Below are 109769 nucleotides of genomic sequence, written 5' to 3' on the forward strand. Positions count from 1 at the left end.
CCAGTTGGTGAACGGGCTGAAGACCACCGAGTTCCAGGCGTCTCCGGCGTCGTGCGTCGTCCCGTAGACGAGGTACTGGCCGTTGTGTCGGACGGCGGTGAAGTCCTTGAGCGAGACCTGCCCGTTCCGCGGTTGCGCGAGCGGGCCGGTCGATGTCCAGTGGTACGTCGACGGAAGAGCACAGTCGCCGCTGTCGTCGCCGCCGCCGACGAGGGCGAGCTGCCATTGCTGGTTGGCGCCGCCCCAGTCGCTGTACTGCACGACGTTGGCGCCGTCGTCGGTCGCCGCGTTCTGGACCTCGACCGCCTTGCTGCTGTTGCGGTTGATCAGGCGCACGTGGCCGCTGTCGGAGTCGGCCAGCCGGAACTGCTGGTTGGCGCCGCCGTGGTCGGTCCACTGGTGGATGTTGGCACCGTCGGCGGTCGACCAGCCGGAAACGTCGAGCACCTTGCCCGAGTGCCGCGCCCTGATCCGGTAGTAGCCGCCGCCGGAGTCCACGAACTGGAACTGCTGGTTGTAGGCGTTCGTGCGGGTCCACTGGTGGATGTTGGCACCGTCGGCGGTTGACACACCGCTGACGTCCAGGACCTTGCCGCTGTTGCGGTTCACCAGCACATACCAGGCGGAGGTGTCGACCGTGGCGGCTGCGGCCGGGCCGGCGAACGGGTTGAGTACGGTCGCGGCGGCGGCCCCGGCGAGCACGCCGGCTCCGCCGATGAGCATCCGCCTGCGGCTCTTGGGAGTTTCCATCCAGGCCATGGTGGCCTCCTTAGTTGAGGTTGGTCGGGTCATGGAGATGCGAGTTCATTGCTACGGGTGGGACCGGGTGGTCGCGGACTGGCGCGTGCCGCCGCGGGCATGGTTCGCTAGGTCGGATCGCAACGCGTTGAGAGGCCGTATCGACGATCACGGGGACCTCTGCAACGTCGCCGTCCGTGTCGTGGGTAAGGCCGTAGTCACCGTCTGGTCCATTGCTGGTTGGCCTGTCCGCCGCCGCAGGTCCAGAGCTTGACCTTCGTGCCGTTACTGGTGCCCCAGCCCGAGGCGTCCAGGCAGAGGCCGGACTGCACCCCGGTGATGGTGCCGTTGGCGTTGAGGTTCCACTGTTGGTTGGCTTGCCCGTTGCAGTCCCAGATCACCACCGCAGTGCCGTTGCTGGTGCCCTGACCGTAGGCGTCCAGGCACTTGCCGCCGTACACCATCAACTGCTTGCCGGCGGTGTAGGTCCACTGCTGGTTGGCGCCGCCCCAGCAGTCCCACAGCTGCACGTCGGTACCGTTGGCGGTGCCGAGCCCGGTGACCTCGAGGCAGCGACCGGACTGGGCACCTACGATCTCGGTGTTGTCCGCTGTGCCGATGCTGCCGGGCACCGACCGCAATGCGGAGTACCAGACGGCGGCCATCATGTCGTATCCGGCGGCGGTCGGGTGGACACCGTCGTCCAGGTCGGCGGAGCTCAGGGCGCTGTGCATGTCAACCAGGTGCACGTTCTTGCCGGCGCTTACCTTGCTCTGCACGATGCCGGGGATCGCCGCGTTGAAGCTGTTCACCGCCGCGTCCCCCTCGCTCCACCCGAGCGGAGTGATCTGCGCGACGAAGACCTCGGCGTTCGGCGCCGTCGTGGTGATGCGGTCGATCAGTGCGGACAACCGGTTCGGGGCGCCGGCGACGTCGTAGTTCTGCAGGATGTCGTTGGTGCCGATGTGCAGCAGCACGGTCTTTGGCTGGTAGGTGTTCAGCCAGCCGACGACGTTCGCGTGGATCTGGTCGATACGCCAGCCGGGGTGGCCTTCGTGATCGTGGTCGCCGAGGTTTCCCGGCCCGTTGAACTGCGACCCGACGAAGTCCGCGGTGTACCCGCCGCTGGCGAGGCGCTGCCACAGGCCGATCCGGTATCCGCCCGGCGTGGCTGTGCCCTCCGTGATGGAGTCGCCCAGCGGCATGACCCGAACCCCGCCGTTCGACTCCGCGCTGGCGGTACCGATCGGCGTCGTCACCATGCCCACCATGAGACCGAGCGCCACGATCCACCCGAGCCACCTTGCTCTCGTTCGCATCTCTCGTTCCTTGAATTCGTAGGATTTTTTCTGTTTCAAGTGGTCACAAATGTGGAAGTTATCGCTCACATATCGGAATCTGGCTTCGACACATCCGATGATTTATCCGGAAACTCAACTATAGAGATACATCTATGTATAGTCAACGGCTCAACCGAGGTTTGTTGGTACACCTAGTGTTATGACGACCCGACGATCGTCGCCATCGCCCTCCTGGCTTCGTCGGACAGGCGGCGGTTCAACACCCGGGCGGTGAGGGTGTCGAGGGGGCTGGTGCGGGGTCGGGATTCGCGACGGGGCGGGTGGGCAGGTCCGGGAGTCGGATTGCGTCGGTGTTGAGCTGGGGTGATGGGTTCAAGCAGGCTATCGCGAACTCTACCAAAGCAGACATTGAGTACATTATGGATCTCCATGTTGGAGGTCCCTGTTTTACTATCCTGTGGGGTCTCTCATGTGCGGCAGGACGCGTCCGGCCCTGAACGCGACGCCAGGATCTTCGCGGCGCACCGGTGCGCCGCGGTCCGAGCCACCACTTCCTGTTCGAGGCAGGACAGCTGCTCGTAGTCCAGGCCAGTGCATTGCGAATGCCTGCCGGTCACTGCAATCAGACGGGCCGAGCCATGTCGTAAGAGCGGTTCGGAGCATGTCCGGGTCCGGCGCCGCTCCGGTGCTGGCGAGCCAGGCGACGTGCCCGTCGGGGCGGATGAGCACGGCGTCTGCGCCGAGGCCGCTGTGCGCGGTGGATCGGGCGCGGATGAGGTCGGCCCGGCCGTGCCAGCCGGTGGCGACGGCGTCGAGCGCTCGCAGGCCGATGAGATCCAGGAGTGCGGCGCGGCCCTGGTGGAGCAGTTCGTAGACGCGGCCGTCGTCGAGGTCGAGGTCGGGCATGCGCCTGCCGAGGAGGTCGTCGGCCCCGTCCATGGGGTATCTGATGTCGGTCGCGGTGATCTCTCCCGCCAGACCGCCGCACCGCGTCCATCCCGATGAGATCGGCCATCGTCTCGCGCAGGGCGGAGGTGTGCTCATCGACGCGCCAGAGCGCGGTCTGGGCGCGGGTGTTCTGGAGGACGCGGGCGGCTACCGGGTGGCGTTCGGCGTGGTAGGTGTCGAGCAGCGCCTCGGGGGCCCGGCCGTTGACGACTGCGGCGAGTTTCCAGCCCAGGTTGACCACGTCCTGCACGCCGGTGCTCAGGCCCTGGCCGCCTGCCGGGAAGTGGAGGTGTGCGGCGTCGCCGGCGAGGAGGACTCGGCCGTCCCGGTAGCGGTCGGCCTGGCGGGCTGCGTCACCGTGGCGCGAGAGCCGGCGCGGGGAGTGCATGCCGAAGTCCGTTCCGACGATCTTGCGGAGGGTGGCGCTGAGGGCTTCGAGGGTCACCGGTTCGTCCCGGTCGGCGACGTGGTCGAACTCGTTGGTGATGACGCGGTGCCAGTCGGGGCCGAACGGGAGTACGGAGAAGTTGCCGTGCTCGCGGCGTTCTTGGAAGATGTCGTGATCGGGCGGGTCGGTGAGGTGGACGTCGCCGAGCATGGCGGTCATGGTTGCCGGGGTGCCGGGGAAGGCGATGCCGGTGAGGCGGCGCACAGTGCTGCGGCCGCCGTCGCAGCCGACGAGGTACTGCGCGCGCAGGCGCGATCCGTCAGCGAGTTCGACGGTGACGCCGGTCGGGTCCTGTTCGAGCCCTTGGAGTTCGGTACCAAGTCGGATCACCGTTCCGGTCTCGGCCGCGTGCTCGGCGAGCAGATTCTCCACTTCGGACTGCATGATGACGAGCAGGTACGGGTGGCGCGTCGGAGCATCGGCGAAGTTGAGCGGGAGCGCGGCGTAGTGCGCGCCCGGTCTCGGGCGGCCCTTCGCGAGGAAGCGGTCGAGCAATCCGCGCTGGTCGAGGATTTCGAGCGTGCGGATATGCAGGCCGCCCGCGCGCGATTCGGCGGTGCGTGGCTCGGCCTCGCGTTCGAGGACCTGCACGTCGACTCCGGCGAGTCGTAGCCCGCTGGCGGCAGGCCGGTCCGCTCATGGGTGAAGCGCCACTTGCCCTGTTCGCACTCGAGGGTGATCAGTCGGCCGTGGATCCGCCGCAAGTCGAAGGGCGATGATCTCGCCGACATCGGGCGCTCGTTGTCAGGAGGCGCTCCAGCTGCGGAGCTTCTCGGGGTTGCGGACCGCCCAGATGTGCTTGATGCTTTCGCCGCTGAACTCGAAGGCGTAGACCGAGACGACGGCGCCGTCCTGGCGGGCGACGAGGCCGGGGCAGCCGTTGACGGTGGATTCGTGGAAGGTCGTGAGGTCGCCGACGTGCTCGGCGATCTCGATCCAGAAGCGGGCGACCGCTTCGGCGCCTTCGAGGCTGCGGGGGAAGGTGACGGCGCGTCCGCCGCCGTCGCCGATCGCGACGGCCCCGGTGTCGAGGAGGCCGATGAGGGCGCCGATGTCCTTGGCCTCCCACGCCTGCTTGAAGTCCCGGACGATTCCGGCCTCCCGGGACGAGGGGGCCGCGGGTGCCCCGGACGCGTCGATGCGGCGCCGGGCGGAGTACGCGAGCTGGCGGCAGGCGGCGGGGGTTCGGCCGACGATCGCGGCGATCTCGTTGAAGGAGTAGCGGAAGACGTCGTGCAGGACGAACGCGACGCGCTCGGCGGGGGTCATCGACTCCAGCACCACGAGGAAGGCCATGCTGACCGACTCGTCGAGTGTTACCTGGTCGGCCGGGTCGCCGCCGAGCGCGGGACCGGGCAGCGGTTCGGGGATCCACTCGCCCACATAGCTTTCGCGCCGGGACCGGGCCGAGCGAAGCTGGTCCAGGCAGATCCGGCCCGCGACGGTGGTCAGCCATGCGGCGGGGGTCTCGACGGCGTCCTGCTGCTCCCGGGACATGGCGTACCAGCGGGCGTACGTCTCCTGGACGGCGTCCTCGGCCTCGGTCAGGGAGCCCAGCAGCCGGTAGGCGAGGTTGATGAGGTGCCGCCGCTCACTCATGACCGCGCTCAGTCTCTGCTCGTCCGTGCTGTTCATGCCCATCTCCCAAATCCTGCATCACCGGTTCGGTGTCCGCCAGTACGACGAGACCGACCGCACGAATGTCAGGTGCGGCACCCGCCTGACGTTCCGGCGGCCCGTCTCGTCAAAGAGGTGCAAGGAACATCCGGACCGAACGGAAGGACGGGCACCCATGCCTGCATCAGACGAAACCGAGACCGCCATCCGCGAGCGCCTCGGCCGCATCGTCGAAGCCCTCGAGGCGAAGAGCCTCGACGAGCTGAAGGACTGCTACACCGAGGACGTCGTCTCCTTCGACATCGAACCGCCACTCCAGCACGTCGGCGCAGACGCGAAACTCCGGAACTGGGCGAACGCCTTCGCGTCCTTTCGTGAACTGCGCTACGAGCTCCGGAACCTCGCCGTCACCGCGGACGGCGACGTGGCGTTCGCGCACGGCTTCGGCCGCCTGAGCGGGACGCTCGCCAACGGGACCGCGACCGAGGGCATGTGGGTCCGGGTCACGTACTGCCTCAAGCGGACCGGCGGCGAATGGCGCATCGCCCACGACCAGGTCTCGGTGCCGTTCGACCTCGCGACCGGCCGCGGTGTCGCCGACCTCGAACCCTGACGGCCGGCGCTGCACCGTTTCGAGACGCGAACGGCCCCAGAGCGAGACGGAACGCCCGGGCGCGGAAGCGCCCGGGCGTTCCTCAACACGCTTGCGGATACGGCCTGCCCTATGACTCCGATCGGCCCAGGCCCGGCCCGCTCGCCCGCTCGCCGCGTTGTCGACCGCCCGGATACAACACCAGAGTCCGCTGACCGGGTCCGTGCCCGGCCGCGACTGATCACCGCCGTCGAACCCCAAGCACCGCAACCCGAAGTACCACGACTTGCAGAAGGACATGACATGACCAGGATCGGCATCATCATCGGCAGCACCCGCCCCGTCCGCAACGGCGAGCAGGTCGCCGCGTGGGTCCACGACCTCGCGTCGCAGCGCACCGACGCCGAGTTCGAGCTCATCGACCTGCGCGGCCAGCGGCTCCCGCTCCTGGACGAGCCGAAGCCGGCGATGTGGGGCGACTACCGCCACGAGCACACGAAGGCGTGGTCGGCGCGGATCGCCGAATTCGACGGATTCGTGGTCGTCACCCCCGAGTACAACGGCACCGCGCCCGGCGCGCTCATCAACGCCTTCGACTACCTGTTCGCCGAGTGGGCCGACAAGCCGATCGGCCTCGTCTCCTACGGCGTGCTCGGCGGCGCCCGGGCGGCCGAGCAGCTCCGGCTGATGTGCGGCACCCTCCAGATGGCCGTCATGGGCCCGCAGGTCCTGCTCTCGTTCGCCACCGACTTTGAGGACCAGACGGCCTTCCGGCCCACTGAACGCAGCGTCGCCGCACTGACGGCCCTGCTGGACAAGACCGTCACCTGGAGCATCATGCTCGCCAAGCTGCGCGAGACGGCCCTCGCCGCCGCCTGACCGCACCGGAAGCAGACGGGGCACTGTCCAAAAGGAACGTGCCCCAGCATGCACCAGGTACGTCCGGCCAGTTCGACCTCCGACCGCGCTGCTCATCCAGGGCGGTTCAACATCGGTCAAATCCAGGTTGAACAGGCCCGTCGGTACTACCGTGCTACGCGCGTCCCGGTCCAGCCATCGGCCCACTGCGGGCATGCACACCAGGCCCACGACGATGCCGGTGGCCGGCGCGGGCAGCTTGAGCACGGTCATCCCGTAGAACGGCAGAAGGGGCCGCAGCGGGCCGGTGCCGAGCGGGTCCACGGCCAGGGCGACGGCGTAGCGGGGCCTCCGGAGGCACGAACGAGGGCACGGGGATGGATGCCGTTGGCGGCCATGGGATCAGCGGTGCCGGGCACCGCCGTCGACATGGACCGTCTCACCCGTCACCCCTCCCGCGCCCAAGAGCCACAGGGCGGTGTCGGCGACGTCCTCGAGCGCCCCGACTCTGCCTGCGAGGGAGGCCGCGGCGGCACCGTCGTACAAGGCGCGGCGGCGATCGTCCGGAAGCCGGTCCCAGGCGCCGGAGTCGGTGATGCCGGGCGCGATGGCGTTGACGCGCAGTGGCGCGAGCTCGACGGCCAGGTGGGTGACCAGCGCGGCCAGGGCGGCGTTCGCGGTGCCTTTGACGACGGTGCCGGGCTTGGGCTTCCAGCCCACGATGCCGGAGAAGAACAGGAACGATCCGCCGGCGGGCATCCGCGGGGCGAAGTGCTTGGCCAGCAGCAGCGGGCCGACGACCTTGGCGGCGAACGCGGCCTGGATCTTGTCGTGCTCCAAATCGGGCACCGGCACGTCGTGGTGGGCCGACGCGGTGGAGACGACGTGGTCGAAGCCGCCGAGCGAGGCCGCGGCCCGCGCGATGGTCGTCTCGTCGGTGACGTCGATCCGGACTTCGGGGCCGGACCGTGCGGCGACGACGACGTCGGCGCCGGACTGCCCGGTGCGCCGAGCGAGGTCGGCGCCGATACCGCGGGCGCCGCCGACGATCAGGATTCGTTTGCCTGCCAAATTCTCGTTCATGGCCAACACGGTATACATTTGATACCGGTATACGCAACGCTACCGGAGGACTCATATGGGCAAGGCGTACAACGTCATGGCGGCCACGTGCCCGAGCCGCACCGTGCTGCACCGCATCGGGGCGCGTTGGACGGTGTTCGTCGTCAACGCCCTGGAGGACGAGCCGATGCGGTTCACCGAGCTCAAAGCGCACATCCGCGGGATCACCCCCAAGGCCCTCACCGAGACGCTGCGCGCCATGGAGGCCGACGGCCTGCTCGCCCGCACCGACCTGGGAGGCAACCCGCCGCACGTCGAGTACGCCCTGACCGAGCTCGGCCGCTCGCTGCTGGTGCCGCTGCGCGCGGTACGGCAGTGGGCCGAGGCGCACGTCCCGGACATCCTCGCCGCCCGCGAACGAGCCCGCATCGAGGCGACCCGGGGTGACGAGCGCGGCGCGAGTCCCGATCGATCCCTGCCAGATCGCGAGCATCCTGTCGGACGCCGTGGAGCTTGAAACGGCTGCCGCCTCTTCCCGCTGCCTGTCGCGGGCGGGCTCGTGTCAGTCGACGGTGAGCCTGTCTGCGAGGCCCGCCGGGGTGTCCGGGGGGAGGGGCGCACTCTCCAGGAGCCAGCGAAGGGTCGGGACGTCCTGGGCATCGACGGGGACGCCGCGACGGACCAAGGCGCTGACGAAGTCGGCGGCGGCGAGTGACAGCTCGCCCACGACCACCTTCGTGCGCAGCGAGTCGACCTCGCTCGCCGGGAGCGAATCCGCGTACTTGCGCACCTGCTCCACCAGCGTGGCCTTGTAACCGTTCTGCACTGTGCTCCTCGATTCCTAGAACAAGAGTCCGGTGTCGTTGACGACGACGCCGTTGCTGACGTTGTCGCCGGTCGGCAGCGGGTAGCCGGTCCAAACGGTGCCGTCCCTATTGAGGACGACTTCGATCTCGACGCCGTTGTGGACGCCGCGGGCGGTGTAGCCGCCGTTCTCGCGCGGCGTCATCGACGTGGGGTTGCGGGCCACGTTCTCGATGCCGGTGATGATGTCGTTGTCGCCCCAGGAGTCCGGGAACTCGGTGCCGCCGCCCGAACCGGGGGAGTGCCCGCCGCTGATGAGGTCGCCGCCCGCGCCGTATTCACCGTAGAGGATGTGGTTGCGGCGCTGGGCGGTGTCGCCGAGGTTCGGCATGTCCTGCAGCTGGTCGGGGCTCCAGCCGCTGGTGCCCGGTTGGTTCGGCGTGCCGGGGGTGCTGCTCGACGAGCCGCCGGCCTCGCCTTGCTCGAACTCGTCCCATGCGGCCTTGGCGGCGGAGGACAGGCCGTTGACCGGCGGTTTCACCCGCGGCGGACCCGGTCTGGGGCCGGGTCTCGGGCCGGGCTTGGGAGTGTTGAGCGCCAGGGCGATCACTGCGACGACGAGGAGCTTGGCAAAGGCGCGCATGGTGGCCTAACTGTCGAGGAGCTGCTGGAGGGCCTGGAGGCTCGTGACGAGGGCGATGATGACCCCGATCACCGTGCCGACGACCTGCGCGATCATGCCCGCGGCCTGGACCGCCACGACCGGGATGCCGACGCCGGTGGCGCACAGGCCCAGCCAGACCGGCAGTCGGACGAGCAGCGACGCCACGAGCTGCGCGATGAGGTCGCGCACGAGCTCGCGGGTGACGGTCACCAGGGTCCCGGCGCCGGTGGTGGCGGCGCTCATCCCCGCGCACAGCTGCGCCAGCCCGGCGGTGCCGTCGGCGTTGTGGACCATGTTGGCCTTGTAGGCGTCGGCGGCGTCGTCGTTCCAGCCGGTGATGTCCGAGTCGACGAAGGCGGTCAGCTCGTCCTTGACGGCCATGAGCTCCTCGGCCATGTTGGTCCACGTCTGGGCGTGGGCGGTGAGGATGTCGGCGTCGCCGGTGATGTCGTCGAGGAGTTCGCGCAGCGGCTCGATGAGCTCGATGAGCCAGGACACGCCGGTGGCGGTGATCTCGCCGATCGGGTCGAGGAAGCCGACCGCGCTGATCGCGGTCGAGAGGCCCGCGAGCGAGCCGTCGACCCAGGACTCGGACTTGATCGCGGACACGATGTCGGCGATGTCCTCGCCGATCCCGGCGCCCTTCCAGAAGTGGTGCGAGTCCTGGACGTCCGCGACGAGGTGGTTGTCGCCCATCTACATCTCCCCGTTGAGCTTGTCGAGGTCGCCCGCCCCGGCGGCGTCGGAGTCCTCGTAGACGTCGGCGCAGACCCTGAGCGCTTCGGCGTTGCTGCCGAGGCTCTGCATGCCCTGGTCGAACAGCGGCTCGACCATCTGGTGCTTCTCCTCGAGGATCCCGGCCATCCACTCGCAGAGCGGACCGAAGGCGTCAGGTGCGGCGGTGATCTGGGCGGCAGCGGATTTGACGGTCTCGATGCGCTGGACGAGGCCGTCGATGTGCGTGGCGTGGGTGCGCAATTCTTCGGGATCGACCTCGATGCCGCCGCTCACGGCTGCCCGCCGAGGCGCGACTGGAGGTCCCGGGCCACGGCCCGTCCGGTCTCGGAGTCGGCGCCGACGGTTTCGGCGATGATCTGCTGGGTCTGACCGGCGATATTCCGCTTGGCCCCGGCCAGCGCCTCCATGAGCGCGCGGGAGACCGCTTCGGGGGCGGTGCGTTGGACGCGCGCGGTGAAGTCGGCTTTGAGCAGGACGCCATTGGAGTCGACGGCGACGGTGACGAGGGCGTTCGCGTCGCTCGCGGTCGCGGTCAGTGTCCCCATCCGGGAGGCCATCTCCTGCGTCGCGGCCACGGTCCGCTGGAAGGCGGCCTGGCGTTCCTGAAGTCGGGCCACGGCGTCGTCGCCGCTCAGCATCCGTCGGTCCATAGTCGGTCACTCCTCGCGGCGCCGACCTTCCGTATGACGGCGCCCATTCAGCAGCGAGGTTATCTCACATGCTCAACTGCCCCCCGCGTCGCAGACATGTCGTGTTCGACCGGTCCATGCCGCCCTACGACCGAACCTGCTGTTCAAGGGCGATGCGGATCAGTTGCGGCGCGTCGTGCGAGGTCGCTGGGGATCTCGATGGTCTCGGGCCGGTAGGAGGGTCCTGCGTGGGGTGCGGCGACGGAGTGGACCTCAGTCGGGTTGCCAGGTGCGAGGCGGTCGGCCTCGGTGATGAACCGGTCCTGCGACGCCGGGGGGATCAGCCGGTCCTCGGTGAAGCGCACGTAGGTCCGGGGTATGCGGCCCCACCGCTGCGCTTCGACGCGGGGACGGTGGCCGGTTCGCGCTGCCGCACGCGGCGGCACAGGAGGACGCCTTCGGCGACTTGGACGGGCAGTTCGAATACGCATTGGCACGCCATCTCGACGGCTTCACCGTCCTCCTCGGCGATGCTCCAGGAGCGGGGCAACCGCTTCCTCTCCTGGGTCCCGACGATCGGCGAGGTCCGGATACCAGGGCGGACGAGACCCTTCTGGTCGAGGTTCGCAACTACGTCGACGCCGCCGAGCAGGCGTTCGGGGAGGATCGAAGACGGTCATTCCTCTACAAGATTGGACGTATGTGTCATGAGCGGCCACCGTGTCAGTGGTCGTTCTTCTGTCGCCTATTGAGGCCTTTCGGGCTCAGCATGGGCGGTGAGGCGGTCGCGAAGGTTCGGGCAGTCCTCGACACCGGGTGTTTCCTCGGCTGGTTTCCTCACCGCCGCAAGCGAATACGCCCCGGATGCGGAGCCGCGCCGAGTGATTCGCTCTTCAGCGAGACCGCTGCCGGCCTCCGGATCGCTCACCTCGCAAGCTCGCCCTCATCAGAGGGCCCGCGCCGCTTTGCCTTCAAGAACGACGCGTGGCCTCCCGGGGGTGTAGACTCATCGGAGGTCGCGGTACTTTCGCGGCCGCATCTCAATTTCGATCGCCATATGCGGTCAGTGTGTTGGCACCACACCATCGCTCGAATCCTTCGAGCGTTCTCGACGTCGCCGTTCACGTGACGGAGCGACGTTTCCACTCTCAACGAATCAGGCCATCATCTTCTCAGTTTCACCACATGCCGTCCCGCAGGGTCACCTTCTTTGGAGACGAGCGGCAGAGGGCCTCTACGCTGCGACACTCGACGGCGAATTCGCCGGGTTCGTATCGGTCACCGGAGACGACCACACGCTCCACGGCCCCCACGCGCAGGTCCTCGGCGTCTACCCGTCGTACCACGAGGCACGCGTCGTCCTCGATCTCGAGTTGGCCGTATCGCACGAGTTGCCCGCGGCCTGCCCGAACGCATCATGATCTTCCGCGTCGACGGTGTCGACGCGGCCCGAGGATCGCCTTGGCGGTCCACGAAACGACAGGAGCACAAAACACCATGGCCACAGGCACTGTGAAATGGTTCAACGCCGACAAGGGCTTCGGCTTCATCGCGCCCGACGACGGATCCGCGGACGTGTTCGCGCATTTCTCCGCGATCGAGGGCACGGGTCGTCGTGACCTGGACGAAGCCCAGCAAGTCGAGTTCGACGTCGAACGCGGTCAGAAGGGCCTCCAGGCCACGAACATCCGGCCGCTCTGATCGAGCCGCGACGGTCGAGGCGGCGATCGATTTCGCCGCCTCGGCCGTCGGCCGAAACAGTCGAATTCCCACGGTCCGGGGTGGACCGGCGCGGTGCGCGGCCTAGCGTCGGGTGCGTCGTCGGAACAGCAGCGCGGACGCGGTGAACGCGATGGCGGTGATGCCGACGAGTTCGGCGAGGGCGAGCCGGAGGTGGTCGCCGAGCGGCGTTCCCGCGAGCAGGGCCCGGACGCAGTCGGTGGCCTGGCTGAGGGGCTGGTTCGCGGCGACCACTCGCAGCCAGGCGGGCATGGTGTCGGTGGGGACGAGCGCGTCGCTGAGGAAGACGGGGACGATGATGACCGCCGAGACCTGCTGGACGGCTTCGAGGCTGGTGCCGAGCAGGCCGATCACGGCGGCGATCCAGGAGAGCGTGAAGGTCACCAGGAGCACGATGCCGATCGCCGCGGCCCACGCCCCGACCCCCGCCGGGCTCCGGAAGCCCATGCACAGGCCGACCGCGATCGTGACGGCCAGTCCGATCAGACTGCGGGGAAGGTCGGCGACGACGTGTCCGGTGATCACCGCGGACTTGGCCATCGGGAGGGTGCGGAAGCGGTCCACGACCCCCTGAAGGAGGTCGGAGGCGACGCTGGTGGCCGTGGTGACGGCGGCGAACCCGGCCATCACGATGAAGACGCCCGGGATCAGGAAATCGAGGTAGTTCTCCGTCGTGCCGGCCTGGATCGCCCCGCCGAGGAAGAAGTACATCAGGACGAGGGTGAGCACGGGCTGCAGCGTGACGGTCACGAGCTGGTCCGGCTCGGCCGCGAGGTGCCGCAGACTGCGCCCGGCCATCTCGTAGTGGTCGCTGACGGCCCACCACCGCGATGATCTGGGGTGCTGCGCGGGCGGGGTCATGCCGCGTCCTCCTTGCGGGTCTCAGCGCCGGCGGGGCGTTCGTGGCCGGTGACGTGGAAGTAGACGTCATCGAGGGTCGGCGTGCGCACGCGGTAGTCCTCCAGCGGGATTCCCGACGCGTCGACGGCGTCCAGGAGGCGCCGGAGATCGGCGAGGGCATCGCCGATGGAGACGTGCAGTGCCCGATCGCCCGTCGTGGCCTCGAATCCGGAAAGGCGCCCGGCCAGGGTCGGCACGAGCGCCGCGGAGGCGGGGGTCAGGTCGACCCGGCGGCCGCCGATCCGCGACTTCAACTCGCCCGGTGTGCCGCGGGCGATCACCCGTCCGCCGTCGATGAAGGTCACGTCGTGGGCGAGCGCGTCGGCCTCGTCGAGGTACTGGGTGGTCAGCAGCACGGTCGTGCCCTGCCCGAGGAGTCCGCCGATGATCTCCCAGAGCGCCAGGCGGCTCGCCGGATCGAGCCCGGTCGTCGGCTCGTCCAGGAACAGGATCGACGGACGGCCGATCAGGCTGACCGCGAGGTCGAGTTTGCGGCGCATGCCGCCCGAGTAGCGCTTGACGGGCTTGCCGGCGGCACCGGTGAGGTCGAACAGTTCGAGCAGCTCGGCGGAGCGCTGCCGTGCCACCGTCCGCGGCAGCCGGTGCAGGCGGGCGAACATCGCCAGATTCGCCTGCCCGGTCAGCTTCTGGTCGACCGCCGCGGACTGGTTCGCCACGCCGATCACCGCCCGCACCGCCTCCGGGCGGGCCAGCGCGTCGACTCCTCCGATGCTGACGCTGCCCGAGTCGGGGCGCAGCAGTGTGGACAGAATGCGAACCACGGTCGTCTTGCCCGCACCGTTCGGACCCAGCAGTGCCATGACCGAACCCGCCTCGACGTCGAGGCTCACGCCGAACAGTCCGGCCGTCTCGGTGTAGGCCTTCGTCAGATCGCGCACCGCGATCGCCGCGGACTCGACCATGTCAGTCGCTCGTGCGCGAGAACAGTGCGGCGATCCGGCGCTGCCAACCTGCCAGCATCCGCGGCGGGCGATCGTGTGCCGGGGCCGAGCCCTGATGCGAGCCGGTGCCGCGATCCCGCAAGGGACGGTTCTGGAGCGATCGGCCGTGATGGCCCTCCGGGTGGTCCTGATGCCGCGGAAGCCCGGGCATGCGATGCGTCGCCTCGTGCAGCGCCTTCACCACGGCGTGATCTTTCGACATGACTGCCGCCTCTCGTTGTGGCACGGCCGCTGAGCCGCGCCTCTCTCTACCACTGATAGAGACTCTACCACTGATAAGGTGAGAGGCAAGAGGCGCGACGAACAGGGGCGGACGATGGCGTTGGACCGGCAGCAGGTGGTGGCAGAGGCGGTCGCCCTGCTCGATGCCGAGGGACTCGACGGCGTGACGACCCGCAAGCTCGCCACCCGCCTCGGCGTGCGGTCGCCCACGCTCTACTGGCATGTGCCGAACAAGGCCGCCCTGGTCACCGCCATCGCCGACGCGATCCTCGCCGACCTCGTGGGGCGGATGTCGCCGCCGACACCCGATGAGCCCTGGCAGGACTGGTTGACCGGCCTCGCCCGCGAGCTCCGCCGCGCGCTGGTGGCCCACCCGGACGGCGCGCGCGTCATCTCCGCCGCGCAACTGTCCGCCGCGATGAACGCCGTCTCCGAACTCGCCATGAGCTCCCTCGTCGCCAAGGGCCTCCCACTTCCCCGCGCACGGGTCGTCACCCTTGCCGTGGAGCGCTTCACCGTCGGCTATGTGCTCGAAGAGCAGGCGCCGCGCCCCGACGAGACCGCGCTGAAAAACTGGGACCTCGCCGAGTTCACCGCCGCGCACCCCACCCTCATCGCCGGGATCACCGACTACTTCCAAGACGGCCGCACGCCCGACGACCTCTTCGACGATTGCCTCCGCGTCGTCATCGCGGGCGCCGCGGCCGCGGCCTGACGGAGCGCTGCGGCCTCGGCTGCGGTGCGGGGCGGCATCGCCAGTTGGTCGGGACGGCGTCAGTCAGGCCGCCGCGTTCTTGTCGGTGGCTCGGTTCATGCTTCTTGCAGCCGTGCCGTCAGCCAGTCGGCCGCCGCAGGAAGCCAGTCGGCTCGGACGTTGCCGAGGAGGTGGTCGCCCTCATCTATCGACAGGTACTCGCCGCGCGGCGCCAGTCGGGCCAGTGCCGCGCCGTTCACCACGCCGGGTATGACGTCTCGGCCGCCGTCGATCACCAGCACCGGGCCCTCGATGCGCGGCGCGAGCCCGCTCAGGTCGACCCGGCCTGCGAAGCCGCGGGCGGCGTCGAGGCTTCCGGCGCGATCGGTGAGGGTCTCGGTCACGAAGGGCGGCAGGGCGTCCCAGTCCAGCCGGAACGGGCCGCTGACCGTGACGGCGGCGGCGACCCGGGACTCACGGGCCGCGCTCTCGGCGGCGAAGTAGCCGCCGAGGCTGAGCCCCACCAGACCGATCCGGTCGGCCCCCAGCGCGTCGGCGACGCGGCCGACGACCCGGTGGTAGTCGGCCCGGATCACCGTGTCGGCGGCGAGCACCCCCTGGCCCGGCCCGTCCATGGCGAACACCGTCGCGCCGCGGCGCAGCAGCGCCGTGCACACGTCGTGGAACTCCTCCTTCCCGGAGTCCATCCCGGGGATGACGACGACCGTGGACGCCCCTCCCGGGCCGCGGAGCCACCCGGCGAAGCCGGGGCCCTCGATCCGCTTCGCCGCGGGTTCGGCCAGGGCGAGGGCGCGGCCCATGGCCCGATCGGACGCGGCCGCGCTCTCGGCGGCCTGAGCGCGGTCTCGGCTCGGGGCGAGGGTGGCGAAGTGGAACCACCGGGCGGCCGCACGGCAGTGCTCGGCGGCGCTGACCGCCGAGGCGGCCCGGTCCGCGCGCGCGAGGTGAGCGCGCCCGACGTCCGCGAAGCGCTCGGGCCACTCCTCCAGCTTGGCCAATCGCCCGGTGACCCTGCGGTACTCGTGCGGGTCGAGCCCGGCGCCGGTGGCGCGGCTGAAGTTCGCCTCGGCGAACTGCGCGACGCTCATCGCGAGCCCCCGATCGTGAGCACCGCTTTGCCTCTGATGCGACGCTCCCGCAGGTCGACGATCACCGCGGCGGCGTCGGACCAGTCGGCGACGCGGCCGATCTCGGGGTGCAGCCGCCCGGCCGCCACGAGCCTGACGAGCGTCTCCAGGTCGGCGCCGTACGGGGCTCGGGCGTAGTGGAAGTGCCTGAGGCGGGCGTTCTGCGGCCCGTCGAAGAAGGAGAAGAAGTCCAATGTGGCGCTCTGCCTGCTCGCCTGGCCGAACCAGATCAGCGTGCCCTCCGGCCGCAGTCTGGCGAGCGCCGCAGGCAGTGCGGCGCCGCCGGTGGACTCGAGCACCACGTCGAAGGGCCCGGCCGCGTCGGCGAGGTCGTGCACGACGTGCGCGGCTCCCAGCTCGGCGAGCCGGGCTCCCCGCTCGGGCGTGGCCGTCACGGCGGTGATCTCGGCACCGGCCCCCGCGGCGAGTTCGGTGAAGTAGTGGCCGACGCCGCCGGAGGCCCCGGTCAGCAGCAGCCGCCGACCCGCCACGGCCCCGGCCGCGCGCAGCAGGCGCAGCGCGGTGATCCCGGCCAGCGGCAGCCCGGCGGCTGCGACGGCCCCGACCGACTCCTGAAGGGCGACGAGCGAATGGGTCGGGACGGCGGCGTACTCGGCCCACCCCGCGGCCGGCGGATGCCCGACGACGCGAGCGCCGGCGGGCGGGCCCGACCCGTCGGCGGCGGCCTGCACCACCAGTCCGGCGACGTCCTTTCCCGGACGCAGGCCGAGGGCGGGATCCTCCAGCAGGAACGTCTCGCCCCGGTTCACCGAGAACGCCTCCACCCGGATCAGCGCTTCGCCGGGTGCGGGCGGCGGCTGGGAGTCCGCCTGGAATTCGACGGGCCGCGCGGGGTCGCCGGTGGGTGTCAATCGCTTCATGTCGGCAATGCAAGCCGCGCCCTCCTCCATCGGCCAACAACCGGGGCGAGCGATTGACAACCGCTGGTTGTCGCCGGTGCTCAACGCCTGGATAGGGTGGCGGCATGGATCCCGATCCGGCACAGGTCCGCGCGTTCGTGCTCGCGGCCGAGGAACTGCATTTCGGCAGGGCCGCCGAGCGGCTGTCCATATCCCAGCAGGCCCTGTCGAAGCGGATCGCCGCCTTGGAGTCGCGCCTGGGCGTGCGGCTGCTCGACCGCGGCGGCCGCGGCGTGCGGCTGACCGAGCCGGGCACGCGGTTCCTCGGACCCGCCAGGAACGCGCTGAACGCGGGCGAGGCGGCCGTGGCCGCGGTGAGGCCCGCCGGTCGCCCGCTCCGGATCGACGTGTGGGGGCATCTCTTCGCCCCCATGCGCACGCTGGGCCGGATCGCCGAGCGCAGCGAACTGAGGCTCGAACTCGGCCACGGACGCGATCTGCCGTCCGTGTCGGCCGCGCTCTTGGGGCACCAGATCGACGTCGGCTTCGGTCGCGTCCACCCTCCCGTGGACGAGGGCCTCACTCAGCGCCTGGTGCGGCTGGAGCCGGTCGACGCCGTCCTCAGCGCCGACCACCCGCTGGCCTCGGAGCCGCATCTCAGACCGGACCGGCTGCGCGGCAGTCTGCTGTGGACGCCCGGGCCGCTCGACCGGCTCGATTTCCTGCGCCGCTTCGCCGACCGGTTCGGCATCGAGCGGCACACCAGCGGCGTCAATCTGGGGCTCGACCATTTCGCCGCCCAGATCGCGGCCGACCCGACCTGCTTCTCCCTGTTCCCGCCCGACTGCCCGCTGCCCGACGTCCCCGGGATCCGCTCGATTCCGCTCTTGGAACCGATGCCCCTGTACGCCTGGTCGCTCGTGTGGCGCCGAGACGACCCGTCCCACCTGCTCGCCCCGCTGCTGGCCGCGCTCGCCGACCAGGCCCGCCGCAACCGCTGGCTGGAATTCGACCCGAACCGCGACTGGCTCCCCTGACCTCGGCCGGTCTCGACCTGTGCGGCGCTACCGCCGGTAGTCGCCGGCCTCGGCTCCGAGCACGTTCAGCAGCGCCAGTGCCTCGGCGGCACGGGATCCGGGCGGCGCGCTGTAGAGCACGAGGTGCTGGTCGCGGTCAGTGAGCGCGAGCGAGTCGCAGTCGACGGCGATCTCCCCGACGACCGGGTGGCGGAACGTCTTGGTGAGCGTCGCCGCCGCCCGCACGTCGCGCCGCTCCCAGAGGCGGGCGAACTCGGCGCTGCCCTCGCGCAGCTCCTCGACGAGCCCGGTCACCACGGGATCGGACGGGTACCGCGCGAGGGCGGACCGGAGGTCCATGACGACGTGGTGCCGGAACGCCGCGGCGTCGGAGACCCCGTACAGCGGCGCCTCGCCGCGCGCCGACCCGAGGAACGCCAGGCGCGCGAGGTTGCGGTCCTCCGGCTCGATCTCGGCGAAGTCCTCCATGAGCGCGGCCGCCAGGTCGTTCCACGCGAGCACCTCGAACGCGGCGGAGACCACCATGGCGGCAGTCTGCGGCAGCCGCTCGATGAGCGCGAGGATGCTCGGGCGGACGTCGCGCCGGTGCAGTGCGGTGCGGCTCGGCGCGGTGCCCGCCAGGACGTGGAGGTGGCCCGACTCGGCGTCCGTCAGACGCAGCGCGTCCGCGATCCCGGCGAGGACCTCGCCCGACGGCCGCGGCGCCCGGCCCTGTTCGAGGCGGACGTAGTACTCCGTGGAGATGTGCGCGAGGGTCGCGACCTCCTCGCGGCGCAGCCCCGGCGTCCGTCGCCTGGGGCCCGAGGGGAGGCCGACGTCCTCGGGTCTGAGCCGCTCGCGACGGCTGCGGAGGAACGCCCCGAGCTCCTGCTTGTCCATGCCCCCAAGTCTGCACGCCGCGCGGCGGCGCATCCAGGTACCGTCTGTGCCTGGATGCGGGCCGGGGGCCGATTGACACTGGCACCATGACGAACGATATTCGCATCGCACCCACTGGCCTGCTCACCGGCAAGGTCGTGTTCATCACCGGCGCCAGCCGCGGGATCGGGGAGGCCGCGGCACGGCTCTTCGCCGAGGAGGGCGCGTCGGTCGTGCTCGCCGCCCGCGGCACGGCCGCCCTCGAGAAGATCGTCGCCGAGATCCGCGCCGACGGCGGCACCGCGGACGCGGTGACCGTGGACCTCGCCGACCGCACGAGCATCCGCGCGGCGCTCGACTGCGTCGAGGAACTGCACGGACGGCTCGACGGCGCGTTCAACAACGGCGCGGCGATCCAGCGGCCCGGGCCGCTCGACGCGACGAGCGAGGAGGACATCGAGCACCAGTTCGCCGTGAACTTTCGCGGCCACTGGACCGCGATGACGGCCGAGGCCGCCCTCATGCGCCGAAGCGGCGGCGGGGCGATCGTCAACACCTCCAGCATCGGCAGCCGCCGCGCGAACCCCGCGCTCCCCGCGTACGGCGCGATGAAGCGCGCGCTCAACAGCATCACCGAGTCCGCCGCCGTGACGTGGGCGCCGCAGGGCATCCGCGTCAACGGCATCACGCCCGGCGGCACGGCGACGGCGATGATCGACGAGTGGGAGGCGGCGGTCCCCGGCGTCACGGACCGCATTGTCGCCATGACCCCGCGCGGCCGCATGGCCGAGCCCCGCGAGGTGGCCGAGGCCGCCGCGTGGCTGCTCAGCGACCGGGCCTCGGTGGTGACGGGCGCGATCGTGCCGGTGGACGGCGGCGCGGGAGCCTGAGACGGAGCCGGGGCCTGAGACAGAGCCTGAGACGGAGCCGGGGCCGCCGCGCGGCGGCCCCGCTGCTCACTCCTCGTCCGGCGACCTGCCCAGGATGCTCGCCCACGCCTTCCGAAGCCGCTCGCGCATGAAGTAGGCGCCGCCGAGGATCAGGACCACGAACGGGATCATGATCGGCAGCACCGTCGTGAACCCGATGACCAGCGCGGCCGTCTCAATGCCGATGAAGGACGCGGCGCCCATGTAACCGAGCGTCGAGACCGTCTGCAGGCGGTAGAAGACCAGCGCCATCCGCTCTCTGAGCCCGACGGGTTTCGGATCCTGGGGGTCGACGTCGTCGTCCGGTTCCATCGGTCATGTATACCAGCGCGGCGCGGTTCGGCCCCAGACGAAATGGCCGGGTGCGACCGCGGACCGGGGTCACGTGTCGGGGCGCCGTCCGGACCCTCGGAAGCGGCCCGGATTGTCGGTGGGCTCTGGCAGACTTCGGCACCATGAGAACTCAAGTCACGTTCGACTGCGCCGATCCGCATGCCCAGGCCGCCTTCTGGGCCCAGGTCTTCCACACCGCCGTCGAGGACCACTCGGCACTGGTGGACCAGTTGGTCGACGCCGGACGCCTGTCCGCGGAGGAGCGGATCGCGATCGACGGGCGCTCGGCGTTTCGCGACGTCGCCGCCTGCCGCGACCCCGAAGGCGTCGAGCCGCGGCTATTTTTTCAACGCGTTCCCGAATCCAAGGTCGCCAAGAACCGCGTCCACATCGACGTCCACGTCGACGAAGAGGAGAAGCGGGCCGAGATCGAGCGCCTCGTCGCCCTCGGCGCGCAGTTCGTGGAGACGCACGCCGACCGCGGTCCGACCACCCACGTCATGCGCGACCCCGAGGGCAACGAGTTCTGCCTGCACTAGTTCTTCTGACTGCACCGACGCCGGTCAGGCGTCGAGTCTGACGGGCCTCCCGGTGCGGGCGGCCTCGTAGAGCCCGGTGATGAGGGCGACGGCCTGGCGGTTGTCCTCCAGGCCGACGCGCACGGTCCCCTCGCCGCCGAGGGCGGCGAGGAAGTCGCGGTACTGGTGGACGAGCGCGGCCGGCTGCGCCGCGCCGGAGCGGTGCTCGTCGGCCTGGTTGGGGCTCTGCCCCTGGACGCCCATGAACACCTCGGGGCGGTCGGCGCCCGCCGGAGTGCGGTGGAAGAACACGAGCCGGTCGTTCTCGATCACCGCGGACCCCTTGTCGCCGTGGATCTGGAGGCGCGCGGTCAGGCCGGGGTAGACGGCGGTCGAGGCGTGGATCGTCCCGACGGCGCCGGAGTCGAAGCGCACCGCCCCCACCGCGACGTCCTCGGTCTCGAGTCGCTCGTGCGCGAGCGTGGCGGTGAACCCGACGACTTCGACCGGCCGCCCCATGGCGGCCACGAGCAGGTCGACGGTGTGCACGCCCTGGTTCATCAGGGCGCCGCCGCCGTCGAACTCCCACGTGCCGCGCCACGCGCCCGAGTCGTAATATGTCTGACCTCTCCACCAGTCGATGTTCGCCGTCCCCGACGTGAGGCGGCCGAGCTCCCCGGCGCGGATCGCGTCGATCACGGTCTCGGTCGCCGGGTCGAAGCGGTGCTGGGAGACCACGGCGACGAGCTTCCCGGTGCGCTGCCTGGCGGCGATGACGCGGTCGATGCGGTCGGCGGTGATGTCGGCGGGCTTCTCGATCATGACGTGCGCGCCCGCCTCCATCGCCCGGACGGCGGCGTCGCCGTGCAGGCCGGTCGGGGTGCACACGGCCGCGACGTTCGCGCCGGTGGCGGCGACGGCGGTCTCGATGTCGCCGAAGGCCTTGGCGCCGTAGCGTTCGGCCATGGACCGGGCCCGGTCCGGGTTGAGGTCCACCACGGCGGCGAGCTCGGCTTGCCCGGGGAACGACTGGAGGGCCTCGGCGTGGCTGGAGGAGATGACGCCCGCGCCGATGATCGCGAAGCGGAAGGTCATACCAGCGCCACCCCGACCTCGGCGGTGAGCGCGGCGAACGCGCGCGCGGCGCGGCCGAACGCCTCGGGGCCCTCGCGGTTCGGCTCGGACGGCGAGGCGGCCAGGTGCGGTTCGAGGGAGGCGAAGCCGACGAAGCCGTCCTCGCGCATCGCCTCCAGGGTCTCGCGCAGCTCGCCGTCGCCCTCCCCCGCGGGCACGACCTGGCCGGTGGCCAGGATCGCGTCCTTGACCTGGAGGTATTCGAGGTAGGGGCGCAGCAGCGCGTAGCCCTCGGTGAAGGGCCGGACGCCGACCTGCACGAAGTTGGCGCTGTCCCAGGCCACGCGCAGCGCGGGCGAGTCGATCGCGGCCATGAGGTCGGCGACGCGGGCGGGGGTGTCGCCGTAGACGCCCTTCTCGTTCTCGTGCAGCAGGATCAGGCCCTCGGCCTTGGCGACCTCCGCGAGCGCGCCCATGCGTTCGAGGACCGGCTCGCGCACCTCCTCGGCGGTCTGGCCGTCCTCGCGGTAGTAGGAGAAGATCCGCACATAGCGGGTCTCGAACGCGTCGGCGACGCGGACGAGGCGCCGCAGCCGCTCGACCTCGTACTCGACCGGCCCGGAGACCTGGCTCTTGCCGATGGGGGAGGCGACGGCCGAGACCGCCGCCGACCGCTGCTTCAGGGCGGCCTGGACCCGGGAGAGGACCTCGTCGTCCATGTCGACGACGTTGACCCCCCAGGCGCTGCGGACCTCCACGTGCTTCGCTCCGTGCGCCGCGAGCACGGCTGCCTGGACCGACGGGTCGGGGTCGATCTCGTCGCCGAACCCCGACAGCGACCACTGAACCTGCATCTGCTTCTGCCTTCTTCCTCGCCATTGCGGAAATTCAGAGCATTCCTCGGGTCGCTTCCCGATCGCCCGTTGCCGACGCGGGCGCAGTGCCCGGTTGACGGGCACTGTTGAACAGCGGCAACGGATGCGAGCCGTCGCCGCCCGTCGTTGGGAAGCGCTTTCCGGTGACCCTACTCGGTCCGCGCCGCACATGCAATGGCCGCAGTGAGGGAAAGGCGAGACGCCCTCGCAAGATGACGAGGAAGGCCGCGGCCCGGCGTGGGCGAGCGGACCGACGTTCCAAGATTATAAGATATACTCTATAGTCTCGATGTTGCAGGCAGATCGATTTTCCGAGGCTGTAAGATATAGAATATAACCTATAATCTCGATATCGGTGAGCGGATCACCGGAATCGCGGCTTCGGAGTGCCGCCGCACATTGCGGCCCCGGTGTCCGCGAGCGATCCGCTCGCGGACACCGGGGCCGCGGTTCCGCTTCGTTCAGGCGCCCACGTAGGACGCCAGGTGCTCGCCGGTGAGCGTGGGGCGCTTTGCCACCAGGTCGGCGGGCGTGCCCTCGAAGACCACGCGGCCGCCGTCGTGCCCGGCGCCGGGGCCGAGGTCGATGATCCAGTCCGCGTGCGCCATGACCGCCTGGTGGTGCTCGATGACGATGACCGACTTGCCGGAGTCGACGAGCCGGTCCAGCAGGCCGAGCAGCTGCTCCACGTCCGCGAGGTGGAGGCCCGTGGTCGGCTCGTCGAGGATGTAGACCCCGCCCTTCTCGGCCATGTGGACGGCCAGCTTGAGCCGCTGCCGCTCCCCGCCGGACAGCGTGGTGAGCGGCTGCCCGAGCTTGAGGTACCCCAGCCCGACGTCGGCGAGCCGCGTCAGGATCTTGTGGGCCGCGGGAATCCGCGCCTCGCCGGAGCCGAAGAACGCCTCGGCCTCGGCCACCGACATCGCGAGCACCTCGGCGATGTCGCGGCCCCCCAGCGTGTACTCCAGGACCGCGGCCTGGAACCGCTGCCCGCCGCAGTCCTCGCACGTGGACTCGACGGTGGCCATGATGCCCAGGTCGGTGTAGATCACGCCCGCGCCCTTGCAGGTCGGGCAGGCGCCCTCGGAGTTCGAGCTGAACAGCGCCGGCTTCACGCCGTTCGCCTTCGCGAACGCCTTGCGGATCGGGTCGAGCAGGCCCGTGTACGTCGCCGGGTTGCTGCGCCGCGAGCCCTTGATCGCACTCTGGTCGACCGACACCACGCCGTCCCGCTCCGCGACCGAGCCCTGGATCAGCGAGCTCTTGCCCGAGCCCGCCACGCCCGTCACCACGCAGAGCACACCCAGCGGGACGTCGACGTCCACGTCCTGGAGGTTGTGCTCGGATGCGCCGCGGACCTCGATCGCGCCCGTGCTCTTGCGCACCTCCTCCTTGAGGGAGGCCCGGTCGTCGAGGTGGCGGCCGGTCAGGGTGCCGCTGCTTCGCAGTTCCTCGACGGTGCCCTCGAAGCAGACGGTGCCGCCGCCGGTCCCCGCGCCGGGGCCGAGGTCCACGACGTGGTCGGCGATCGCGATCGCCTCGGGCTTGTGCTCCACGACCAGCACGGTGTTGCCCTTGTCGCGCAGCTGGAGCAGCAGCTTGTTCATCCGCTGGATGTCGTGGGGATGCAGGCCGATCGTGGGCTCGTCGAAGACGTAGGTGACATCGGTGAGCGAGGAGCCGAGGTGCCGGATCATCTTGGTGCGCTGCGCCTCGCCGCCGGACAGCGTGCCCGCGGTCCGGTCGAGCGAGAGGTAGCCCAGGCCGATGTCCACGAACGAGTCGAGGAGGTGCCGGAGCCCGGTCAGCAGCGGCGCCACCGACGGCTCGTCGAGTTCGCGGACCCATTCGCGCAGGTCGCTGATCTGCATCGAGCACAGGTCGGCGATGTTCTTCCCGGCGATCTTCGACGAGCGGGCCTCGGGCGCCAGCCGCGTGCCCTCGCACTCGGGGCAGATCGTGAACGTAACCGCCCGCTCCACGAAGGCGCGGATGTGCGGCTGCAGCGTGTCGACGTCCTTGGACAGCATCGACTTCTGGATCTTCGGGATCAGCCCCTCGTAGGTCAGGTTGATCCCCTCGACCTTGATCTTGGTCGGCTCCTTGTAGAGCAGATCGTGACGTTCCCTCTTGTTGAACTTGTTGATCGGCTTGTCGGGGTCGAACAGGCCGCAGCCGCGGTAGATGCGGCCGTACCAGCCGTCCATGCTGTAGCCGGGGATCGTCAGCGCGCCCTCGTTGAGCGACTTGGTCTCGTCGAAGAGCACCGACAGGTCGAAATCGGTGACCGCGCCCATGCCCTCGCAGCGCGGGCACATGCCGCCGAGCTGGTTGAAGGTGGCCTTCGCGGTCTTCGTCTTCGCGCCGCGCTCGATGGTGATCGCGCCGCTGGAGGTCACCGAGGGGACGTTGAACGAGTAGGCGTTGGGCGGCCCGATGTGCGGGTCGCCGAGGCGGCTGAAGAGGATGCGCAGCATCGCGTTCGCGTCGGTGGCGGTGCCGACGGTGGAGCGCGGGTTGGAGCCCATCCGCTCCTGGTCGACGATGATCGCCGTCGTCAGCCCTTCGAGCCGGTCGACCTCGGGCCGGGCCAGGTTCGGCATGAAGCCCTGCAGGAACGCGCTGTAGGTCTCGTTGATCATCCGCTGCGACTCGGCGGCGATCGTGCTGAACACCAGCGAGCTCTTGCCGGAGCCGGAGACGCCGGTGAACGCGGTCAGCCGCCGCTTGGGCAGCTCGACGCTGACGTCCTTGAGGTTGTTCTCGCGCGCGCCCTCGACGCGGATGAGGTCGTGGCTGTCGGCGCGGTGCGGCGCGGGGGGCTGGGGATCCTTGGTCATCTTCTCTCCATCTGTGGTGCGGGCGGCCCGCCCGAGTTCGCCGGGCGGGCCGCCGCGAGGTCGCAGTCGGGTGTTTTAGGGAGACGCGCTCACTTTTCGCGCGGTTGGTTGATGCGGACCATGTTGCCCGCCGGGTCGCGGAACGCGCAGTCGCGGACGCCGTACGGCTGGTCGAGCGGTTCCTGGAGCACTTCGGCGCCGGAGGAGCGGACGCGTTCGAAGACGCCGTCGCAGTCCTCGGTGGTGAGGATGACGCCGCGCAGCAGGCCCTTGGCGAGCAGTTCGGCGGCGGCGTCCTTGTCGGCCTGCGTGGCGTTCGGGTCGCCGACGGCCGGTTCGAGGACGATGTCCACGTCCGGCTGTGAGGGCGGCCCGACGGTCACCCAGCGCATCCCCTCGAAGGCGACGTCGTTGCGCACCTCGAAGCCGAGGGCGTCGCGGTAGAAGGCGAGCGCCGTGTCGTGGTCGTCGACGGCGATGAAGCAGGTGGCGATCTTGATGTCCATGCGCTTTACGCTACCGACGGCGGTTCCGGTTTTGCTTCTCCATTCCTGACCGGCCGCGTGTAGACCTTGGCGACGCACGCCGGGATGGCCGCTCCCGCGTCGTGCGGGCGCGCCCGGTAGGCGCTCGGGCTCTCGCCGACCAGCTCGGTGAAGCGCGAGCTGAACGACCCCAGCGAGGTACAGCCGACCGCGAAGCAGACCTCGGTCACCGACAGGTCGCCGCGCCGCAGCAGCGCCTTGGCCCGCTCGATGCGGCGCGTCATCAGATAGCTGTACGGCGTCTCGCCGTAGGCGGCCCGGAAACTGCGGGAGAAGTGGCCCTGCGACATGAGGGCGACGCGCGCCAGGGCGGCGACGTCCAGCGGCTTCGCGTAGTCGCGGTCCATCATGTCGCGGGCCCGGCGCAGCCGGACGAGGTCCTCCAACATCACAGGACAACCATTGCACATCCGGCGTCACCGCAGCGAGCACCGGATTCCGCCGTGGGCGTAACATGCGGAATCCGGCGCGGCGGCCGCCTTATGATGAGGCATGGCCGAGACCTTTCCCCCGACGAAGCCGCCGACCGGCGAGGAGCCGGACCGCGCAGCTCAGGACCATGCGACGGCGAAGCGCGAGCCCGCCGAAGACTGCCGCGAGCCGCTGTGGCGCGACGCGCTCGGCGAATGCCTGCGCAGTCTGCGCCACGAACGCGGCGAGAAGCTGGCCGACACGGCGAGCCGGGCGGGCATCTCGCCGCAGTACCTCTCCGAGATGGAGCGCGGCGTCAAGGACCCGTCGAGCGAGATGATCGCCGCCGCCTGCGGCGCGCTGGACGTGACGCTCACGGACCTGGCGATCGCCGTCGCCGAACGCACGCGCGCCTCGCAGATCACCGCCCTCGCCGCGATCGGCGCCAGGGCGGCCTACGCGCTGGCGGCGTGACCGCCGCGCCTCACCGCTCCTCCATGACGTGGTCGATGAGGCCGTACTCCTTCGCCGCGTCCGCGGTGAAGACGCGGTCGCGGTCGGTGTCGGCGCGCAGCGTCTCCGGGGTCTGCCCGGTGTGGCGCGAGAGGATGCCCTCGATGTCCGCGCGCACGCGCACGACCTCGTCGGCCTGGAGGATGAGGTCCGGGATCGGCCCGCGCCCCTGGGCCGCGGGCTGGTCGAGGACGATGCGCGCGTGCGGCAGCGCGGCCCGCTTGCCGGGCGCGCCCGCCGAGAGGAGCACGGCCCCGGCCGCGATGGCCTGGCCCACGCACGTGGTCGCCACCGGCGGCTTGATGTAGCGCATCGTGTCGTACACGCCGAGCATCGCGCTCGGGTCCCCGCCTTCGCAGTTGATGTAGAGCTGGACGTCGCGGTCGGGGTTGTCGGCCTCCAGGTGCAGCAGCTGCGTGATCAGCGCGTTGGCGACGCCCGTGTCGATGGGCGTGCCGAGGTAGACGATCCGCTCGCTGAGCAGGTGCGAGTAGACGTCCATGACCCGCTCGCCGCGCGGGTGCTGCGTGATGACGTTCGGGATGGTGTAGGTGCTCATCGCGAGGCTCCTTCGGGAGTGAGGCCGAGGCCGATGTTGCGGCGGGTGTGCGGGGCGATCTCGTCGAAGGAGCTCACCACGGCGTCGATGAAGCCGTAGTCGAGCGCCTCGCGGGCCGTGTACCAGCGGTCGCGCAGCGAGTCCTCGAAGATCCGCTCGACGCTCTGGCCCGTGTCCTCGGCGATGATGCCGAGCACCGTGTCCCTGGTGTGCCGCAGGTCGTCGGCCTGCAGCTCGATGTCGACGGCCGCGCCGCCGATGCCGGCCGAGCCCTGGTGCATCAGCACGCGGGCGTGCGGCAGGGCCCGGCGCTTGCCCTTGGTGCCCGCCGACAGCAGGAACTGGCCCGCGCTGCACGCCAGGCCCAGATCCAACGTAGACACATCACAGGGGATGATCCGCATGACGTCGCGGATCGCCAGCATCGAGGGCACCGAGCCGCCCGGCGAGTGGATCCACAGTGCGATGTCGGCCGAGGCGTTCTCCATGGCGAGGCTCATCAGCTGCGTCGCCAGCAGGGTGCCGTTGTCGTCGTCCAGGACGCCGTCGAGCACGAGGACGCGCTGCTGGTACAGCTCGCGGCGCGCCCGGTCGTCGAACAGCGGTGGTTTCGAATCTTCGCTCATGCCACCACGGTGCGCCCGCGCGCACCGCGCCCGCCACCGAATCCGCCCTGAGCGGATCCGCTCTCAGCGGCGCGGGGCCGGAGGGGCGACCGGGCCCCGGAAGCTTGAGGTCACTCCTCGAATTCGAAATCGAGGTATCGGGTCTCGTCGCCGGTGGTGGCGTAAAACTGTACGTCGTTCTTCGAGTCGTACACCTCGGCCGGGGGCTCGAAGACGATCTGGAACGCGGTCAGTTCGGCGGGGACCGCGAAGTCCACCGTGAAGTACCGCGCTATGCCGGCCTCGCCCGGCTGGTCGGAGTCCCGCTGCTCGTCGCGGTGCTCGACGTCCTTCGGGGCGATCGTGCCGGTGTCGGTGTTGATCCACAGCTGTTTCGCGGGATCGTAGGGCCAGGTCATCTCGTATGCGGTGACCTCCATCAGATAGGCGAACTCGACGGTGACGAGCGCGAGTTCCGGCGCGCACAGGTACCCCCGCTCCTCATCGAAGACCGAGCGGGTGGCGACGAAGTCGATGTCGAACCAGCTGCTGCTGGTCCAGTAGTCGTCCTGCGAGGCCAACTCCATCTCGAGGTGGAGGTTGTTGGTGCTCTCGCCGAACACGCCGTGGTAGTAGGCCGCGATCTGGTCGGCGATCTCACCGGTGCGAAGGTCGAGGGTCTGGGTGCGCTCGGCGTCGGTGACGCCGACCGTCGCCGCCGCCTCGTCTTCCGCCACATCGCCGTCCACCACGGCGACGTACGCCGTGTCCCCCTCGGGGATGCCGTCGGTCTCCCACTCGCCGCTGCCGAATCCGATCTCGGTCAGGACCGTGTGGGCGCTGTCCTCGGGTAGTTCGAACCGCCGCCCCTCCGCGGGGAAGTGCGCCACCATGACGCGCTCCGATCCCGAGACGTCGAGCTCCTCCCCGAGCAGCTCAGTGAGGAGGTGGGCCTGGTCGGCGTCGAAGAGGGCGACGCAGGAGACGTGCAGTTCGAAGTGCGGGCCGCGCAGCACCGCCGGAGCCGACTCCAGCAGTTCGGCGTCTTCGAGGCAGACCTGATCCTCGTCGGCGGTGATCACGGCGGAGGACGGCCCCGGCTCGGCGCCGCCTGGCAGCTCGGTGAAAAACCAGATCAGTGCGGCCGCTGCCGCGACGGTGACGGCCACCGCCGAGGACACGACCGCCAGGAAGCGCCTCCTGGGCGGGCCCGTGTGGGGAGGGAGGACGCTCGTCGGCTCCTCGGCGGCCACCGTGATCGTGTCGCTTGCGATCTCGTGCGTGTCGGCGGTCGGGACGCCGGGTGTCGCCGCGCCCTCGGCGACCGCCAGCTCGGGCTGCTCGACGCCGACCGGCGCGATGCCGAGTTCGCTGTGGATCATGTTCGCCACCAGCGGCATCCGGGACGCACCGCCCACGAGGAATACGTTGCCGAGACGGTGCCCGTCCGATTCGACCGCGGCCTTGAGCCGCTTGAGCTCCCGGATCATCGGTTCGAGCAGCGGCCGCGCCAGCGCGTCGAGTTCGGGCCGGGTGAGGTGGAGCCCCGCTTCGACCCCGGGGATCGCGACGGGCGACACCGCCGTGCGCGAGAGCATCTCCTTGGCCTCTCGCGCTTCGCTCCACAGTGAGCGGCGGTTGCGCCCGTGCTCGGTGGTCTCGGGATGTTCGAGCGCGGTCCAGGCGTCGTGATGGTCGCTCCCGGCGGTCCGCCGCAGGTGCTCGACGATGGCGGCGTCGATGTCGACGCCGCCCAAGTCGTCCAGGCCGCCCTCGGCCACGATGGACAGCCGCTCGCCGTCGCGGGCGAGCACCGCGATGTCGACGGTGCCCGCCCCGACGTCGACCACGGCCAGCGCCTCGTCGGCGTCGACGGGGCGGTCCAGGACCGCCTGGTAGTAGTGCGCGGCGGCCACCGGTTCGGTCACCACGGTCACCGGCGGGAACCCGGCCTTCGCGGCGGCCGAGGCGAGCACCTCGCGCCGCCGCGCGCTCCACGTCGACGGGCAGGTCACCACCGTCTCGGGCAGTGCGCCGGTGATCTCGGCGCAGACTGCGGCGACCCGGCGGAGGACCGCGGCGAACATCGCCTCGACGCTCACTTCCTCGTTGCCGAGCAGGACCGAGCCGTGTCCTATGTGCCGCTTGGGGTGCGGTTCGAACCGGTCGGGTGCGGCCGTGGACAGCCGCGCGGCGTCGCGGCCGACGACGAGGCCGCCCGCTTCGTCGCGGAACACCCCGACGGGCAGGATCGGCTGCCCGTCGAACAGGAGCGGGCGCGTCCGCCCGTCGGGCCAGCGCAGCATGGCGACGGTGTGCGAGGTGCCGAGGTCGACGCTGAGGAGGTATGAGGAGGGGGACATTGCTCGAATATATCGCCGTTCTATTGGCGCCATGCACTTCCGCGTGCCGGGCTCGGCCGTTCCGGCTGGGAGTGCGGCCGAAAGGATCGCACGCTGTCAGTCTGCCCTGCCTTTGCCAGGCGATGCGCTGTCATGGGCGCATCGCCCGGCGGTCTCGCGCATCAGCCTTCGCAGGTGCGTTGGCAGGTGAACCAGACCAGGCCCGCGGCCTCTTTGAGTCGGCTGGTGTTGTCGCCCTGACTGGTCCAGTCGCGGTGGGCGGGTTCGCAGAGCCACAGATCGGGTTCGTTGACGGTCAGGCCGGTCATGTAGCCCAGGAGCGCGGGTTCGTGGTCGGGGAAGGAGAGCCAGAGGCGCGGGGCGCTGGCCATGGTGCCGAAGTGGACGGTTCGGTCGGCGATGGTGTGGGCGTCGAGGACGGTGAGCCGTGCGGGGTCGATCGGGTCGGTGAGCTGGACGGCGATGGGTGCGGCGGCGAGGGCGCGGAGGTAGCGGGCCCGGATGCGGTGCGGTGCGTAGCGGGAGCGGCTCATGAGAGGCCACCGCCGGTGATCGGGTGGCGGGCGTCGAATCGGACTTCCCAGGTGTGGATGTAGCCGTTGCCGGTGTAGGGCTGGGGCCGTGGTGGTTTGGTCGAGGTGCGGCCGGGATCGGGAGTGGGCGCGGTGGCCTCATCGGTGGCTTCATCGTGCGGGTCGACCGGTTCGGGCGCTGTCTTTGCAGTGCGAGAGCCGAAGACGGCGATGACCCAGCGGAGGACGAGCAGGAACGCGGTGACGGTGCGACCGTGGTCGTGGCCGTGTGCGCTGCGCTGGGCGTGGGCGGCGGCCAGGGGCGCGGAGTCGATGAGCCAGCGGTCCCAGGCGTCCTCCTGGAGCCGGGTGAACTGGTGGGGATTTTCGTTGTGCTCGGTGTGTTCGGAGTGATCAGTTCGTTCGGTGCGCTCGGCGGAGGCTTCGGGCTCCGGTCGCGTCCAGAAGCGGGGGCGGTAGCGCGGAGTCGGGCGGGGTCGCTCCTGCTCTGGCGGAAGCGGATCGGGAAGCTCGTTCCGGCGGTGGCGGCCGGTGCGGCCGTCCTGGTACCAGCCGGGCGTGCCGTAGGGGCCGGGGTCTTCGGGATCGTGGGGCTTGCCGCCGATCTCCCACGTGTCGCCGGGCTGGTGGCGCAGGTGGGGCGGTTCGTAACGCGGGCTGGCCGGGTCGGAGTCGGGTGCGGACAGGTCGGTGCAGTCGGGGTCGTGCTGGTAGCGGTAGGCGCCGGGAGTGTGCGGGTCGGGCTGCCCGTCGGGCAGGAACAGGCGGCGTCCGGCCCAGTCGTAAAGGCCGTCGCCGGGGACCTCGGTCAGGGGACTGCCGGGGCCGCGGGAGTGTCGCTCGGTGGTGTTTTGATCGGTTGCGCCGAGCCGATTTTGGCGTAGGCTGACATGAACCATGGGAGGTTCGCCTCTCTGGTTGAAGGAGGCGGGCCGCCAACTGATTGGTAGTCTGTGCGGCGGCCCGCCGCTCCTTATTCGTTTGGTCTATGGTTCGCGCACTGCGCGATTTGAGCATCATCGCGCACCGGCTCTGGGCGCGCAACCATCAACACGCGTGTTTTTCCGCTTTTCACTCTTCTGGATCGGTTAGCCTGATCACACAGGAGTGTCGTAATGCAAAGCCGTTCGAGGCGTAAGCAATTGGATGGCCTTGTTCGCTGTCTCCGCACACCTCTAATTCTTGTGGCGCTCTGCGGGGAGATTCGGCACTGGCACCGGTTGCCTTGAGCGATACGGTTAGCCGATGAACCGATTCGAAGGCAAAGTCGCCGTCGTCACCGGAGGCGCCAAGGGCATCGGGGCGGCCTGCACGGCCCGCCTCGCCAGTGAAGGGGCGGCCGTGTACGTCGCCGACATCGACGAGGAGGCGGGGCATCGCATCGCCGAGGAGACCGAGGGAACCGTCTACTTTCACCGGTGTGACGCGTCCAGTCTCGCCGACTGGGAGGCGCTGGGCTCGGCCGCGCTCGACGTGCACGGGCGCATCGACGTGGTGGTCTCCAACGCGTTCGCCAGCACCAATGGCGCGCCGCACGAACTGTCCGAAGCGGACTGGGATCGGACGCACGAGGTCACTCTGAAGGCCACCTACCTCGGCGTCAAGGCGCTCATCGAGCCACTGCGGGCCGCGCGCGGCGCGGTCGTGGCGATCACCTCGGTCCACGCTCACCGCTCGCAGCTGGGCTATACCGCTTATGCCGCCGCCAAGGGCGGACTCAGCATGCTCATCCGGCAGCTCGCCGTCGAGTACGCCCCGGACGTGCGGTTCAACGCGATCGCTCCGGGCCCCATCTACACCACGCACTGGGCGGGGACATCCGAAGAGGACATGGTCATTGCCGGGCAGGAGACCCTCATCGGCCGTGTCGGCCGCGCCGATGAGATCGCCGCCGCCGTCGCCTTCCTCGCCTCAGAGGAAGCGAGCTACGTGACCGGAGCCGAGCTGCCCGTGGACGGCGGCTGGCTGGCCCTCAAGCGCTGACGCGCCGGTGCCAAATCTTATACCACATAGGCTATAACCTATAATAATGTTATAGCCTATAGCTTACAAGGGTATAAGCTATACCCTTGTAAATTATAGGCTATAAGGAATGCTCTGGCCTCAGTGCCTCAGTGGCCGAAGGCGTCCGAGTCCGCCGCTGCCGATTCGCCCTTGTCCAGGGCCGAAATCGCGGCCACGTCCTCGCTGCTCAGCGAGAAGTCGAAGATGTCCAGGTTCTGCGCCAGGCGCTCGGTGTTGCTGGACTTCGGAACCGCCGTCAGGCCCAGCTCCATGTGCCAGCGGAGCACGATCTGCGCCGGGGTCTTCCCGTAGCGCTCGGCCAGGTCGACGACCACCTGCTCCTGCAGCACGTCGACCCCCTCGCCGCCGATCGGCGACCACGACTGCGTGACGATCCCGTGCTCGGCGTGGAAGCTTCGCGGCCCCTCCCTTGTGACACCGGGGTTGAGCTGGATCTGGTTCACGTCCGGGACCACGCCGGTCTCGGCGATGATCCGCTCCAGGTGCGACGGCTTGAAGTTCGAGGTGCCGATCGCCTTCACGCGCCCCTGTTCGAGCAGCCGCGCCAGGCCCTGCCACGCCTCCACGTACTGGTCCTGGTCCGGGTTGGGCCAGTGGATGAGGAGCAGGTCGATGTAGTCCAGGCCCAGCCTGTCGGCACTGCGCTCGAACGCCTCGGCGGCCAGCTCCACGCCGTGCCACTTCTTGTTGAACTTCGTGGTGACGAACAGCTCCTCGCGAGCCGCGCCGGAAGCCTTGAGTCCGCGGCCCACACCGCGCTCGTTGCCGTAGTTCTCCGCGGTGTCGACCAGGCGGTAGCCGAGCGCGATCGCGTCCGCGATCACGCGCTCGCACTCCGCGTCGTCCATCGGCCAGGTGCCCATGCCCAGGCGCGGCATCGCCGCGCCGTGCGGGAGGGTGACGGTAGGTGCGGTCGTCGGTGACATCGTTCAACCCGTCTGCTCGGAATCGCTGTACCGCCCACCATCCTCCTACCGGCCCCTCCGAGCGCAAGGGAGGCGTGCCGCAGATCACTTACGCGCCTCAGCGGTCGTAGTCCCATTGGTTTGTGCCAATGCCTTTCAAGTTTTGTACCAGTATGTACTTTGACGGCATGGAGAACCCCGTGCTTCGCGTCCCGCCCGCCTCGGCCGGCGACGCCCTCGCCTACTTCACCTCCCAGCTCGCCTTCCGCACCGACGTCTCCGACGTCCACGCGGCCTTGGAGAGCGGCGACCCCGGTTTCACCCTTGTCGACACTCGCGGCAGGGCCGCCTGGGACCAGGGCCGAGTGCCGCAAGCGGTCCACCTGCCCACCGACGACATCGCCGCGAAGGCGCCCGACCTCGTCGACCGCGGCGGGCCGGTCGTCGTCTACTGCTGGGGGCCGGGCTGCAACGGCGCCATCCGCGCCGCCGCCGCGTTCGCCCGCGCCGGCTACCAGGTCAAGGAGATGCTCGGCGGCATGGAGTACTGGATCCGCGAGGGCCTGCCCATCGCGACCGACGACGGTCTCGCCGCTCGGGAACCCGACCCGCTGACCGTTCCTACCGCAGGAGTCTCCTGCGCCTGCTGAAGGAAGGCATACTGGGCGCATGGCCGAACTGCTTGAAATGCCGACCGACTGGACCCGCGCGCTGGCCATTGTGGCCCACCCCGATGACATGGAGTACGGCGCCGCCTCGGCCGTCGCCGCCTGGACCGCCGAAGGCCGCGAGGTCGCCTACCTCATGGTCAGCCGCGGCGAGGCCGGCATCGACACCCTCACGCCCGCCGAGTGCGCCCCGCTGCGCGAGGCCGAGCAGATCGCCAGCGCCGCCGTCGTCGGCGTCGACCAGGTCGAGTTCCTCGACCACCCCGACGGCGTCATCGAGGGAGGCGTTCCGCTCCGCCGCGACCTGGCCGCCGCCATCCGGCGCCACCGCCCCGAGCTGATCGTCACGCTCAATCCCCGCGAACACTTCCGGCCCGGCGGCTGGAACAGCGCCGACCACCGCGCCGTCGGCGAAGCCGTGCTCGACGCTGCCGTCGACGCGGGCAACCGGTGGATCTTCCCCGAGCAGCTCGACGGCGACTTGGAGCCGTGGCCGGGCGTGCGGTGGGTCGCCCTCGCCGCCTCCCCGCAGGCGACGCACGCGGTCGACACCACCGAGACCATGGAGACCGGGATCGCCTCGCTCCTGGAGCACCGCACCTACATCACGGCGCTCACCGACGTCGACCCCGAGACCTACGCCCGAGAGTTCCTCGCGAACTTCGCCACGGCGAGCGGCGAGCGGTTCGGCACGCGCTACGCCACGACATTCGAACTCATCACGCTCGCGGGCTGAGAGCCCTCAGGCCCCGCGACCGCTCGATCAGGCTCTCGGCCGCGGCGATGACGGCGTCCGCCGATATCTCGACCTTCTCGCCGCAGGCTCGCCACCGACAGCACCGCCGGGCGACCGATCCGCCTCGGCGGGATGTCTAAGTCGCCGGTTCGACGTCGCCGACGATCGTGCCTTCGCCGGAGTCGGCCACGGACTCGACGATGAAGAAGTCGCCGTCGACCTCCCTGGCCCCATTGCCGTGGTTGTACTGGCCCGAGAGGATGTACTCGCCCGGTTGCATGGTCTGGCCCTCGATGAGCGTCCACCGGAAGACCAGGTAGCCGTCCTGCTCGAAGACGTCAGCCGGGTCGAAGTATTGATCGGAGGTCGTCCACGAGCCGGTGTACTCGACGTCCGCGCCGATGACGACGTGGAGCTCCACGGTCAGCTCGGTGACCGGCTCGTCGGCCTGAATCGTCACCTCGCTCTGCGACCAGTAGTCGTTGTCGTTGCCGTTGATCCGCGCCCCGGCCGTGAGGTAGTCGACCTCGTCGACCGGCTCGGGCCGCTCCGACGGCGCGACGGCGTCCTCCGTCTGCTCGGGGGACGCCGACTGCGAGGTCGGACCCGGGCCCGCCGGGACCTGCTCGACGTCCGGGTTCAGGCCGTAGTTGACGAACACGATCGCACCGATGAGCACCATGATGGCGCCGGTGGCGGCCGCCAGGTGCGGGATGCGGGTGCGGCGGCGCACCGGCTCGGCCGCGACCGCGTCGGGCTCGGCCATCCCGGACGCGACGCGGTTCCACATGCGCTCGGTGTCCGGCTCGAACTCCTCGGCGCTGGCGCGCAAACGGTCAGGCAGGTCGTTGCTCATCGCCCCACCCCGTTCGGTATGGAATCCCATGAGGACCCGTTCTGTCCGCCGGACGGCGGCCCCAGGATCTTCCGCAGTTCGGCCAGGCCCTTCGAGGTCTGGCTCTTCACCGTCCCGACTGAGACCCCGAGCGCCTCGGCCGTCTCAAGCTCGGAGAGCCCCAGCGAGTGGCGCAGGACGACGCAGGCGCGCTTGCGGAACGGCAGCCGGGCCAGCGCGCGGCGGACGTCCACGACGGCCGCGACGTTCGGCTCGCTCACCGACTCGCCCGGACGCAGCCAGAACATGGCGTTGCGGCGGCGCTCGCGGACCGCCGAGCGGATGCGGGTCTTGGCCAGGTTGGCGACGATGCCGCGGGCGTAGGCGATGCCCGACGCGGAGCGCTCCACCCGGTTCCACTGCTTCCACACGGCGAGCATCGCGTCGGCCGCGAGGTCCTCGGCGGCCGCCTTCTCGCCGAGGAGGAGCCATGCGAACCGGGCCAGTTCGGCGTGGTGCTGTTCGAAGAAGACGCGGAAGGCGGCTTCTCCTTGAGGGGCGGGGACATCCAACTCGGCCCTCCGGATGCGGGAAGGTATCGGGGAGCCGGATTTTAGCAGCGGAGCACGCACGGGCGGAAGTCCGCCCGCGCGCGCCCGCTCTTCGGCGCGCGTGCGAGTCGTTGCCGGGCGGTGCATGCCCGTCGGCGCGGCGCCGGTCGCGTCTTGCTCGATCGCCGGGAGACCTACCGCGTGCTTCTGCCCGTCGGTCCCCCGATCAGCTACGGCGATCGAGCCTTCGGCGGACGCGTTCGCCGGGATGGCGGCGTTGTCGGGACGCCTCATCTTCATCCGATCCGAAGTAGTTGTAGTTGTTGTGGGTGCGGCGGAGCCGGGTTGCCGCACCGACAGGAAGTTGCCGCCGAGGCGCGAAAGGTTGCCGCGAATCCCGAGATTTCTCCGGATTCGGCGCGAATGCGCGGCGGCGGCCGTTCGGGAGGCGCGCTGCGAGTGCCGACGAGTCGATCGGCAGGTCGAAAGAGGCGGTCGAAGACACCGAGCCGGGCATGGGTGGAGCGAGTAAACCCCGGTCCATCCATATACACGTGTATGCACCTGTGTCGATCCATGCGTGGATGGAGCGGGCACGGGCGGAAGCAACCGCCACTCCGACCCGGCCTACCCGTCCTGAGACGCATGGGCGGAGCGGACACGGCCGGAAGGCTCTGCTGGGCCGCTTCGAGCGCGGTGGCGAGCGCGGGGACGGGCGCAAGCAAGCGCCGCCCCGAGACGCGCGGGCGGAGCCCGGGGAGCACTCGAATTCGCGCGATCTCGGTCCCGTCCCGAGACGCGTGGGCGGAGCGGACACGGCTGGAAGGCTCTGCTGGGCTGCTTCGAACGCGGTGGCGAGTGCGAGCCGAGCGCGCGCACGGGCGGAAGTCCGCCCGCGCCGCCTCTTCGGCGCGCGTGCGAGTCGTTGCCGGGCGGTGCCGGACAGCGCGCGCCCGTCGGCGCGGTGCCGGTCGCGTCTTGCCCGATCGCCGGGAGACCTGAGGAACACGCAGGACCGTGCGCCGTTCTTCAGGGCCGGTGGCCCGATTCGATTCCTCCGAGGTGGCTCACCGAGGCGATCTCGACGACCTCCAGGCCTCGCAACGTCGTCACCGCTCCCGACGGAACGCCCTCCCGCACCAGCGCCTCAGGAACACTCTCATCCCCCAGTAGCGTCCGCAGCAGGTCGACCGTCACCCCGCCGTGGGCCGCCACCGCCAGCGCCTCGTCGCTCCCCTCGTGCTCAACCAGGAAGTCGCGGAATCGATCCCCCGCCCCCCGAGACGAGTCCCCAACAGACGGAACGAAGTCACGGTCAGCGCTCGCGCGGGCCCACTCCTCCACGAATGCTCCGATCGGCAGGCTCTCGTCCCAGTTCATGCGCTCGGTCAGGCGCGCGTCGGTCCGCACCTTCAGGCCGCAGGCGGCCGCCACCGGCTCGGCCGTCTCGCGCGCCCGCCGCAGCGGACTGGCGAACACGCCCGTCAAGCCCGCGCCGCGCAGCCGCTCGGCCGCGAGCGCCGCCTGAGCCCGGCCCCGCTCGGTCAGCCCCGGATCGCCGGCCGATCGCTCCTTCTCTCCATGCTGCACAACGTAGATCAGTGCCATGGGACCGGATCGTATCGCCCGAGGGGTAAGGCTGTCCCCACCTTTATTCGGCCCGCGTACGGCACTGCGCGGCAGCGAAAACGCCCATAGCGTTGAGCACGTGAGAAAGCGCCGCCGCCGTCGGCGCCCCACTGAACGACAACACCGCAAGCGCCGCGCCCGATCGAGATCACCGCCGAGACCGCAAAGGCCACCGCACATGAACACCACTCCAGCCCCCACCCCCACGGCCACGCCGCGCTGGCACCGCCCGCTGACCGCCTCCGGCATCGTCTTCGCCGCACTCACCGCCTTCGCCTTCGTCGCGATGTTCGTCGACGACCGCACCCTCATGGGCGAGTCGGTGTGGCTCAAGGTCTTCAAATTCTCCTTCGCCTTCTTCGCCTACAACCTCACGCTCGCCTGGCTCATCGGCCACATGACGCGGGCCCGGCGCTTCGGCTGGTGGTCCGGCACCGTGTTCGCCGCCCTGAGCGTCTTCGAGGTCGGCGTCATCGCCATGGCCGCCTCCCTCGGCACCTACAGCCACTTCAACTCCTCTGACGAGCTCTCCAACCAGATCGTCCAGAACGCCTTCCAGTACGGCGTCCCGGTCCTGTTCATGATCAACTTCGTCATGGCGATCGTCGTGCTGTGGCAGCGCATCGGCGACCGCGCCGTCACCGCCGTCATCCGGTGGGGCCTGCTGCTGTCGACTCTCGGCATGATCGCCGCGTTCTTCATCGTCGGGCTCTCCAAGCAGCGGCCTCGGACCGTCGAGGACGCCTACGGCGACCCTGTGGAGCTCAGCTCCGGGCACGGCATCGGCGACCCCGACGGCAACGGCATGTTCCTCACCAACTGGAGCGTCACCGGCGGCGACCTGCGGGTGCCGCACTTCATCGGCCTGCACGGCATCCAGGTGCTCATCGCGGCGGCGCTGGTGCTCAGTGTGCTGGCCGTCCGCTTCACCAGGCTGCGCGACGAGCGGGTCCGCGCGGGTATCATTCACTCGCTCGGCCTGGGCTACCTGGGGCTGTTCGCCACGACCACGTGGCAGGCCGTCCGCGGCCAGTCCCTCATCGCCCCCGACGCCGCCACCCTCGCCGCGCTGGCCGCCTCGGCCGCGGTCGCCGTCATCGGCGTCGCCGTCGCGATCTGCAGGGCCCGCAAGGCGACCCCGATGGAGGACCCGATCCCGGCGGACTTCGTGCGCGAAGCCGAGAAGATCACCGCCCAAGACTGGGAGCCCGCCGTCCCGCTTCGTTAGCAACATTGCAGGAAACAGGATATAGGCTATAACCCCTCACTGAGAGGTTATAGCCTATATCCTATCTAGGTTATAAGGTATAACGCTTGCCGAAAGTATTGTGCCGACGCCTCCTCGGCCGTACGCTGACTCTGGCCCACTGGTTTCGCTCGACTCCATGGAGGGAGACACGATGCCGCCGCGTCGACCGCATCGGCCCGAGCCGCAGCCGAATCGGCTCGCGCCGCGGGCGCATCGGCTCACTTCCGAAAACACCGTCACCGCGGCCCGTGCTCGGGCCGTCCTTCGACCGCGATGGGAGCTCGTCGTGACACAACCGCTCTGGCCGAGGCGCCTTCACCCCGGCGACACCGTCGTCATCGCCGCGCCCTCCGGGCCCGCGCTGTCCAGCCGCCGCGAAGAAATCGACGCCGCCGCCGAGACCATCAAGGAAATGGGCTTCACGCCCCGCCTGTCCGGCCTCGTCGAGTCCGCCGCCAGGCACTTCTGGCGCTCCGCGCCTCCCGCCGAGCAGGCCGCCGAGCTCAACGCGCTGCTGTCCGACCCCGAGGTCCGCGCCATCGTGCCGTTCTCCGGCGGCAACGCGACCACCGGCTACATCGACCGGATCGACTACGACGCGGTTCGGGCCGACCCCAAGCCGATGCTCGGCTTCTCCGACATCACCGCGCTCCACCTCGCCATCCACTCCCGGACCGGCCTGATCGGCTTCCACGCCGACTTCGCGTCCGGCCTGGGCGGCAGCTGGGCGCAGGCCGCACCCGAGCGCCGTGCCGAGCTGCTCGACCTCTACCGCGGCCTGCTGACCGGCCAGATCACCGAGACCGAGCTCCCCGCCGAGACCGACTGGGAGACCTGGCGTCCCGGCGCCGTCACCGGCCGCCTCGTCGGCGGACTGCTCGACCGGCTCGTCCGGCTCCAGTCCACCCCGTACGCCCTCGCACCCGAACGGTTCGACGGCGCGATCTTCTTCTGGGAGGACGTGGGCCGCAAGCTCGGCCATGTCTGGAACGACCTCCACTCGCTCCGCATGCAGGGCGTGTTCGACCGCGCCGCCGCGATGGTCGTCGGCATCCCCGCCGACATCGAGGGGCCGGGGGAGGATTACGGGCCCGCGACGGTCAAGGACGCCGTCCTCGACGTCCTCGCCGACTACGACCTCCCGATCCTCGCAGGAGTTGACTTCGGCCACACTGGACCGAATCTGCCTATGCCGATCGGTCTGAAGGCCGCCGTGGACGCCGACTCCCACCAGCTCAAACTGCTTGAATCACCGGTCGTCTAGACGCTTCGTGCACATGCGCCGCGCAGGCGGATTTCTATCCGATTTAGTGGTTGCATTCCTATTGACCTTCAGGCACGGTTGGTAGACATGAAGATTCGAACGGCCGGACCCGCAGATGCAGACGAGATCGTGCAAGTTCGCGTGGCATCGTGGCGCGCGGCTTACAGCGGCCTCGTCGACGACAAGGTGCTCTCCGGCCTGCGAGATGAGCCCTCCGAGTCGTTCGTGATGAACCTGAGTTCGCCGCCGCCGTTCTGGCTGACGCTGGTGGCCGAGCGCGGCCCCGACGTCATCGGGTCCATCACGGTCGGCTGGGACACCAGGGAATCGGGCCGAGGCGAGGCGGAGTCCGGGCAGCCCGGCGAGGTGTGGATGCTGTACGTGCATCCCGATCACTGGGGCGGCGGCGCGGGGTACGCGCTGATGCGCGAGGCGCACAAGGCGCTCAACGAGTTCGGGCTGGCGCCGATCCGCGTGTGGGTGCTCGAGGGCAACGAGGTCGGCAAGCGGTTCTATGAGCGCTACGGGTTCGTCCTGGACGGAGAACGGGCCGACTACGAGATCGGACGCCGGGCCTATCCGATCGTGCGCTACACGCTCCCGAAGGACCGCCTGGTGGACGAGCTCGTCTAACGGCCATGTTGAGTTATACCCTATAATTTATGTCCTATAACGCGGAAGGGCGCTTGCGGTGCTTCGTCAGGTCGGGAGTTGGATCGTGGCCACGACCGGGGCATGGTCGCTGCCGTCTTTTTCGAGGACCTCGAAGTCGCGCACCGCGATCTCCTCGTCGACCAGGACATGGTCGAGCGTCACCGCGGGCGGGCGCACGAGTCCGTTGAGGTAACCGCCCTCGATCGGGCGCCACGTCGCGGCCAGGCCCTCGCCGGTCGTCTCGGCGGCGTCGGTGTAGCCCGAATCGATGAGATCGCGCAGCATCCCGTGGTCGAGCGTCGCGTTGAAGTCGCCCGCCAAGACCCACGGCACCGCGTCCTCAGGCCTCGGGAGCTCCCCGAAGTCGGCCTCCCACAACGGGATCCGCTCAGGACTCGCGGGCGCGGCCGTGTGCACCGCCATGAAGCGTGCCTTCGCTCCGTCCGGCAGGGTCACCTCGGCCGCGATCTGGTGGAAGATCCCTCCCGGCTCCAGCTCCTCGAGCCGCTCGAGCGGGTGGAGCGAGTAAACCCCGGTCCCCACCGCCAGCTCGGCGGGCTCGGCGATGACGTACGGCATCCTGTCCTCAAGCCCCAGCTCGGCCAACCGCTCATAGGCGGACGGCGTCAGCTCCTGGACGCTGAGAAGGTCCGGTTCGTAGCGGTCGACCAGCTCGACGATGCGCTCCAGGTTCGCCGTGCCCACGTACACGTTCACCGACAGCACCCGCAGCTCGACGCCGTCGGCCACCGGCTGCTCGTTCGGGATCGCCCGCGGGGCGATCACCGCCACCATGGCCAGCGCCGCCACGCCGGTGGCGATCGCGGCCCTCCAGTGCCGGAACGCCGCCTGCACCCCCGCGCCCACCAGCGCCGCCCCGGCGACGTACGGGACGAACGCGATGGTCGTGACCAGGATCCACCCCGACTCCAGGCCGAACAGGCGGATCGCGGCATAACCCCAGACCGCGGCCGTCGCCGCCCACGAGCACGCCCGGAAGACGCGACCCCGGTACCAGCGCACACGGCTCACTTCCGTTTGCGGCGCTTCGGGCTCGCGGAGTCGCACCGTCGCGTCGGCAGCCTGGAAATCGCCCATGGGCCGAGCCTAGCCGAGGCGGCCCACCCCGAACGCGTCATCGCATCGCGTTGTCCGCACGGCTCGGGCCACGCCGGCGCGGCGCGGCGGCCGAGGCCGCCGCGCCGCAGGTGCGTTGGATAAAGGTTCGGGTTCGGTCAGCTGCAGGAGACCGAGGGCCAGTTCCAGTTGCCGTTGTGCTTGATGGTGACGCCGAAGTTGTTGCCGCTGCCGTTCGGCGTGCAGACCATCCGCGTCGCGGTCGGCCACTCGGCGTTGCAGTTCCAGTAGGCGATGACCCTGGCGGGGTCGGGGAGGTTCAGGACGACCCTCCAGTCGCTGGAGCCGGACACGTTGACGCCGAGGTTGTACCGGTCGCTCCACTGCTGACCGGCGGTCAGCGACGCGGTGCAGGCGCCGCCGCCACCGCCGTCGTTCCCGCCGTCGTCACCGCCACCGCCGTCGTTCCCGCCGTCGTCACCGCCGCCGGAGCTGCCGACCGTGATGTTGGAGCTGCCGCTGCTCTGGTAGCCCTCGGTGGCCATGATCATGTAGTGGGTGAAGCTGCCGAGGTTCAGCCCGGCGCGGGCCCACGCGTCGAAGTGGGTGCCGGTGTTGATGGTGCCGCTGCTCCGGGCGCTCTGCCGGACGCTCCAGTACTGCGCGAAGGTCTTGTTGTCGCCTTCGACGGACGGCTTGTTGTACCGCATGGACTTGAGGATGGTGTACGTGCCGCCGTCGTCGTTGACCGTGCCGAGGGTCTGGGCGCCGCTGCTGGGGTTGTAGGGGCCGTGGGACTCGACGATGTAGTACTCCACCAGCGGGTTGGTGGTCCAGCCGTAGAGCGCCAGGTAGCCGTTGCTGCCGTGGTTGACCCAGCCGTTGTAGCTCACGCTCCGGCGGCCGCCGTTGCTCCAGCCCTTGCCGCCGACCCAGTTGTTGACTCCGTTCCACTGGGAGCTGTAGTTCCCCCCAGAGCCGAGGGTCATCGAGGCCGCGCCCTGGGTGTCGGTCCAGAACGAGTAGTAGTAGCCGTTGTGGGTGCCCGTCTGGTTGCTGGTGATGGTCTGCTGGGCCTGAGCGGTGCCGGGCAGCATTATCCCGGTCGCGCCGAGCGCCAGGACGGCGGAGCCTCCGAGAAGGATGCTCCTGCGGCTGAACGGGCCGCTTGAGTCGTGTTTCATGGGCGTCTTCCTTCTTGTGACGCTGGCGGGGCCAGCCTGCGCGGTGCGAACCGGCGGTTCCGGCGGCGGACGGTAACATCCGCCGCGCGCCGTCGTCGTACGACGCAGCTTGTTCTGGTCGGTAGGCGTGAGGGAGCGACGACCTGAGGACCGGTCCCGCTCGGCGGTTGCGATCGACGGCCATCGATGTCTTCTGGTGTGAACAGTATGGTGTCGCCCCGCCGGGTTGTCAATAAGTTCCGGAAGGTTTTCGATAATTAAATCTCGCATGTACATGTTCGAGAGATGATGTAAGGCCTGTATATGGCTAGTACTTAAGCGGTAAAGATCAAGATGGGTCGATGCTTTGCGCGATCTTCGGTCTGGAAATCGAGTCATGTGAGCCGAAACTTTCGGAATATTTTCGAACGGTGTTGAGAGGTGTGAGCGGACCGTCGCCACCTTGTTCGGCTCGCCGTGGCGGCGGATCGCGGCAGCGGTCTGGAGTGCGGCCGTCCTATCACCACACGGGGCGCAGGGGCGGCAGCGGGCCGCCGTCGGTCAGCGCCCTGATGAGATCGCCCAATATCGCGTGCAGGTCGCCGAGCTCGGCCGCGCCGATCCGGTCGCCGAGCTCCGCCTCCAAGCTCTGGAGGATGCGGCCCGCCACCCGCAGGTGCACCAGCGCAGTTGAAGTGAGCACGACCAGCTTCCTCCTGCCGCCTTCGGGGTGCGGGCGCCGCTCGACGTACCCGTGCCGCTCCAGGTAGTCCACGATCTGCCCGGCGGCCTGCTTCGTCACGCCCAGGCGCTGCGCCAGCTCGCTACTGGTCGCCCCCTCGGCCCCCAGCGCCTGGAAGGCCAGGCCGTGGACCGGCCGCAGATCGCCGTACCCGGCCTCCGCGCCCCGCGCGGTGAACTCGGAGATCAGGAGCTGGAACGCCAGGCCGAGCTTGAATGCGAGCTCGAGGTCGTCGAGGCCGTCGTCGCCGTTCATGCCGTCGAGTTTGCCATATGAGAGTCAAGCTGCTTTACTTAATGAGTAAAGCAGCTTGACTCATGAAAGGCAGTGAACCCATGCACGTCATCACGCCCACCGACGACAACGTCATCGCCACCGCCGCAGCCGAGATGACCGGTCTCGCCTCCCCCAGCCGCGGCAGCACCGAACTGAGCACCTGGAAGGTCGGCATCGAGCCCGACACCGCCGGCCCCAAGCACGTCATCGACCGCGAGCAGGTCTGGACGGTGACCGCCGGAGCCCTCGAGGTCGTCGCCGAGGGTCGCACCGAGCAGGTGCGCGAGGGCCAGACCCTCGTGGTCCCCGCGGGCGTCCTCCGCGTCTTCCGGACCACGGACCAGGCTGCGGAGGCGCTCGTCGCCATGGCCGTCGGCGGCCGCGCCTTCCTCCCAGGAGACGACACCGGGCAGCCCGTGCCCTGGGCGCAGTAGCACCGCCCGCCGGGCATACGGGCGGCCCGCGGCGCTGGGGTGCCGTCCTGCGCCGCGGGCCGTGCTTCCTGGTTTCCTTACAGGGCTGAAGTTCCTTTTGGGACTGAGTTTTCTTTTGAGACCGGGCTTCCTGGCGGGACTAGGCCGCGGCGGCGGCCGAGGCGGTCTCCCCCTGAGCCTCCTTGCGGGACTGGAGGATCCGCTTCGCCGTCCGGCTGGTCGCCTCGGCGAGACCCAGGATCATCAGGGCGTTGATCGCGTGGAGGCCGAAGACGAGCTGCCCCGCCGTCGTCCCGCCGACGCTGACCGCCGCGATCACCGACTGCAGGGCCACCAGCCCCACCACACCCGCCGTCATGCCGACCAGCTTGCCCCCGGCACGCGACAGCGCGGCGAACAGGATCGCCAGGAGCGAGACCGTGCCGATGAGGTAGCCGTTCATGATGTGCAGGGCGAACGCGTCGCGCGTGTCGCCCGTTCCCATGGCGCCGTAACCGGCCAGGAAGAACTGGATCCCGATCAGGATCTGTACCAGCATCATCCAGATTCGAAAGAACTTAAGCATCGATGGCTCCTATTTCAGTGAGGTTGCATTGCATTCGGTCGACGGCGTGCATCACCGCGAAGCCCAGGACGGACACGGTGCGGTGGTCGGACAGCACACCCGCGCGCCACGTCGCCACGGCGTCGTCGTCGATCGAGCCCGGGTCGAGCGCCGCCGACGCCGCCAGGCGGGCGCCCAGCGCCGCCCCGTCCGGCAGGTCCTCGATCCCGTCGATCGCGACCGGCCGGGGCACCGGCTCCAAACCCCACTGGTCCACCGACTCGGTGACGGCTCGCTCGACGCTCTGCGCCGCGCGCTCGTCCAGTAGCTCGCGCCCGCAGCCCGCGACCGCCCGCAGCTGCGCGTACGCGCGCCCCACCGGCGACTCGCCCGCCCAGGCGGGAACGGCGAGGTCGAGCGTCGACCACCGCTCCTGGAGCCACGGCTCCCGCGGTTCGAGCAGCGGCAGGCTCAACCCCGGCTCCAGATCCGCCGCCACGGCTGTGCGGACCTGCCGGGACGCCACCGCGCGGCCCAGCTTCGTGGCGGTGACCGGATGCGGTGAAACGTTGTGCGCCAACACCTTCAACAGTCGGGTGATGAACTCGAAGACCAGCGCGGTCCCGATGAACCGCGGCGCGGCCGATGCGCGGAACGGCCCGTCCAGGCTCGGCACGGCTGCCCACTCGGCCAGGTCCGCGTGCGCGTACGGCGTCCTGCCCTCGCGCACGGCCTCGGCGAGGTCGTGCTCCCCGGCGGCGTGCAGCATGACCGTGTGCGCGTCGACGCAGAACCGGCAGGCGTTCTTGACCGCGATCGTGGTCGCCACGACCTCCTTCGCGGTGCGCTCGGCGGGCCCGCCGACGAGCAGCGACTCCCGCAGCAGCGCCCACATCGGCGCGAGCAGCTCGGGAGCGGGGGAGAGCATCGTGAACGGCGGACCGACGGTGAGGCCGAGTTCGGCCTTCGCCTGCCGGTAGACATCGGCCACGAGTCCTTCGGCGGCGTCGGGGTCGACGGGGGTGACGTGTCGGATTGAAGGTGCCATCGCATCGGGTCCCTCGGGTGGGTTGCGGCACAGGTTTTCGCGCCTCAATCGAGAATCCCCTGTGCGGGGGCGGATGTCGTCGTCCCCTTGTCGGAGATCCGCTCCGGGCCGTACGTCGCAACGCTGGTCCCCGTGTACGACCCTGGTCGTACACGGGGCCTGGAACCGCTGGTCGACGCTGCCGCCGACGGCCCGACCTAGGATGGAGCGATGTCGAACAAAGCGGTGTCGAAGCGCTTGCCCGTCGGGCGGAAGGACATCATGCTCGGAGCCGCGCTCATGGCGGTCTCCGAGCTGATGGCCCTCTTCGGCCCGTTCGAGGTCGACCTGCCGCCCTACGCGTGGGCGGCGCTCGGCATCGGGCCGGTCGCACTGGTGTTCCGGCGCGCCTACCCGCGCACCGTGGTCACCGTCGCGATCGTCTGCATGGTCGTCCTCACCCACCTCGACCTCGGCCTGCTCCCCGCCGTGCCCGCGCTGGTGGCCATCGCCACGGCCATGTACATCGGGTACCGCTCCTGGACCGTCACCGTGGTGCTCGTGCTCTCGGCGACCATCGCCTTCGGCTTCTGGTGGTCCGCCGATCGGAGCCTCACCGGCGACGTCGTCAGGGACACCCTGCTCATCGTCGGCTGGCTGCACGTCGCGATGATCTCCGGTGAAAGCCGGCGCCAGCGGGACGCCTACATCGAGGAGGCCGAGCGCACCAAGGAGGAGGCGGTCAAGCGCAAGGCCGCCGACGAGCGCGTCCGCATCGCCCGCGAGCTGCACGACTCCCTGACGCACTCCATCTCCGTCATCCGCGTCCAGGCCGGCGTCGCCGTCCACTTGGCGCGCAAGCGGAACGAGCAACCCGCCGAGGCGCTCCTCGCCGTCGAGGAGGCCGCGAAGGACGCCACGAGGGAATTGCGCGAGACGCTCACGATGCTGCGCGACGACGACGGCCTCAGACTCGGCCGCATCAAGGACCTCACCGAGCGCTACCAGGGGCTCGGCCTCGAAATCGACCTCCAATGCGACTGCGACAACCTCGAAGTGGAACCCGAGGTGGACCACGCCGCCTACCGGATCGTGCAGGAGGCGCTCACCAACGCCGTCCGCCACTCCGGCGGCAACCGCGTCGAGGTCCGCGTCGGACGCCTCGATGGCGCACTCGGCGGTGCGCTCGACCTCGCCGTCGTCGACAACGGCCGCGTCGCGTCCTTCGAGCCCGGCCGGGGTATCACCGGGATGCGCGAACGCGTCGACTCGCTCGGCGGCTCGCTCACGGTCGGCCCGGACCCGCACGGGTTCGCCGTCCGCGCCCAACTCCCGGTGCAGACCGGGGCCGATACCGAACGGAAGGCACTGCGTTGATCCGGGTGCTCCTCGCCGACGACCAGCCGCTCATGCGCGGCGGCTTCCGCGCGCTCATCGACGCCGAGGACGACATGACCGTCGTCGCCGAGGCCGCCGACGGGCCCGCCGCGGTCGAACTCGCCCTCGCCCACCGGCCCGACGTCGCGCTCCTCGACGTCGAGATGCCCGGCGGCGACGGCATCAGCGCCGTTCGCGAGATCGCCTCGCGAGACGTGCTGTCAGCGCTGCGCGTCGTCATGCTCACCAACTACTCCTTCGACGCCTACGTCTTCGACGCGCTGCGCGCCGGAGCCGCCGGATACCTCGTCAAGGACACCGAGCCCGAGGAGCTGCTGCGCTGCGTCCGCGCCGCCGCGTGCGGCGAGACCCTGCTGTCACCCGCGATCGCCGCGAAGCTCGTCGCCGAGTACGTGGCCCACCCGCCCGCGCGGCTGGCCGGGAAGATCGAGGGCCTGACCGGCCGCGAGACCGAGATCGTCGCCCTGGTGGCGCGGGGCCTGACCAACGCCGAGATCGCCGAGCGGCTGTTCATCAGCCCCGCCACGGCCAAGACGCACGTCCACCGGGCGATGATGAAACTCGGCGTCAGAGACCGCGCCGGACTGGTCGTGTTCGCCTACGAGTCCGGCCTGGTGCAGCCCAAGGGCGACGGCTGAGCGTCGCTAGCCGATCGCCGACTCGTCGTGGCGCGCTCCGCCGTGCCCCGCGGCGCGGTCCTCCTCGGCGAGCGCCGAGACGTTGTACTCCGCGCCGAACAGCAGGACCGCGTTGGTGATCCACAGCCACACCAGGAAGACGATGACGCCGCCGAGCGTGCCGTAGGTCTTGTCGTAATTGGCGAAGCTCGCCACGTACAGCCCGAACGCCACCGACGCGACGACCCACAGCACCACCGCCACGACCGCGCCGGGGGCGCGGAATCCGAACGGCGATCGCCTCGCCGGGGCCAGCCAGTACAGGAGCGCGACGATCACCATCACCAGCACGAGGATGATCGGCCACTTCACCCACTTCCAGGCGGTGACGGCCGTGCCGCCCGCGCCGACCGCCTCCCCGATCGCGGTGGCCACGGCGCCGCCGGTGGCGGCGACGAGGCCGCACACCGCCGTCAGCACGCCGACGACCACGGTCAGCACGACGCGGACGATCAGGACGGTCCACCACTTGCGGGTCTCGCCGGTGCCGTTCACCTCGTTGAGCGCCCGCGAGAACGCGGCGATGTAGTTCGACGCGGCCCACAGGGCGGTGGCGAGGCCCACCAGTGCCATGACACCGGCGGTCGCCGGATTGGTCTGCAGGCCGGTGACCGCGTTCTCGATGATGGACATGGCGTCGGCCGGGGCCACGTCCCCGATGCCCTTCAGGAGCTCCTCGGTGGCGTCCTCGTCGAGCATGCCGATGAGCGAGGTGCCCACCAGGATGGCCGGGAAGAGCGACAGCACCGAGTAGTACGTCAGCGCCGCGGCGTCGTCCAAGCGATTCGCCTTGAGGAACCGCTTCGCCGCGGTCTTGAAGGAACGACGGCCCATGGACCCCACCGTGCCAGCTCGGGGCACGGCGCGCGACTAAACGGACGATTCCGTCATCGGCGTCGCCCGCGTTCGGGCCGACCTCGTCGGCCTGCGTGGCGACGGCCCAGACCACGAAGACGTCGAGGACGATCACCAGCGATGCCCACAGTGGATGGCGTGGCGCGAGGAGGCACTGGTTCACCGCGGAGACGGCCGCGACCAGCATCGCCAGTGCCGCCTTGCCGCGCAGGCGGCCGAGGCGCCTGGTCACCCCGATCAGCGCGAGCCCCAGGACGACTCCGGCGAGGCCGATGACGAGGTTCACCCAGCCCCAGACGGTGCCGTCGCCGCGGTACCAGTAGCCGCCGGGGAAGGCGAACGCCTCGCCCGCGGCGCTGGCGCAGCCGATGACGACCTGCGAGACGCTGACGGGCAGCAGCAGGACCCCGGCGAGGACCAGTCCGCCGCGCGGCCGGTGCCGGGTCGGAGGGTTCCAGTCCTGGCGAGTCAAGTGCGTCCCTTGCGTGCCGTGGAGCGCCGCGGCGAGTGGTCGGTGCCGTCCCAGCTTAGGCGACGGCGGGTTCCTATGTGGTCTGGCGCGCCGAGTCCGGCAGGCGGTGCAGCCAGTTGTCGAGCAGGGCGCTGCCGTCGTCGGTGAGGATCGACTCGGGATGGAACTGCACCCCTTCGACGTCGAGGTCCCGGTGGCGCAGCGCCATGACGACCCCGTCGGCGGTGGTGGCGGCGACCGCCAGCGGAGGGGCGACGGTATCAGGCTCGACGGCCAGGGAGTGGTAGCGGGTGGCCGTCAACGGGTTCGCGCAGCCCGCGAACAGGCCGAGGCCGTCGTGGTGGATCGGTGAGGTCTCGCCGTGGCGCAGCTGCGGGGCCCGCGAGACCGTCGCGCCCCAGTGCTCGGCGATGACCTGGTGGCCCAGGCACACGCCGAGGATCGGCACCGACGCGGCGAACCGGTCGAGCAGGGCGTGGCCGAGCCTGGCCTCGGCGGGGCGCCCGGGGCCGGGCGAGAGGAGGATCCCGGCCGGGCGCAGCGCCTCGGCCTCGGCGAGGGTGACCGCGTCGCAGCGGCGGACCTCGACGCGGGCGCCCAGGGCGCGCAGGTAGCTGACGATGGTGTGGACGAAGGAATCGCGGAAGTCGACGACGAGGACGCTACCCATCGCCCTCCTGGTCCTCGGCGTCCGCGGGAGCCGTCGCGGTCTGGTAGTCCTCGGGGTCGAAGCCGGTATGCGGGCAGTCGACGCCGGGTGTGCAGCTGGGTTCATCTCCGGCGGGCTCATTGTCGCCGCCCTCCTCGTTCTCGACGGTCGTACCGCCGACGTCGACGTTGCTCCACGGCATCATGGGCCGGATCGCGGGGAACGCCACGAACCACAGCAGCGCGAAGACTCCCGCCGTCAGGGCCAGGGAGCCGATGAGCTTGCCGGGCAGGCCGCCGGGGAGGCGCTTCCAGATCCATCCGTACACGTCAGGCCTCCGGGTCGATCGCCGCGTCCGGCAGGTCGCCGTCCGGGTCGCGCTCGATGGTTTCGATGAGCTGGGAGTAGACGACGTACCGCTGGTAGTTGTCCCACCGTGGGTGGCAGGTGAACAAGGTCAGCCAGTAGTCGTCGTCGCCGGGCTCGACGCCGGGCTCGCCCGGCACGGGGGCCGTGATGTCGACCTGGGTCTCGTCGACGACGACGTGCTCTTGGACCTCGTAGATGTAGAAGTATTCCTTGGTCTCGATGACGACCTTGTCATCGGGTTCGAGGTCGCGGATCTCGGAGAAGATCGCGGGGACGTTGTGGCCGGCGAGGGTGAAGTTGCCCTGCTCGCCGGGATAGGCGCCGTCGAGGTACCGGCCGGGCGCGTACCGGATGTCGTCCAGGTCGGTGCCCTCGACGAGGATCCACGACTCGGGGCGGATGTCGGGCGCCCACATGCGGGCGAAGGCGTCGCCGAGATCGGGGATGGGGGCGCCGTCGACGCCCTCCTCCGCCTCTTTCTCGACATTCCAGAGGACGTCGAGGTCGGTGGAGAGGTCCTCTTGGTGGTTGTTGATCTCGGCGCTGACGCCGAAGACCTCGTAGGCGGCGTAGAGCAGGACGATGACGCCGAAGGTGATGAGGACTTCGCCGACGCCGCGGACGGTCTTGCGGACCTTGCCGGTGCTCTCGTCGTCGCGGTGGCGCTTGACGGACTGCTTCTTGCGGGCGGCGGAGTCGGCGCCGACGGGCGCCGGGACGGGGTCGGTCGGGATCTGGGGGAGGATTGCGGTGGCGTCGGGCGCAGGGATGAGATCGGGAGGATCCTTCTTCTTCCCCGCAGAGGGCGGTCGCAGTGGAGCGGTCTGGTCGTGAGGGGGGTCCGTCTGCGGGTAGGGCGACGGGCGCGGTGAAGGGGAGGGCGGGGGCACACTGGCCCTGCCCGGGCTCGGCGCGGGCCGCGGCGGGGAAGGGGGTTCCTCCGCGAAGGGCGACCAGTCCTGCTCGTTCACCTGGGAACATCGCCTCCGTCAGATCATGTGATCGGCTCGTTGGGGAACGGTTTCGCAACCATAACGTCCCACGCCATCCTAAGGTGACGTCTCGAGTCCAAGTATCGCCCGAATGGGCACGTGAGCGGGGACCACGCACCAAAAGACGGCTGAACGAGCCCGTTTTCACCGACAGTGCGGAACCGGGCGCACTGAGCGGTCCCGGCCATCGACTGCGGGCGGCTGCGGCTGCGGCCGCGCGGCGCGGCCGCGGGACCGCTCCGGCGCCGAGCGGGGTGGCGTCGCCCAGTAGCCCACCACAGGCGCGCGGTGTAGACCGCTCCCGCGGCCGGGCAGGGTGGCGGGCACCCCCGAGACAAGCGGTACCCTGAACTTCGGATATGTCCCTCAATTGGAGAACCGCCGATGCCGAAGTCACGCATGCGCAAGAAGAAGGTCTACTCGAACGCTTCGGGGAGGAGCTCCCAGAGCGGCGAGAGCTACGAGCCCAGTCCGATGTGGGTGCCGATCACCGCCGTCGCGCTCATCGTGATCGGCATCGGGTGGCTGACGCTGTTCTACCTGTCGGGCATGTCGTACCCCGTCGCCGCCTGGGGCTATTGGAACCTGGCGGTCGGCTTCGCGGCCATGGTCGCGGCCCTGCTGGTCCTCTCCAAGTGGCGATGACGCCGTACCGCGTTTCTAATTTTATAGGCTATAATATTGTTATAGCCTATAATTTATAGGTTTTAGATCTTATATGATATAGGATCTGAGGTTATTATAGCCTATAACATTGGTTAGAGCAGCTCGAACACCGTTGCATTGGCCATGCCGCCGCCCTCGCACATCGTCTGGAGGCCTCGCCTCGCGCCGACGTCGCGCATGTAGTGCAGCATCGTCGTGGCCAGCCTCGCCCCCGACGCCCCCAGCGGGTGGCCCAGCGCGATCGCGCCGCCGCGCGGATTCATCCGCTCCTCGTCGGCGCCCGTCTCGGCCAGCCACGCCAGCGGGATCGACGCGAACGCCTCATTGACCTCGAACACGTCGATCTCGTCGAGGTCCAGACCGGCCCTGCGCAGGATCCTCGCCGTCGCCGGAATCGGCCCGTCCAGCATCATCACCGGATCCGAGCCGACCACCGTCGAGGCCGCGATCCGCGCCAGCGGCCGCACCCCGAGCCGACGCGCGTGCTCGTCGGTGGTGATCACCAGCGCCGCCGCTCCGTCCGAGATCTGCGACGACGACCCCGCCGTCACCGAACCATCCTCTTTGAACACCGGCTTCAGGCTCGCCAGTTTCTCCATGCTCGTGTCGCGCCGGATCCCCTCGTCGCCCGCGACGCCCGCCAGCGGTGCGATCTCCGCATCGAACGCGCCCTTGTCGGCCGCGTCGGCGGCCTTCTCGTGGCTGGCCAGTGCGAACGCGTCCATCGCCTCCCGGCTCACCCCGTAGCGCTCGGCCACCAGCTCCGCCGCGATGCCCTGGTTGAACAGGACCGGCGCGGCGGCGTCCACGCGATCGCCGTAGCGCTCGCGCACCGCCGGACCGTACGGCTCACCGGCGCCGGTACCGACGTTCGAACCCATCGGCACGCGCGTCATCGACTCCACGCCCCCGGCGACCACCACGTCGGCGTGCCCGGCCAGCACCGCCGCCGCGGCACTGCTGATCGCCTGCTGGCCCGAACCGCACTGCCGGTCGATAGTGGTGCCGGGGATCGCCCCAGGCCACCCTGCCGCCAAGACCGCGTTGCGCGCGACGTTCCACGACTGCTCCCCGACCTGCGAGACGCAGCCGAGCACGACGTCGTCGACCGCGTCCGGCTCCAGCCCCGAGCGCTCCAGCGCCGCGGTGAGCGCGTGCGCGGCCAAGTCGACCGCGTGGACCCCCGAGAGTCCGCCGCCGCGCCTGCCGACCGGGGTGCGCGCGGCGGCGAGGACCACGGCCTCAGGCATTGCGGTACACCGGCGTGATCAGGCCCCTCGCCAGCACGTTGAAGGTGATGTTGAACGAGCCCACCGCCATCGACGCGTCGGAGGGCACCTCCAGCTTCTGCTTCAAGGCGTGGACGGCGAAGATGTAGCGGTGCTGGCGGTCCCCCGGAGGCGGAGCCGCACCGGCGAAGCCGACCTTCCCCGAGTCGCTGCGCAGCTGCACCACGCCCGCGGGCGGGTCGAGGTCGGCGCCGGTGGCCAGCTCGGTGACCGTCGGGTCGAGGTCGAGCATCATCCAGTGCCACCAGCCCGAGCCGGTGGGCGCGTCGGGGTCGAAGCAGGTCACCGCGAACGCGGCGGTCTCCTCGGGGAAGCCCGACCAGGACAACTGGGGTGAGACGTCCCGGCCCGAGACATGGGCCTCGGGCAGCGTCTCGCCGTCGGCGACGTCGGTGGACGTCACCTCGAACGGGGGAACCTGCGGAAGGAAGTCGTACGGCCAGGGGGCCTGCGGACGGTCGAGCGTCATCGTCTCCTCCTACTGACGGCGACGGGTGCGGAGCCGCGGAACCGCGGCGAACCCGTTGAGGCCCACGGGGCCCCACTACAGCACCGTAGCGCTTGGCCGGACCCCGCGCAGCCAGGGCCGCCACGCGCCCCGCGTCGGACCCCGAAGGCCACGCATGCGCTCGCCGATACCGCGGCAGTGCCGCTCGGCAGTGCCGCTCGACGATGTCCGGAAGCAGCGCATACGCTGGTGGACATGCCGAACACCGACGTCATCTCATTCTCCCGGGGCGCCCCGTCGCTCGACATCGTCGACACCGAGGGCCTCAAGACCGCCGCCGCCGCCGCGCTCGACACCGACCCGGCACGGGTCACCGGCTACGGCACCTCCGTCGGCTACCCGCCGCTGCGTGAGTGGATCGCCGCCAAGCACGAGGTCGAGCCGGAGAACGTGCTGGTCACCAACGGTTCGATGCAGGCCGACGCGTTCTTGTTCGACGACCTGGTGGAGGCCGGAGCGCCCGTCATCGTCGAGCGGCCGACCTACGACCGGACCCTGCTGGGCCTGCGCCAGCGGCGCGGCGAACTGCACCCGGTGACCGTGCAGGCCGACGGCCTCGACGTCGACGAACTCGAGGCCATCCTCAAGGGCGGGGTGCGGCCGAGTCTGGCGCACATCATCCCGAACTTCCAGAACCCGGCCGGCGTGACGCTCTCCGGCGACAAGCGGCGCCGCCTCCTGCAGCTCGCCGCCGAGTACGACTTCACGATCTTCGAAGACGACCCGTACCTCGACATCCGCTTCCGCGGCGAGCAGTTCCCGACCATGCTCTCCGAAGACACGCAGGGTCGCGTGGTGTACGCGTCGTCGTTCTCCAAGACCGTGTGCCCCGGGCTGCGCACCGGCTACCTGGTCGGCCCCGCCGACTTGATCGGCCGGATCGCCAAGGCCGCCACGAACACCTACATCGCGCCGAACATGTTCGCGCAGGCGACGATCCACCAGTTCGCGCAGGCGGGCGCGCTCGACCGGTCCATCGCCACCGTGAAGGCGGCGCTGGAGGAGCGCGTGGACCAGCTCTCGGCCTCGCTGCGGGCGCATCTGCCGAACGCCGAGTTCGTGGTCCCCGACGGGGGGTACTTCCTGTGGGTGGACCTGGGCGAGGGCGTCGACTGCGAGAAGGTGGCCTCGGCCGCCGCCGACGAGGGCGTGCAGGTCGTCAAGGGCACCGACTTCGTGGTCGAGGGCGGGGAGTCGTGCCTGCGTCTGGCCTACTCGGCCGTGCACGTCGACCGGATCGACGAGGGCGTGCGCCGCCTGGCGAAGGCCGTCGAGGCCACCCGCGCCTAGACCGCACTTCGATCACACTGCGTGCTGAAATCGACACGTCACGTCGACAATGGGTGGCGGTTATACGCCATGGCGCATAACCGCCACAGGCAAACCCTTCACATTGGGCGCATGGGGCGCGAGAATCGGTCTCGTGGTCGCGGCGCAGCCGCGCGGTAAGACCGAATTCTCGCCCCCATTGGCGCCGGATCGGTGAACTCGCCCACTCCCCCCCGGGGCGAGGCACCGGTCCGGCGTTCAACTTCCGCACGGGACCTGAGCGCGGTGAAGCGGGCCCGGGCAGCCGAGAACACCTCCGACCGGCGGGTCGCGCCGATCGGAACACGGACCTCACCCCGCTCGAACGATGCGGGCGTTCAGCGGTGCACGTGCTCGATCAGTTCCTCGTTGATCGCCTCGTCGGTGATGCGGGGATTCCGCTCGGTGTCGTCGAGCAGCTCATCGGCCAGCAGCGACTCGCCGATCGACTCGGTGCGCTTGCGGTACCACATGTACGCGGCGGCTCCGCCCACCGCGACTCCGGCGCCGATCACCGCGGCCACCAGCGGCCACCTGCGGGGCTGCGGCTTCCGCAGCCCGGCCTTCATCAGCATGCCGTTGACCTTCGGCGCCGCGGCGTCGCGCGTCCCCCGCGCGGCGGCCACCCCGGCGTTCTTGAAGCAGACCGCCCCTTGGGTGAGGTTGTCCTTGACTTCCTTGGCGGGAGTCGTGGAATTCCGGCTGAAACCCATCGTGATAGCCCTCCTCTAGGTGCTCGTAGTCTCATGTTGCCCCGCCTTGCGAGACGCGTCGCGCGAAACGGGGGAGAAAGTTGGACCAACATGACGCGTCTGGCACCATTGACGCCATGACAAAGGCGACTCTGAAGACCAACGTCGGTGACATCAAGCTCGACCTGTTCGACAACCAAGCGCCCAAGACGGTCGCGAACTTCGTGGGCCTGGCCGAGGGCACCAAGGAGTACACCGACCCCAACACCGGCCAGTCCGGCTCGGGCCCGTACTACGACGGCGTCATCTTCCACCGCGTCATCAGCGGCTTCATGCTCCAGGGTGGCGACCCGACCGGCACCGGCCGCGGCGGCCCCGGCTACCAGTTCGGCGACGAGATCCACCCGGACCTGCACTTCGGGCAGCCCTACCTGCTGGCCATGGCGAACGCCGGGCCGGGCACCAACGGCTCCCAGTTCTTCATCACCGTCTCGCCCACGCCGCACCTCAACGGCCGCCACACCATCTTCGGCGTCGTCGCCGACGCGGACTCCAAGGCCGTCGTCGACCAGATCGCCAAGACGCAGACCGGGCCGATGGACCGTCCCGTCAGCGACATCGTGATCAACAGTGTGAGCATCGAGAAGTAAATGAGCGATGAGCAGTCGGCCCCGGTCTGCTATCGCCACCGGAACCGCGAGACCTACCTGCGGTGCGTCCGCTGCGACAAGCCGATCTGCGCCGACTGCCGAATCGACGCCCCCGTCGGGTTCCAATGCCCTGACTGCGTAGCCGAGGGCCGGCGCACCGCGCGCCGGCCCCGCTCGGCCTTCGGCGGGCGGGCCTCCACGGCGTTCGGCGGATCCGGGGGCGGATCGGCGGGCACGGTCACGAAGGTCATGATCGGCCTGAACGTCGCCATGTTCGTGCTGACGCTCGTCGTCGGCGGCACGGCCGCGATCGGCGGCGGTGCCACTGACCTGCACCGCGCGCTGGCCGAGGCCAGCTTCTTCGTGCACCCAGACGGTTATGTCTACTCCGACGCGCTCGTCGAGCTGTTCGGGAACGGGTTCTCCCTCCCCGGCGTGGCCACGGGCGGCGAATACCGGATGCTGACCGCGATGTTCATGCACTTCGGGGCCATTCACCTGCTGTTCAACATGGTGGTGCTGTGGATCCTCGGTCGAGTGCTGGAGCAGGACCTCGGCCCGCTGCGGTTCCTCGCGGTGTACCTTCTCGCGGGCCTGACCGGAAGCGTGGCGGTCTACCTGTTCACCGACCCGCTCACGCTGACGGCGGGCGCGTCGGGGGCCATCTACGGCCTCTTCGGCGCGCTCATCATGGTCAACAGGCGCTTGAGCCGGGACAGCTCGGGAATCTACATCCTGCTCGGCCTGAACCTCGTGCTGACCGTGGTGAGTGGCTTCAGCCTGGCCGGTCACGTCGGCGGGCTGGTCGGCGGCCTGCTGTGCGGCGCGGTGCTGGCCTTCACGCCGCGGGCGCAGCGGCGTGTGCTGCACTGGGTCGGCTTCGCCGTGGTCCTGGCGCTGCTGGTGGCCTTGACGATGTGGCGCACCGGAGCGCTCGAGAGCCAGTACGGCCTCGTCTGAGCGCCGTCTGCGGGCGGTGCCGCCCGGGCTCACCGGGTGTCCGCGCGGCTTCGGTCGCGCGAGCGGCGGTGCGGCTCGCCTGGGCCTTCCGTGGCACCATGAGGCGCCGCTCGCCTCAGCCGGGTCTCAGATCGCGCCTTTCATGCAGTCCGCCCATGCCCTGGCCTGCTCCAGGTCTTCCGGTGTGTCGCAGTCGAACCACGGCGGCGGCCCTGTCTGCTCCCAGTACACCCCCTCCACCTCGATCCCGTTGAACAGGCTCCTCGCCGGATCGCCCGGCATCGCCCTCGCGGCGTTCGCCCGCACCGCCGCAGTGGGCCAGACCCCGCACAGCCACTGCCGCCGCCCGGCGTCGTCGCAATACAGCGCGCCCGTGCCCGCCCCGGCCTCATCGGCCCGCCGCATCAGCAGGCGCAGCGCCTCCGGGCACATGAACGGCAGGTCGCCCGGCAGGATCACCACCCGTTCGCAATCGGCGGGCACTGCCTCCAGCCCCGAGGCCACCGCCCTGGCGGGCCCCGACCCCGGCGGATCCTCCAGCACCGCCAGCACGCCCTCCGGCAGCGGCCCGGCCGTCGGCGGCCGCGCCCCGACCACCACCGAGCACGCGGCGTCGACGCAGGCGGCGAGCATCCGCTCGAGAATGGTGATGCCGTCGACCACCAGCTCGCTCTTCGCGGTGCCCGCGAACCTCCGGGCCCTGCCGCCGACGAGGAAGAGCGCGGCGAAGCCGTCCTCTCCTCGCCCACCGCCCGAACCGGAGTGACCAGTGCCCTCAACGGGAGTGTCTCCCATACTTCAAGCCTAGCCATCGAGAAGCTCGCTCGCTTTCTCGCGGCCGATTCCGGCCAGTGCCCCCGGCGGGATTCCCGCCTGGAGCGCGTTCAGCAGCAACCGCGCCAACCGGTAGGTCGGCCGTGCCCGCAGCGCCAGCTCCAGCGCCTCGAGCGCCAAGACGCCGTTGCCGAACCGGTAGGCCGCGAAACCGGCGACCGTCGCGGCCGGGGCGACCAGCTCGTCATCGAGGTGGCGGGCCAGCCAGATCCACAGATCGGTGCGGTTGCCCTCGAACCTGCCGGAGTTGATGCGGTCGATCGCGTAGTCGCGGATGTCGAGATCGCCCAGCGCCAGGCCGAGCGTGGCGATGCCCTCGACGTCGGGGAGCTCGGGCGAACTCATCCACTGGTCGAGGGCCTTGAGGTCGCGGCCGCGCTGCTCGGCCCAGTCGAGCTCGATCTCGGCGAGCAGGGCCGCGTCGACCGCGGTGGCGACGGCGGCGCGGCGGCCCGGTTCGGCGGGGTCGAGCTGGGCGGCCACGGCCTCGCGGTCCGGAAGGGCGTGGGCCCCGGCGACGGCGACCTCGCACGAGGCCGGGGAGGTCTGCGGCACGGGCTTGCCCTCGGCCGGGCAGCAGTCCCGCGCGCAGTCGAGGCTGAACCAGCGGCCCTCGGTGATGCGGATCCGGTCGATCGGCTTGATGCCCGCCGCGTCGAGCCGCTGCGCGGTGCGCGCGAGCGCGGCCTCGGCGACCTCCCGCTCGCCGTAGACGATGAGGATGCACCCGTCGCAGTCGTTGCGGCACAGCTGCGCGGTGAGGTCCCGCAGGTGCTCGATGTGGTCGGCCGAGCCGGGCAGGTCGACGCGGAAGGTGCACTGGAATTCGAGCTTCGCCAGCCCGACCACGACGAGGCTGTGCTCTGGATGGAATCCCAGGAGCAGTGGGACGGTGGTGATGAGGTCGATGGGACCTTTGATCCTGATTTTCGTCTCTGTCATGTTCATGCCACAAGTGTCTTGCCGATGTCAACAGATGGCAAGAATTAATTTCCTGCCTGTGGATAACTCTATGACGCCTGTGGATAACTATGTAGTTGAATTTCTCTCATGCGTGGTATGTGTTTATCCATCGCATTCCTGAGCACCACCGGAGTCCTCGATGGGCGGTGCGGTGCGCTCCCACGTGCGGCGTCTCCGCCACTGAGGCGGACGGCATTCGGGCCGCCGAGTCGGCGCGCCGCGACGGCGGCAGGGACTAGGCTGGAGAACTGAGTCAACCGGCGGCGCCCTCGCCCGGCGCGGTGCCGGCAATCGGGTTTCAACAGGCTCGCGGCAGTACCAGTCCACCACTCGCCCAGCACAAACGGCGAGCGCGTGCACGACCGGGCCGCGCAAGAAGGAGCATCTCGTGTCGAAGCAGTTCGTCCACCTCCACGTGCACACCGAATACTCGATGCTCGACGGTGCGGCGAAGTTGAAGCCCTTGTTCTCCGAGGCCGAGCGGCTCGGCCAGCCCGCCATCGCCATGACCGACCACGGCAACATGTACGGCGGCTACGCCTTCTACCAGGCGGCCAAGAAGTCCGGCGTCAAACCCATCCTCGGCATCGAGGCCTACCTGGCGCCCCACGACCGCTTCCACAAGAAGCCGGTGTTCTGGGGCGAGCCCAGCCAGCGCGGCGACGACCTCTCCGGCGCCGGTTCCTACACCCACATGACCATGGTCGCCAAGGACTCCGCCGGCGCCCGCAACCTCTTCAAGCTCTCCAGCGCCGCCTCCTTCGAGGGCTACTACTACAAGCCCCGCATGGACCGCGAGCTCATCTCGCAGCACGCCGAGGGCATCGTCGCCACCACCGGCTGCCCCTCCGGCGAGGTCCAGACCCGCCTGCGCCTCGGCCAGACCGAGGAGGCGTACCAGGCCGCCAGCGACTACCGCGACATCTTCGGCGCCGACAACTACTTCATGGAGATCATGGATCACGGCAACCAGATCGAACAGCGCGTCAAGGACGAGCTGTACGAACTGGGCAAGAAGATGGGCCTCCCGCCGCTGGTCACCAACGACTCCCACTTCGTCACCGAGGAGCAGAAGGACACCCACGCCGCGCTCCTGTGCGTCCAGTCTGGCTCCACCCTGGACGACCCCAAGCGCTTCAAGTTCGACGGCGAGGGCTACTTCCTGCGCTCGGCCGAGCAGATGTACGCGGTCCGCAATGACGAGATCTGGCAGGAGGGCTGCGCCAACACCCTCCTCGTCGCCGAGAAGGTCGAAGGCTACGACGAGATCTTCACCGCCCAGGACCGCATGCCCACCATCGACGTCCCCGAAGGACACGATCAGGCGTCCTGGCTGCGCCACGAGGTCGAAGAGGGCCTCAAGGAGCGCTTCGGCGGCGGCGAGGTCCCCGCCGAGTACCGCGAGCGGGCCGAACTCGAACTCGACGTCATCATCAACGCCGGATACCCCTCCTACTTCCTCGTCGTCGCCGACCTCATCAGCCACGCCCGCTCCGTCGGCATCTACGTCGGCCCCGGCCGCGGCTCCGCCACCGGCTCCCTCATCGCCTACGCCATGCGCATCACCAACATCGACCCCCTCGAGTACGGGCTCCTGTTCGAGCGCTTCCTCAACCCCGAGCGCGTCTCCATGCCCGACATCGACATCGACTTCGACGACCGCAGACGCGGCGAGATGATCACCTACGCCACCGAGAAGTACGGCAAGGAGTTCGTCGCCCAGGTCATCACCTTCGGCACCATCAAGACCAAGGCCGCCTTGAAGGACGCCGCCCGCGTCCACCACGGACAGCCCGGCTTCTCCATTGCCGAACGCATCACCAAGGCCCTGCCACCGCCCGTGGCCGCCAAGGACATCCCGCTGTCGGGCATCACCGACCCGGACCACGAGCGGTACAAGGAGGCCGTCGAGGTCCGCAGCCTGATCGAGAACGACGGCGAGGTCCGCCAGATCTTCGACACCGCGCTCGGTCTGGAGGGCCTGATCCGCAACGCGGGCGTCCACGCCTGCGCGGTCATCCTCTCCTCGCAGCCGCTCGTGGACTGCATCCCCATGTGGGCCAGGCCGGACGGGTCGATCATCACCGGCTGGGACTATCCGTCCTGCGAGGACCTCGGTCTGCTCAAGATGGACTTCCTGGGGCTGCGCAACCTCACCGTCATCGGCGACGCCATCGAGGCGATCAAGGCCAACAAGGGCGTCGACCTCGACCTCGACACGCTTTCGGTCGACGATCAGGCCGCCTACGAGCTGCTCGCGCGCGGTGACAGCCTCGGCGTGTTCCAGCTCGACGGCGCCGCCATGCGCGAACTGCTCAAGCGCATGAAGCCGACCGCGTTCAACGACCTCATCGCCCTCATCGCGCTCTACCGTCCCGGCCCGATGGAGGCGAACTCGCACAACAACTACGCCGACCGCAAGAACGGCCGCCAGCAGATCACCCCCATCCACCCCGAGCTTGCCGAGCCCCTTGAGGACATCCTCGCCGAGACCTACGGACTCATCGTCTACCAAGAGCAGATCATGAAGATCGCCCAGAAGGTCGCCGGATTCACCATGGGCCAGGCGGACGTGCTCCGCAAGGCCATGGGCAAGAAGAAGATCGACGTGCTGGAGAAGATGTTCGACGATTTCGAGTCGGGCATGGTCGCCAACGGCTTCGGGAAGGACGCCATCAAGACCCTGTGGGACATCATGCTCCCGTTCGCCGGGTACGCGTTCAACAAGTCCCACGCCGCCGGGTACGGCCTCGTCGCCTACTGGACGGCCTACCTCAAGGCCAACTACCCCGCCGAGTACATGGCCGCGCTGCTCACCAGCGTCGGCGACTCCAAGGACAAGGCCGCGGTCTACCTCTCCGAGTGCCGCAAGATGGGCATCACCGTCATGCCCCCGGACGTCAACGACTCCCGCCACGTCTTCCACCCGGTCGGCGAGGACATCCGCTTCGGCATGGGGGCCGTGCGCAACGTCGGCGCGAACGTCGTCGAGGGCATCATCGAGGCCCGCGAGGAGAAGGGCGCCTTCACCGACTTCAAGGACTTCCTGCAGAAGGTGCCCGCGCCGGTGTGCAACAAGCGCACCATCGAGTCGCTGATCAAGGCCGGCGCGTTCGACTCGCTCGGCCACGCCCGCCGCGGCCTGGCCGAGGTGCACGAGAAGGCCATCGACGCGATGGTGTCGATCAAGAAGGAGGAGGCCCGCGGCCAGTTCGACCTGTTCGGCGGCATGGCCGAGACCACCGACACGCTCGGCGTCGACCTGACGATCGCCGACGACGAGTGGGAGCGGCGCGACAAGCTGGCGCTGGAGCGCGAGATGCTGGGGCTCTACGTCTCCGACCACCCGCTCAACGGCTTCGAGCGGCTGCTGTCCTCGAACGCCGACCGGCCCGTCGCGGCCCTCCACGGTGAGGAGCTCCCCGACGGCGCGAACGTCCGCGTCGCCGGGATCCTCCAGAACGTGGCCAAGCGCGTCACCAAACAGGGCAAGCTGTGGGCCTCGGCCACATTGGAGGACCTGGCCGGCTCGATCGAGGTCCGGTTCTTCCCCAACACGTACGAGCTCGTCTCCGATTCGCTGGCCGACGACCTCATCTGCTGCGTCAAGGGCAAGCTCGACCGGCGCGACGGCACCGCTCAGCTCATCGCCCAGGACCTCGCGGTGCTCGACACCTCGAGCGGCCCGGAGTCGAACTCGGCGCCGATCACGCTCGCGCTGCGCGCGGCGGCGGTCAACCAGCAGCTCATCGAGAAGCTCTCGGACACCTTCCGCACTCACCGTGGCGAGGCGCAGGTCCGCGTGCAGCTCGCCAACGGGCCCAAGACGACCATGCTCGCCCTGGGCGACGACTGGCGCGTCCGCCCCTCGGTCGAACTGTCGGCGGACCTCAAGGCACTGCTGGGCGCCGGGGCGCTCGTCGGATAATGGTCAAGTTATAGGTTATAGTCTTTGTTGCTATAACCTATACCTAGATCTGGCCCCGATTGCGAGGGCCGGACCCGTTCGCGCGCGAGGTCCACCGAGAGCGGCGCCCCGTTCCAGACGGACAAGGTGGTCGAGCCCGTCCAGTGCGCCGCTGCCACCCCTGAGTGCGTGAAAGCCTCGAATCGGGTTGCCCCGCTTCGCCCGCGGAAGCCGCGCCTACGACTCGGGGGGCCTGCGGACCAGGAAGTGGGCGAACTCGAAGCCGCGTTCGCTGTCTTCGGGCGGCTGCTCGATCAGCCTGGCGGTCTCGGTGAATCCGGCGTCGGTCAGCAGCGCCGCGACGCGGTCGATCGACAGCCGGTAGGCGAGGGTGACCTTGTGGTCGAACGGCCAGGCGAGCTGCGAGGCGTCGGTGCTGGCGAAGAACATCAGCATCAGGTGGCCGCCGGGCGCGAGCACGCGGTGGAACTCGGCGAAGACATCGGGGAGCTTCTCGGGAGGGGTGTGGATGATGGAGCACCGCGACACCAGGCCGCCGAGCGTGCCGTCCTCGACCTCCAGCGCGGTCAGTGATCCCTGCTCGAAGCGCAGACTCGGCCGCTCCCGGCGGGCGACTGCGAGCATCTCGGACGAGAGGTCGACGCCGAACGCGTCCAGACCGCGGTCGTGCAGGTACCCGGTGACGCGCCCCGGGCCGCACCCCGCGTCGAGGACCGGCTGCGAACCGGCCTCCTTCACCAGGTCGGCGAAGGCGTCCAACATGGCACGGTCGAGAGGGTTGTCCTGCATGGTGCTTCGGAAGGTCTCGGCGTACTCCTCGGCGACGGAGTCATAGGCCGAGCGGGTGGTGGTGAGGAATGCGGGTTCGCTCATGATGAGGACCCTACGCGCCGAGTCGGACATGTGCGGGCCGGCCGGATCCCGGGCCGGCCCGCACATGTCCGATGGGGACGCTACTCGGCCAGTCCGTCGGCGAGGGCGGTCTCGAACTCCGCCTGGACGTCCTCCGGCGTGCCGTTGGGGCCGTAGTGGAGGACCACCGAGCCCTCGGCGTGGGCCTCGCCGATCTCCTCGGCGGCGGCAGCGGCCATCTCGGCGGTCATGTACAGCATCACGGTGGCCTGCGAGCCTTCCTCGCCGATGGTGAAGGCCTGCGTGCAGTCGGTGATGTCGCAGGACTCGACGTCGGCGCCGAGGTCGGTGAACTCCCCGTCGGAGAGGCCGGCCTCCATGAGGACGTCCACGACGGCCTGGGTGCTGATGGGCGGCTCGAGCGCGGCCGCGGCCTCGGCCGGCATGTTGTCGAGGTCCCCGGCCGACTCCCACTCGTCGGCGACCGAGGGGGGAGTGGACCCCTCCTGCTCGGCTCCCGCGTCGGGCGTCTCGGGCTCTTCTTCGTCGCCGCTGCTGCATCCGGCGACACCAAGGACGGCCACAACAGCGGCGGCCGCGATCACCACACGTCGCATATATCCACTCCCATCGAAGCGTTGACTACGCGGATCATATCGGTTTAGTTCGATGTATCAACGCGCGGGTGGAAGCGGTACCAAGGGGAGTTCGGGCCCACTGGCCTCAGGCGGGGCGAGCCTCCTGTCCGGTGCCGGTGACGGCCTTGAGTTCGTCTATGCCGCTTCGGATCAGCTCGGGCATCTCCCGTGTCTCGGAGTCGTCGAGCCAGCGCTCGAAGGCGACTCGGAAGACCGCGATGCCGGCCTCGGCGGCGAGGATCGCGGGCAGCTCGGGCGTGCCGCGCTCGCGCAGTGCCGCGGCCATGGTGCGCGCCAGCGACGCCAGCTTCACCAGCTCGCGCTCCTGGAGCTCCGGGTTCGCGGCGATGACGGCCTGGCGCTTGAGAGCCCGCTCGCGGCGGTCCTGGAGGACCTCGCCGAGCCTCTCCAGGGCCCGGGCGACCGCCTCGAACGGGGCGGTGCCCTCGGGGGCGGCGCCGACGGCCTCGGTGATGGCGCCGCTGAACGGCTCGGAGCTGAAGAGCACCTCGCGTTTGTCGCCGAAGTGCCGGAAGAACGTGCGCTCGGTGAGCCCGGCCCGCTCGGCGATCGCCGCGACGGTGGTCTGCTCGAACCCGCGCTCGGCGAACAGCTCCAGGGCGGCCTCCTCCAGCCGCCCGCGCGCGTTCGGTTCCCATCTGCCCATCTCCCCATACTAGTTGACGACAGTGACTGACATGAGATACGTTTATGTCAGTCACTGACATCAGGTGGTCCAGACGGGCCGCCGCACCATCGGGAGGAAACCCATGCGCGTATTCGTCACCGGCGCCACCGGCTGGATCGGCTCCGCTCTCGTCCCCGAGCTCATCGCCGCCGGGCACGACGTCGTCGGCCTCGCCCGCTCCGACGCGGGCGCCGCCGCGCTCGACGAGGCGGGAGCGGAGGCCCTGCGCGGCAGCCTCGACGACCTCGACGTGCTGCGCAAGGCGGCCGTCGACGCCGACGGCGTCGTCCACCTCGCGTTCAAGCACGACGTCGCCTTCGGGGGCGACTTCCCCGCTGCCGGCGCCGCGGACCGGGCCGCCATCGAGGTCTTCGGTGAGGCCCTGGCCGGCACCGGCCGACCCTTGGTCATCGCCTCCGGCATGCTCGAGACCGCCGTCGGCGAGCTCGCCACCGAACGCGACCACCCCGACCCGGCCGCCGTTTCGGTCGCGGCCGTCCGGTTCGCCAACGCGCAGGCGACGCTCGACCTCGCCGAGCGCGGCGTCCGCGCCTCGGTGGTGCGGCTGCCGCCGACCGTCCACGGCGACGGCGACAACGGCTTCGTGCCGGCCCTCGTCGGCGTCGCCCGGACCATGGGCGTCTCCGGCTACATCGGCGACGGCGCCGCCCGCTGGGCCGCCGTCCACCGTTCCGACGCCGCGACGCTGTTCCGCCTCGCGGTCGAAAAGGCCCCGGCCGGGTCGGTGCTGCACGCGGTCGGGGACGAGGGCGTCCCGACCCGCGCCATCGCCGAGGCGATCGCGAGGCACCTCGGCGTGCCCGCCGCCTCCGTCGCCCCCGAGGACGCGTACGACCACTTCGGTTGGGTCGGCGCCTTCGCCGGGAACGACCGCGCCGCCTCGGGCGCGATCACGCGAGAGCTGCTCGGCTGGGAGCCCACCGGACCCGGCCTCCTCGCCGACCTCGACCAGGGCCACTACTTCGCCGAGCGGTCCTGAACCGGGACGCGACTACTCGGCGGCGGACGTCCATCGGGCCCTGCGGGCCGTGCGCCGCATGACCCGCAGGAGGATCGGGCCGGTCAAGGCGATGAGCAGCGCCGTCGTCGCCGCCCGGCCGAGGTCCCACCCCAGGGACGTCGCCAGCGAGTAGGCGAGCAGACGCGAGAGGTTCTCGCCAAGGCCGCCACCGGGGACATATGTGAGGTTCCCCTGCGTTATCGCGAACGGCCAGAACGACAGGTTCAGCAGCAGGCCGAACGCGAGCGACGCCACCACGGCGTAGGCCGCGAGCATCGCGATCTCGCCGAACCGGCCGCGCCGGGTCTCCGGCGCGGCCGCGTTCGGTCCCGGCAGCAGCCCCGCGCCCAGACCGACGAACGCCGCCGCGAACATCTGGTACGGCATCCACGGCCCCACGCCGCCGGTCAGCAGCGCCGAGGCGAACAGGCCGGTGTTGCCCAGGATGAACCCGAACCCCGGGCCGAACACCCTGCCCGCCAAGATGATCAGGAAGAACACCGTCTCGACGCCCGCCGCGCCCGCCCCGAACGGGCGCACCGCCGCCACCACCGCCGACAGCACCCCCAGCATCGCCACCGCCCGTGCGTCCATGCCGCCCTCGGCGAGCTGGACCAGCGCCACGGCCGTCACGACCGGCAGCAGCAGCGCGAACAGCCACGGCCCCGACGTCGTCTCGGTCAAGGCCCCGCCCGGCGCGGCCAGCAGCGGCCACGCCGTCGCCACCAGCCCGAACGCCGCCGCGAGCGCCACCGCCACCGCGCCGCGCCAGCGGAAGGCCGGGCGCGGGCTACTCGGCGCCGTCATCGGCCCCGCCCAGTGCCGCGGCCACCTCGTCGACGGTCAGCCAGCCGGGCAGGATCTTCTCCACCTGCGGTGCGAACATCGGCGAGGCCGAGACGATGCCCCGCGCCGGGCCGTCGGCCACCACCTGCCCGTCGGAGAGGAGGGCGACCCGGCTCGCGAACTCGGCGACGAACTCGACGTCGTGGGTCGACACGATCACGCAGTGGCCCGCCTCGGCCAGCTTGCGCAGCCGCGCCGCGAGAGCGTCCTTGCCCGGGTAGTCGAGCCCCCGCGTCGGCTCGTCGAGCAAGAGCAGCGGCGGCGCGGCCGTCAGCGTCACCGCGAGGGCCAGCGCCAGCCGCTGGCCCTCGGACAGGTCCCGCGGGTGGGTGCGGTCGTCGATGCCGTCGACGAGGTCGGCCAGGATCTTCGCGCACGTCCCCGCCGGGGCGTCGCCGTCGCGGTCGGCGCCCTCGCACTCGCCCGCCACCGTCTCGGCGTAGAGCAGATCGGCCGGTTCGGCCGGGACCAATCCCGCCAGACTGCGGCGCCTGCCCGGTTTCAGCGCCGCCGGGTCGCCGCCCTCGATCGACACCGATCCGGCCGAGCGCCTCCCGGTGCCCTGGAGCGCCCACAGCAGGCTCGACTTGCCTGATCCGTTGCGGCCCATGACGGCGATGCGCTCGCCCCTGGCGGCGGTGAGGTCGATGCCGTCGACCGCCCTGACGCCGGGGTAGTCGACCGTCACGCCGCTCGCCTCCAGCAGCGCCGGGCCGGTCCGTTCCGCCGCCGCGGCCGGTGCCCGCCCCGCGAGCCGCTCGCGCAGGCCCGACGCGGTGCGACGCGCCTGCCGGATCGTCACCGGCGGCCCCGCCCACCCCGCCAGCTCGCCCAGGCGCACCACCGGCGGCGCCACCGGGGAGTCCCCCAGCACCTCGCCCAGCGAGCCCGCGGTGACCTTGCCGCCTTGCAGCAGCAGCGCCGAGTCCGCGTACTGCACGACCCGCTCCAGGCGGTGCTCGGCGAGCAGCACGGTCACGCCGAGGTCGTGGACGAGCCGGTGCAGCGCCGAGAGCACCTCGTCGGCTGCGCCCGGGTCGAGTGCCGACGTCGGCTCGTCCAGCACCAGCGCCGCCGGGCCCGCCACGAGCGCCGCGCCGATCGCCACCCGCTGCCGCTGCCCCGACGACAGCGCCGCCAGTGCCCGGCCGCGCACGTCCGACAGGCCGAGGAGGTCCACGATCTCGGTGACGCGCTTGCGCATCGCCGCCTGCCGCAGGCCGAGCTGCTCGGCGGTGTAGGCCAGTTCCAGCTCCACGTCGTCGGTCACGAAGCCCGCCAAGGGGTCCTGGGCGACGTAGCCGACCGCATCGGCCAGGTCCGCCGGGGACGAGGAGCGCACGCTCCTGCCCGCCACGGTGATCTCGCCGGTCATCGTCCCGCCGGTGAAGTGCGGGACCAGGCCGTTGACGCACCGCAGCAGCGTCGACTTGCCCGCGCCGGTGGTGCCGACGAGCAGGCAGAACTCGCCTTCGGGGACATCGAGGCTCACGTCGTCGAGGATCGTGCGCTCGGCGTACCGGAAGGTCACTCGGTCGAAATCGATCATCGGGGTCCCGCCTTCGTGGACGTATTGGGCGCCAGCAGTGCCGGCGCGGCGGCGATGAGCACGCCGCAGGCGGCGTACAGGGGCAGCGGCGGCACCGCGAGCGGGCTCGTCGCGGGCCAGAGCGTCCCCGGCTCGGCGATGCCGCTGAGCACCGTGCCCGCCACGGCGGCCGCGCCCGAGAGCAGCACCGCCCAGTCGCGGCCGCCGAAGACGTCGGCCCGGTAGCGGGTGCGCGGGACCCGGCGCGAGGCGAACGCGATCCCGAAGACCGCCGCTCCCGCCCCACACGCCAGCAGCGACCAGGCGACCGGCGCGGGCGTCGCCGAGCCGAGCAGGGCGTACGCCCCCGCGCACAGTCCGAGCATGCCGGTGAGGAGGAACGCGGACGTGGCGCGGCGCGCGGCGGCCGGGATGTCCGAGGCCCGGCCGTAGCCGCGCGAGGCCATCGCCGCCGCGAGCGCCAGCGACCGGTCCAGCGCGTCGTGCAGCACCGGGACGACGACGGTGCGCATCAGGTTCGCCGGACTGCGGCTCACATTGCCGCGCAGCGCCCTCGCCCGGCGGATCCGCGCCACGCTCTCCACGAGCTGCGGCGCCACCGACAGCGCCACCACGACCGCGACGCTCACCTCGTACAGCGCGGCCGGGACCGAGCGCAGCAGCCGCCTCGGGCTCGCCAGCGCATTCGCCGCGCCCACGCACACCAGCAGCGTCGCCAGCCGCAGCCCGTCGTACGCCGCCGCCAGGGCGCCCTCGGCGGAGACCGCGCCGCCGAGGCGGAACCCGGCGGCCCACTCCGGCAACTGCACCGACGGCAGCTCGAACAGGACGGTCGCGCCGTCGGCGCCGCCGAAGACGACGTAGAACACCATGCGCACCGCGATCGCCGCCGCGCCGATCAGCAGGAACACCCGATAGGCGCCCGACCACGGCTCGTCGCCGCGGCACCAGGTGACGACGAGCCCGGAGACGGCGACGACGAGCAGCAGCAGCCACGGGTTCGCGGTGCGGCTGGCGGCGGTGGCGAGCAGCAGCGCCCAGCCCCACCAGGCGACGGGGTGCGCGCCGTGATGCGCGGCGCGGCTGACTGCGGTCTTCACGAGCGTTTGTCGCGTCGCAGCCGCCAGACGACGAGTCCGGCGATCAGCGCGAGGACGGCGACCGCGATCAGCCACGTCGGCGACCCGCCGCCGTCGGTCTCGGTCTCGGCGCCGGTCTCTTCAGCGGCTTGGCCCGCCCCGGCCGCGTCTCCTGGGGCGATGGCGGGCGGCTCGGAGCCGTCGCCGAACACCCACCCTTCGACGTCGCCCGCATCGGGGTCGCGCGTGAGGGCGCCGCCGCTGGAGAACACCCACTCGCCCTCATCGTCCGCGTACCAGTACGACCACGACGCGTCGGCCGGAGGCATCGGGCCGCAGTCGGCCTCGGGGAAGTCGTCGATCCGGCACACCGCGCCGGGGAACGAGCCCACCTGGACGACCGCGAACCCGGCCTGAGCGAGCGCCTCCATCCCGTCGCCGGGATCGGCGGCGCAGCCGACGGACGGCTCACCCCGCCCGGAGTCGACCACGACGGCCACGCCCTCGCAGCCGCCGCCTTGAGCGACGGCGGGCGACGCCTGCGCCGAGGCGGCAGCGGCGGCGAGCACCGCGGCCGCCCCGGCGCGGACGATCAGACCGCGCCGGGACAGGCGGGTCATTCGCCGCCCTTGCCCTCGGCGGACTCGTCCCGAGCGGCCGCCGCGCCGCGGCGGCCGCGGACGACGAGGAACGCCACGACGGCGACCAGCACCACGGCGGCGCCCACGATCACCCACGGCACCCAGGCATTGCCGTCGTCGTCGGCCTCCTCGCCCGCCTCGTCACTGGCCGCACCGTTGTCCGCGGACTCGCAGTCTGCGGCCGGGACGTCGGCGGCCAGATCGGAGGCGTCGAGCTCGGCGAGGCTCTGCCCCGACAGCGGCACGAGGGCCTGCGCGGTCGCCAGGAGCCGCGAGGCCTCCCCCGTCTCGGGGTCCTCGGGGTCGGAGAAGCGGATCGCGCCCGCGCCGTCCTCGCCGCAGCCGATCTGCAGGCCGATGAGGTAGGCCACGGCCGCCTCAGCGGCCTCGGTGGCGCCTTCGGACGTCAGCAGCGCCTGCGCGGCCAGCGCCGTCGAGTTCGCGTTCGCGCCGAACCCGCCGTCGAAGGAGCCGTCCTCGCCCTGGTGGTCCTTGAGCCACCCGAGCGCGCCCTCGCGGGCGTCGGCCCCGTCCTCGCCGATGGCGGTCAGCGCCGAGACGGCGGTGCCGGTCGTGTCGGGGTCGCCGGTGCACGAGCCCGACTCGGGCACGGCGTAGGAGAAGCCGCCGTCGTCGCACTGGGCGGCCAGGAGCGCGGCGGTGACCGCTTCGCTCACGCCGTCCTCGGTGCGCGAGAGGCCGAGCGCGGCCCACGACAGCGAGCCGCCGTCGAGCCCTTCGACCGAGGCCTCGGCGACCTCGTCGGCGAGCTTGACGCCGCCGAAGTCCGTCGGGTCGCCGCCCGCGGTGGCCACGACGTACATGACCTTCCCGGCCGAGCCGAGTGCGATCGGGGCGTCCTCGCCCTCGGCGGGGTAGACATAGGAGCCCAGCGTGTCCGGGTCGTTGATCCACTCGAGGCTCGCCTGCACCTGGTCGCCGCCGACGCCCGCGGCCATGAGGCCGATGAGGGAGTCGAGGGTGGCGCTGACGTTGGGCGCGCCGTTGAACTCGAAGTGGTCGCCGCTGGACTGGGCGGCGAGCCAGGAGGCGGCGGCCGCGGCGGGGTCGTCGTACGGGGCGTCGTCCTGGGCGTGGGCCGGGGCGGCCGCCGCGAAGGCGACGACGGGGAGGACCGCGGCGGCGGCCGCGGTGCGCAGCAGCCCGCGGCGGAGCGGGCGGGGCATGGATTTGCGCAGTCGTGTCGACTGGTGGCGCATTGCCTGACCTTTCTGAAGCGCGGGCGAGGTCTTCGGCAGGCGGCGGCGCCGCAAGCGCCTGTAGACCACGACAGGCGTTGGAAATGGAAATGGCGGCTTGTGGGCATTCGGGCTCACGCGGGTGGACCGAGACGACTGAGAGGTTGCTCGGATGGTGTTCGAAAACGAACCGCGACTACCGCTGCGGGTCAGCGCCGGCTTCCGACCGGACTTCCCCCACAGGACGCCTGTTGAGTTTGCGTTCATTCTGTCGCTCGGCACTACAGGGTGTCAAGGCGGTCGCGCTGTGAGTGGAGCCGTTCACTGCGCTCGGTGGCGTGCGCGGCGGCACACAAGTCATTGACCCATAGCACCGGGTGTCGATACGGTGCAGGCGTGAGCAGAAACAAAAACGCCGATTTGGACAGAGTGCTCCGCGCCGCCACCAGGGCGTTCCTGGAACGCGGATTCGCGGCGACCTCCATGTCGGACCTCGTGGCCGCCACGGGCATGAACCGGGCGGGCCTCTATTCGGCCTTCGGTTCGAAGCACCAGCTGTACATCACCGCGCTGGCCCGCTACCGCGAGGACACCGAGCCCGAGATCCGCGCGATCACCCGCCGCGCCCTGGACCGGCCGCCCCCCGAGCGCCTGGACGCCCCCAGGGTCGTCGGCGACATCCTCGAAGTGGTGGCGCGGCACAGCAAGGAGGGCGGGTTCGTCGTCCGCGCGGCCGTGGAGCTGGCCGACGACCCGGCCACCATGCGGCGCGTCCAGGAGGCGTGGTCGGAGCTCGAACGCGACCTGGCCATGATCCTGGCGCGCGCCAACGACGAAGGGGAGATGGCCGAACCGGTCGACCCCGGGCGGCTGGCGAGGACGCTGCTGGTGTTCATCCAGGGCGCGTTCGTGGTCGGGCACGCCGACGAGGACGACGGCCGCCTCGACGACGCCGCGGCCGGACTAGTGGCGCTCCTCGACCGTCACAGACCCCCGGCCACCGCAGAACCGATCCGGAGCCAGGCCCCCAACGACGCCTTACTCAGCGATTCATAGCGAATCGGCTCCCCCGAATCCAGCAGCTTCTCATAGGGCGCAAGCAGCACCACCCTCGTCCTGGCCGCGAAGTGCCGTTGCACCGCAGGCAGATCCACATCCTTCCGATGGGCGGGCATCGAGACCACCGAGACCGCGTTCCGCACCAGGTCCCTGCGGCCGGTCTGCTCCAGGTGATCGAGCATCCGAGCCGCCGTCTCCGCCGAGTCGTTGCGCGCCGACATCGTCACCACCAGCTGGTCGGTAGCGTCGATGGCCGACTGCCAGTTCTGGGCGCGGACGTTGTTCCCGGTGTCGACGACGATGAGCTTGTAGAAGCGTGAGACGGCCTCGCGCAGATCCCCGAACGCCTTCGAGGTCAGCATCTCCCCGGCCGTGGCCGACTCGTCCGAGGCGAGGACGTCGAACATCGCCCCGCCCTGGGCGCGGACGTACTGCGACAGGTCGCCGACTCTTCCGGTGGGGCCCCTGAAGTGGTCGAGGTCCCTCAGCAGGTCGCGGACGGTGCGGATGTGGAAGTCCTGCTGTGCCCGCATTCCGAGGGTGCCTTGCGTCTCGTTGTTGTCCCAGGCCAGGACGTAGCCGCCCCGATGGCGGCCGAACGTCATGGCGAGCATGAGGACGGCGACGGTCTTGCCCGCCCCGCCCTTGGGATTGACGACGGTGACCTGGCGCAGGCCGCCGAAGTTGCGCCGCACGGTCTCGATCGCGCGCTGGTGGGCCCGCTCGCGCGCGCTGGGCGGCAGGGCGAGCGCGCCGAAGGTCAGCCGGTGGAGCGCGCCGCGCAGGCCGGTCTCGGCGACGGGCGGGCGCGGCGGGACGACGCGGCGGCTGGCGAAGTCGTCGGCGGTGACGCCGACGCGTTCGAGCGCGCCCGGATGGTCGGGGAACGCCAGCGCCGTGGAGGGGCTGAACGACTCGCGCCGCGGCCGGCTCGGCGGCGTGTTGAAGTACTGGTCTTGGCTCTGCGGCGTGTTGAGGTACGGGTCCGGAGCGGGAGGCGAGCTCTGCGGAGGGCTGAACTCCTGGTCGCCGGTCGGGGGTGAGCTGTACTCGCGATCGGGCGGCGCGTTGTGCTCACTGTCCGATGGGCCGCTGTACTCGCGGTCCGCGCTCGGCGGTGCGTTGTATTCACGGTCCCCGCTCGGCTGCGCGCCGATCCCTTGGTTCGCGCCCGGCTGCGCATTGAGCGCTTGGTTCGCACCTGGCGGCGCGCTGCGCCTCTGGTTCGCACCTGGCGGTGCGAACGGCGACCACGCTGGAGCATCCGGCCCGCGCAGAGGCGCGGCGTCCTCTTCGGTGTGCTCCATAGGGCCTCCTCGGGTCGGATGCGGTTACCGACCTATTGTGGCCTATCGGTGCGTGGCCGCGCGGGAACTCCGCGCCAGCGCCACTGTCCGTTTTACAACAGTCGTGGCTGCTCAGGGCCGGAACGCGTCACGGGAACCATCCCGAAGGGACTGAACAGTCCTTGGTCCACATCGGTCAGCAGCGGCGATCCGTCACCGGTGTGGCTGACGTAGGCCAGATCCCTTGTGCGGCTGAGTGCGACGTACAGCTCCCGGCGCGCCTCGGGCGTGTTCGGCCACGCCTCGGCGGTCATCCCGGTCAGGCACACCACCCGGTACTCCTCGTCGGCGGCCGCGGCGACCGAGACGCCGTCGGGCCCGATCACGGCCACCTCGTCGGCGGCGACGCCGAGTTCGGCCAGGTGGTCGGTGAGCTGCTCGACGAAGCGCTTCTCGTCCTCCTCGTCGACCGCGTAGTACCGGCCGATCCCCGAGCCCTCGAGCGCCGGGCGCTGCGGCTGGGTGAGCCTGCCGGGGACGCGGCTGATCGGCTCGATGACCTGGGAGGCGGCGACGAGGAGCGCGGCGGGGCTGCGGTGGTTGCGCGAGAGCCGCACGACGTGGGCGTTCGAGAACCGCTCGGCGAACGCCCCGAACGCGGCGGGGCCGCCGCCCAGCGCCGAGTCGGGGTCGCCGGTGGCGGTGACGTCGGCTTCGGGGCCGCGGTGCTCCATGAGCCGCTTGTAGAGCCGCATCGGCATGCGCGGCAGGTCATCGACGAACAGGTGGCCCAGCTCGGGCGGGGCCGCGGTGGTGAAGTCGGCGAATTCGGCGACGGTGATCGCCGAGGACTCGCGGCCGAGCAGCGTGCCCAGCTCGCCGCGGATGCGGGCCGCTCCGGCGCCGGAGGCGGCGATGACGAGGCACTGCGCGGCTGGGATGCCGAGTTCCTGCACGAGATAGGCGACGCGCCGGATGAGCAGATGGGTCTTGCCGGTGCCGGGGGAGGCGTTGATGAGCAGCGGTCCGGGCCCGGCCGAGGCGGCCACGCGCTGCATGGCGTCGAGGGAGTCGAGCAGTCCCGCGCCCACTTCGTCCATGCCGGTGAGCAGCGGCGCGGAGTCCTGCCAGGGGTCGGGGGCCTGCGTCGTCAGGGCCGGGTCGGGCATCGGGACGACCTCGCGCGCGGACCTGAGGTGCGGCCTGCTCGACCGGCGCCGCTTCTCGGCGGTGGTCCGCATGTCCGCTGACAGCTCGAACAGCGGGGACGCCACCTGTGGTCTCGTTCGTTCGTCAGGACGGCGCACCACTGCATCCTCGCAAACGGGAATCGGCGTCGACCAGGCGGCTCCCTGACAGAAGCGGTTTTCGTGAAACAGACATCGACTCGCAATCCTCTCAGTAAGAAGGATATAGCCTATAACTTCGACTGCTGCTAAAGGGCGCCTTCGGCAGCGCGGAGGTTATATCCTATAAGTATGTTATAGCCTATAAGGCCGATTGTCTGGAAGAAGAGGTAAAACGTGCGATCAGCGCATTGCTGAGATGGAAGACCGGCCGCTCGCGAAGGGCGGGAGGACCGAGGCCGGCTTGAACGAGAAGGGTCGGCCGGGATCGGCCGCTCGCAAAGCGCAGTAGGGTCGAGGTCGGCGCGGACGAGAAGGGCCAGTCCGGGTCAGCCGCCCGCGAAGGGCGGGAGGACCTCGACCGTGGCGCCCTTGGCCAGCGCGGCCGTATCGTCCCGGGCGGCCAGGCCGTTCACGAGGAGCGTCGACGCCTTCAGCACGCGTTCGAGCTCGTAGCCGTGTCGCTCGGCCAGGACCGACTTGAGTTCGGCGAGGTCGCCCGCCCGCGCCGTCTCCTCGGCGGTGCCCGCGGCCGCCTTCGCCCCCGCGAAATAGCGGACCGTCACCTCGCTCGCCGCCATCTCAGCCCCCGATCGCCGACATCGGGCGCGCGGGCTGGAGGAACGACGGGTCGTCGATGCCGTGACCGGGGAGTTTGCCCCACATGGCCTCGCGCCACCGCTCGGCGATCGCCGCGTCGTCCGCGCCGGAACGGACCAGGCCCCGCAGGTCGGTCTCGCCCCGCGCGAACAGGCAGTTGCGGACCTGGCCGTCGGCGGTCAGGCGGGTGCGGTCGCAGTCGCCGCAGAACGGGCGCGTGACCGAACCGATGACGCCGACCTTCACCGGGCCACCGTCCTTTGCGGAGGAGCCGTCTTTTGCAGAAGCACCGTCGACCAGCCACGTCTCGGCGGGGGCCGAACCCCGATGAGCAGGATCGGGCGTCAAGTCGAACTCGCCGCGCAGCGACTCCAGGATCTCGGCGGCGGTGACCATCTCCTCGCGCCGCCACACCCCGCCCGCGTCCAGCGGCATCTGCTCGATGAACCGCAGCTGGTAGCCGTGCTCGATCGCGAAGCGCAGCAGCTCGGGCGCCTCGTCGTCGTTGACCCCGCGCATGAGCACGGTGTTGATCTTGATCGGCGCCAGCCCCGACGCGGCAGCGGCCTCCAGTCCGCGGAGCGTCGCGTCGAGCCGGTCTCGCTTGGCGAGCTCCTTGAACCGGCCGGGGTCGAGGGTGTCGAGCGAGACGTTGACGCGGTCCAGTCCCGCCTCGACGAGCGGGCCCGCGATCCGGTCCAGGCCGATCGCGTTGGTGGTCAGGGAGATTTCGGGTCTGGGATCGAGCTTCGCGACGGCGGCGACGATGCCCGGCAGCCCCGGCCGCAGCAGCGGCTCGCCGCCGGTGAAGCGGACCTCGCGCACGCCCAGGTCCCGCACGGCGATGCCGACGAGGCGGATCACCTCGTCGTCGTCGAGCAGCGTCGGCTTCGGCAGCCACGGCAGCCCGGCCTCGGGCATGCAGTAGGTGCAGCGCAGGTTGCACCGGTCGGTGAGCGACACCCGCAGGTCGGTGGCCACTCGGCCGTGCCTGTCGCGAAGGGCGCCACCGCGCGACGGCTCGCGGGCGCCGCCGGGGGCGGGCGCTTCCGTGGGGCCGTGAGTCGGTGCTGGCATGCCTTCGAGCGTAGTGCGCCTCTGTGACAAGTTCGTAAAATGAGACGCGTTTCCCACCCTTCGGCGCCGGTTGTAAGCGGTTCTTAAGGTGGCACGCTCCCAAACGGCATACAGGCGGATCGGTAGGCCGAGTAGTTGATGCTCCGAGGTGATCGCCGGGTCCGGCATGACCGGCCGGCGCGCGGGCGGATGAGCAGGCCGAGCAGTTGACACCCGTCGATATCTCTCATAGCATGACGAGGCCCCGATCGAAAGTTTCATAGACTCCATGAAACTTTCGGAATCACGAATCCCTCCCTGCTTTCGGAGCTGAAACAACATGAACGACCCGACCCCTTCCAGTTGGCGTCGGCGCCTCCGCGCCCTCGCCGCCGGAGCGCTGGTGCTGCCCTCGGCCGCACTCGCCTTCGCCTCCCCCGCATCGGCCCAGGACGCGACCGTCCTCTACTCGGCCGACTTCGAGGACGGCCAGGTCGGCGCCTGGGCCCCCCGCGGCCCCGTCACCCTCGAAGTCGAAGAAGGCGCCCTCCTGACCACCGGCCGCACCGACACCTGGCACGGCCCCTCCCTCGACATCACCGACTACATCACCCCCGGCGGCCAGTACGAGATCGCGCTGTCCGCCCGCTTCGCCGACGGCAGTGCCGGCGAGCAGCTCACCGTCAGCGTCCAGCGCGAGGCCGCAGGCGAGACCAGCTACGACAGCGTCGTCTTCCAGGCCGCCGCCGGCACCGACTGGACCGACCTCAGCGGCGAGTACAGTATCGCCGCGCCCGCCGACAAGCTCACCCTCTACGTCGAGTCCCCGACCGTCGACGCCTCCTACCTCATCGACGACGTCGCCATCACCGAGCTCACCCCGCCCGGCATCGAAGAGGACATCCCCTCCCTCAAGGACGTCCTCGCCGACGACTTCACCATCGGCGCGGCCATCGACTCGCGCGACATCGTCGGCGCCTCCGGTGACCTGCTGAGCAAGCACTTCAACTCCATCACCGCCGAGAACCACATGAAGCCCGAGGCGATCCAGCCCACCGAGGGCGAGTTCACCTGGACCGAGGCCGACCAGCTCGTCGAGTACGCCGAAGCCCACGACATGCGCGTCTGGGGCCACGTCCTGGTGTGGCACAGCCAGACCCCGGACTGGTGGTTCGAATACCCCGAGGGCCACCCGAACGCCGGGCAGCCCCTCGGCAACTCCGAAGCGGACCGCCAGATCATGCGCGACCGCCTCGCCGCCCACATCGGCGCCATCGCCGACCGCTACGGCGACCGGATCTGGGCCTGGGACGTGGTCAACGAGGTCATCAGCGACAACAACGCCGAGGTCTACCGCCAGAGCCGCTGGTACGAGATCTTCGACGGCCCGTCCTACATCTCTGACGCGTTCAACATCGCCCGCGAGCAGTTCGACGAGGCCGGGGCCACCGACGTGAAGCTGTTCATCAACGACTACAACACCGAGAACCCCGGCAAGCGCGACAACCTCTACAACCTCGTCGAGGGCATGCTCGCCGACGGCGTCCCGGTCGACGGCGTCGGCCACCAGACCCACATCAACCTCAACACCTCGATCGACCAGGTCGAGGACTCGATCGTCAAGTTCGAGCAGCTCGGCGTCATCCAGGCGATCACCGAGCTCGACGTCGTCATCGGCGCGCCCGTCGAAGGCGAGCCGTTCCCCGAGTACGAGGCCAGGCTCATCGAGCAGGGCCACTACTACCGCGACCTGTTCGCGGTCTTCCACGAGCACGCCGACGCGATCGAGTCGGTCACCGTCTGGGGCCTCCATGACGGCCGCACCTGGCAGCGGAGCCGCGAGACGCCCCGGCCGCTGGAGAGTCCGCTGGTCTTCAGCGACCAGCTCCAGTCCAAGTGGGCCTACTGGGGCATCGTGGACCCGAGCAAGCTGCCCGACATCCCCGTCGAGGAGGAGCCCGACTACGCCCGCGTGCAGATCCCGCACGCCGACACCGCCCCGGCCATAGACGGCGAGGCCGACGACGTCTGGGACGGCGCCGCGACGGTCGCCACCGAGGTCAACATCGAGGGCAGCCCCGACGGCGCCAAGGCCGACGTGTCGCTGCTGTGGGACGAGACGGCGATCTACGCCATGTTCGAAGTGAAGGACCCGGTCCTCGACGACACGAGCCCGAACGCCTACGAGCAGGACTCGGTCGAGATCTTCCTCAACCCGGGCAACACCCGCACCGGCGGCTACGGCGAGATGGACGGGCAGTACCGCGTCAACTTCGCGAACGTGGTCAGCGTCGGCGCCAACGGCCCCGACGCGGGTGCGCTCACGAGTGCGACGTCGAAGACCGACACCGGTTACCGCGTGGAGCTGTCCATCGCGCTCGCGCCCGAGTTCGCCGCCGTGGGCGTCGAGCAGGGCCTGGAACTCCAGGTGAACGACGCCGCCGACGGTGCCCGCACCGCCGTCCACACCTGGTACGACCCGACCGGCCAGTCCTGGAACACCAACGCGAACTGGGGCATCGCCGAATTCGTCGACGAGCTCGGCGACACCCCCGGCGGCGGTGACGGGGACGGCAAGCTCCCGGTGACCGGCCTCGGCCTCACCGGCGGCATCGCCGCCGCGGTTCTTCTGGCCGCCGCGGGTGCGTTCGCCATCTGGATGGTGCGCCGCCGCCGCACCGCCGCCAACTGGGGCGAGTGAAGGACGCGCTGAGAGCCGCCGCTCGACCCTGTTGAGGAGCGTCGGTGATGAGTGAACGGGGCGGCGGCGCGAGCCGCCGCCCCGAATTCGAGCGTTACCGGTCTTCTCGTTCTCCCTCGGTCACCGGCTACTGCTCGCAGCCGATGCCGTCGTTGTCGGCGTCGAGGTGCGGGCCGAAGCCGGGTTCGCCTTCGCGGACGGGAGCCGCCCCGTCGGCTTGAGCCGCGGCGCAGTTCTCGTAAGCGGTTTGGTCGTTCTCGGTGGTGTCGCTGGGTGTGCCCCATTGTTCGCAGCCGATGCCGTCGTTGTCGGCGTCGAGGTGCGGGCCGAAGCCGCGTTCGCCCTCGAGGACCGGAGCCGCTCCGTCGGCTTGAGCCGCGGCGCAGTTCTCGTAGGTGAACTCGGAATCCTCGGCATCGGAGTCCTCTGTAGAATCTTCGTCGGAGGTGCCCTCGGACTCTTCATCCGAGGTGTCCTCGTTCGAGTCCTCCGTCTCCTCCGTCGCCCTTTCGTGGTCGTACGCGTCGGGTGGTTGGACGTCGACCAGCTCGAACTCGTGGGTGACCTCGTCTCCCTGTGTCTGTTCTCCCGGTGAAGTCGCGATGAATCCCAGAGTGAGGGTCATGACCCCTGCTGCTTCGAGTGCCCAGAGCAATGGGCGATTGCGGTGGAAGTGCTTCTTACGGAGTCTTTTGTGGACTGATGGTGAGGACGGTGATGACATCACTACCTCCAGCGGCATCGTTTCCGTGTCATCCGAAGATTTCTCTGGATCTTTCCTCGACAGGATATGCGGGCTGACTGCGTCCAGGACGAAGAACCTGAATTAATTGAACTCCGAGATCCCTTGTCGCACCGGGGGAAGGAGAAATTTCCGATCGCTTTCAGAATGGGACGATCATGCCGTAAACAACCAAAGAATGCGCAGGGCGGAGACAGGTAATGGTGGTGATTTGTCTGTTTCCTGAAGATGTTCTCGTGTTATCGACAGCTCGCCGATTTTCCGTGGTCCTGGATGCTGCGGTCGCATCGGTGGGAGCCACGCACCAGCGCGCCGTGCTCGCAAACCCGGTCCCCACCCCGACCGAACCCGCCGGTCTCGCGGCACTCACCGGGTTCTCCGGATTTCTCGGGTATTTCCGGCCCCGGCGCATCACGGCGGTATCTGAAGGAGCCGGCGTCCGCAACCGGCGACTGTTGACCACAAAGGACCGGTGCGCGACCGAGACGACCGCTCAGCGAGCCGAGCGCATGTACTCGTCGATGGTACGGAAGACGGTGTCCGAGCCTCCTTCCCACACGGGCTTCGGGTCCGGTTGCCCCGGCGTGGGCTGGTACACCCACCAGAGATTGCCCCACGGGTCTTCGACACGGGCAAGCGTCAGCGACCCGTAGAACGGCGTCGGAGGAGTCACGATCACCGATCCTCGATCGACGGCACGACGCAGCACCGTCTCAATGTCGCCGATCCAGATCTGGAACAGGCCCGGGTGGGCCCGCCAGCCCTCCTGCACGTCGACAACCAGCACGAGGGAGTCACCGAAACGCAGCTCGGCATGGATCAGCTTGCCGGTCGGCGTCGGCGTGCGCACCTCCGTGACCTCGCGGGCGTCGAAGACCTCCTCGGCGAACGCCATGAAGTCGGCCGCGCCCTCCACGATGACGAACGGATTGATCGTGTTGCCGCGCCCGGTGATGGCGTCGGCCTTGAGTGTGAGCTGGTTGTCTGCCATGCCCCCATGTCTACCCGGCGGGACCGACAGTTAGACGCCGAAAGCACAGGCAAGCTGAGAGTGGCGTGAGGAGATCGGCCTATCCGGCGAGGATCTCTTCGAGCAAGCTCGCCGACGGCGCTCAGAGGGTGTGATTCGTTCTACTGCGCTCGGCGGTGAGTGGGTTACGCGCCGAACGCTATCGCGTTACGGCAAACCGCTGGATGCCTATTGTGGCCCGAGTCGTCCACCGTTTCGAAGAAACACGCGTGTTGGGGGTTAAGTTTTCGGAACCGATGTGCAAAGATGCTCACACGCGCAGTGCGCGGCATCCAAGTTCCACAAACGAATATGGCCCGGTGGGCCGCCCCTCTATCGCCAAACAGGTTGGCGGCCCACCTACCTCACCTTGGAAGGAAACCTCCCATGGTTGGTGTTAGCCTACGCCAAAAACCGGCGTCCGCAACAGACCAAAACGCTCACATCTCCCTCCGTCCCGCCGCCGTTCGACCGGTCTCCGGCACGCCCTCCTGGGCCCGAAACGACCACGCCCCGGGCGCTCCGCGTCCGGCCTCGCCGTGGGACACCTGGACCATCCCGCCGAAGCCCGCCGCTCTCAACCGCACCCGCAAACCCAGCCCGCACCCGATCGAACCCGCCGCCGCTACCGCGGCCATCGCCACCACCGATTCCACCGCGACCCCCGAACCGTCACCGCCGTTTCGTCCCTGGCGCATCGACTACGCGCGCCCCGATGTCGTCGAGTACCCGGTGGACATCGAGCAGCCCGAGTCCTCGACCGTCGCCCGGCGGCTGCTCCTGCTGCTCGGCATCGCCTATCTCTTCCTCGCCGCCCTGGCCTCCGGACTGGTCTACACCGGCTACTTCACCGCCACCGCCACCGCCGAAGAAGAGGATTCCGAAGACCAGCCCGGCGAACTGCCGCCCCGCCCGCGCCCGCCGTCGCGCGACCCGAACGACCCCGGCCTGCACACCAGACCAGACGGCAGCCGCTACCTCGTCATGCCGCTGCCGGCCGACCTCGCCGACCGCCTTCGCGGCCAGGCCTCCGCAGCTCCGGCGATCGGCGGTGGTCTCCTGTGAGCCTGTCCCGCTATGCGCCCCACCGCATCCGCGCCCGCTACCTCCGCGCCGTCAAAGCCCTGCCGATCCCCGCACCGCTGCCGGACCCGGTCGACCCGAAGCGCCTGACCGTCCTCGGTCGCGCCTGGATCTCCGGCCGCCCGATCGTCTTCGGCACACTCGCCGACGCCCCGCGTTTGTGGGTGGCCTTCCACGGCACCGAACCGTCCTTGATCGGCTACATGACCGGCCTGGTCACCGGCGAGCCCGACCTGTGGGTGTGCGACGAGGCGCACCGCCCCTGGACGCTCGAAGGCGAGAACACCGCGCATCTGAAGCGGGCCGCCGCCCGCGTCTGGTTCGACTGCCGACGCGACTGCGATGGCTGAGCCGATGGGCCACATCAGAGACACGGACAACACAAGTCATACAAGTTACATGGCCTATTCTATAGGCTATAACGAGCGTCACGCGCTCTTCTGCGCCCACGCCGGCGCCGTCTTCAACGATGACGCCACCGAGGCCGACCGCCTCCAGCGGCTGATCTATCCGGAACATTTCCTCGCTCATCAGGTCTTCTCGTTCGCGCTGTTCGCCACGTGCGTGAGTGACCACTTCGGCGACGACTTGGACTGGGCGAGCATGGATGTCCTGATCGAGGGCGTACGCCGCACGGCACCCGGCGTCTCGGTGCTGAAGACTGAGGCGCTCGTCCGCACCTGCTACGACGAACCGCACCTGCTCATGGAGGTGCCGCAGTCCGAGCAGACAGCGTCGTTCTGGGCCGTCTGCCGCCTTATCATCGGCACTGACTCCGACGAGAACGAACTGGCCGACCTCTTCGAGCGCGCCGAGGAGTCCGGCCGCGAGGCAGTGCGCGGCATCTTCGCCGCATCACAGTTGTACGCATGGCGTGGTGAAGCGGAGCGCAACGTGCGGCAGTGAACTGGACACCGGGTTTCGAGGCTATAACCTATAAGGAGCTGGACCATGCGCTGTCACTTTGTCCTCGCAAGGCGCAGTGAACGTATTCCGCGCCGCACGTTTAGATGAAACTTACAGCAGCGCACTTGAAAAATTGTATACAAGCGAACACTGTTCACTGTCATGATCCATGGGACTCTGTAGAGATGACTGAGCGCAACGTTGCACCTCAATCTCACACAGTGCAGTCCATGAACGTGGAAGACACGGCCAGGTTCCTTCGGGATCAGGACACGACGCTTCGCGACGAGATCATGTCGCAGATCAAGAACTACAACAAGACCGGCAGGCGGCTGGTCACGCTCGGCGTCCTGCTGGAGGTCCTGCTCGGCGCGGTGACGATCCCGCTGGCCTTCGCCGTGTACAACGGCGTCCACGTGTTCCTCGAAGAGGCCCCCAACGGGCTCGTTCTCCCTGGAGTGCTCATGGGCATCGGGGTCGCCGTCGCCGGGGTGTTCTACGCGGCGGCCAAGATGCTCGACGCCATACCGGCCATCCTCAAAGCGCGAAACGACAACGCGGCGACCATATTGGACTCACTTCGGGCGGCTCTGGCCGAAAGCGATGGCGATAAGGCCCCGTCGGCCTGAAGCGGGTCGCAAGAGTTCCGAATGCGCTTATCTCGCATAACCCGTGGAGGTTGAGAGGTTGAGCGCGGTGAGATTGCCGATGGCGTCGGGCAGCACTGCGAGCTTGTTGCCACTGAGGTTGAGGTCGGTGAGTGCGGTGAGGTCGCCGATGGCCTCCGGTAGCGCCTTGAGCCAGTTGAATTCGAGATCGAGATACGTGAGCGATCAGGTTGCCGATGGCGTCGGGGAGCGCCGTGAGTTGGTTCCGATCGAGGTGCAGCTCGTCGAGTGCGGCGAGATTGCCGACGGAATCGGGCAGCGCCTTGAGCTCGTTGCCGCTGAGATAGAGCTCGGTGAGCGCGGTGAGGTTGCCGATCGCCTCCGGTAGTACCTCGAGCCGGTTGAGGTCGAGATCGAGGCACGTGAGCGCGGTGAGGTTGCCGATGGCGTCGGGGAGTGCCGTGAGTTGGTTCCGATCGAGGTTGAGGGTGGTGAGTTCGGTGAGGTTGCCGATGGTCTCGGGCAGCACTGTGAGTTCGTTGTCGCCGAGATTGAGGGTGGTGAGTTCGGTGAGATCGCCGATGGCCTCGGGCAGGGCCTTGAGCTCGTTGCCGTGGAGGTGGAGCTCGCCGAGCGAGATGAGGTTGCCGATGGCCTCCGGTAGCGTCTCGAGCTTGTTGCTGCTATTGAGATTGAGGTCGGTGAGCGCGGTGAGATCGCCGATGGCGTCGGGCAGCACTGCGAGCTTGTTGCCACTGAGGTTGAGGTCGGTGAGTGCGGTGAGGTCGCCGATGGCCTCCGGTAGCATCTCTAGCTCGTTGAAGCTGAGGTCGAGTGTGGTGAGGTCGGCCAAAGAGCACAGTCGCGGCGGGATATCCCGAATTCCCAATCCTGACAGATCGAGACTCGTGCTCGAATTGCGCTCGGCGTCTGCAATGCGCCGGTTGGCGACATCACTCATCAGGGCTACCTTCACTGGCCGACGTTGATTCGAATCCGCGACGGAAGTTCGTTCAAGAGTTCCGAATGTGCTTACCCCGCATAAGCTGTGGGTCAAGCGTACCGGGACACCAGGTCCATCAGCCGGCCCCGGAACGACCTGCCGAACAGCGTGGTGTGGATCAGCAGCGGGAACAGCTGGTGGAGCCCGATGCGATCCTCCCAGCCGTCGGCGAGCGGGCTGACCTCCATGTATCCCGCGAGGATGTCCTCCAGCAGCGGCACCCCGCCCCACAGCCTGAGGTTCGCCAGGTCGGTCTCGCGGTGGCCGCCGTGCGCGGCCGGGTCGATCATCCAGGCGCGCTCATCGCCCCAGTGCACGTTGCCCCACCACAGGTCGCCGTGCGTGCGCGCGGGCGGCTCCTCCGGCCCGGCCAGTCCCGGGAGCTTCGCGGCCAGGGCCTCCACGGCGGCGACGTCGGCCGCGTCGAGCGCGCCGTTGTCGCGCGAGGGCCGCAGGTACGGCTCGACGCGCCTGGCCGCGTACCACTCGGCCCACGTCTCCCCGGCGGGAGCGTTGTCCATGAACGTCTCGCCGATGTAGCCGCGCCACGGCGCCCCGAACCGGTCGGCGCCCGCCGCGTGCATGGACGCGATCTGGCGGCCCAGCTCGGCGGCGTGCTCCCGGCTCGGCTCGGCCGGTTCGATCCACGGCTCGACCAGAAGCCGGTCGTCGGCGTACAGCACCGGCACGACCGCCTCAGCGGCTTCTCCCAGCCAGCGCAGCCCGTTCGCCTCGGCCGCCAGGTAACCGGGCCGCTCGCCGTGCGCGAACTTGGCGAACACCGAGCCGCCGTCGTCGAACGTCAGGCGCTGCGCCGACGCGCTCGCCTCGGCTTTGACGGGAGTGGTGCGGACGCGCTGGTGCTCGATGAGCTCGGGCAGCAGCCGCCACTGGCCTGCGTCTGGGGTGTGATCCACGGGACCAATGTAGCGGAGGGCGCTGACCGGCAGCTGATGTGAAAAACTCTTCGTGTTCGTCCCCTCTCGGTCTGGAGGACCCCATGCGCCGTACCGCCCGATGGCTCCCCGTCGTCAGCGCCGTGAGCGCCCCCAAAGTGAACAGCGAGCGCGCCCGAGCCGACAAGGTCTTCGACCGGATGGTCCGCAAGGCCGAACGGCAGTCCGAATCCGACGCGAGCGTCGCCACCGAATTCATCGACTCCTACCGCTTCCTGTTCGGCGAAGTCGCCAAGCAGGAGACCCTCTCGGTCATCGGCTGGCAGGGCTACATCGACGACCTCACCCGCCGCATGGCCAACCACCTGCGCGTCGAGCGGCTCATCGCCGAGAACCCCGAGATCGCCGAGCAGCCGATAGACCGGCCCGTCGTCGTCGTGGGCCTGCCGCGCACGGCCACCACCCTCGCCCACAAGGTCCTCATCGAACCGGCGGGCAACCGGGCGCCGCTGATGTGGGAGCTGATGAATACCCACCGCGGCGACATCGACGAGAAGCTGCGCAACAAGCTCATCAAGGACGCCCAGACGATGGCGAGCCTCGCGAGCAAGGCCTCCCCGGTGTGGGACCTCATCCACCCGATGAACGCCCTCCAGCCCGAGGAGTGCATCTTCGCCCTGCCCCACGGCTACGGCTTCTACACGCGCGCGGCCATGCCCGGCTACCGCAAGTTCATCGACGAGCGCGACTACACCGACGACTACGGGCACCTCAAGCGCGTCCTCCAGGTGCTCCAGTGGAACCGGCCCCAGAAGCGCTGGGTCCTCAAATGCCCGTTCCACCTGTTCAACCTCGACGTCCTCCTCAAGGTCTTCAGCGACGCGACCATCGTGTGGATGCACCGCGACCCCTCGACCGTCATGGGCTCGTGGTGCTCACTGGTGGAGACCGGCCGGGCCCTGCACCACCGCAAGTACGACCCTGAGAAGATCGGCCCCGAGTGGCTGGAGATCCTCTCCGGCGGCGTCAACGCCGCCCGCGAGGTGCGGTCGACGGCCTCGCGCGAGCGGTTCATCGACGTGCCGTACCACTCGCTGACGGCCGACCCGTACGGCTTCCTGCCGAAGCTGTTCGACCGGCTGGACATGCCCTGGACCGAGAGCGAGGAGACCAACCTCGACAAGGTCCTGGCCCGCCCCGGGATGCGCCGCAGCCACGAGTACCACCTGTCGCGCTACGGCATCGAACTCGACGACGTCGAGGCCGCCTTCGGCGACTACGGCCGCCTCGGCTTCTGACGGATCCGCTTGCCGCGCACTCCGATCGACCTCCCGGAGTCACGAGGCGAGCGCAATGAGCGAGGGTCCTCTATAGTGAAAGCCGCCTGAGTCACCAATTCGGCCCATTTCCCCCTGGAGGTCCCCTATGGTCCGGCGCGTACTCGACCCTGCGTTCTCCGAAGGGGCCCGTGACGACGTCGCGGCGGCCCCCGCCCGCCGATCCACCGGCGCGCACTGATGTCCGGCGCCGACGTCTTCACCATGGACCCCGGCGAGGTCCACAAGTCGGTGGAGACGCTCTTCGACGTCGAATCCGAAGTCGAAGCCCAGACCGGGACCCTCGCCGAGGCCACGGGCTCCCTCGCGCAGGGGCTGACCGACTCCAGCGCCGCGCTCGGCCCGGCGCTGGCCGAGGCCGCCGACTGGTGGAAGACCCTCCGAGCGGGCGGCTTCGCCGGGCTGTGCGGCAACACCGGCGAATACCTCGCCGTCTGCGCCGAAGAGGCCGTCGAGGTCGACGACTACAACGCGGGCGACTTCGCCTCCTACGCCGACCACGACCGCTACCCGGGCCGGGACAACGAGCACGCCTCGGCCCGCCCCGACTGGTAGGGGGCGCCCGCGATGAGCGACATGTCCTGGAAGGACCTCCGAGGCCTCGACTGCGCGGCGGTCCGCGACGTCGGCGAGCAGTGGAAGCACTACGTGGCCAAGATGGCCGAGCAGTCCGAGCGGCTGCGCACCGACGTCATCGACGGGCACCTGAGCGCCGACAACTACGAGTCCGACACCGCCGACCTGGTCCGCGAGCAGATCGACCTCTTCACCGGGCGGTTCGAGGACGACCTGTCCGATTACGCCGACATCCGAGTGGCCACGACGCTGGTGGACGCCGCCGACGCGCTGGAGGCCGAGCAGAAGGAGCTGACCGAGGTCGTCGGCCTGATCGAGGAGCACGACTTCGAGATCGAAGGCGGCCCCCGCGAATACGAGGTGAACCCGACCGGGCACCTCCACCGCGCGATCTGGCTGCACCTGGACCCGCCGCAGTGGCTCTGCGACCGCGCGGGGGTCGACAAGCCCTCGGCCTGGTACGACGTGCTCGACCAGGCCGAAGTCCTCGCCCATCTCACCTGCCTCTACGACTCCGCGAACGAGCTGTGCGGGCAGTACCAGGACTGGTTGCGCGCGATCATGTCCCGCGCCCACGACGCCGACGACGACGCGGCCGCCGTGCTCGCGGCGATGCGCGAGCACCCTCCAGAGCTGCCGCCGCAGTTCGGCGCCACCTACGACGACCTGATCGACGACTACAAGGACCGGCTCTCCGAGGAGGTCGCCTCCGAAATGGAGGCGATCGCGAACGGCGAGTCCGACATGTCACCCGAGCAGGTCAACGAGTGGTGGGAGAGCCTCAGCGATGCCGAGCGGGAGGCGCTGATCGCCGAGCACCCCGAATGGGTCGGTCCCACCGACGGCATCCCCGTCGAGGCCCGCGACACGGCGAACCGGGAAGTCCTGGACGACCGGATCGGCGACCTCGACACGCGGATCGCCTCCATCGAGGCCCAGCTGGCGACGCTAAACGGCGACCCGAACGCGGCGGGCATGTACGGCCAGAGCGGCGCCGACCCCGACGAGCTGCGGGCCGAGCTGGAGGAGCTGCGCGCAGACCGCGACGGGCTCGCGGCGCTACAGGATCGGATCACCGACGACAACGGCGATCCCGCCGTCTACGGCCAGACCGACCAGCAGTATTACCTGATGGACTTCGGCACCGAGGACAGCGGCCAGGCGGTGGTCGCCATCGGCAATCCCGACACGGCCGAGAACGTCAACGCCTACGTGCCCGGCACGACCGCCGACCTGCAGGGGGCGGCGGGCGGACTCATGAACCGCACCGAGACGATGGCCTACGACGCGTGGAGGCGGGAGGACGCGGGAGAAGAGACCGCCACAGTCCTGTGGATGGGCTACGACGCGCCGGACACGATCTTCCCCGAAGCGACCCAGACCAAATGGGCCGAGGACGCCGCCGACGACCTCGAATCCTTCACCCAGGGCGTCCGCGCCACCGCCGAGGGCGATCCGTCGAATCTGACGCTCACCGGGCACTCGTACGGCACCACCGTCATCGGCGAGGCCGCCGCCACCGAAGGCGTCGACGCCGACAACGTGGTCTTCGTCGCCTCGCCCGGGGTCACCGTCAGCACCGCCGACGCGCTCGGTGTCGGTGATGAGCACGTGTATGCGACCACCAACAGCCTCGACCCCATCGCGCTCACGCCGGACTTCCTGCTCGGCGAGAACCCGAACGAGGAAGCATTCGGCGGCAGCACCTTCCACAGCGACCACGGATCCTGGTTCACCAACAACCACAGCACGTACTGGGACGAGACGAACATGGCGGGCCGCAACAGCATGGCCGAGATCGTCACCGGTTAGAAGGACCGACCGACATGGATTCCCCCACCCGCCGGACAGCGACCGCGGCACTCGCCGCCTTCGCACTGACCGCCTGCTCTGCCGTAGGAGACGCCGTGAACCAGCCGCCCGAGAGCGAATACACCCAGGCCGAGGCCTATGCCCCCATGGAGGCCGTCGCCGCCGAGGCGATCGAGTCCCTGGCCGACTTCCCCGGATTCGAGCAGCGGACCTGGGGAGAGATGCCGTGCAGCCACAACGGCATCGACGATCCCGACTACACCAACATCGAGATCCGTTACAGCTTCTCCGCCGAAGTCTCGGGAACCGACCAGGTCCGCGAGGCCTACGTCGAAGAACTGCGGGAATACTGGACCGCGCAGGGATACGAGATCACCTTCGAAGACGAGTCGGCCCACAACGACCGCCAGGACCGCGACCTGGCCGTGCGAACCGCCGACGGCATCACCCTCTGGTACAGCGTCGCAGGGCGCGTCACGTTCATGATCCAGTCCGGTTGCGTCCCGGTCAGCGATCCGAGCGAGATCGAGTACGTGCCGCCGACCGGCGGACTCGAACCCGGAGGCGAAGGCGACAAGCTCGACCGGTACTTCCCCGACGGCATCCCCACCGACCAGGCCGCCGTCGACCCCTTCGCGAACACGCGGCCCGTCGCCGGACCGGAGCCGTTCGACTCGCCCGGCTCCTACGACAACCTCCTCTGAAACGACCTCCGCCCCGCCCCGGGACGGGCCCGATTCCTCGAATGCTCCGAACCTCTCGCGCGAGCCCACCACACCCCGCCGTGGACCCGGCCGCCTCACAGCGGTCCTGCTGCGGGCCATTCATTGCGTCACCGGCGCAGTGGTCACCGAGAGAAGAAGGGAGCGACCATGGCGGTAGGAAACCGACACGAACTCGTCATCGAACTGGTAGAGGAGGTGCCGGGCCTACTGGAGACCCTCATCGAGCAATCGACGGGGATGGAGGTACCCGATCACGACACGATCATCGAAGGAGGCGAGTTTGCGAACATTCGCGTCCCGATCGAGCTTCGGGCCGATTCGGTCCGGGTGTTCCTCCGAGGAAATACGCCGCAGCTTGCGGTGGTGGTCGAGATGCAGCACCGGGAAGAGAAGAAGAAGTCGTTCGACTGGCCCTGCTTCCTGTTCAACGCGCGCGCCGAGCACCGGTGCCCGACCATCCTGCTTGTGATCACCGTATCGGCACGGACGGCCAAGTGGGCGCGCCGGACCATCGACGGCGGGCTGGGCCAGTCGCTGATGCGCCCGGTGGTGATCTGCCTGGACGAACTCGAACCCGGAGGCGACCTCGGCTTGCGTTTGCTGGCGGCGTTCGCCGACAGCGCCTCGGATGAGCAGCTGAAACGCCTGTCGGCCAGTCTCGCGGAGCTTCCCGTCGACCGGGCCGAGCAGTATGCTGGCATTCTGCTCACCGGTCTGCAAGGTTCCGCCTACGAAACCTGGAGTGAACTGATGAAGTCTTCCGAGTACATGTACCAGAACGCCTACGCCCAAGAGCTTCTCCAGAAAGGTGAGGCCCGCGGTGAGGCCCGCGGTGAGGCCCGCGGGAAAGCCCGTTCGATCCTGCTCGTGCTCGCCCAGCGCGGCGTCGAGGTGCCCGATCGGGTTCGCGACAAGATCATGTCCTGCACCGACGAGGCCCGGCTGGACCACTGGCTCGGCCAAGCCGTGGTCACCGACGACGTGGAGCGGTTGTTCAGCGAGTGATGCGCTCCCTGTAGGCGGGAAGCATCACGGATCCCGGACACAGTCGAGGCGGCCGGCCCCTCGGGGCCGACCGCCTCGCTCTTGTCTTCTAGGCGAGGTGCTCGACGACGTAGTCGATCGCCCCGGTCAGCTTCGCCGCGTCAGAGGGGTCCACGGCCGGGTAGGTCGCGACGCGCAGCTGGTTGCGGCCCAGCTTGCGGTACGGCTCGGTGTCGAGCACGCCGTTGGCGCGAAGGACCTTCGCGATCGCCGCAGCGTCGACACCGTCGAAGTCGATCGTGGCCACCACGTTCGAGCGCAGCCGCTCCTCGGTGACGAACGGCGTCGCGAACTCGCGCGAGTCGGCCCACGAGTACAGCGTCCCGGCCGACTCGGCGCAGCGCTTGGCGGCCGCTTCGAGCCCGCCCGCGGCATTGAGCGCGTCCACCTGCTCGGCGGCGAGCACGACCGTCGCCACCGCGGGCGTGTTGTACGTCTGGTCCTTGCGCGAGTTGTCGATCGCGGTCTTCAGGTCCAGGAACGCCGGGATGTAGCGCCCCGAGGCGGCGATCCGCTCGGCGCGCTCGATCGCGGCCGGGCTCATCAGCGCGATCCACAGCCCGCCGTCGGAGGCCAGGCCCTTCTGCGGCGCGAAGTAGTAGCAGTCGGTCTGCGTCATGTCGACCGGCAGGCCCGCCGCGGCGGACGTGGCGTCGTGCAGCATGAGGGCGCCGTCGGCGGCGACGCGCTCGACGTCGACGGCCACGCCGGTCGAGGTCTCGTTGTGCGGCGTGGCGTACACGTCGACGCCGTCCTCGGCGCTCAGGTACGCGGCCGAGCCGGGCTCGGCGGTGACCACGGTCGGGTCGGACAGGTGCGGGGCGATTTTGATCGCCTTGGCGAACTTGGAGCCGAACTCGCCGAAGCTCGCGGCCTGGGCCTTGTCGTCGACGAGGCCGAAGACGGCGACCTCCCAGAAGGCGGTGGTGCCGCCGACGCCGAGGACCACCTCGTAGCCCTCCGGCAGCGCGAACAGGTCGGACAGGCCGCGCCGCAGCCGCCCCACCTGGTCCTTGACGGCGCTCTTGCGGTGGGAGGTGCCCATGACGGACTTGCCGACCGCTGCCAGTGCGCTCATCGCTTCGGTGGGCACCTTGGAGGGCCCGGATCCGAACCGCCCGTCAGCGGGCAGGAGTTCGGCCGGGATGGTGATCGCGTCGGTCACTTGAGGCTCCGTTCTCGTCGGTCCTGAGCCACACCATAACTCCGCTGAGTCGCCTTCCCGCAGCGCGGGGGCCCATGTCGTACCAGGTGGGACGCCGGGCGCGGAGGCCGTGGTGTAGACCTCGCCGTCGGCGGCCGTCGCCCACAGCCTCAGGCCCCCGGCCTCGTCGAAGGCGATCGCGGGGCGGCGCGTGAGGACGATGTCGCCGCGGCTCCAAGGGGCGTCCACCCGGCCGGCCGGGCCGTGCTCGAGGTCGGCGAGGGCGAGGGCGGCCACCGCGGGGGCGCCGGTGGCGTCGTCGACGGCGACCGCGACGGTGCCGTCTGCGGCGACGGCCACGGCGGGCGCCAGGATGCCGCCGTCGAGCGGCAGGAGCGTCGCCGTCCACGTCTTGCCGAGCCCGTAGTGGAGGACGACGTCGGCGCTGCCCGCACTGCGGGAGGCGATGACGAGGCGCCCGTCGGGCGCGGCGGCGACGGTGACGGCGCTGGCCGGGACGTAGCCGTCCTCGCCGCCGACGTGCGGCAGGTCGAGGTCGCGGCCGGTCCAGTCCTCGCCGTCCCGTTCCCAGATCGCGATCCCGTCGGGGGTGGCGGCGAGGATCGCGATGCCCTCGGCGGTGACGACGGCGGCCGGGGAGTCGTGGACCATCGGCCCGTCGAGCGGCGTCCAGTCGCTCCACTCGCCGCCGGTGGGCCTGGTGCGCACCTCCACGCCCCGGTCGGGGCTGCGGACGGCGACGACGGTCGCGGTGCCGTCGTCGGCGCCCGTCGCCGACCCGATGTGGCGCGCGCGGTCGCCGCTCCCCGCGGGGTTGCCCAGGTTCGTCCACTCGCCGCCGGCCAGGTCGAGGCACTGGACGTCGCGGGTGTGGTCCTCGCGGGCGCGGGCGTACTCGGGGCTGACGCCGAAGACGTGCGAGGCGGTGACGCCGATCTCCGGGATCAGCTCGGGCCCGCCCAGGTCCTGCCAGGCCTGGCCGCTTTGGACGTGCAGCCTGCTGCCGCGCACGGTGATCGGCCGCACGGCGCCGCCGACGGCCGCGGTGGCGACGGCCGCGGCGTAGCGCGGATGCGTGGCGATGCCGTACGTGTCGCCCGGTCCGGGGCCGTTGACGAGCCGGTCACCGCAGCCAGAGGGCTCGCCGCAGTCGAAGCCGTCGGCCCAGGCGTAGACGTTGAGGGCCCGGCCCTTGGTCTGGCGGTCGGCGATCCCGAGGTTCCCGGGCCAGCGGCGGTTGTAGTAGCCGCGCCAGGACTCGACGACGGCGGCCCCGCCCCAGTCGCGGACGGCGTCCCAGGCGAACAGGGCGGCGGCGGTGTGGTCGATGTGGTCGGAATAGCCGTCCTGTTCGGCGCCGAGCCGCTCGCCGACGACCGGGTCGGGGTCGGGGTCGAGCGTGTTGACCACGGCGGGCCGGTAGTGCTCGAGCAGTTCGCGCAGGGTCGCCCGGATGGTGTCGTAGTCGACCAGGGACTCGCCGGTGAGCGGCGAGCCGGCCGGCGGCAGCGCCAGGGAGGTGTCGAGGTCGCCCTCCCACAGGCCGAGCAGCCGCGTGTATCCGCCGGTGAGGCGCCCGAGGTTCGTCCACAGTGAGCAGAAGACGAGGTGGATTTCGGGTCGGGCGCGCAGGACGCAGACCTCGACCTGCTGGCCCGAGCCGAGGTCGGCGGCCCGGCGGTCCCACGCCGACTCTGAGTCGCCGGTGGCGAGATGGGCGTAGGCGCGCCGCAGGCCGGTGTCGCGGGCGGCGGCGTACCCGGCGTAGTCGGGGGGCCGGTTCGGGTTCCAGCTGTTCTGGCCGTCGGACTCGCCCGCGGTGAGGACGACGCCGCAGACGCCCGCGCCAGTGGCGAGAACGCGAGCGATGCGCGGGTTGATGAAGTACAGGCCGTCGTCGGGGTGGGCGACGATCTGCATGTGGACCGGTCCGGTCCGGGGGTGCTCGGGGAGCGGATAGTCGCCGGTCAGGCTCGAGTTCCACAGCGAGCTGGCACTCTCCCCTGCGGCGGCCGCGACGGTGAGGCCGGCGATCCCTCCGAACAGGAGGGTGCGCCGGCGCAGCGCAGGGTGCGGTGGCTCGGGGGCCGGGGTGGACATGGGTGTCTCGTTCGGGTCGGCTGGGTGGTGTGGTTTCCAATGGCATCGTAGCCGAGCCGTTCACGCGAGAGGCCCGCGTGCCGTCGCGGTGCGGCATGCGGGCCTCAGGTTCGGTGGCCTACTTCCAGCCCTCGACGTCGGACGGCTTGCGGGGGCCGGGGCCGACGTACTTCGCGGAGGGGCGCACCAGCCGTCCGAGCTGCTTCTGCTCGAGGATGTGCGCGCTCCATCCGGCGACGCGGGCGCAGGTGAACATGGGGGTGAACAGCTCGGCGGGCACCTCGGCGAAGTCGAGGAGCACCGCGGACCAGAACTCGACATTGGTGGCGAGGACGCGGTCGGGCTTGCGGGCCTTGAGCTCGGCGAGCGCGGCGGTCTCGAGCGCCTCGGCGACCTGGTAGCGGGGGGCGCCGAGCTCCTTGGCGGCGGCGCGCAGCACGCGCGAGCGCGGGTCCTCGGCGCGGTAGACGCGGTGGCCGAAGCCCATGAGGCGGTCGCCGGAGTCGAGCAGCTCCTTGACGTAGGCGTCGGCGTCGCCGCGCTGCTCGACCTGTTCGATCATGTGCAGCACGCGCGAGGGGGCGCCGCCGTGGAGCGGGCCGGAGAGGGCGCCGATGGCCGAGGAGATCGAGGCGGCGGCGTCGGCCCCGGTGGAGGCGACGACGCGGGAGGTGAAGGTGGAGGCGTTCATGCCGTGCTCGGCGGCGGACATGAGGTAGGTGTCGACGGCCTTGACGTGGGCGGGGTCGGGCTCGCCGCGCCAGCGGCGCATGAACCGCTCGGTGATGGTCTCGGACTTGTCGATCTCCGACTGCGGGACGGCAGGGCGGCCGGATCCGCGGGCGGACTGGGCGATGAACGACAGCGTGGTGACCGAGACGCGGGCGAGGTCGTCGCGGGCGGTGTCGTCGTCGATGTCGAGCAGCGGTTTGAGGCCCCAGAAGGGGGCGAGCATGGCGACGGCGGCCTGGGCGTCGACGCGGGTGTCTCCTGAGGAGATGGGGACCGGGACGGGCTCGGCCGCGGGCAGGCCGTTGCCGAACTTGCCATCGACGAGCAGGCCCCAGACGTCGCCGTAGGAAGTCTGGCCGACCAGGTCCTGGATGTCGACACCGCGGTAGCGGAGCGATCCACCTTCCTTGTCGGGCTCGGCGATTTCGGTCTCGAAGGCCACTACGCCCTCGAGACCGGGCTTGAACTCAGACATCGTTGTACTCCTGAGTGGTTGTCCCTGTTGTTGCCGACCGGGGGCTTCCGGGAGGCGACGGTTCGTAGTTGTTTGGGAAATGGTGCCTCAATGCGATCGGCTACGGAAGGCCGCGCTCTGTCGGGGTGATCTCCTTCCGGCGCCCGAGAGTGGCGCAAAATATGGACAGCGCAGTGTGAGGCGGGGTATTTATACCTTTTTGACCGTTTCTATGGGAGGGTTCCAATAAACGGTCTTGTCGGATTCAACGGTTCGTTGCGATTTCGCCCACATCGATACGCGTGCCGCAGATCATCGGCCATGAGCTAACGTCAAAGCACGTCCCGCCCCATCCTGAACGACATGGAGGTACCCCGATGGCGCTGTCCGGCGAGCAATGGTCTATCGCCTACAACGACCACGAGGCGACCATCGTCGCCGTCGGCGGTGGCGTACGCGCCTACACCTACCGCGGACGCCATGTCGTCGCCACCTACGGAGACGACGAGCTCGCCCCAGGCTGGGCCGGCCACGTCCTGGCCCCCTGGCCCAACCGGGTCCGCGACGGCGAGTACACCTACGGCGGCGAGGACTACCAGCTGCCGATCAACGAGATCCCGACCAACACCGCCCTCCACGGCTTCGTCGCCTGGGCCGAATGGTCCGCCGTCGAGGTCACCGACACCTCGGTCACGCTCGAATGCCGGCTCCCCGCGCGCATGGGCTACCCCTGGACGCTCCAGCTGCGCACCCGCTGGTCGGTGGGCCCCGGCGGCCTGCGGGCCGCGCACACCGTGTCCAATCCGGGCACGCGCACCGCGCCGTTCGGGCTCGGCACGCACTCCTACCTCATGGCCGGGGAGCTCGAGCGCATCGATCAGGCCACGCTCCACGTGCCCGCCAAGAAGAAGCTCAAGCTCGACAAGCAGCAGATCCCGACCGGGTCGGGCCCGGCCGACCTGCCCGAGGGAACGGTCCTGGGCGACCAGGTCATCGACGACGCGTACGGCGAGCTCCAGCGCGGCTCGGACGGCAAGGCCGAGGTGCGGCTGGCCGACCCCGTCTCGGGCACGGCCGTGACGGTGTGGATGGACGAGTCGTTCGACTGGGTCCACATCTACACCTCCGACGGCCTCGAAGGCGATCGCAAGCGCGGCTCGGTGGCGATCGAGCCGACCACGTGCCCGCCCAACGCGCTCGCCACCGGCGAGGACCTCATCGAACTGGCGCCGAGCGAGGCGTGGTTCGGCGTCTGGGGCATCCGCCCCGAGTAGCGCAGAGCAGCTCCGGACCGGGGACCGTCGCCTTGCGACGGTCCCCGGTCCTTTTTGGCCCTATCTGCCGACCTCGCCCCGCTATAGACCGAAGTTATCCACAGGCCCCGCCGCGCACCACGACCTGAAACGATCTCACATGAACAGTGCCTGACCTGCGGAAACAAATGTCCACTCCAAAGTTATCCACAGGCCAAAAACTTTTTCTTGCCACCCCTTGACAACCCGGTCATGGTTACTCCAAGCAATACAAAGCACACTCAACGTAGGAGTAGCCATGGTCGCGTCAACGCCCGCCCGCACCCCGGGAGGCTCGAAGCACGCCGGAGCCCAGCGCCCCGCCTCCCTGCTCGTCACCGGCGACGACCGCCTGGCCGAAACGGTCGCACCGCTCGCCGCGGCCACCGGCCACACACTCCACCGCGTCAGACGCCCCGCCGACGCCGAACCCCACTGGCAGCACGCCCCGCTGGCCATCGTCGGCGCCGACGTCGCCGAGGACTGCCTCGCGCACGGCCTGCCCGTGCGGCCCGGGCTCGTCCTGTGCGCCACGATGGCGTGGATCAGCGACGACCCGACCGGCACGTCCATGCTGTGGCCGCTCGCCATCCGGCTCCACGCCGACCACGTCATCGCCGTCCCCCAAGGCACCGAATGGCTCCTCGAGCACTTCACGCGCACCGCCCGCGACACCTCGCCCGCGCCCGTGGTCGCCGCCGTCGCCGGGCACGGCGGCGCGGGCGCCTCCACGCTCGCGCTCGCCGCGGCCACCGCCGCCGCACAGGGCGGCAAGCGCGTGGTCCTGATCGACCTCGACCCCTCCGGCGGCGGCATCGACACCGCCGCCGGCCTCGCCTCGCAACTCGGTTGGCGGTGGCCGTCGCTGGCCGCCCGCTCGGGCCAGCTCGAACCCGAACGCCTCCTCGCCGGCCTGCCGCAGCGCGAGGGCCTCCACCTCGTCGCCCCCGACACCCGCGACCGCGCCGTCCCCGGCGCCGAGGCGTTCGAGCGGGTGCTGCACGCCGCCCGCATCGGCGCCGACCTCGTCGTCGTCGACCTGCCGCGCACCCGCACCGAGGCCGCCACCCGCGCCGCGGCGGCCGCCTCCTCGCTCGCCGTCGCGATCGGGCCCTCGCCCCGGTCGTGGGAGGCGGCGCGCGGCACCGTCGCCGAATACGCCCTCCACGCCTCCCGCATCGGCATGGTCCTGCGCGGCGGCGTGGCCCAGCGGCCCGAACCCGCCCCGGACGGCGCCGACCCGTTCGACGCCATCGCGCCGCCGGTCTGGGGCCGCGTGCCCCACGACCGGAGGCTCCCCGAACGGCTGCGCCGAGGACGCCTCCCGCGCGGCCGCACCAGGCGGCGCCTGCACGACCTCATGACCGAACTCGACCGCCCGCGCCCTGTCCGGTCGGCGGCAGAGGCGGGAGCCGCCCGATGAACCTCGAACTGATCAACCGCGTCCGCCGCCAACTCGCCGCCCAGACCAGGCCGGGGCGGCCCTCGCACCGCCACCCGGCCGCCAGGGCCGACATCGTCAAGGCGCTGTGCGAGGCCGGAGCCGCACCACCGGACCAGCCGGGGCTGCTCGAACTGTCGGCGACGCTGGCGGACGACCTCAACGGCGCCGGACCGCTGCAACCGCTGCTGGACGACACCACCGTCACCGACGTGGTCGTCAACGGCACCGACGGCGTCTGGATCGACCGGGGCGAGGGCCTCCAGGCCGCCCAGGTCCGACTCGGCGACACCGACACGATCCGGTCGCTCGCCTGCCGCCTGGCCGCCGCCGCGGGACGCCGCCTCGACGCGGGCAGTCCGTACGCGGACGTGCGCCTGCCCGACGGCACCCGGTTCCACGCGATCCTCCCGCCGATCGCCACCGGCGGCCCCTACCTGTCGTTCCGCACCCACCGCGCGAAGGCGTTCACCCTCGCGCAGCTGGTCGAGGCCGACACGCTCACCGCCGACATGGCCGACCTGCTCCTGCGCGTGGTCACCGCCCGAATTCCTTATCTCATAACAGGAGCGACGGGATACTAACGGGTAAAAGATGAGGCACAGAACCGCCGCCCGACTTTCCCAATCCGGGCGGCGGCCCTTCCCCAGCGGGCTGTGCCCACTAGATCCCAGAGTCCTCTAATGCAAGACAGTCTTGCATCATCCGTACAGCCTGATGTGCCTGCCCGGTCGGTGTGGAGGGGTGAGGCGGCCCGACCTGGCCCCCCAGAGCCGGGCCGCTGCCCCCTCCCGGAGGAGGGGACGTCTCGTGTTCAGCGTGCCTCGCTGAGTTGAGTTGAAACGTCAAGTTCACCCGTGTGGGCTACCTCGGGTGGTGGCCCGGCCGTCCGTGGCGGGGGAATCCGGCCGGGCCGATACTGCCCGCCGAGGCGGGCCTCCCGGTCTCGGCGGGAGCATGGGGTCCGGCCCCGTCCACCACGGGGCCGGACGGTCAACGGCGGCGCTGGCGCCGGACGATCACGAGGTGCGCCAAGGCCACCCCGGCGGTACCGCCGACCAGGACCGACAGGAACACGGCCACGATGCCGAGCGGCGAGAGGAGCGTCATCGCTCGGCCCTCCTGGCGATCGCCGAGTAGATCATCGTGTCCCACGCATCCCGCTTGTACTGCTCGATCTCCATGGCCCCCTCATCGGTCCACTCGATCCGGGTGGGCTCGGTGCCGTAGGTGACATCGGCGGCGTAGATGCGCTCGTCTCCTCTGGTGACGACCACGGCGGCGCGGCCGTCGCCGAGGTCGAGCAGGCGCATCCACCCGTCCTGCCATGAGGTGATGGTCTCGCCCTCGGGCGCGGGCCGCCGTACCCTAGGTCTCGGCATGCCAGGCTCCTATCCTGTCGTGTCGGAGGCGGGGCGCCCGGGTGATGGTCAGTCGGTCGGCGCCCCGCCGTCGTATGCCCGGCGGGTCAGCGACCGGGCAGGCCGGTCACGCCTGGTGACCGGAGGACCCCACGATATCGCGTATGCGAAGACATATGAAGGTCTTCATAGCAAGATCTTCATAGGATGGCGAAGGTGACAGCGGTATATGTGAAGGACTCGGACATGCCGCTCTGGGAGCGTGCCGTGGAGTACGCGGATGAGCACCGGCTGAAGATGAGCGGGCTGCTGCTGCTCGCGCTTGAGCGGTACCTGGACGAGCAGGAGCGTCTCGACAGGGAGCGGGAAGGCCGCTAGGCTGGGCCCATTGGTCCCCGCGTCAGCGGGGATGATCCGGATGTGCTGCGCCAATACGCCTGTATGGCTGGGTGTGCCTCGCGTCAGCGGGGATGAGCCTCGATGCGTCGGAGTTTGCGCGCGCGTCCGTGGTCGGCCCCGGGGTCTGCTGTTGTAGGCCCCGGGGTTTCGCCGTTTCTGGGCTCCTACCTGCGGGAATATCCCCATCTCACCCCCCATTGCATGACCGTCATACAGTGCTGTATGATGGACGTACACCAAGGGGGAGATGGTCCCCCACCCGAGATCGGAGCAGCGACGATGAGCTACCAGACCTGGCAGACCACCTCCACCGCCTACCAGGCGTACCTGGCCGCCGCCGAACGCTGTGACCGCGCCTTCCAGGAGGACACGATGACCGACCAGCCGACCATCACCGCCCGCGCGTGGACCCACCCGGGCACCGGCGAGATGCGCTACTACCTCGACGGCGAGAGCATCGCCGCGGCCGCGGGCATCGACTACCGCGCCCGCACCATCGCCGGTGAGACCGTCACCGCCCGGGACATGACGCAGGCCCGCCAGACCGTCGAGGACTCGAAATTCTGGACCGACGAGGACGGCGAGCTGCACTACCGCCTCGCCCGCAAGGCCGAGGGCACCTACGCCGCGCGCCTGGTCATCGACCGCGTCCGCGCCGCCCGGATCGTCAAGGCCGAGCAGCCCCAGCGCACCGAGCGCGCCAGCGCTCGCGGCACCGGCTGGTCGAAGTACTCCCGGCCCAGCAACGACAGCGGAGTCGGGGCCATGCTCGGCCGCCGCTCCCCCGCCCGCGGTACCGAGTGCCACTTCTGCGGCCTCGACGTCCGCACCTGCGACTGCCGCTAACCCGCCACGCTCCCGGGGCTGCGGCCCCGGGAGCCCTACCAATGGAGCGACCATGACCGACACCACCACCATTGCCGTCGACTGGCCGGCGCGGCTCCGCGCCGCCCGGGACGCCATCGCGGCCGCCCGCGCCGTCGAAGCCCAGACCATCCGCGACGCACACGGCGCCGGGATGCCCACTACGCAGATCGCCGACGCGCTCGGCGTCAAGAACCGCGGCCGCATCACCGAGATCATCGCGCGCGAGCCCGGCGAAGGCGAGCGCACCGAGCTGGCCCCGGTGGTCTACCTGCGCGGCGCCGGCGTCGGCGAGGCGGCCTGGGCGCGGGTCCGATCGGCGATGTGGCGCCGCGGCTGGGCGACCGAGTCGAACCGCACCCGCGCGTGGCACCTCGCCCGCGGCGGCGCCGAGGTCATCATGTGCGACTTCTCCGCGCGCGTCGGCGACGACTTCGTCGTGGTCGGGCCCGTCCAGGCCAAATACCGCGACGATGAGACCGAGCTGGCCCTGGAGCTGCCCGGCGAGCGCGAAGGGCGCCCGTACGGGACGTGGCGGCGCTCCCGGCCGCGCTGTGACGACCCGGCCGGGAGCGTCAGCCCCGGCGGGGGCCCGGCGCAGGTGACCGACGCCGAGGCGCTCGCCCGGCACGTGGCCGACGCGCTCGACGGCATCGACCCCGGCGGCTGGTAGCCAGACACGACGAAGCGCCCCCACCCGCCGTGAGGCAGGTGGGGGCGCGGTGCTTTCAAGGATAGGTCCTTCTGGGACCCATCTTCCTACTTGACGAGGTCGGGCGAGTCCTTCTCGCCGACACCGGCGGTCGCCATGGACGTCAGGTAGGACAGCAGCGCCCCGCCGAGGGCCACCCCGGCGGCGAGCTTCCAGTCCAGCGTGAACGCGTTCACGACGCCGTCGAGGGCGACCGCGCCGATGACGGCCTGCGCGGCGCTCTTGCCCGCGCGCTCGGTGGCTTTCTTCCAGAATCGCTTGGTGAACATGATCGTTCTCTCCTATCCGGTCTGCTGCATCAGGCCGATGATCAATGAAGCGACGGCGAGGACCGTCGCCGCCGACGGGATCGCCCACACCCGCTTTTCGAGCAGGCGGAGCCGGGACTCGTGGTCGGTGAGGGTCTCGCGGGCGGACTTGTCCTCGGCGGCCATGCGCGCCAGCTCGGCGTGCAGTCCCGCAAGTTCGGTGCGCAGCAGCAGCACCGAGTCGTAGATCTCCCTCGGGCCGATCTGCACCGGCCCGAGGGATTCAGGGGGCGGGAACGTCACGATCCGGCCCCGGTGAGGCGGGCGGCGATCTGGTCGACGACGGCGGCGGCGGCGAGTTCCCCGGACTGCGCGGCTTCGATCAGGGCCAGGATGTCGGCGCGCTCGGCGGCCGCCGCGGCGTCGCGTTCGGCGTCCTCGGCGGCGCGCTGGTCGATCCGGGCCAGGATCGCCTCGCCGTCGACGCCCTGCACGGCGTCGAGGAGCGCGGCGTCGCGCTGCTTGGCGGCGGCGAGCTCGGTCAGGATCTGATGCTCCGGGTTCGAGGACCGCAGATGCGCGTACGCGTCCCGGCCGGTGAGGTCCTCGTTCGTGTAGCGCCAGACTTCCAGCGCGACTTCCTTAGCTGTGGGCATGTCGTCCTCCAATGCGTCGATGGCCTCGGCGAGGCGGCCGGCCGAGACCGGGCCGTAGATGCCGTCGTCGTCGATGCCGGCGCGGCGTTGAAATTCCTTGAGCTGGGCCTCGGTGAGCGGCCCGAAGTCGTTGTCGACGTTGAGCCCGGCGTCGATGACGGCGTTGAGCGCGCGCTGTAGCTGCCCCACCCGGTGGCCCTCGTCGCCCTCTTCGAGGGACGGCGCGGGCGCGGTGAGGCCGCGTGGCGCCGCCCCGTGCCCGATCGAGGCGACGCCCCACGAGCTGGTGTCGTCGTAGTCGCGGGTCGAGCGGCCGTCGGGCCCGTCGCCGACGCTCACGTGCACGTGCGTCTTGTGCGCGTTGACGCCGCTGTACCGACGCCCCCTGAACCCGTATCGCCGCTGGTAGATCCTGCGGTTATAGATGACGTACCGCAGATTCGGGTGCGGGTTCGCGATCAGGTGCGCGACGAAACTCGACAGGTCCAGGCCGCCGTCGCCGAGGATGTCGAGCGCGCACACCACGTCACCGCGGACCGATGGGTTGTGGTCCGACCACGAGTCCTGGTGGTCCTCGTCGCCGATGTCCCACACGGTCGTACCGGGGTGCGCCGACTGGATCTCGGATTCGAGGCGTTGCAGGCTGCGGGCCAGTCTCCAGGCCATGAGGCCTCCTCTCGTCAGGGCACGGCCGGGCCGTGCCGGTGGTCAGGATTGGCGGCCGTAGAGGCGGTCGCATTGGATCCAGGCGCGTGTCGCGCCTCCGGTGCACCAGGCGTACAGGTCGAAGCCGACCGTGTCGCCGGGGTTGATGCCGTCCTCTTCGCCCCAGCCGGGGATAGCGACGGTCTCCTCCCCGGTCCCGGTCCCGGAGGCGGCCGTGACACCGTCAATGTCCAGGCGCCATTCGACGTTCCCGTCGCCGATCGTCGCCGTCGCGACGCCGATCGAGACGCGCGGATGCCAGATCGGGTTGAGGCCCTGCATGAGTTTCGTCGCGGAAGTGCTGGTCGTGGAGGGCCACAGCGACGCCGCCCCCTCCCCGACGCCCTCGGCCTCGAACGAGGGCACAAGCCGGTAAGGGAGGTACGGGCGGGCGAGCCCGACGCCGGTCAGGCCGTCGTTGCCGATGAGCTCTCGGCCTCCGCGGTCCAGCCACGACCAGTGCATCGAGCCCGGCGCCCCGAGCAGTCCCCCGGCGACCTCGCCGTCATCGAAGGAGAACACCCAAGTGGGCTGGCCCGCGGAATTCGGCCCGAAGTACAGCAGACCGACTGAGCCGGTCTCGTCGTGCATGATCAGCGACCCGCCGGAGATGGTGAGCGAGCCGCCCTCCAGCAGCCGGAGGCCCCGGGCGCCGATCGAGGCGTCCTCCAGCCGCCTGCCGGAGGTGAGGTTCCGCAGTTCGCGTTCGACCGCGGCCATGCGCCGTTGCAGGTCGCCGGTGAACATGCCGTCAGAGATGCCCATATCAGATCCTTAGGACGGGTTCGAAGGTGCCGGCGAGGGGGTCGAGGCGGTAGCCGACCATGCGGCCGGTGCCTCGCAGGCCGGTCGGGTGCATGTGGCCGACCAGGTCGTAGGCGACCGCATCGCCGAGGTTGAGGTCGATCCCGAGGCGGGCGGGCTCGATGTTCCACCGGGACGTGACGGCGAGGGTGGTAGTGCCGCCGTCGAGGCGCGCCAGCTCCGACGCCGCATGCGCGTTGAGCGTGGCGGTGTCTTTGATCGAGGAGGACGGCGACCAGCGGTGCTCGACACGAGGCACACCAGCGGCGAGAGCGAGATTGTTGCGCAGGTGCTGCGACTGCGGCCGGTCGACACCCTCACCCGAGGAGTAGGCGAGGACGTCGTTGGCGCCCATGCCTTTGCCGTAGTCGTGCGTGACCTCGTAGCGGGTGACCGCCTCCGACTCGGTCGCCAAAGGCCCCCTGGGGACGGTGGAGCCGAGCCGCTCAGCAGCCCGGAAGATCATCCGCACCGCCTGCTGCTTCGGTGTTTTCCAGTCGAGGTCGATGGTCCATTCCAGGCCCCGGTCGACGTCCATGAGCTCTTGGAGCCGCTGGTAGAAGGTGGCGTCCTCGTCGTCGAAATACTCGCGGTCGCGCAGCACACCGGTGGGGGGCGCGTCGATTTCGAGGTTGATGCCCTCGTTGTTGACCGCGTCGATGAGGGAGGCGGCGAGGGTCGCCTGGTCGACGCCGTCGAACGCCATGTCCTCTATAAACCGGCGGTCCAGGTAGGATTCGGGGGTGGCGCAGCCGAGGCTGATCGTCGCATCCGTCCCACCCCGCACTTTCCAGATGAGCCCGGCCCATTGGGGCAGGTCGTTGACGATGCATACGATCATCCGCGTCGGCAGCTGATCAGGCCCTACCGCCTGGTCAAGGAGCCCCCCGAGCGCCAGCGGGCCCGCGAGGGGCGCGGGGATGGTGAGCGTCGATGAGGTGTAGGCGCCCAGTGCCCGCGAGATCGCGCCCTTGACCCCGAGGTAGGCGACTTTGTTGCCGGTGGTGACGTCGCAGGCGATCCACTCCACGACCGAGCGGAGCACCGCCCGCCCGATCGGCGGCCCCGCCTCCGGTACTTCAGGGACGTACGGGGCATTGATGAACGTCCGGTAGACGTGCCAGATGCTGTCGGCCTCGGTGCGGAAAGCGCCGTACCAGACCCGCCACCCCGAAATGATCCCGTCGACCTCGGGCAGGAGCACGGCCCGGTACAGGGCCGTGTGCTCCCCGACCTGCACGCGCGGGACCACCGTCCGCCCCGAATTAGTCCAGGTGATCCCGTCAGCAGAGACGACCATGACCAGCTCGCCCGAGGCGCCCCCGATCAGCCGGTCGTTGATCAGCCCCACATATCCCCCGTCGACGGGGGTGATGCCGAGGTGCCAGGGCTGCCGGTCGGGCTGCATAGGCCCCATGTCGACCCCGGCCGGATCCCCCCACGGCCCCGCCGGATCCGCAGTGCCTTGGAGGCGGACGACCCGGTAGGGGGAGGGGACGATGTCGACCGCCCACATCACCCAGGCCCCGTCCTCGAGCGCGAAGCACGGCGACAGCAGCCGCAGCACGTGATGGTCGGAGGAGTAGACCAGGACCTTCGGAGTCCAGGTGCGGCCGTCGATGCTCGTCGAGTAGTAGATCTTCTCCTCAGCGCCTTCGGCGGCCCCGGACCCGTCGTAGGTCCGCCAGAACAAGTGCAAGGCCCCGTTGTAGTACTTGAGGTCAGGGTCCGAGTTGTAGGCACCCGGGGACCCCGGTTGATCGTCGATCGGGTTGGAGACGCCCGCAGGCACCACCCAGTGCACGCCGTCGAACGAGGCGACGATACAAGGATCCTCATAGGAGTCATCGCTGCCCGGGTAGGGCGTCATCGCCATCCAGTACGGGTAGCCGCCGAGCATATCGGGGCTGTACGCCACCGCCGGGTGTGTCGCTTGACCGTCGATGCCGTCCAGCGGTGTCGGGATCTGGAGACGGGCCCCGACCGGGCCCGAGACGAGCGTGGGATCCGGGAGCGCCATCAGCCGCTCACGTACTCCACGGTCAGGTACGCCGGCTCGTTCGCGTTCGCGTTGCACGAGAACGTGCCCGTGCCGAGGCGGCGCTCGGCGGTGGCCACGAACGTTTTCGACCCGGTAGCGGCGGCGGTCCAGTCCGCTTCGACCGTGATCCCGAAGTCCTGGTTGGCCATGGCCATGCGGAGGTGGTTGATCTGCCGGACGGTCCCGGAGATGCTGTCCTCACGCAGATACAGGCGCGCCACATCCTCAGCGACCGTCGAGGACACGTCCACAATCCACTTCAAATGGTACGTTTTCCCCGCCTCCACGGGCGCGGTCACCGAATCGATCACTACCGCCGAGGCGAACCCGATCGAGTTCATGGTGCGCTTACTGGTCGCGACCCGCCGCACCGACTGGAACGAGGCAGTGGAGGCGACCGGCGTATACGTCGAGCCCGCGTCCGTGTTGACCAGCAGGGTCTCGGTCGATGCGTCCCAGATCGGCATGCCCCGGTAGCCGTCGGCCGGGTAGTCGTCCTCCCCTGCGACGGGGACCAGGCCGCCGCGGGTACCGGTGAAGCGTGGCAGGGTCGGCTCGCCGGTGGAGCCTGCCCCGGCCTCCACGCGCCACGTAGACAAGCGCTCAGCGTTGCCCACCGGGTCGGGCTCGGTCGGGATCGACGCGGGCACACCTGCGGTGTAGATGACCTCCCCTTGTGCGAATCCCGAGGAATCCAGGGCGGTGTCCTGGATCCGCAAATCGAGGGCGTCGATGCGGGGCTGGGAGGGGTCGGCGGCGGTGACCGGTCCGGTCTCGGTCGCGTGCGGAACGAGGTACATGCGGCCGGTCGAATGCTGAACCACGGCCACGATGTCGGCGACGGTCCAGTTCATGCCCGACGTGGTCACATGCGCGCCCTCGTCGCCGTTCGGGAGGACGCCGGGCCGGGCCTGGAAGCCCCCGGCCGCGCCGCCGCGGGCGATGAGCCCGGAGAACGCGTCCCGGAGAGTCTGCGGGTCGAACAGGCCCGCGGTCTGATACACCTGGCATCCGCCGTCGGTCTCAAAGACCATGACCGGCGCGCCAGGGGCGGGGCGCAGCTGGAACGTGTCCGTCGCCGCGGCCGCGACGAAATAGGGGGCGTCCTCGACCAGGGCTGTTGCGCCACCGGCGAGGGCGGCGACGGTGACCTGCTGGCCGTCGACCAGGCCGTGCCCGGTGATCGTCAGCGTGTCGGGGGCGGTGACGGTCGCGGTCCCGACCGACGCGCCGCGAGTCGTGGTGACCCACAAGGGCGTAGACATGGGCATACCTCCTAGTAGGTGTCCCGGAAGCGGATATTCAGACGGGCGCCGGACTCGTACACGTCGGACTCGAAGCGGACGGTGCAATCGCCGGGGGGCAGCAGCGGCCAGTCGCCCCACTGGTCAGGCAGCCGCGACGTCGTCGAGTTGAGGAGAATGAGCTTGGTTTTCGTGTCGATATCGAGGTAGTCGTCCTCACCGAGCACCGTGTCCAGACGGAGGGTCTGCACGCTCGATGCGGTGATGACCGAGATGCGCGGCTCTACGACAGGCCCGGTGATCCGCAGCCCCAGCCGCGCCGGAGACTTCCCGGCGTTGACCAGGTCGACCTCGCCGTCGGCCACAACCGTGTTGATCCCGGTCGGCAGCCCGAACGGCGTTGCCAGGCCGCCGATGCGGTGGAGGAGGCCGATCTTGGCGACATGCTCGGCCGCGGAGTAGATCGTCGGGTCCGGGGCGAACAGCTCCGCCTCCACTTTCGCCTTCCCGGTGCGGCCGCGCTTGTTGATCAGCCGGACCTTTCGCGGCCGGACGTACATCAAGTACTCAGTTCCGGCGGCGTTCCAGGTGGCCTCGACTGCGGGGCTGGTACGCACCGGTGCGAGGGCGGCACCCAGTGCCCACCAGGCGTCCATGAGCTCAGCCCACGACCCGGTGTGGATACCCAGCCGCAGAGGAATGGTGGCTGGCTCGCGCCATTCGGCACCGGACCAGCCGCCGTCGCCCCACGGGACGGTCCCGACCTGGTCGGCCCTGGTCCCGCGGTCGAACGGCTCGAACTCGTTGACCCGGTACACGGTGCCGTGGTGAAGGAGCAGGGACGTGCCGTCGCTGCGGGTGATCTGGATCTGTCCCGGTTCCATCAGGCCACCCCCATCGCGTACTCGCGCTGCGTCGCATCGGTCAGGTTCGCGCCCAGGGAGACGTCCACACGGGTGCGGGCCTCGGCGAGCTCACGCAGCAGCTCCCGGTCGGTCTCGGACAGGGACGCGGTCGCGTCCACGCGCATCGTGTTCGAGGCGGCCGGTGCGGCGGCGGCGTCGACCATGAGCGGGATGTCGGAGGTGAGCCCTTCGAGGGAGCGGCGGATCGCGGGGATACCGTCGGCGATCCCGTCGGCGAAGCCGCCCATGACGAGGCGTCCGGCGGGGCGGAGAATGCTCGCGTCCCGCTCGGCCGGGCCTTTCCAGTCCGGGAGCATGTCGGTGAGGTTCGAGAGCTTGTCCTGCACCGAGTTCCACATGTCTTCGATGCCGTCGAGGAAGCCCTGGAGGAGGTCTCGCCCGGCGTCCGCCAGGAGCGAGCCGAGGTCGCCGAGGCC

At 70.0% G+C, this 109769-nt stretch carries 112 protein-coding genes, 6 pseudogenes and 1 riboswitch (2 of these 119 cut by a window edge); of the genes and pseudogenes, 41 read left to right on the forward strand and 77 right to left on the reverse strand.

The window, feature by feature from the left end; all coding sequences use genetic code 11:
• The 5 genes and pseudogenes from H613_RS0106685 to sigJ all read right to left on the reverse strand — a co-directional run.
• Positions 1–750, reverse strand: the 5' portion of a protein-coding gene (locus H613_RS0106685; protein WP_026923199.1) for a non-reducing end alpha-L-arabinofuranosidase family hydrolase. The gene continues 726 nt to the left of window position 1, outside the view; 750 of the gene's 1476 nt are visible here — the first part of the coding sequence; it begins with the start codon at positions 748–750; its stop codon lies off the left edge, out of view.
• 206 nt (positions 751–956) lie between these two features.
• Positions 957–2057, reverse strand: coding sequence for an RICIN domain-containing protein (locus tag H613_RS0106690; protein WP_026923200.1), 1101 nt, complete (start codon positions 2055–2057; stop codon positions 957–959).
• A 432-nt stretch (positions 2058–2489) separates the two neighbouring features.
• Entirely contained in the window at positions 2490–2978 is a 489-nt protein-coding gene (locus H613_RS31980) for an aromatic-ring hydroxylase C-terminal domain-containing protein (RefSeq protein ID WP_245598496.1), read from the reverse strand.
• Between the two features lie 193 nt (positions 2979–3171).
• Positions 3172–4026, reverse strand: a pseudogene (locus tag H613_RS32530) (FAD-dependent monooxygenase); the annotation flags it as partial.
• 153 nt (positions 4027–4179) lie between these two features.
• Complete coding sequence (sigJ, locus tag H613_RS0106705; protein WP_026923202.1) at positions 4180–5070, reverse strand: RNA polymerase sigma factor SigJ; 891 nt, start codon at positions 5068–5070, stop codon at positions 4180–4182.
• 157 nt (positions 5071–5227) lie between these two features.
• Here sigJ and H613_RS0106710 point away from each other — a divergent pair, with 157 nt between their 5' ends.
• Both H613_RS0106710 and H613_RS0106715 read left to right on the forward strand, forming a co-directional pair.
• Positions 5228–5665, forward strand: a complete 438-nt coding sequence (locus H613_RS0106710; RefSeq protein ID WP_026923203.1) for a YybH family protein — start codon at positions 5228–5230, stop codon at positions 5663–5665.
• 282 nt (positions 5666–5947) lie between these two features.
• Positions 5948–6523, forward strand: coding sequence for an NADPH-dependent FMN reductase (locus H613_RS0106715; protein WP_026923204.1), 576 nt, complete (start codon positions 5948–5950; stop codon positions 6521–6523).
• Positions 6524–6655: 132 nt separating this feature from the next.
• Here H613_RS0106715 and H613_RS32535 read toward each other — a convergent pair.
• Positions 6656–6900 (reverse strand): annotated as a pseudogene (locus H613_RS32535) (MFS transporter); the annotation flags it as partial.
• A 4-nt stretch (positions 6901–6904) separates the two neighbouring features.
• Entirely contained in the window at positions 6905–7585 is a 681-nt protein-coding gene (locus H613_RS0106720; RefSeq protein WP_026923205.1) for an SDR family oxidoreductase, read from the reverse strand.
• Between the two features lie 55 nt (positions 7586–7640).
• Here H613_RS0106720 and H613_RS24870 point away from each other — a divergent pair.
• Positions 7641–7988 (forward strand): annotated as a pseudogene (locus tag H613_RS24870) (winged helix-turn-helix transcriptional regulator); the annotation flags it as partial.
• Positions 7989–8126: 138 nt separating this feature from the next.
• Here H613_RS24870 and H613_RS0106730 read toward each other — a convergent pair.
• From H613_RS0106730 to H613_RS0106755, 6 genes are all read right to left on the reverse strand, one after another.
• Positions 8127–8390 carry a hypothetical protein gene (locus tag H613_RS0106730; RefSeq protein WP_026923206.1) on the reverse strand — a complete coding sequence of 88 codons (264 nt, stop codon included), beginning with the start codon at positions 8388–8390 and terminating at the stop codon, positions 8127–8129.
• 15 nt (positions 8391–8405) lie between these two features.
• Positions 8406–9011, reverse strand: coding sequence for an EndoU domain-containing protein (locus H613_RS0106735; protein ID WP_026923207.1), 606 nt, complete (start codon positions 9009–9011; stop codon positions 8406–8408).
• 6 nt (positions 9012–9017) lie between these two features.
• Complete coding sequence (locus H613_RS0106740; RefSeq protein ID WP_026923208.1) at positions 9018–9728, reverse strand: WXG100 family type VII secretion target; 711 nt, start codon at positions 9726–9728, stop codon at positions 9018–9020.
• A complete protein-coding gene (locus H613_RS31310; protein WP_026923209.1) occupies positions 9729–10043 on the reverse strand; it encodes a type VII secretion target in 315 nt (104 codons plus the stop codon). It lies immediately after the preceding gene.
• On the reverse strand, positions 10040–10420 hold the full coding sequence (locus H613_RS31315; RefSeq protein ID WP_035736852.1) for a YbaB/EbfC family nucleoid-associated protein: 381 nt from the start codon (positions 10418–10420) through the stop codon (positions 10040–10042). The genes H613_RS31310 and H613_RS31315 overlap by 4 nt, the downstream gene beginning before the upstream one ends.
• 143 nt (positions 10421–10563) lie before the next feature.
• Positions 10564–10845 (reverse strand): hypothetical protein, encoded by a 282-nt coding sequence (locus H613_RS0106755; protein ID WP_169731963.1) that lies wholly within the window; start codon positions 10843–10845, stop codon positions 10564–10566.
• Between the two features lie 1051 nt (positions 10846–11896).
• Between H613_RS0106755 and H613_RS0106765 the strand changes: the two genes are divergently transcribed.
• Entirely contained in the window at positions 11897–12100 is a 204-nt protein-coding gene (locus H613_RS0106765; protein WP_026923212.1) for a cold-shock protein, read from the forward strand.
• A 102-nt stretch (positions 12101–12202) separates the two neighbouring features.
• On the opposite strand, the gene H613_RS0106770 is transcribed toward H613_RS0106765, so the two are convergent.
• Genes H613_RS0106770 through H613_RS24880 form a run of 3 tightly spaced genes read right to left on the reverse strand, consistent with a single transcriptional unit; the run spans position 12203 to position 14203 of the window.
• Positions 12203–13000, reverse strand: a complete 798-nt coding sequence (locus H613_RS0106770; RefSeq protein WP_051393036.1) for an ABC transporter permease — start codon at positions 12998–13000, stop codon at positions 12203–12205.
• Positions 12997–13962 (reverse strand): ATP-binding cassette domain-containing protein, encoded by a 966-nt coding sequence (locus tag H613_RS0106775; protein WP_084546419.1) that lies wholly within the window; start codon positions 13960–13962, stop codon positions 12997–12999. The genes H613_RS0106770 and H613_RS0106775 overlap by 4 nt, the downstream gene beginning before the upstream one ends.
• A gap of 1 nt (position 13963) precedes the next feature.
• Entirely contained in the window at positions 13964–14203 is a 240-nt protein-coding gene (locus H613_RS24880; RefSeq protein ID WP_035736703.1) for a hypothetical protein, read from the reverse strand.
• A gap of 78 nt (positions 14204–14281) precedes the next feature.
• Here H613_RS24880 and H613_RS0106785 point away from each other — a divergent pair, with 78 nt between their 5' ends.
• Positions 14282–14938, forward strand: a complete 657-nt coding sequence (locus tag H613_RS0106785; protein WP_211234736.1) for a TetR/AcrR family transcriptional regulator C-terminal domain-containing protein — start codon at positions 14282–14284, stop codon at positions 14936–14938.
• Between the two features lie 95 nt (positions 14939–15033).
• On the opposite strand, the gene H613_RS0106790 is transcribed toward H613_RS0106785, so the two are convergent.
• Complete coding sequence (locus tag H613_RS0106790) at positions 15034–16026, reverse strand: alpha/beta hydrolase (protein WP_026923216.1); 993 nt, start codon at positions 16024–16026, stop codon at positions 15034–15036.
• Positions 16023–16946, reverse strand: a complete 924-nt coding sequence (locus H613_RS0106795) for a zinc-binding dehydrogenase (protein ID WP_026923217.1) — start codon at positions 16944–16946, stop codon at positions 16023–16025. The genes H613_RS0106790 and H613_RS0106795 overlap by 4 nt, the downstream gene beginning before the upstream one ends.
• Before the next feature lie 104 nt (positions 16947–17050).
• Here H613_RS0106795 and H613_RS0106800 point away from each other — a divergent pair, with 104 nt between their 5' ends.
• Positions 17051–17962: a LysR family transcriptional regulator gene (locus tag H613_RS0106800; RefSeq protein ID WP_026923218.1), complete on the forward strand. Its 912-nt coding sequence runs from the start codon at positions 17051–17053 to the stop codon at positions 17960–17962.
• Between the two features lie 27 nt (positions 17963–17989).
• On the opposite strand, the gene H613_RS0106805 is transcribed toward H613_RS0106800, so the two are convergent.
• Positions 17990–18841 carry a helix-turn-helix transcriptional regulator gene (locus H613_RS0106805; protein WP_026923219.1) on the reverse strand — a complete coding sequence of 284 codons (852 nt, stop codon included), beginning with the start codon at positions 18839–18841 and terminating at the stop codon, positions 17990–17992.
• A gap of 86 nt (positions 18842–18927) precedes the next feature.
• Here H613_RS0106805 and H613_RS0106810 point away from each other — a divergent pair, with 86 nt between their 5' ends.
• Positions 18928–19710 carry an SDR family NAD(P)-dependent oxidoreductase gene (locus H613_RS0106810; RefSeq protein ID WP_026923220.1) on the forward strand — a complete coding sequence of 261 codons (783 nt, stop codon included), beginning with the start codon at positions 18928–18930 and terminating at the stop codon, positions 19708–19710.
• Positions 19711–19776: 66 nt separating this feature from the next.
• Here H613_RS0106810 and H613_RS0106815 read toward each other — a convergent pair whose 3' ends face one another.
• A complete protein-coding gene (locus tag H613_RS0106815; RefSeq protein WP_026923221.1) occupies positions 19777–20061 on the reverse strand; it encodes a hypothetical protein in 285 nt (94 codons plus the stop codon).
• Between the two features lie 143 nt (positions 20062–20204).
• Between H613_RS0106815 and H613_RS0106820 the strand changes: the two genes are divergently transcribed.
• Complete coding sequence (locus tag H613_RS0106820; RefSeq protein ID WP_035736707.1) at positions 20205–20621, forward strand: VOC family protein; 417 nt, start codon at positions 20205–20207, stop codon at positions 20619–20621.
• 24 nt (positions 20622–20645) lie between these two features.
• Here H613_RS0106820 and H613_RS0106825 read toward each other — a convergent pair whose 3' ends face one another.
• From H613_RS0106825 to H613_RS0106845, 5 genes are all read right to left on the reverse strand, one after another.
• On the reverse strand, positions 20646–21695 hold the full coding sequence (locus tag H613_RS0106825) for a Gfo/Idh/MocA family protein (RefSeq protein WP_026923223.1): 1050 nt from the start codon (positions 21693–21695) through the stop codon (positions 20646–20648).
• Positions 21692–22528, reverse strand: a complete 837-nt coding sequence (locus H613_RS0106830; protein ID WP_026923224.1) for a sugar phosphate isomerase/epimerase family protein — start codon at positions 22526–22528, stop codon at positions 21692–21694. The genes H613_RS0106825 and H613_RS0106830 overlap by 4 nt, the downstream gene beginning before the upstream one ends.
• 482 nt (positions 22529–23010) lie before the next feature.
• The gene (locus H613_RS0106835; RefSeq protein ID WP_026923225.1) at positions 23011–25389 is read right to left on the reverse strand and encodes an ATP-binding cassette domain-containing protein; all 2379 of its coding nucleotides are present in this window, start codon (positions 25387–25389) and stop codon (positions 23011–23013) included.
• An 89-nt stretch (positions 25390–25478) separates the two neighbouring features.
• Complete coding sequence (locus H613_RS0106840; protein ID WP_026923226.1) at positions 25479–25895, reverse strand: VOC family protein; 417 nt, start codon at positions 25893–25895, stop codon at positions 25479–25481.
• A 5-nt stretch (positions 25896–25900) separates the two neighbouring features.
• On the reverse strand, positions 25901–26326 hold the full coding sequence (locus H613_RS0106845) for a helix-turn-helix domain-containing protein (protein ID WP_026923227.1): 426 nt from the start codon (positions 26324–26326) through the stop codon (positions 25901–25903).
• A 100-nt stretch (positions 26327–26426) separates the two neighbouring features.
• On the opposite strand from H613_RS0106845, the gene H613_RS0106850 reads away from it, so the two are divergent.
• Entirely contained in the window at positions 26427–26819 is a 393-nt protein-coding gene (locus tag H613_RS0106850; RefSeq protein WP_026923228.1) for a helix-turn-helix domain-containing protein, read from the forward strand.
• Positions 26820–26829: 10 nt separating this feature from the next.
• Here H613_RS0106850 and H613_RS0106855 read toward each other — a convergent pair whose 3' ends face one another.
• The 5 genes from H613_RS0106855 to H613_RS0106875 all read right to left on the reverse strand — a co-directional run bounded on the left by H613_RS0106855 (position 26830) and on the right by H613_RS0106875 (position 31817).
• Complete coding sequence (locus tag H613_RS0106855; RefSeq protein WP_026923229.1) at positions 26830–27417, reverse strand: ClpP family protease; 588 nt, start codon at positions 27415–27417, stop codon at positions 26830–26832.
• Complete coding sequence (locus tag H613_RS0106860; RefSeq protein WP_026923230.1) at positions 27414–28043, reverse strand: ClpP family protease; 630 nt, start codon at positions 28041–28043, stop codon at positions 27414–27416. Before H613_RS0106860 ends, H613_RS0106855 begins: the two co-directional genes overlap by 4 nt.
• A gap of 110 nt (positions 28044–28153) precedes the next feature.
• Complete coding sequence (locus tag H613_RS28965; RefSeq protein WP_051393037.1) at positions 28154–30385, reverse strand: Hsp70 family protein; 2232 nt, start codon at positions 30383–30385, stop codon at positions 28154–28156.
• 161 nt (positions 30386–30546) lie between these two features.
• Positions 30547–30918, reverse strand: coding sequence for a hypothetical protein (locus H613_RS0106870; RefSeq protein WP_026923231.1), 372 nt, complete (start codon positions 30916–30918; stop codon positions 30547–30549).
• Positions 30915–31817 carry a hypothetical protein gene (locus H613_RS0106875; protein WP_026923232.1) on the reverse strand — a complete coding sequence of 301 codons (903 nt, stop codon included), beginning with the start codon at positions 31815–31817 and terminating at the stop codon, positions 30915–30917. The genes H613_RS0106870 and H613_RS0106875 overlap by 4 nt, the downstream gene beginning before the upstream one ends.
• A gap of 346 nt (positions 31818–32163) precedes the next feature.
• Here H613_RS0106875 and H613_RS0106880 point away from each other — a divergent pair, with 346 nt between their 5' ends.
• Entirely contained in the window at positions 32164–32901 is a 738-nt protein-coding gene (locus tag H613_RS0106880; protein ID WP_026923233.1) for an SDR family NAD(P)-dependent oxidoreductase, read from the forward strand.
• A 128-nt stretch (positions 32902–33029) separates the two neighbouring features.
• Here H613_RS0106880 and H613_RS0106885 read toward each other — a convergent pair whose 3' ends face one another.
• Positions 33030–33869, reverse strand: coding sequence for an aldo/keto reductase (locus H613_RS0106885; RefSeq protein WP_026923234.1), 840 nt, complete (start codon positions 33867–33869; stop codon positions 33030–33032).
• A 167-nt stretch (positions 33870–34036) separates the two neighbouring features.
• Here H613_RS0106885 and H613_RS0106890 point away from each other — a divergent pair, with 167 nt between their 5' ends.
• Positions 34037–34498, forward strand: coding sequence for a rhodanese-like domain-containing protein (locus H613_RS0106890; protein WP_211234737.1), 462 nt, complete (start codon positions 34037–34039; stop codon positions 34496–34498).
• 19 nt (positions 34499–34517) lie between these two features.
• Positions 34518–35252, forward strand: a complete 735-nt coding sequence (locus H613_RS0106895; protein ID WP_026923236.1) for a PIG-L deacetylase family protein — start codon at positions 34518–34520, stop codon at positions 35250–35252.
• 136 nt (positions 35253–35388) lie between these two features.
• Here H613_RS0106895 and H613_RS0106900 read toward each other — a convergent pair whose 3' ends face one another.
• The 3 genes from H613_RS0106900 to H613_RS30695 form a co-directional block, all read right to left on the reverse strand.
• Entirely contained in the window at positions 35389–36108 is a 720-nt protein-coding gene (locus H613_RS0106900; RefSeq protein WP_026923237.1) for a DUF1109 domain-containing protein, read from the reverse strand.
• Complete coding sequence (locus H613_RS24890; protein WP_051393038.1) at positions 36105–36659, reverse strand: SigE family RNA polymerase sigma factor; 555 nt, start codon at positions 36657–36659, stop codon at positions 36105–36107. The genes H613_RS0106900 and H613_RS24890 overlap by 4 nt, the downstream gene beginning before the upstream one ends.
• A 1008-nt stretch (positions 36660–37667) precedes the next feature.
• Positions 37668–38246 (reverse strand): histidine phosphatase family protein, encoded by a 579-nt coding sequence (locus H613_RS30695; protein ID WP_026923238.1) that lies wholly within the window; start codon positions 38244–38246, stop codon positions 37668–37670.
• Positions 38247–38445: 199 nt separating this feature from the next.
• Here H613_RS30695 and H613_RS24900 point away from each other — a divergent pair, with 199 nt between their 5' ends.
• The 3 genes from H613_RS24900 to H613_RS24905 all read left to right on the forward strand — a co-directional run bounded on the left by H613_RS24900 (position 38446) and on the right by H613_RS24905 (position 41413).
• The gene (locus H613_RS24900; protein WP_051393039.1) at positions 38446–39495 is read left to right on the forward strand and encodes a hypothetical protein; all 1050 of its coding nucleotides are present in this window, start codon (positions 38446–38448) and stop codon (positions 39493–39495) included.
• 307 nt (positions 39496–39802) lie between these two features.
• Positions 39803–40780, forward strand: coding sequence for a S66 peptidase family protein (locus tag H613_RS0106920; protein ID WP_026923239.1), 978 nt, complete (start codon positions 39803–39805; stop codon positions 40778–40780).
• A 141-nt stretch (positions 40781–40921) separates the two neighbouring features.
• Positions 40922–41413 (forward strand): GNAT family N-acetyltransferase, encoded by a 492-nt coding sequence (locus H613_RS24905; RefSeq protein WP_051393040.1) that lies wholly within the window; start codon positions 40922–40924, stop codon positions 41411–41413.
• Positions 41414–41479: 66 nt separating this feature from the next.
• Here the strand turns inward: H613_RS24905 and H613_RS0106930 are convergent, their stop codons facing one another.
• From H613_RS0106930 to H613_RS0106940, 3 genes are all read right to left on the reverse strand, one after another.
• Positions 41480–42532, reverse strand: coding sequence for an endonuclease/exonuclease/phosphatase family protein (locus H613_RS0106930; protein ID WP_156925869.1), 1053 nt, complete (start codon positions 42530–42532; stop codon positions 41480–41482).
• A 137-nt stretch (positions 42533–42669) separates the two neighbouring features.
• A complete protein-coding gene (locus tag H613_RS0106935; protein WP_026923241.1) occupies positions 42670–43695 on the reverse strand; it encodes a glycoside hydrolase family 11 protein in 1026 nt (341 codons plus the stop codon).
• A 499-nt stretch (positions 43696–44194) separates the two neighbouring features.
• Positions 44195–44671 carry a MarR family winged helix-turn-helix transcriptional regulator gene (locus tag H613_RS0106940; RefSeq protein WP_026923242.1) on the reverse strand — a complete coding sequence of 159 codons (477 nt, stop codon included), beginning with the start codon at positions 44669–44671 and terminating at the stop codon, positions 44195–44197.
• Between the two features lie 62 nt (positions 44672–44733).
• On the opposite strand from H613_RS0106940, the gene H613_RS0106945 reads away from it, so the two are divergent.
• Positions 44734–45126: a cupin domain-containing protein gene (locus H613_RS0106945; RefSeq protein ID WP_211234738.1), complete on the forward strand. Its 393-nt coding sequence runs from the start codon at positions 44734–44736 to the stop codon at positions 45124–45126.
• A gap of 139 nt (positions 45127–45265) precedes the next feature.
• Here H613_RS0106945 and H613_RS24910 read toward each other — a convergent pair whose 3' ends face one another.
• Together H613_RS24910 and H613_RS28975 are read right to left on the reverse strand one after the other, a co-directional pair.
• Complete coding sequence (locus tag H613_RS24910) at positions 45266–45691, reverse strand: DUF6220 domain-containing protein (RefSeq protein ID WP_156925870.1); 426 nt, start codon at positions 45689–45691, stop codon at positions 45266–45268.
• The gene (locus tag H613_RS28975; protein ID WP_051393043.1) at positions 45684–46718 is read right to left on the reverse strand and encodes a carboxymuconolactone decarboxylase family protein; all 1035 of its coding nucleotides are present in this window, start codon (positions 46716–46718) and stop codon (positions 45684–45686) included. Before H613_RS28975 ends, H613_RS24910 begins: the two co-directional genes overlap by 8 nt.
• 210 nt (positions 46719–46928) lie before the next feature.
• Between H613_RS28975 and H613_RS24920 the strand changes: the two genes are divergently transcribed.
• Together H613_RS24920 and H613_RS0106965 are read left to right on the forward strand one after the other, a co-directional pair.
• Positions 46929–48074, forward strand: coding sequence for a sensor histidine kinase (locus H613_RS24920; protein WP_051393044.1), 1146 nt, complete (start codon positions 46929–46931; stop codon positions 48072–48074).
• Positions 48071–48733 (forward strand): response regulator, encoded by a 663-nt coding sequence (locus H613_RS0106965; protein WP_026923244.1) that lies wholly within the window; start codon positions 48071–48073, stop codon positions 48731–48733. The genes H613_RS24920 and H613_RS0106965 overlap by 4 nt, the downstream gene beginning before the upstream one ends.
• Before the next feature lie 6 nt (positions 48734–48739).
• On the opposite strand, the gene H613_RS24925 is transcribed toward H613_RS0106965, so the two are convergent.
• The 5 genes and pseudogenes from H613_RS24925 to H613_RS24935 form a co-directional block, all read right to left on the reverse strand.
• Positions 48740–49606, reverse strand: a complete 867-nt coding sequence (locus H613_RS24925) for a YihY/virulence factor BrkB family protein (protein WP_051393045.1) — start codon at positions 49604–49606, stop codon at positions 48740–48742.
• 103 nt (positions 49607–49709) lie between these two features.
• Positions 49710–50099 (reverse strand): annotated as a pseudogene (locus tag H613_RS32870) (DUF7144 family membrane protein); the annotation flags it as partial.
• 73 nt (positions 50100–50172) lie between these two features.
• Entirely contained in the window at positions 50173–50769 is a 597-nt protein-coding gene (locus H613_RS0106980; protein WP_026923246.1) for an anthranilate synthase component II, read from the reverse strand.
• Positions 50762–51076, reverse strand: coding sequence for a hypothetical protein (locus H613_RS24930; protein ID WP_035736711.1), 315 nt, complete (start codon positions 51074–51076; stop codon positions 50762–50764). Before H613_RS24930 ends, H613_RS0106980 begins: the two co-directional genes overlap by 8 nt.
• Position 51077: 1 nt before the next feature.
• Complete coding sequence (locus tag H613_RS24935; protein WP_156925871.1) at positions 51078–52088, reverse strand: class E sortase; 1011 nt, start codon at positions 52086–52088, stop codon at positions 51078–51080.
• A 405-nt stretch (positions 52089–52493) separates the two neighbouring features.
• On the opposite strand from H613_RS24935, the gene H613_RS0106995 reads away from it, so the two are divergent.
• Positions 52494–52754 (forward strand): cell division protein CrgA, encoded by a 261-nt coding sequence (locus tag H613_RS0106995; protein WP_026923247.1) that lies wholly within the window; start codon positions 52494–52496, stop codon positions 52752–52754.
• Between the two features lie 113 nt (positions 52755–52867).
• On the opposite strand, the gene H613_RS0107000 is transcribed toward H613_RS0106995, so the two are convergent.
• Together H613_RS0107000 and H613_RS0107005 are read right to left on the reverse strand one after the other, a co-directional pair.
• A complete protein-coding gene (locus tag H613_RS0107000; RefSeq protein ID WP_026923248.1) occupies positions 52868–54025 on the reverse strand; it encodes a thiolase family protein in 1158 nt (385 codons plus the stop codon).
• Positions 54018–54533, reverse strand: a complete 516-nt coding sequence (locus H613_RS0107005; RefSeq protein ID WP_026923249.1) for a YbhB/YbcL family Raf kinase inhibitor-like protein — start codon at positions 54531–54533, stop codon at positions 54018–54020. The genes H613_RS0107000 and H613_RS0107005 overlap by 8 nt, the downstream gene beginning before the upstream one ends.
• 234 nt (positions 54534–54767) lie before the next feature.
• Here H613_RS0107005 and H613_RS0107010 point away from each other — a divergent pair, with 234 nt between their 5' ends.
• A complete protein-coding gene (locus H613_RS0107010; protein WP_026923250.1) occupies positions 54768–55862 on the forward strand; it encodes an aminotransferase-like domain-containing protein in 1095 nt (364 codons plus the stop codon).
• 356 nt (positions 55863–56218) lie between these two features.
• Here H613_RS0107010 and H613_RS0107015 read toward each other — a convergent pair whose 3' ends face one another.
• Entirely contained in the window at positions 56219–56593 is a 375-nt protein-coding gene (locus tag H613_RS0107015) for a hypothetical protein (RefSeq protein WP_026923251.1), read from the reverse strand.
• A gap of 116 nt (positions 56594–56709) precedes the next feature.
• On the opposite strand from H613_RS0107015, the gene H613_RS0107020 reads away from it, so the two are divergent.
• Together H613_RS0107020 and H613_RS0107025 are read left to right on the forward strand one after the other, a co-directional pair.
• Positions 56710–57222, forward strand: coding sequence for a peptidylprolyl isomerase (locus H613_RS0107020; RefSeq protein WP_026923252.1), 513 nt, complete (start codon positions 56710–56712; stop codon positions 57220–57222).
• Positions 57223–58182, forward strand: a complete 960-nt coding sequence (locus H613_RS0107025) for a rhomboid family intramembrane serine protease (RefSeq protein ID WP_026923253.1) — start codon at positions 57223–57225, stop codon at positions 58180–58182. It begins immediately after the preceding gene.
• A gap of 126 nt (positions 58183–58308) precedes the next feature.
• Here the strand turns inward: H613_RS0107025 and mobA are convergent, their stop codons facing one another.
• Together mobA and H613_RS0107035 are read right to left on the reverse strand one after the other, a co-directional pair.
• Positions 58309–58977: a molybdenum cofactor guanylyltransferase gene (gene mobA, locus H613_RS24940; RefSeq protein ID WP_051393047.1), complete on the reverse strand. Its 669-nt coding sequence runs from the start codon at positions 58975–58977 to the stop codon at positions 58309–58311.
• Between the two features lie 9 nt (positions 58978–58986).
• Complete coding sequence (locus H613_RS0107035; RefSeq protein WP_084546425.1) at positions 58987–59964, reverse strand: DUF4192 domain-containing protein; 978 nt, start codon at positions 59962–59964, stop codon at positions 58987–58989.
• 403 nt (positions 59965–60367) lie between these two features.
• On the opposite strand from H613_RS0107035, the gene dnaE reads away from it, so the two are divergent.
• Complete coding sequence (gene dnaE / locus H613_RS0107040) at positions 60368–63907, forward strand: DNA polymerase III subunit alpha (RefSeq protein ID WP_026923255.1); 3540 nt, start codon at positions 60368–60370, stop codon at positions 63905–63907.
• 216 nt (positions 63908–64123) lie between these two features.
• Here the strand turns inward: dnaE and H613_RS0107045 are convergent, their stop codons facing one another.
• The 3 genes from H613_RS0107045 to H613_RS0107055 form a co-directional block, all read right to left on the reverse strand.
• Positions 64124–64780 (reverse strand): class I SAM-dependent DNA methyltransferase, encoded by a 657-nt coding sequence (locus H613_RS0107045; protein ID WP_026923256.1) that lies wholly within the window; start codon positions 64778–64780, stop codon positions 64124–64126.
• Positions 64781–64860: 80 nt separating this feature from the next.
• Positions 64861–65376 carry a hypothetical protein gene (locus H613_RS0107050; protein ID WP_156925872.1) on the reverse strand — a complete coding sequence of 172 codons (516 nt, stop codon included), beginning with the start codon at positions 65374–65376 and terminating at the stop codon, positions 64861–64863.
• A gap of 106 nt (positions 65377–65482) precedes the next feature.
• Positions 65483–66064: a TetR family transcriptional regulator gene (locus H613_RS0107055; RefSeq protein ID WP_026923258.1), complete on the reverse strand. Its 582-nt coding sequence runs from the start codon at positions 66062–66064 to the stop codon at positions 65483–65485.
• 103 nt (positions 66065–66167) lie between these two features.
• Between H613_RS0107055 and H613_RS0107060 the strand changes: the two genes are divergently transcribed.
• Positions 66168–67085 (forward strand): SDR family oxidoreductase, encoded by a 918-nt coding sequence (locus H613_RS0107060; RefSeq protein ID WP_026923259.1) that lies wholly within the window; start codon positions 66168–66170, stop codon positions 67083–67085.
• A gap of 12 nt (positions 67086–67097) precedes the next feature.
• Here H613_RS0107060 and H613_RS0107065 read toward each other — a convergent pair whose 3' ends face one another.
• Genes H613_RS0107065 through H613_RS0107085 form a run of 5 tightly spaced genes read right to left on the reverse strand, consistent with a single transcriptional unit; the run spans position 67098 to position 72441 of the window.
• Positions 67098–67913, reverse strand: a complete 816-nt coding sequence (locus tag H613_RS0107065; RefSeq protein WP_035736713.1) for an ECF transporter S component family protein — start codon at positions 67911–67913, stop codon at positions 67098–67100.
• The gene (locus tag H613_RS0107070; RefSeq protein ID WP_026923261.1) at positions 67897–69501 is read right to left on the reverse strand and encodes an ABC transporter ATP-binding protein; all 1605 of its coding nucleotides are present in this window, start codon (positions 69499–69501) and stop codon (positions 67897–67899) included. Before H613_RS0107070 ends, H613_RS0107065 begins: the two co-directional genes overlap by 17 nt.
• Complete coding sequence (locus tag H613_RS24945) at positions 69498–70601, reverse strand: CbiQ family ECF transporter T component (protein WP_035736714.1); 1104 nt, start codon at positions 70599–70601, stop codon at positions 69498–69500. The genes H613_RS0107070 and H613_RS24945 overlap by 4 nt, the downstream gene beginning before the upstream one ends.
• A complete protein-coding gene (locus tag H613_RS24950; protein ID WP_051393048.1) occupies positions 70598–71200 on the reverse strand; it encodes a hypothetical protein in 603 nt (200 codons plus the stop codon). The genes H613_RS24945 and H613_RS24950 overlap by 4 nt, the downstream gene beginning before the upstream one ends.
• Positions 71197–72441 (reverse strand): prenyltransferase/squalene oxidase repeat-containing protein, encoded by a 1245-nt coding sequence (locus H613_RS0107085; RefSeq protein WP_156925873.1) that lies wholly within the window; start codon positions 72439–72441, stop codon positions 71197–71199. Before H613_RS0107085 ends, H613_RS24950 begins: the two co-directional genes overlap by 4 nt.
• Before the next feature lie 81 nt (positions 72442–72522).
• Positions 72523–72680: riboswitch (cobalamin riboswitch) on the reverse strand.
• A gap of 136 nt (positions 72681–72816) precedes the next feature.
• Between H613_RS0107085 and H613_RS24955 the strand changes: the two genes are divergently transcribed.
• Positions 72817–73476, forward strand: a complete 660-nt coding sequence (locus H613_RS24955) for a TetR/AcrR family transcriptional regulator (protein WP_169731964.1) — start codon at positions 72817–72819, stop codon at positions 73474–73476.
• Here H613_RS24955 and H613_RS32875 read toward each other — a convergent pair.
• The 4 genes and pseudogenes from H613_RS32875 to moaA form a co-directional block, all read right to left on the reverse strand.
• Positions 73404–74228 (reverse strand): annotated as a pseudogene (locus tag H613_RS32875) (MinD/ParA family ATP-binding protein); the annotation flags it as partial. The gene H613_RS24955 and the pseudogene H613_RS32875 sit on opposite strands and share 73 nt — an antisense overlap.
• A 650-nt stretch (positions 74229–74878) precedes the next feature.
• A complete protein-coding gene (locus H613_RS0107100; RefSeq protein WP_026923263.1) occupies positions 74879–76039 on the reverse strand; it encodes a UvrD-helicase domain-containing protein in 1161 nt (386 codons plus the stop codon).
• Positions 76040–76440: 401 nt separating this feature from the next.
• On the reverse strand, positions 76441–76692 hold the full coding sequence (locus H613_RS0107105) for a MoaD/ThiS family protein (protein ID WP_026923264.1): 252 nt from the start codon (positions 76690–76692) through the stop codon (positions 76441–76443).
• A 1-nt stretch (position 76693) separates the two neighbouring features.
• The gene (moaA, locus tag H613_RS0107110; RefSeq protein ID WP_051393050.1) at positions 76694–77788 is read right to left on the reverse strand and encodes a GTP 3',8-cyclase MoaA; all 1095 of its coding nucleotides are present in this window, start codon (positions 77786–77788) and stop codon (positions 76694–76696) included.
• A 319-nt stretch (positions 77789–78107) separates the two neighbouring features.
• Between moaA and H613_RS24965 the strand changes: the two genes are divergently transcribed.
• Positions 78108–80468: an endo-1,4-beta-xylanase gene (locus H613_RS24965; protein ID WP_051393051.1), complete on the forward strand. Its 2361-nt coding sequence runs from the start codon at positions 78108–78110 to the stop codon at positions 80466–80468.
• Between the two features lie 127 nt (positions 80469–80595).
• Here H613_RS24965 and H613_RS28985 read toward each other — a convergent pair whose 3' ends face one another.
• Both H613_RS28985 and H613_RS24975 read right to left on the reverse strand, forming a co-directional pair.
• Positions 80596–81093, reverse strand: coding sequence for an excalibur calcium-binding domain-containing protein (locus H613_RS28985; RefSeq protein ID WP_026923266.1), 498 nt, complete (start codon positions 81091–81093; stop codon positions 80596–80598).
• 610 nt (positions 81094–81703) lie between these two features.
• Entirely contained in the window at positions 81704–82201 is a 498-nt protein-coding gene (locus H613_RS24975; RefSeq protein ID WP_051393052.1) for a VOC family protein, read from the reverse strand.
• Positions 82202–82606: 405 nt separating this feature from the next.
• Here H613_RS24975 and H613_RS30700 point away from each other — a divergent pair, with 405 nt between their 5' ends.
• The 4 genes from H613_RS30700 (at position 82607) to H613_RS0107150 (ending at position 84837) form a co-directional block, all read left to right on the forward strand.
• The gene (locus tag H613_RS30700; protein WP_156925874.1) at positions 82607–83284 is read left to right on the forward strand and encodes a hypothetical protein; all 678 of its coding nucleotides are present in this window, start codon (positions 82607–82609) and stop codon (positions 83282–83284) included.
• On the forward strand, positions 83281–83652 hold the full coding sequence (locus tag H613_RS0107140; protein ID WP_026923269.1) for a hypothetical protein: 372 nt from the start codon (positions 83281–83283) through the stop codon (positions 83650–83652). The genes H613_RS30700 and H613_RS0107140 overlap by 4 nt, the downstream gene beginning before the upstream one ends.
• Positions 83645–84208 (forward strand): hypothetical protein, encoded by a 564-nt coding sequence (locus H613_RS0107145; RefSeq protein WP_156925875.1) that lies wholly within the window; start codon positions 83645–83647, stop codon positions 84206–84208. Before H613_RS0107140 ends, H613_RS0107145 begins: the two co-directional genes overlap by 8 nt.
• A 230-nt stretch (positions 84209–84438) precedes the next feature.
• The gene (locus H613_RS0107150) at positions 84439–84837 is read left to right on the forward strand and encodes a hypothetical protein (protein ID WP_156925876.1); all 399 of its coding nucleotides are present in this window, start codon (positions 84439–84441) and stop codon (positions 84835–84837) included.
• On the opposite strand, the gene H613_RS29900 is transcribed toward H613_RS0107150, so the two are convergent.
• Together H613_RS29900 and H613_RS0107165 are read right to left on the reverse strand one after the other, a co-directional pair.
• Positions 84746–85777: a leucine-rich repeat domain-containing protein gene (locus H613_RS29900; protein WP_084546427.1), complete on the reverse strand. Its 1032-nt coding sequence runs from the start codon at positions 85775–85777 to the stop codon at positions 84746–84748. The two genes, H613_RS0107150 and H613_RS29900, sit on opposite strands and share 92 nt — an antisense overlap.
• A 92-nt stretch (positions 85778–85869) precedes the next feature.
• Positions 85870–86736 (reverse strand): fructosamine kinase family protein, encoded by an 867-nt coding sequence (locus H613_RS0107165; RefSeq protein ID WP_051393053.1) that lies wholly within the window; start codon positions 86734–86736, stop codon positions 85870–85872.
• A gap of 83 nt (positions 86737–86819) precedes the next feature.
• On the opposite strand from H613_RS0107165, the gene H613_RS0107170 reads away from it, so the two are divergent.
• From H613_RS0107170 to H613_RS0107190, 5 genes are all read left to right on the forward strand, one after another.
• Positions 86820–88013: a sulfotransferase family protein gene (locus H613_RS0107170; protein WP_026923275.1), complete on the forward strand. Its 1194-nt coding sequence runs from the start codon at positions 86820–86822 to the stop codon at positions 88011–88013.
• A 219-nt stretch (positions 88014–88232) separates the two neighbouring features.
• On the forward strand, positions 88233–88607 hold the full coding sequence (locus H613_RS0107175) for a hypothetical protein (protein WP_026923276.1): 375 nt from the start codon (positions 88233–88235) through the stop codon (positions 88605–88607).
• Positions 88608–88619: 12 nt separating this feature from the next.
• Entirely contained in the window at positions 88620–90440 is a 1821-nt protein-coding gene (locus H613_RS28990) for an alpha/beta hydrolase (protein WP_084546428.1), read from the forward strand.
• A 14-nt stretch (positions 90441–90454) separates the two neighbouring features.
• A complete protein-coding gene (locus tag H613_RS0107185; RefSeq protein ID WP_156925877.1) occupies positions 90455–91144 on the forward strand; it encodes a hypothetical protein in 690 nt (229 codons plus the stop codon).
• Between the two features lie 168 nt (positions 91145–91312).
• Positions 91313–92170, forward strand: coding sequence for a hypothetical protein (locus H613_RS0107190; protein WP_026923278.1), 858 nt, complete (start codon positions 91313–91315; stop codon positions 92168–92170).
• 88 nt (positions 92171–92258) lie between these two features.
• Here H613_RS0107190 and serC read toward each other — a convergent pair whose 3' ends face one another.
• The 3 genes and pseudogenes from serC to H613_RS0107200 form a co-directional block, all read right to left on the reverse strand.
• Positions 92259–93374 carry a phosphoserine transaminase gene (gene serC, locus H613_RS32545; RefSeq protein WP_026923279.1) on the reverse strand — a complete coding sequence of 372 codons (1116 nt, stop codon included), beginning with the start codon at positions 93372–93374 and terminating at the stop codon, positions 92259–92261.
• Positions 93375–94676: 1302 nt separating this feature from the next.
• A pseudogene (locus H613_RS32550) lies at positions 94677–95474 on the reverse strand (PIG-L family deacetylase); the annotation flags it as partial.
• A gap of 118 nt (positions 95475–95592) precedes the next feature.
• A complete protein-coding gene (locus H613_RS0107200) occupies positions 95593–96681 on the reverse strand; it encodes a citrate synthase 2 (RefSeq protein WP_026923280.1) in 1089 nt (362 codons plus the stop codon).
• A 356-nt stretch (positions 96682–97037) separates the two neighbouring features.
• On the opposite strand from H613_RS0107200, the gene H613_RS0107205 reads away from it, so the two are divergent.
• The 3 genes from H613_RS0107205 (at position 97038) to H613_RS24990 (ending at position 99977) form a co-directional block, all read left to right on the forward strand.
• Positions 97038–97934 (forward strand): aldose 1-epimerase family protein, encoded by an 897-nt coding sequence (locus H613_RS0107205; RefSeq protein ID WP_026923281.1) that lies wholly within the window; start codon positions 97038–97040, stop codon positions 97932–97934.
• A gap of 277 nt (positions 97935–98211) precedes the next feature.
• The gene (gene ssd / locus H613_RS28995) at positions 98212–99375 is read left to right on the forward strand and encodes a septum site-determining protein Ssd (protein ID WP_051393055.1); all 1164 of its coding nucleotides are present in this window, start codon (positions 98212–98214) and stop codon (positions 99373–99375) included.
• Positions 99372–99977 carry an ATPase, T2SS/T4P/T4SS family gene (locus H613_RS24990; RefSeq protein WP_051393056.1) on the forward strand — a complete coding sequence of 202 codons (606 nt, stop codon included), beginning with the start codon at positions 99372–99374 and terminating at the stop codon, positions 99975–99977. Before ssd ends, H613_RS24990 begins: the two co-directional genes overlap by 4 nt.
• 522 nt (positions 99978–100499) lie before the next feature.
• Here the strand turns inward: H613_RS24990 and H613_RS30705 are convergent.
• Complete coding sequence (locus H613_RS30705; protein ID WP_156925878.1) at positions 100500–100775, reverse strand: hypothetical protein; 276 nt, start codon at positions 100773–100775, stop codon at positions 100500–100502.
• 195 nt (positions 100776–100970) lie between these two features.
• On the opposite strand from H613_RS30705, the gene H613_RS30710 reads away from it, so the two are divergent.
• The 3 genes from H613_RS30710 to H613_RS0107240 all read left to right on the forward strand — a co-directional run bounded on the left by H613_RS30710 (position 100971) and on the right by H613_RS0107240 (position 102690).
• Positions 100971–101132, forward strand: a complete 162-nt coding sequence (locus H613_RS30710) for a hypothetical protein (protein ID WP_156925879.1) — start codon at positions 100971–100973, stop codon at positions 101130–101132.
• A gap of 300 nt (positions 101133–101432) precedes the next feature.
• Complete coding sequence (locus H613_RS0107235; RefSeq protein WP_026923283.1) at positions 101433–101999, forward strand: hypothetical protein; 567 nt, start codon at positions 101433–101435, stop codon at positions 101997–101999.
• 52 nt (positions 102000–102051) lie between these two features.
• The gene (locus tag H613_RS0107240; protein WP_026923284.1) at positions 102052–102690 is read left to right on the forward strand and encodes a hypothetical protein; all 639 of its coding nucleotides are present in this window, start codon (positions 102052–102054) and stop codon (positions 102688–102690) included.
• An 86-nt stretch (positions 102691–102776) separates the two neighbouring features.
• Here the strand turns inward: H613_RS0107240 and H613_RS0107245 are convergent, their stop codons facing one another.
• The 8 genes in view from H613_RS0107245 to H613_RS0107280 are tightly spaced (at most 42 nt apart) and all read right to left on the reverse strand, a layout consistent with a single transcriptional unit that may run on beyond the window.
• Positions 102777–102998: a holin gene (locus H613_RS0107245; protein WP_026923285.1), complete on the reverse strand. Its 222-nt coding sequence runs from the start codon at positions 102996–102998 to the stop codon at positions 102777–102779.
• Positions 102999–103010: 12 nt separating this feature from the next.
• Positions 103011–103280: a hypothetical protein gene (locus tag H613_RS24995; RefSeq protein WP_156925880.1), complete on the reverse strand. Its 270-nt coding sequence runs from the start codon at positions 103278–103280 to the stop codon at positions 103011–103013.
• The gene (locus H613_RS25000) at positions 103277–104299 is read right to left on the reverse strand and encodes a peptidoglycan-binding domain-containing protein (RefSeq protein WP_035736720.1); all 1023 of its coding nucleotides are present in this window, start codon (positions 104297–104299) and stop codon (positions 103277–103279) included. Before H613_RS25000 ends, H613_RS24995 begins: the two co-directional genes overlap by 4 nt.
• Positions 104300–104341: 42 nt before the next feature.
• A complete protein-coding gene (locus tag H613_RS29000; RefSeq protein ID WP_026923286.1) occupies positions 104342–105103 on the reverse strand; it encodes a hypothetical protein in 762 nt (253 codons plus the stop codon).
• Between the two features lies 1 nt (position 105104).
• Positions 105105–107162 (reverse strand): hypothetical protein, encoded by a 2058-nt coding sequence (locus H613_RS29005; RefSeq protein WP_026923287.1) that lies wholly within the window; start codon positions 107160–107162, stop codon positions 105105–105107.
• Entirely contained in the window at positions 107162–108448 is a 1287-nt protein-coding gene (locus H613_RS0107270; protein WP_156925881.1) for a hypothetical protein, read from the reverse strand. The genes H613_RS29005 and H613_RS0107270 overlap by 1 nt, the downstream gene beginning before the upstream one ends.
• 11 nt (positions 108449–108459) lie before the next feature.
• Positions 108460–109311 carry a hypothetical protein gene (locus tag H613_RS0107275; protein WP_026923289.1) on the reverse strand — a complete coding sequence of 284 codons (852 nt, stop codon included), beginning with the start codon at positions 109309–109311 and terminating at the stop codon, positions 108460–108462.
• Positions 109311–109769 carry the 3' end of a phage tail protein gene (locus tag H613_RS0107280; RefSeq protein WP_026923290.1) on the reverse strand. Its footprint extends 1782 nt past the window's final position, so only the last 459 of its 2241 coding nucleotides appear in the window; its start codon lies beyond the right edge, outside the window; its stop codon occupies positions 109311–109313. Before H613_RS0107280 ends, H613_RS0107275 begins: the two co-directional genes overlap by 1 nt.

The sequence above is a fragment of the Glycomyces arizonensis DSM 44726 genome (assembly GCF_000482705.1).
Lineage (GTDB): Bacteria > Actinomycetota > Actinomycetes > Mycobacteriales > Micromonosporaceae > Glycomyces > Glycomyces arizonensis.

What these genes read in the sequence shown, in the direction of transcription:
- H613_RS29900 (WP_084546427.1), bottom strand. Translation starts at nt 85,777, where the DNA reads ATGAGTGATGTCGCCAACCGGCGCATTGCAGACGCCGAGCGCAATTCG.
- H613_RS0106995 (WP_026923247.1), top strand. Translation starts at nt 52,494, where the DNA reads ATGCCGAAGTCACGCATGCGCAAGAAGAAGGTCTACTCGAACGCTTCG.
- H613_RS0107060 (WP_026923259.1), top strand. Translation starts at nt 66,168, where the DNA reads ATGCGCGTATTCGTCACCGGCGCCACCGGCTGGATCGGCTCCGCTCTC.
- H613_RS31315 (WP_035736852.1), bottom strand. Translation starts at nt 10,420, where the DNA reads ATGGACCGACGGATGCTGAGCGGCGACGACGCCGTGGCCCGACTTCAG.
- H613_RS0107170 (WP_026923275.1), top strand. Translation starts at nt 86,820, where the DNA reads ATGCGCCGTACCGCCCGATGGCTCCCCGTCGTCAGCGCCGTGAGCGCC.
- H613_RS0106840 (WP_026923226.1), bottom strand. Translation starts at nt 25,895, where the DNA reads ATGGACATCAAGATCGCCACCTGCTTCATCGCCGTCGACGACCACGAC.
- H613_RS0106850 (WP_026923228.1), top strand. Translation starts at nt 26,427, where the DNA reads ATGGCCGAGACCTTTCCCCCGACGAAGCCGCCGACCGGCGAGGAGCCG.
- H613_RS24965 (WP_051393051.1), top strand. Translation starts at nt 78,108, where the DNA reads ATGAACGACCCGACCCCTTCCAGTTGGCGTCGGCGCCTCCGCGCCCTC.
- H613_RS0107025 (WP_026923253.1), top strand. Translation starts at nt 57,223, where the DNA reads ATGAGCGATGAGCAGTCGGCCCCGGTCTGCTATCGCCACCGGAACCGC.
- H613_RS0107275 (WP_026923289.1), bottom strand. Translation starts at nt 109,311, where the DNA reads ATGGAACCGGGACAGATCCAGATCACCCGCAGCGACGGCACGTCCCTG.
- H613_RS30695 (WP_026923238.1), bottom strand. Translation starts at nt 38,246, where the DNA reads ATGGCACTGATCTACGTTGTGCAGCATGGAGAGAAGGAGCGATCGGCC.
- H613_RS0106735 (WP_026923207.1), bottom strand. Translation starts at nt 9,011, where the DNA reads ATGCGCGCCTTTGCCAAGCTCCTCGTCGTCGCAGTGATCGCCCTGGCG.
- ssd (WP_051393055.1), top strand. Translation starts at nt 98,212, where the DNA reads ATGGTCGCGTCAACGCCCGCCCGCACCCCGGGAGGCTCGAAGCACGCC.
- H613_RS0107190 (WP_026923278.1), top strand. Translation starts at nt 91,313, where the DNA reads ATGGCGGTAGGAAACCGACACGAACTCGTCATCGAACTGGTAGAGGAG.
- H613_RS0106980 (WP_026923246.1), bottom strand. Translation starts at nt 50,769, where the DNA reads ATGGGTAGCGTCCTCGTCGTCGACTTCCGCGATTCCTTCGTCCACACC.
- H613_RS0107270 (WP_156925881.1), bottom strand. Translation starts at nt 108,448, where the DNA reads ATGTCTACGCCCTTGTGGGTCACCACGACTCGCGGCGCGTCGGTCGGG.
- H613_RS0106895 (WP_026923236.1), top strand. Translation starts at nt 34,518, where the DNA reads ATGGCCGAACTGCTTGAAATGCCGACCGACTGGACCCGCGCGCTGGCC.
- H613_RS0106715 (WP_026923204.1), top strand. Translation starts at nt 5,948, where the DNA reads ATGACCAGGATCGGCATCATCATCGGCAGCACCCGCCCCGTCCGCAAC.
- H613_RS0106940 (WP_026923242.1), bottom strand. Translation starts at nt 44,671, where the DNA reads ATGAACGGCGACGACGGCCTCGACGACCTCGAGCTCGCATTCAAGCTC.
- H613_RS29000 (WP_026923286.1), bottom strand. Translation starts at nt 105,103, where the DNA reads ATGGGCATCTCTGACGGCATGTTCACCGGCGACCTGCAACGGCGCATG.
- H613_RS0106775 (WP_084546419.1), bottom strand. Translation starts at nt 13,962, where the DNA reads ATGGTCGAGTCCGCGGCGATCGCGGTGCGCGATCTGACGAAGGCCTAC.
- H613_RS0107065 (WP_035736713.1), bottom strand. Translation starts at nt 67,913, where the DNA reads ATGACGGCGCCGAGTAGCCCGCGCCCGGCCTTCCGCTGGCGCGGCGCG.
- H613_RS29005 (WP_026923287.1), bottom strand. Translation starts at nt 107,162, where the DNA reads ATGGCGCTCCCGGATCCCACGCTCGTCTCGGGCCCGGTCGGGGCCCGT.
- H613_RS0106870 (WP_026923231.1), bottom strand. Translation starts at nt 30,918, where the DNA reads ATGAGCCGCTCCCGCTACGCACCGCACCGCATCCGGGCCCGCTACCTC.
- H613_RS0107015 (WP_026923251.1), bottom strand. Translation starts at nt 56,593, where the DNA reads ATGGGTTTCAGCCGGAATTCCACGACTCCCGCCAAGGAAGTCAAGGAC.
- H613_RS0107055 (WP_026923258.1), bottom strand. Translation starts at nt 66,064, where the DNA reads ATGGGCAGATGGGAACCGAACGCGCGCGGGCGGCTGGAGGAGGCCGCC.
- H613_RS0106795 (WP_026923217.1), bottom strand. Translation starts at nt 16,946, where the DNA reads ATGAAGCGATTGACACCCACCGGCGACCCCGCGCGGCCCGTCGAATTC.
- H613_RS24910 (WP_156925870.1), bottom strand. Translation starts at nt 45,691, where the DNA reads ATGCTTAAGTTCTTTCGAATCTGGATGATGCTGGTACAGATCCTGATC.
- H613_RS0106860 (WP_026923230.1), bottom strand. Translation starts at nt 28,043, where the DNA reads ATGAGCGAAGATTCGAAACCACCGCTGTTCGACGACCGGGCGCGCCGC.
- H613_RS0106790 (WP_026923216.1), bottom strand. Translation starts at nt 16,026, where the DNA reads ATGAGCGTCGCGCAGTTCGCCGAGGCGAACTTCAGCCGCGCCACCGGC.
- H613_RS24925 (WP_051393045.1), bottom strand. Translation starts at nt 49,606, where the DNA reads ATGGGCCGTCGTTCCTTCAAGACCGCGGCGAAGCGGTTCCTCAAGGCG.
- H613_RS0106720 (WP_026923205.1), bottom strand. Translation starts at nt 7,585, where the DNA reads ATGAACGAGAATTTGGCAGGCAAACGAATCCTGATCGTCGGCGGCGCC.
- H613_RS0107105 (WP_026923264.1), bottom strand. Translation starts at nt 76,692, where the DNA reads ATGGCGGCGAGCGAGGTGACGGTCCGCTATTTCGCGGGGGCGAAGGCG.
- H613_RS0107045 (WP_026923256.1), bottom strand. Translation starts at nt 64,780, where the DNA reads ATGAGCGAACCCGCATTCCTCACCACCACCCGCTCGGCCTATGACTCC.
- H613_RS0106770 (WP_051393036.1), bottom strand. Translation starts at nt 13,000, where the DNA reads ATGACCCCGCCCGCGCAGCACCCCAGATCATCGCGGTGGTGGGCCGTC.
- H613_RS0107175 (WP_026923276.1), top strand. Translation starts at nt 88,233, where the DNA reads ATGTCCGGCGCCGACGTCTTCACCATGGACCCCGGCGAGGTCCACAAG.
- H613_RS0106765 (WP_026923212.1), top strand. Translation starts at nt 11,897, where the DNA reads ATGGCCACAGGCACTGTGAAATGGTTCAACGCCGACAAGGGCTTCGGC.
- mobA (WP_051393047.1), bottom strand. Translation starts at nt 58,977, where the DNA reads ATGGGAGACACTCCCGTTGAGGGCACTGGTCACTCCGGTTCGGGCGGT.
- H613_RS0106820 (WP_035736707.1), top strand. Translation starts at nt 20,205, where the DNA reads ATGAGAACTCAAGTCACGTTCGACTGCGCCGATCCGCATGCCCAGGCC.
- H613_RS0106690 (WP_026923200.1), bottom strand. Translation starts at nt 2,057, where the DNA reads ATGCGAACGAGAGCAAGGTGGCTCGGGTGGATCGTGGCGCTCGGTCTC.
- H613_RS0106880 (WP_026923233.1), top strand. Translation starts at nt 32,164, where the DNA reads ATGAACCGATTCGAAGGCAAAGTCGCCGTCGTCACCGGAGGCGCCAAG.
- H613_RS0106930 (WP_156925869.1), bottom strand. Translation starts at nt 42,532, where the DNA reads ATGGGCGATTTCCAGGCTGCCGACGCGACGGTGCGACTCCGCGAGCCC.
- H613_RS25000 (WP_035736720.1), bottom strand. Translation starts at nt 104,299, where the DNA reads ATGGCCTGGAGACTGGCCCGCAGCCTGCAACGCCTCGAATCCGAGATC.
- H613_RS0107070 (WP_026923261.1), bottom strand. Translation starts at nt 69,501, where the DNA reads ATGATCGATTTCGACCGAGTGACCTTCCGGTACGCCGAGCGCACGATC.
- H613_RS0106800 (WP_026923218.1), top strand. Translation starts at nt 17,051, where the DNA reads ATGGATCCCGATCCGGCACAGGTCCGCGCGTTCGTGCTCGCGGCCGAG.
- H613_RS0106825 (WP_026923223.1), bottom strand. Translation starts at nt 21,695, where the DNA reads ATGACCTTCCGCTTCGCGATCATCGGCGCGGGCGTCATCTCCTCCAGC.
- H613_RS0106710 (WP_026923203.1), top strand. Translation starts at nt 5,228, where the DNA reads ATGCCTGCATCAGACGAAACCGAGACCGCCATCCGCGAGCGCCTCGGC.
- H613_RS0106875 (WP_026923232.1), bottom strand. Translation starts at nt 31,817, where the DNA reads ATGGTTCATGTCAGCCTACGCCAAAATCGGCTCGGCGCAACCGATCAA.
- H613_RS31980 (WP_245598496.1), bottom strand. Translation starts at nt 2,978, where the DNA reads ATGGACGGGGCCGACGACCTCCTCGGCAGGCGCATGCCCGACCTCGAC.
- H613_RS0107240 (WP_026923284.1), top strand. Translation starts at nt 102,052, where the DNA reads ATGACCGACACCACCACCATTGCCGTCGACTGGCCGGCGCGGCTCCGC.
- H613_RS28985 (WP_026923266.1), bottom strand. Translation starts at nt 81,093, where the DNA reads ATGACCCTCACTCTGGGATTCATCGCGACTTCACCGGGAGAACAGACA.
- H613_RS0106830 (WP_026923224.1), bottom strand. Translation starts at nt 22,528, where the DNA reads ATGCAGGTTCAGTGGTCGCTGTCGGGGTTCGGCGACGAGATCGACCCC.
- H613_RS24990 (WP_051393056.1), top strand. Translation starts at nt 99,372, where the DNA reads ATGAACCTCGAACTGATCAACCGCGTCCGCCGCCAACTCGCCGCCCAG.
- H613_RS0107205 (WP_026923281.1), top strand. Translation starts at nt 97,038, where the DNA reads ATGGCGCTGTCCGGCGAGCAATGGTCTATCGCCTACAACGACCACGAG.
- H613_RS24975 (WP_051393052.1), bottom strand. Translation starts at nt 82,201, where the DNA reads ATGGCAGACAACCAGCTCACACTCAAGGCCGACGCCATCACCGGGCGC.
- H613_RS0107020 (WP_026923252.1), top strand. Translation starts at nt 56,710, where the DNA reads ATGACAAAGGCGACTCTGAAGACCAACGTCGGTGACATCAAGCTCGAC.
- sigJ (WP_026923202.1), bottom strand. Translation starts at nt 5,070, where the DNA reads ATGAACAGCACGGACGAGCAGAGACTGAGCGCGGTCATGAGTGAGCGG.
- H613_RS0107005 (WP_026923249.1), bottom strand. Translation starts at nt 54,533, where the DNA reads ATGACGCTCGACCGTCCGCAGGCCCCCTGGCCGTACGACTTCCTTCCG.
- H613_RS28975 (WP_051393043.1), bottom strand. Translation starts at nt 46,718, where the DNA reads ATGGCACCTTCAATCCGACACGTCACCCCCGTCGACCCCGACGCCGCC.
- H613_RS24900 (WP_051393039.1), top strand. Translation starts at nt 38,446, where the DNA reads ATGAACACCACTCCAGCCCCCACCCCCACGGCCACGCCGCGCTGGCAC.
- H613_RS0107010 (WP_026923250.1), top strand. Translation starts at nt 54,768, where the DNA reads ATGCCGAACACCGACGTCATCTCATTCTCCCGGGGCGCCCCGTCGCTC.
- H613_RS0107085 (WP_156925873.1), bottom strand. Translation starts at nt 72,441, where the DNA reads ATGCGCCACCAGTCGACACGACTGCGCAAATCCATGCCCCGCCCGCTC.
- H613_RS0106805 (WP_026923219.1), bottom strand. Translation starts at nt 18,841, where the DNA reads ATGGACAAGCAGGAGCTCGGGGCGTTCCTCCGCAGCCGTCGCGAGCGG.
- moaA (WP_051393050.1), bottom strand. Translation starts at nt 77,788, where the DNA reads ATGCCAGCACCGACTCACGGCCCCACGGAAGCGCCCGCCCCCGGCGGC.
- H613_RS24950 (WP_051393048.1), bottom strand. Translation starts at nt 71,200, where the DNA reads ATGACCCGCCTGTCCCGGCGCGGTCTGATCGTCCGCGCCGGGGCGGCC.
- H613_RS0106815 (WP_026923221.1), bottom strand. Translation starts at nt 20,061, where the DNA reads ATGGAACCGGACGACGACGTCGACCCCCAGGATCCGAAACCCGTCGGG.
- H613_RS0106740 (WP_026923208.1), bottom strand. Translation starts at nt 9,728, where the DNA reads ATGGGCGACAACCACCTCGTCGCGGACGTCCAGGACTCGCACCACTTC.
- H613_RS0107145 (WP_156925875.1), top strand. Translation starts at nt 83,645, where the DNA reads ATGGCTGAGCCGATGGGCCACATCAGAGACACGGACAACACAAGTCAT.
- H613_RS24920 (WP_051393044.1), top strand. Translation starts at nt 46,929, where the DNA reads ATGTCGAACAAAGCGGTGTCGAAGCGCTTGCCCGTCGGGCGGAAGGAC.
- H613_RS0106810 (WP_026923220.1), top strand. Translation starts at nt 18,928, where the DNA reads ATGACGAACGATATTCGCATCGCACCCACTGGCCTGCTCACCGGCAAG.
- H613_RS0106900 (WP_026923237.1), bottom strand. Translation starts at nt 36,108, where the DNA reads ATGAGCAACGACCTGCCTGACCGTTTGCGCGCCAGCGCCGAGGAGTTC.
- H613_RS0107235 (WP_026923283.1), top strand. Translation starts at nt 101,433, where the DNA reads ATGAGCTACCAGACCTGGCAGACCACCTCCACCGCCTACCAGGCGTAC.
- H613_RS28990 (WP_084546428.1), top strand. Translation starts at nt 88,620, where the DNA reads ATGAGCGACATGTCCTGGAAGGACCTCCGAGGCCTCGACTGCGCGGCG.
- H613_RS0107150 (WP_156925876.1), top strand. Translation starts at nt 84,439, where the DNA reads ATGAACGTGGAAGACACGGCCAGGTTCCTTCGGGATCAGGACACGACG.
- H613_RS0106945 (WP_211234738.1), top strand. Translation starts at nt 44,734, where the DNA reads ATGAAAGGCAGTGAACCCATGCACGTCATCACGCCCACCGACGACAAC.
- H613_RS0106885 (WP_026923234.1), bottom strand. Translation starts at nt 33,869, where the DNA reads ATGTCACCGACGACCGCACCTACCGTCACCCTCCCGCACGGCGCGGCG.
- H613_RS0107200 (WP_026923280.1), bottom strand. Translation starts at nt 96,681, where the DNA reads ATGTCTGAGTTCAAGCCCGGTCTCGAGGGCGTAGTGGCCTTCGAGACC.
- H613_RS0107035 (WP_084546425.1), bottom strand. Translation starts at nt 59,964, where the DNA reads ATGAACATGACAGAGACGAAAATCAGGATCAAAGGTCCCATCGACCTC.
- H613_RS30700 (WP_156925874.1), top strand. Translation starts at nt 82,607, where the DNA reads ATGGTTGGTGTTAGCCTACGCCAAAAACCGGCGTCCGCAACAGACCAA.
- H613_RS0106855 (WP_026923229.1), bottom strand. Translation starts at nt 27,417, where the DNA reads ATGAGCACCTACACCATCCCGAACGTCATCACGCAGCACCCGCGCGGC.
- H613_RS28965 (WP_051393037.1), bottom strand. Translation starts at nt 30,385, where the DNA reads ATGTCCCCCTCCTCATACCTCCTCAGCGTCGACCTCGGCACCTCGCAC.
- H613_RS24880 (WP_035736703.1), bottom strand. Translation starts at nt 14,203, where the DNA reads ATGTCGAAAGATCACGCCGTGGTGAAGGCGCTGCACGAGGCGACGCAT.
- H613_RS0107000 (WP_026923248.1), bottom strand. Translation starts at nt 54,025, where the DNA reads ATGCCTGAGGCCGTGGTCCTCGCCGCCGCGCGCACCCCGGTCGGCAGG.
- H613_RS0106935 (WP_026923241.1), bottom strand. Translation starts at nt 43,695, where the DNA reads ATGAAACACGACTCAAGCGGCCCGTTCAGCCGCAGGAGCATCCTTCTC.
- H613_RS0107245 (WP_026923285.1), bottom strand. Translation starts at nt 102,998, where the DNA reads ATGTTCACCAAGCGATTCTGGAAGAAAGCCACCGAGCGCGCGGGCAAG.
- H613_RS0106835 (WP_026923225.1), bottom strand. Translation starts at nt 25,389, where the DNA reads ATGACCAAGGATCCCCAGCCCCCCGCGCCGCACCGCGCCGACAGCCAC.
- H613_RS0107050 (WP_156925872.1), bottom strand. Translation starts at nt 65,376, where the DNA reads ATGCGACGTGTGGTGATCGCGGCCGCCGCTGTTGTGGCCGTCCTTGGT.
- H613_RS0106890 (WP_211234737.1), top strand. Translation starts at nt 34,037, where the DNA reads ATGGAGAACCCCGTGCTTCGCGTCCCGCCCGCCTCGGCCGGCGACGCC.
- H613_RS30705 (WP_156925878.1), bottom strand. Translation starts at nt 100,775, where the DNA reads ATGCCGAGACCTAGGGTACGGCGGCCCGCGCCCGAGGGCGAGACCATC.
- H613_RS0107185 (WP_156925877.1), top strand. Translation starts at nt 90,455, where the DNA reads ATGGATTCCCCCACCCGCCGGACAGCGACCGCGGCACTCGCCGCCTTC.